Below are 115,343 nucleotides of genomic sequence, written 5' to 3' on the forward strand. Positions count from 1 at the left end.
CCAGCAGATTTTCGGATGCTTGCTCCTATTGTATTGGAACAAGTCTTAAAAAAAGCTGGAACAGAATTGTTAGAGCCATATCTTAGTTTTAAAATTTATGCGCCACAGGAATATCTTTCACGAGCATACAACGATGCTCCTAAATATTGTGCGAACATCGTAGACACTCAATTGAAAAATAATGAGGTCATTCTTAGTGGAGAAATCCCTGCTCGGTGTATTCAAGAATATCGTAGTGATTTAACTTTCTTTACAAATGGACGTAGTGTTTGTTTAACAGAGTTAAAAGGGTACCATGTTACTACCGGTGAACCTGTTTGCCAGCCCCGTCGTCCAAATAGTCGGATAGATAAAGTACGATATATGTTCAATAAAATAACTTAGTGTATTTTATGTTGTTATATAAATATGGTTTCTTGTTAAATAAGATGAAATATTTTTTAATAAAGATTTGAATTAAAGTGTAAAGGAGGAGATAGTTATTATAAACTACAAGTGGATATTGTGTCCTGTATGTGGAAATAAAACACGATTAAAGATAAGGGAAGATACTGAATTAAAAAAATTCCCCCTCTATTGTCCGAAATGCAGACAAGAAAATTTAATTGAAATAAAGCAGTTCAAAGTAACTGTGATTACAGAGCCAGACGCAAAGACGCAGAGCCGATAAAATGAGATTAATACAATCTCATTTTATCGGCTCTTTCCGTTATGTATGGATTCTTTTAATTAGTCTTCGATGTTTCTTGCTTCGTTGATACCGCTGGCTAAAGATTCCATTAAGGATAGTTCTTTGTCTGTAAAGCTATCCATGTATTTCTCTATCTGTAATCGTCGGGTGCTTTTTACCAAGTTATTAGCAGGTAAGAAAAATTCATCAACGGAAACATGAAGTAATGATACAAGGTCATAAAGAACTTGTATACTTGGGTGTTGCCCCTTATTTTCAATATTGGTTAAGTAACGTGGGTCAATTTCAATCAATGCTCCCACTTGTTCACGAGTTAAACCTTGCTTCAATCGAGCTTCTTTAATGGCTAAACCAAAGGCTCTAAAATCATATCTATCTTCCTTTTTACGCATAATAAACCACCTCTATACATTTTACTGTTCCTATCAAATTAGAAACAGGATGTCACTCCAAACATTTTGAAACATACATTCTGTACTAACTATGTAAATGAAGGAATGGATACGAAAGCATTACGGTATATTATGGGTTCACAAGTATAAACATGGCCTATCAAGGAGTACTTCTCTTTGGTAGGCTTTCTTTTTTTCTAAACCGTCAGATTCTATCACCTCCCGAGGCTACTAGGTAGAGGGCAATAAATAAATCGCCCTTTGGAAAGAGGTGATGGATATGAAACACAATCTCAAAATTAGTGTTTCTAAGAAACCACAGACAGGCGGACTTGTTGCCTACCGTAATGTGTCCGTAAGGGAACGAATTCTTCGCTTTCTTTTAGGGAGTAAACAGCGTGTAACGATTGTGATCCCTGGAGATAGCATCGAGGAACTATCTATCTGTGAAATTACGAAAGGAGGAACTGACCTTGAGCAAAATAAAGTTACTGCTTGACGTGGTCAATGATATGCGATGTCTTGCTGACAGCATACAGGCAGTTTGCGATGCGATGACAGAAGGAGATCCTGCTCCAGGTGCAAAAGCTACAACTGAACAAGAACCAGTAAAAGAGCCGGATATCCCACTGGAAAAAGTGCGTATGGTACTTGCTGAGAAGAGCCAGATTGGGTTTACTGCCGAAGTGCGAGGACTCATTCAAAAGTATGGTGCAGACAAGTTAAGTGCTGTTGATAAGACTTATTATGCTGACATCTTGAAAGATGCGGAGGGTCTTGGAAATGGGTAATCATGCAATATTATCTGCATCTTCATCCCACAGGTGGCTCAACTGCCTACCCTCTGCAAGACTTGAACAGGAGTTTGAAGACCAAAGTGGTGAGGCAGCCAAAGAAGGTACAGCGGCTCATGACCTGTGTGAACACAAACTGAAAAAGGCACTCCATATAAGGAGTAAGCGCCCTATATCAAAATATGACTCAGATGAGATGGAAGAATGCACAGATGACTATGTTGCCTTCATCATGGAGCAGGTGGAACTTGCGAGAAAGTCTTGCACAGATCCTATCGTTCTTATTGAACAACGTCTTGACTTCTCTTGTTATGTTCCAGATGGTTTTGGGACAGGAGACTGTGTAATCATTTCAGATGACAGACTTCACATCGTAGACTTTAAATATGGGCTGGGTGTGCTAGTCGATGCCGTGGACAATCCACAGATGAAACTGTATGCCATAGGAGCACTTGGAATCTATGATCACCTGTACGACATTAAAGAAGTGTCCATGACGATCTTTCAGCCTAGAAGAGAGAATGTCAGCACCTGGACAATACCGGTGGAAGAACTAAAAGGCTGGGCGGAAGAGGAACTAAAGCCTAGGGCGGTCAAGGCCTTCAACGGTGAGGGTGAATACATCCCCGGTCCATGGTGTACCTTCTGTAAAGCGGCAAACAGATGTCGGGCCAGAGCCGAAGAAAAGCTAAAACTTGCAGAGAAAGAATTCAAGATGCCACCTCTGCTGACGGATGCTGAGATAGAAGAAATCTTACTTATTCTTCCCGACCTTACCAAGTGGGCGAATGAAATAACAGCCTATGCCACTGATGCAGCAGTCAATCACGGTAAAGAGTGGAACGGTTTTAAAGTTGTGGAAGGTCGCTCGGTTCGCAAGTACAAAGATGAAGGAGCCATTGCAGAAAAAGCCGTGGCAGGTGGATATAAGGACATTTACAGAAAGAGCCTTATTCCGCTGACAGAGATGCAAAAACTGATGGGTAAATCTAAGTTTGAGGAACTCCTCGGTGACCTCATTTACAAACCACCGGGTAAGCCGACTCTTGTTCCAAACTCAGATAAAAGACCGGCAATGAACGTAGCAGATGCTAAAAACGAATTTAACGAAATTATGGAGGATTAAATATTATGGCAAATATGCAAAACAAAACAAAAGTTATCACAGGTGTAAACTCAAGATTTTCTTACTTCCACGGATGGGAGCCTGTATCTATTAATGGTGGTGCAGAAAAGTACAGCGTATCCGTCCTTATTCCAAAGGATGACAAGGAAACCATTAATGCCATCCATGCAGCAGTTGATGCTGCCATTGAGGAAGGTATCGCAAAGTTTGGTGGTAAGAAACCAAATAAGGCAGCCATTAAACTACCGCTGCGTGATGGTGATGTAGAGCGTGATGATGAGGCTTATAAAGGCCATTACTTCATCAATGCGAATAGCAAGACAGCGCCACAGATTGTAGACAAAAGTGTTAAGCCGATACTGGATCGTAGCGAGGTATACAGCGGTTGTTATGGCAGGGTTTCTCTTAACTTCTATGCTTTCAACTCAAATGGTAATAAAGGTGTAGCTTGTGGCCTTGGTAACATTCAAAAAATTAGAGACGGAGAACCTCTAGGTGGTAAGTCTTCTGCAATAGATGATTTTACGACTCTTGTCGATGATGACTTCCTTGCCTAATAGAAACAATAAACTTGACGGTGGTGGAGGTCTTCCCTCTGCCACCTTTTTTCATTTAGGAAAGGTGGTAGCTATGAAAAACTTAGAAATTGATATCGAAACCTATTCATCTACCAATCTACAAAAGAGTGGTGTTTATCGTTATGTAGAAGCAGAGGACTTTGAGGTGATGCTGTTTGGTTATGCGGTTGATGGTGGTGAAGTTAAGGTCGTTGATTTGATGGATGGAGAAAAGATTCCAAAAGAAATCCTAGATGCTTTAACCGATGAAACCATTACGAAATGGGCATTTAATGCTCAGTTTGAGCGGGTATGCCTTTCACGTTATTTGGGCTACCCCACGGGGACTTATCTAAACCCTTCCTCATGGAAATGCTCCATGGTTTGGTCTGCCTATATGGGTTTACCACTTTCTTTAGAAGGTGTAGGTGCAGTGCTGGGACTTGAAAAGCAAAAGCTGACGGAGGGCAAGGACTTGATACGATATTTTTGTCTTCCATGTGCTCCAACAAAAATAAATGGTAGTAGAACCCGTAACCTACCCACTGATGAAATCGATAAGTGGCAGAAGTTCAAAGCATATAACAAGCGTGATGTGGAGGCAGAAATACAGATACAACAAAGATTGATCAAGTTTCCAGTACCAGAGGACATCTGGGATGAGTATCATCTCGACCAAGAAATCAACGATCGAGGCATAAAGGTGGATATGGATTTTGTTAAGCAGGCCATTGCCATGGATGACATATCTCATGAAAAACTACTAACTGCCATGCAGCAGATAACAAATCTCGATAACCCAAACTCTGTACAACAGATGAAAAGCTGGCTTTGTGAAAATGGTCTAGAGATGGAGACTCTCGGTAAAAAAGCTGTCGCTGAGAAACTTAAGGAAACCGATGGTGAACTAAAAGAAGTTCTTTCGCTACGTCAGCAACTGGCAAAATCCTCGGTAAAGAAATATACAGCAATGGAAAATGCGGTCTGTAGTGATTCTCGTGCCAGAGGTATGTTTCAGTTTTATGGAGCCAACAGAACCGGACGCTTTGCCGGAAGGCTTGTGCAATTGCAAAACCTCCCTCAAAACCATATGCCAGACTTAAAAGAGGCACGAAACATTATCAGAAATGGTGATGTTGAAACACTAGAACTGCTCTATGAAGATATACCCGATACCCTTTCACAACTGATTCGTACAGCCTTTGTACCAAGAGTTGGTCATAAGTTTATTGTTGCTGACTTCTCAGCCATTGAAGCTCGTGTGCTTTCATGGCTTGCAGGCGAAACATGGCGAACAAAGGTATTTGCCAGTGGGGGTGATATCTACTGTGCATCTGCCTCCCAGATGTTTAAGGTCCCCGTTGAAAAGCATGGTGTGAACGGTCACTTGAGACAGAAGGGTAAAATCGCTGAATTGGCACTGGGTTATGGTGGTTCTGTTGGTGCGCTAAAAGCCATGGGTGCATTAGAGATGGGGCTTGAAGAGGAAGAGTTAAAACCGCTTGTGAATGCCTGGAGAATGTCTAATCCCAACATCACACAGTTCTGGTGGGATGTAGATCGGGCGGCTAAACAATGCGTGAAGGAAAACAAATCACAAGAAACCCATGGCATCGAGTTTCATTGTTTTAGTGGCATGCTTTTTATCGTTCTTCCCTCCGGCAGAAGGCTTGCCTATGTAAAACCTCGAATTGGTGAGAATCAGTTTGGTGGTGAGTCTGTGACCTATGAAGGGGTAGGTGGAACAAAGAAATGGGAGCGTCTTGAAAGTTACGGTCCTAAGTTTGTAGAGAATATTGTTCAAGCCATCTCCCGTGATATTTTGATGTATTCAATGAAGATGCTTAGTACTTATCGTATTGTGGCTCATGTCCATGATGAAGTCATTATTGAAGCGAATCCTCAAATATCTGTTACTGAAGTATGTAAACAGATGAGTCAAGTGCCACCTTGGGCAAAAGGGCTGCTTCTTGACGCCGATGGCTATGAATGTGAATTTTATCAAAAAGATTAAAGGAATCATCAGATTTCACCTCCTGCCGTGGCTACTAGGTAGGAGGTGTTTTTCTATGAACATTTATGAAGTAAAAGACGGCTGTCCTTTAAAGGGCAAGACCGAGCAGATGACAGAGGAAGAATTACAAAAGGAATATGACTTTCACATAGCCGAGAGTATTGTCGCAAACCTATATAAAGAAGGCAAAATCACAGCGGATGAATTACACAAAATATCAGCCTTGAACAGGCAGAAATTCTCTCCCCGTTTAGCCGAGATTATGTCCTAAAAAGCTTGCTATTAATAGCTTTTAGAGTGATGTATGTAATGGGCGAAAGCGAGGTGAGATGATGAAAAAGATAACAAAAATAGATGAACTGCCCCAAGGACAACTACCTAATACGAATCTTAGGGTTGCCGCCTATGCTAGAGTCTCAACCGATAGTGATGAACAACTTGAAAGCCTTAAGGCACAGCGTGAACACTATGAGCGCTATATTAAGTCTAATCCTGAATGGGAGTTTGCTGGTCTTTATTATGACGAAGGGATCTCCGGCACCAAGATGGAGAAACGGACTGAACTGCTCCGCCTGATACGAGATTGTAAGCAAGGTCGGATAGATTTTATTATCACCAAATCAATCAGCCGCTTTGCTCGTAATACAGTAGATTGCCTAGAGTTAGTAAGAAAGCTGATTGATATCGGTGTTTACATTTATTTTGAAAAAGAGAATCTAAATACGGGTGATATGGAAAGTGAGCTGATGCTTTCTATTCTTTCAGGATTTGCCGCAGAAGAGTCAGCATCTATTTCACAAAACTCAACATGGTCCATTCAAAAGAGATTTCAAAATGGCAGTTATGTTGGTACTCCACCCTACGGCTACACCAATATAGATGGTGAAATGGTAATCGTCCCAGAAGAAGCAGAAATCATCAAACGTATTTTTGCTGAGTGCCTTTCAGGAAAAGGTGGAGGTACTATAGCAAAAGGTTTGAACAAAGACAAAATCCCTGCAAGTCGAGGTAATCACTGGAGTGCAGGCACGGTGATAGACATGCTTCGAAATGAAAAATATATGGGTGATGTCCTACTACAAAAGACCTACACCGATAGCAACTACAATCGCCATCCAAATACAGGGGAAAAAGACCAGTACTATTACAAGGACAATCATGAACCTATTATAAGCAGAGAAGATTTTGCTAAGGTGCAAGATCTCATTGATGAAAGAGCCAAGATGAAGTGTAAGGGCATGAAAGAGAACATTTATCTTAATCGATATGCTTTAAGTGGCAAGATTGTCTGTGGAGAGTGTGGTCGCAATTTTAGGAGAAAGACAAACTACTCAGCTGGTAGGAGTTACATTGCTTGGAGTTGCATCGGTCATATCGAAGACAAAGAGAGCTGTTCCATGTTGTTTCTGCGAGATGGGGAAATTAAAGCCACATTTACAACCATGATGAATAAGCTTGCTTTCAGTAACAAGCTAATCCTAGAGCCACTTTTCAAATCAATTAGCCAAATCGATGAAGAAAGCGACCGTGAAAGAATGGATGCTATTGATAAGCGAATGGAGCAACTCATGGAAGAACGCAACACCCTTATTACACTGATGGCCAAAGGTTTCCTTGAGCCAGCTCTTTTTAATCAGGAACGAAATGTTTTAGATAGTGAGATGAAAAATCTTTCAACCGAAAAAACAAACCTTGTATCAAATTCCGCGAGTGGGGTTTTGCGAGCAAACGAGATAAAGGACCTCATTAATTATGTGTCAGCAGATAATTTTAATGGTGACTACACGGAAGAACTATTTGAAGAATTTGTAGTGAACATCATTGTAAATTCCAGGGATGAGCTGACATTCAATTTGAAATGCGGTCTTTCCCTGAAAGAAAAGGTGGTGAGATAAATGGCATATATTCCATATGGATACAAAATTCAAGATGGAGTGGTTACTGTCGATGAAAAGGCAGCAGGTCAAGTAAAGGTATTCTTTGAGAAATACATATCAGGACTATCCCTTACAGTGGCTGGCGAACAGGCAGGTATTGAAAAGACACATTCTGTGATGGGGCGCATTTTGAAAAACGTCAACTACCTTGGAAATGATACGTATCCAGCAATTATTGATAAAGAGATATTTGATAAAGCTGAAGAAGTTAGAGATAAACGTGCAAAGGATTTAGGACGAGTGGTAGAGCTTGCCGCTTTCACCTCTCCCCCTCCCAAAGAACGATTCAAAATGAAAAAGGCAGATAATAAGATGCCAGTTGATCCTTTTGAACGAGCAGAATACTTATATAGTCTGATAGAAAGCGAGGAATAAAGTGACAGAGAAAAATATAATGGTTATTCCTGCTCGTAAAAGAGTAGGAAGTACAGCCGCAAAAGAAAAGATAAAGAAACTTCGTGTTGCTGCCTATTGCCGTGTTTCTACAGAAACAGAAGAACAAAATTCTAGTTATGAGGTTCAGGTCGCACACTATACAGAGTTTATAAAGAAAAATAATGAATGGGAGTTTGCCGGCATCTTTGCAGATGATGGTATCTCCGGTACAAACACTAAAAAGCGTGACGAATTTAATCGTATGATTGCAGAGTGTATGGATGGTAACATCGACATGGTTATTACTAAATCCATCAGCCGATTTGCACGTAACACCCTAGACTGCCTTCAATATATTAGACAGCTCAAAGATAAGAACATATCCGTCTACTTTGAAAAAGAGAATATCAACACCATGGATGCCAAAGGTGAGGTTTTGCTGACTATTATGGCATCTTTGGCACAACAGGAAAGCCAGAGCCTTTCACAAAACGTTAAGCTTGGGCTACAGTACCGATACCAACAAGGAAAGGTGCAGGTCAACCATAAGCGGTTTATGGGCTACACGAAAGATGAAGATGGAAATTTAATTATTGTCTCCGAAGAAGCTGAGATTATCAAACGCATCTACCGAGAATACCTTGAAGGTCAGAGTCTAGTGCGCATTGGTCGAGGTCTTGAAAAGGATGGTATTTTAACAGCAGCAGGAAAACCAATATGGCGACCAGAATCCGTTAAGAAGATCCTTCAAAACGAAAAATACATCGGAGACGCCCTTCTGCAAAAGACTGTCACAGTAGATTTTCTTACCAAGAAACGAGTGAAGAACGAAGGTCATCTTCCTCAGTATTATGTTGAAAATAGCCATGAGGCTATCATTCCCAAAGAATTATTCTTACAGGTGCAGGAGGAAATTCATCGAAGAAGCAATATCTACACAGGAGCAAGCAAGAACAAACGAATTTATAGTAGCAAGTACGCTTTAAGTGCCATCACCTTCTGTGGAGATTGTGGCGATATTTATAGGAGAACCTATTGGAATATTCATGGCAGAAAAGAATTTGTCTGGCGATGTGTGACTAGAATCGAGCAGGGTCCTGGGGTCTGTAAGAACCGAACCGTAAAAGAAGATGAACTCTATGGTGCTGTAATGACCGCAATTAATAAGCTACTTGCAGGTGGCAACAACATGATAAAGACACTGGAAGAAAATATTCATGCGGTGATTGGTGAAACGACAGAATACCAAATTTCAGAGATTAACAACTTACTGGAGGAAAAGCAAAAAGAACTCATCAAGCTGGCTAATAAGGGTCAAGATTATGAACATCTAGCAGATGAGATTGATGAGCTGAGAGACAAGCGACAGCTCCTTTTAGTAGAAGATGCCTCCCTCAGTGGCGAGAACGAGAGAATCAATGAGCTGATTGAATTTATCCGCAAGAACAAATTCCGTACCTTAGAGTACGATGATAAGCTTGTAAGGAAGATAATCCAGAGCGTTACAGTCTATGAAGAACACTTCGTCATAGCCTTTAAATCTGGCATCGAAATGGAAATATGAAAAAGTTGTGATAATATGAAGATAAACTCACGATAAATTCAAGTCAAAAGTCAGAATTGATATAGAGTTGTAATCTTTAGAAAAAAACAGAAAAATCACAAAAGCAGAAAAATTATATTGGATTTTTGAAGATAATATGATATAATAAAAAGACTTGGAGGTGGAAGAATGTATAACTTTTCTTGCTAATTATATGATGCATAATAAGATATTTAAAGAAACGGATATAGAACCGTTTGTTTTGTTGTGCAAATTGCAAGAAAGTTAAGTATTCGACACTCAATAATACATTACAGTAACCTTATATATTACAAAAGGTAATAATAGTATTTGTTTTTGAGCCGTAAGAATTTACTTTCTTGCGGCTTTTAATATTTGTAAAAGAAAGGAAGATAAATGTGATAGACAATAACACTATGCCATCCATGACAAAATCCATGCAGAGTTGGATAACATTGTAGAGTAATTAATGCCGAAAACCAACTTTGCTTATAAAATTTTTATAATGTAAAGGAGGAAGAAATACATGTCTTTAATAAATGTTTCAAATCTAACTTTTTCATATGAAGGAAGTTATGACAATATTTTTGAAAATGTAAGTTTTCAGATAGATACAGATTGGAAACTCGGTTTTATTGGAAGAAACGGACGCGGAAAAACTACTTTCTTAAATTTATTGCTTGGCAAATATGCGTATTCCGGCAATATAAGTTCTACAGTTAAGTTTGAGTGTTTTCCTTACGATGTGGAAGATAAGAGTCTATATACAATTGAAGTAATGAAGAGTATTTGTACGGAATGTATGGATTGGGAGATTTTTCGTGAAATATCATTGCTTGATGTTCAAGAAGATGTTTTATATCGTCCGTTTAATACACTGTCAAATGGTGAGCAGACAAAGGTCCTTCTTGCATCTTTATTCCTTACAACGAGTTGTTTCCTGCTTATTGATGAACCTACAAACCATCTTGACCTCGATGCACGTAATGTAGTGCAAAACTATTTGAAACGCAAGAAGGGGTTTATTTTGGTATCTCATGATAGGAGTCTACTTGATCAATGTGTTGACCATATACTATCTATCAATAAAACGAATATCGAAATCCAAAAAGGAAACTTTACTTCTTGGTGGGAAAACAAAGCGTTACAAGATAATTTTGAACTGGCGGAAAACAAGAAACTCCTTAAAGAAATAGGAAGGTTGTCTTATGCAGCAAAACGTAGTTCAAATTGGTCAAATAAAGTAGAAAAAAGTAAATATGGAACAACAAATTCTGGCTCAAAACTGGATAAGGGCTATGTTGGACATAAAGCTGCAAAAGCGATGAAACGTGCCAAAAATATTGAGTCAAGACATCAGGAAGCTGTTTCACAAAAATCAGAGCTGCTCCACAACATCGAACAATATGACGACTTAAAAATTTCGCCACTTGAATTTCACAAAGAGTGCCTAATAGAAGCGAATGATTTATCATTGTCTTATGGAGATAAAGAAGTATGCAGTAATCTTAATTTCAGAATCAATATTGGTGATAGAGTTGCCATTATCGGAAAAAATGGGAGTGGTAAGTCTAGTATCCTAAAATTGATTAATGGAGATGATATTAAATTTACCGGAAATTTTATTTTAGCAAGTGGACTAAAAATTTCTTATATTTCGCAAGATACTTCATATTTAAAAGGTAATCTATCTGAGTTTGCCTATAATAATAAGATTGACGAAACTTTATTTAAAACGATTCTTCGTAAACTGGATTTTAATAGAGAACAGTTTGATAAGAACGTGGAGGATTTTAGTGCTGGTCAGAAAAAGAAAGTACTAATTGCTAAAAGCCTGTGTGAAAGTGCACATTTGTATATATGGGATGAGCCATTGAACTATATTGATATTTTTTCACGTATCCAAATTGAAAAAATGATTTTAGAATATTGTCCTACACTATTGTTTGTGGAGCATGATGATGCTTTTTGCAATAATATTTGTACGAAAAATATCAATTTATGTCTATAGAGATTTTGAGTTGCCACAATAACTAAAAGATATTTAGATGAAAGGGTGAAGAAATGTTAAAACAAAAAGAATTAATTGCAAATGTTAAGAATCTTACTGAGTCAGATGAACGAATTACAGCTTGTATGATGTATGGATCGTTTACCAAAGGAGAAGGTGACCAATACTCGGATATAGAGTTCTATATATTTTTGAAAGATAGCATAACCTCGAACTTTGATTCATCCAACTGGTTGTTTGACGTAGCTCCGTACTTGATGCTTTATAAAAATGAGTATGGAACAGAGGTAGTTATTTTTGATAATCTTATACGTGGGGAATTTCATTTCCTTTCTGAAAAAGATATGAACATAATCCCCTCGTTTAAAGATTCAGGTTATATTCCTGATATGAAGGATATGCTTATTTACGATGAAACAGGGCAATTAGAAAATTATTTATTAGAGATAAGTGGTGCAAGACCAAATAGACTTACTGAAGAAAATGCTAATTTCTTGTTGTGTGATTTCTCTAATCTATGGTTGATGGGAATCAATGTTCTAAAAAGAGGAGAATATGCTCGTTCTTTAGAACTCTTATCACAGCTTCAAAAAAATATACTACAACTTATACGTATGGTAGAAAAAAATGCGGATAATTGGCTAAATATGAGTAAGAACCTTGAAAAAGAAATTAGCCTTGAAAATTATAAAAAGTTTGCAAAGACCACTGCTCGATTAGATAAGGTAGAATTATTTGAAGCCTATAAAAATTCCTTACTGTTAGTTATAGATTTGCGAAGTCACCTTCTTGAACAATACAACTTAAAAGTTACACATGATATTTTAGAAAGATTGTTGAATTACATTAGTGAATAGAAGAGTAACGTTATTTAGAGCATTGGTTACTAAGAATTAACAGTATACCTCGGTTTTCAAAAAACAGCGAAGTCTATGGATATGTTCCCACATACGCAAGCCCTCAGTGGATATCTTCCCTCAAAGACAATAATGTTCAAGTGACTAATTTTTGACAGCTATCCCCTCATCTCAAAACATGTGGAGACGATAGTATTGATGTCAAGAAAATAGAATAAAGGCTTTAAGAAGCGTTGAAATCAGGGGCTTTTAGGATTTTTGAATGAATCCTGAAAGCCCTCTTTTGCTTTAAAAATGTTATTAGGAAACTGGCCAACTTTAAAAATTACTAGGGTGTGTAGACACTATGGATATTTAGAGGTTGAGTAGACAGGACGGATGTTTTTATTAGTTCGAATGAATTTCACTAGTATGGCTAGGATACAAACTTACCCAGAAAATCACCCGCTATCGTAAAACTTGCAAGCAAGCCTGGAAGGAATAGTAGGGATATGTGGCGGATACTTCGTTTATATTATATTAAGATATTGTAGAAGGCACTGTTCTACCTTTCATATATTCTTGTTTGTTTTTTCGCTTTTAAGAATATGAAGCCGTTGTTTTTTCTTCGAGAGGAAAAGTTTCATATGTATTGTCATTCTACGCTATAAAAGCAAAAAAGAGACGCATCCGTTGCCATTATAGACCCCATATGCTATTATTCAGTAATAAGGAGGGAGTCTATAATGACTTATGATATCGCAACAGGTTTATACGATGTAAAAAGGTTAGCAGAATTACTTGATGTCAAGCCATCTACAATACGCTCAATGAAAGCACGAGGGACCTTGCCTTCACCTACTTGTAATGATATAAATGGAGGTGCCGTTTGGCTTAAGGAAACTATTGATATTTATATTGCAGATAAAAAATACAACCTAGAATTAACAGAGCCTATCAATAAAAATTTACCTCAAGTAATAGATTTGTTTTCTGGTTGTGGTGGAATGTCTCTTGGTTTTCGAAAGGCAGGCTTTGATATTTTAGCAGGTTTTGACAATTGGGATAAAGCTTTGGAAACTTACAATGCTAACTTTGAGCATCCTGCTTATCTTCTTGATTTAGGAGATATAGAAAAAAGCATTGAAACTTTAAAACCATACTTTATGGAAAGGAATAAACCAATTATAATAGGTGGTCCACCATGCCAGGATTTCTCGTCAGCGGGGAAAAGACAGGAAGGTGCTAGAGCTGATTTAACAGAGAACTATGCGACCATAGTTTCAAAATTGCAACCATCATTTTTTGTTATGGAAAATGTAGCGAGAGCAGAAAAAGCAGCGGCGTATGGGAGAGCGTTGGAAATTTTTAAAGGAAATGGCTATTTTGTTGATCATATCGTTTTGAATGCTGCTAAAGCAGGTGTTCCTCAAAGAAGAAAAAGACTCTTTACCTTTGGTGCTAAAGATAAAGAGCTAATTTCTGAACTTATAAAAAAATTAGAAGAAAATTTATCATCTAAAGAAATGACAGTGCGAGATTGGTTTGGTGACAGATTAGATGTTGAATACTACTATAGACATCCGAGAAGCTATGCTAGAAGAGCTATTTTCTCAGTAGACGAACCATCTCCAACAATTCGCGGTGTTAATAGACCTATCCCTGAAGGATATGAAGGACACCCAGGTGATGCAGGACCTATTGAAAAAGCAAGACCTTTAACAACTCGAGAGCGGGCTAGTTTACAAACATTCCCAGATGAATTTGGATTCACAAGCTCAAAAACGAATAATGAGCAAATGATTGGGAACGCTGTTCCTGTAGAGTTAGCAAGATATGTCGCTAGTCAAATTAAAGAAACTCTCAAATCTCATCAGTTTGAATTTTAAATAGATGTTGAGTTAAAAGGGTACTATCTAATCTTCTTTCAGGCATAAGATACTCAAAAGCTGTTTCAGAAACAATATTTTCTAATTCGTTTCTAAGTATTCGCGGCTTTAAAAACTCGTCACTCAATAGGTGTTCATAAGGGGCATCTCCAGCAAAAGCACCAGCTTTATCAGTTTGTGTACCGTATGTTATTCTTGAGTGATGCTTTGAAAAATCTAAGGTATTTTGTGCAGCGTAGTCGAAAAGTGATGAAATCAACCAAATTGCTGATCTTTCTGGACGGGAAATACGTCTTTGAGAGTTAGCCGTTCGACTGCGCATTTTATTGATAAAAAGTTGTAAGAATGCCATGTCTGTCCAAACGAAAACATCAAAAGCGTTACGTTCAAGTATAGGTTTTTGACCTTCAGTTCTCCAGATTGCTGTAAGAATAAATGGAGTTTGTGATTCTATACTGCTCTTAACAATTTCATCTGCCGCTTTAACTATGTTTGGGATTTTTGTTTTCATCCAATCTTCATCATTCCAATGATAGTCCATTGGTGTTACAAGGCTGGCAGAAATTAATCTTAGGAGTTCAGAACGTCTAGATTGTCCATATGAATTAGCGATAGAAAAAGCTAATTGCTCAATTGAAGGTGGCCTGACAACCAATTCACAGGATTGCTCGTCGTGAGGTTTATTTGCCGTTTGTGAGTTCGGAACGACCATTAGTTTTACCTCCAAAGCCCTAGTATGAACTTCATTTTCGTCAGATATTACAATATCACTTTTGTTGGGTATACTATTTGTGTATGGCTTATAACCATTATAGGTTTCTTCAAACAAAAAATTAGCTGTTGTTGAGTCAGTGCCAATTATTTCATTCCACTGTAAATGTTCATGTTCAGTTATAATTTTATTATCATCATTTAAGGTGGCTTTAATCACAGGAATAGACACCTGTTTAAAATTAGATAAATATTGAGCTAATGAGATTGGAAAAGCATTAGTAAAAATATTTTTTCCTAATGATTCTGGTTGGGTAAAATCATGTGATGCATTTTCCAAACCGTATATTAAAATGTTAGAATTACTACTCAAAATATTTCCTCCTATATATTAACCTGATTATATTATGCAATAATTTAGATTTACTAGCTTCTTCATGCTTTAGATAAGTGATGAAGAAGTTTTTTATAACAAAGTGATTTCACTTCATTATCTTGGTAGTGTCTCAACAATATCTTCTAACTTAACATCAATAGCTTCGCAGATTTTTAGCAATGAGCTAGTGTTTACATTTCCACCCTTACTCAATTTATTTAAAGTGGAAGAGCTTATACCTGCTTGCTTAATCAAATCTAATTTGCTCATATTTTTATCAATTAAAATTTTCCATAGCTTGTTATAGCTTAATTGTAGTTTCAAAATTTAACCTCCTAGTCTGTCACGCCTTCAAGAAATCCATAGCGACCAAAGCTTTCGTTTTTAGTAAACTCTACTGTATGAAGGCTATATTCCTTCCAGTCCACTTTTGGTAAATTCTTATTATTATCTATCAATATGATTTGCTTGTGATTTCCTATTTCTATTAGGAATTTATAGAAAGCATATCTCATATTATAGAGGTTCGCTTCTGTAGCCTGTTTTTCTGCGATTGCCTCATCCAGACCTAATAAGGGAGTATCAACAATGAACAGTGGAATTGGATATCTGGCATTTATATCTAGATATTCTAGCATGGATAAACTTACTATCGAATTTAAATAAGCACGATAACCCTTACCTTGACTAGATTTAGGTTCACCATTGATAACAACATCAAATGTGGTTTTATCAAATCTTGCAGAGCTTAAATGAGGAAACGAACATTTTTCAAGATTTGTTTCAAGAATAGTACTCATATTACGGAAGAATTCTTTAGGCAACCTATCTAATGGTTTATATTTATTATCTTCAATTTTATCATCGTCATAATCACTAAGATCCTCATTCCACTCAGAAGCCATTTTTCTTAAAGTTGCTTTTTCCGTTTGTAAATTAAAATACGTATTGTATTCTCTTATGGTGTCTTCTAATTCTTTTATTGCGGGAGCTAGTATTTTATTAATTCGATAACTGTTTTGATTAATTGTATTATGATTAGAATTAATCTTTTTCTCTAGAGCTATGTCCTCTTCTTCAAGAAGCTCTAGAGTTGCAGTCAAATCCTTTAATTTAATTTGTATATTTTTGAGCTCGGTAGCTACACTTTCTAAGTTTACTAAATCATCTTCTTTAGTCATCTTGGCATCGCAAAAAGGGCAAGAGGTTTCTTCTTCGTGAGTATGCATCGGCTTGTGGCCTTCAACAATAAAAGATAGTCTGTTTAAATCAATCTTGTATTGAGCAATTAACTCTTTGAAGTTTCGAATACTTACGCTATTTTCTTCCCTTTCAACAAAAAGAGAAGTATTTTCTTCTGTAAGCCTTTTATTTTCCTGTGTAATTTTGGATAGTGCATCGTTATTATAGTTAACTTGATGTAAAGCATCATTTAAATGCTTCTCAGCCTCTTCTTTGCTTATATTTTTTAGGTTTTCAGATATTTTAGACTCTTCTTCAGAAATCTTTTTAAGTTTATTATTTACATATGCTCTAACTGCTTGATTTTTTAACTTTATGCTATCAGGAGATTCTTCTTTTTCTAAAGGGGCTTGATCTTCACCATTTATAAGAAATAAAAGAGAGGAACGAAAAGCGGTTAAAGAAGTATTTGTCTTTGAATCTAAAATAGAACCTTCTCGTAAAATTTCAGATTCTTTGAGAAAAAAGATGTGTAAGAAAGTTCGCCAAGTAAGATTTTGTGTTGCAAAATTTTCATTTTTAATTACTTTAATTGGAAGTTGGTCTATTCCAAGGAGAGTAAGGAATATATCGGAGAGAGTTGTTTTTGTTTTAGAAACTAGAGGATATTCTCCGCTTTCTATATCTGGAATAGAGCTTGTTAAATACACCTTATTCTTATTTTCTTCTAAATACCTTTTAATTTGAATAAAACCATTTTCACAAACAAGGTCTATAACTAAATAATCTTGATTATCTAAACCATCAACTTTACTTGCACCGAAAAGATAATCAATACATTTTAAGATTAAAGTCTTACCCGTGTTGGAAGGGCCATGGATAAGATTGAATCCATTAACAAAGTCAACTTTAGATATCTTGCCTTTCTTGCTAATGCTTTGAATTGATTTTATATAAAAATATTTAGCCATCACTTACATCCTCCTTTCACGTGAAATTCCATTAATATGATTCAAAACTTCAGTATCTGCGTACTCACTGAAGTAATCCTGTACATCAATTGCAATGTTCATATAGTTCATTGCATAGTCTAGCTTTAGTTCTCCTATAACTTCTTTCCCTATATCTGTGATTTTAAAGACAAAACCTTTACTCGTTCCTGACACTGAAGCGAAACCTTTGGATACTAATGTTTTTAGAGCCTGTCTTCCTGATTTTAAACGAGTAGCAAGTTCCCCCAATCGATAGGGGTTTTCTCCATGCAAGTCATAATCTCCAATCTTAAAAGTTTTAGAGTATAAGCTTAAATAATCTAAAGAAGAAATATAGTCTGCAGTTTTCTCTTCTCCATCAAGAACAAAAAGTTGTATAAGGATTCTAAGGGAGATCTCGTAGATAGAATTAAATAACTTACTCATCTTCCTCCTCCTCAACCCAGAATAATCGACTATCATTTACTAACATGTGGCAAAACCCACATTTTCTTTTTATGGTTACCAACTCTGGTAAGTGATATAGCTTTGAGCCATTGAGTTCAATTTTAGCTGCCTGCTCTAAAACAGATAGTAATCTATCATATCCATCAGAATATTTTTTTCTACTTGTACTTATAACACCATCATAGGTTTCATCTAGAAGTTTTTGAAATTCATCAGATTCTGAGGAAATGGTGTCTCTGGAAAAATTTTTCAAACTCTCAGCTTCATAAAAATTAACTCTTTGCTCTTGAAAGTTATCTCTATATTTCTTTTTGAAGGTAGTTCTATTTGAAATGTCAATATCAGTTTTTCCTGCATCATTGTAGGCATCAATTAAAGCACCAATATACTTTAATTTCATTTCATCTTCAGGGATGTCTTCTGAAGGTAAATCTGAAATTGGCATAGGTATTTTAGCATCTCCAAAAACTAACATTCCATTTTCTACTTTTACTTTACTTATATAGTCTTCAACATTTATAGGTTGGAGACTTTTTTTATTTCCTTTAGTAGCTATATCGGTAAGTATATTCGTAAGAAGCTCTGCTGCTTTACTACCTAAGTTAAAAAGATTAAGGCCATCAATTGAAAACTCAGACTGAAATAATTCATACATAGCTGAGCAAATTGAATCATCAGTGTCATCAATAAATTCCGCCAAGGCTTGCTCATCCTTGTATTTTAAAAGTTCTATAGCAACATCCTTTGAAATATTAGTCGATCCATAAGCATATTTCTTAATAGTAGAAGAGCTTCTCTCTACATCAGACATTCCTTCTTCGGTATAAGGCGTATAGATTTCAAATATCTTTTCCGTAAAATGTTCAATACTTTCTTTATTTTCTTTAAGTGGTCTTATACATTTTATGAATTTAGAAAAAGGTGTTGTTCCCATAATTTTCCTCCTTTCTGTGGTCCGATTAGACCATGGACTTTTCTGGACCAATTCCGACCATGTAAAAAGATCCAGTTTTGTAAAATAAATTCAGATATAAAGTTAGTTACTAATTAAATTATATCACAGCTTATTTCGTTTTACTAAAGACATTATTTAGAAAGGCGAATAAAAATAAGCTAAAAACGAAAATAATATTCTCAAGTCCGAGATGCGCATTAGGACGTAGGGGATTACAAAAATAGCTAAAGAAGTTCACTGGACTTCTCTGAGCTTTTGATCTCTACGTTTCTTTTTAATGTGCATTTTTTGTGTCTAGAAAAGTATAGGTCAATTTTGTTTCCCCTGAGAATTAGCAAATTCACGGAGGAAACGAAAAGATGAAAACAAGAAAAACAAGAAGTGACAAGAGAAGAGACTATACCTATTCATTCAGTGATGGAAGAAAAGTGGTACTTAAGGTAGGAGAAGATGGCGTAACGGAGATGGATATAAAAATGCTCCACTCGATGGATGATAGTGAAGTCTACTATAACAACAAGAATTTAAGACCCAATAGAAGCGATAAAGAAAAAGAAGAAATCCAAAAGTGGAAGAAGAAATATGTGGAAGATTTTAAAGCAAAACATGGATACGAGCCAAATCAAGTTGATGTAGATGAGATGGCAAATGAGGTCTTCCCCAGGAATTATAATCTTTCCTTAGATTATGACCAAGATGGAGAACTTGACTCAGATAAAAAAAGTATTAGTTATGAAACCAGTACCTTAGATGACTATAGTGAGATTTTTTCTCCCTGGTCAGAGAAGATGGAGTCTTTATTAAAAGGGCTCACTGATAGGCAGAGAGAAATTCTTAACTTAAGGTATGTCGAAGGATATAAGCAAGTAGAAATTGCAAGGATGCTCGGCATATCATCAGCAGGTGTTAAAAAGCACCTAGACAAGGCTGAGGCCTTCATAAAAAAGAATTATAAATAAATTTTTAGGGCGAGGTTAAAAACTCGTCCTTTTTCTTTGCCTGTGATTTGTAAGGGAGACACCCTACAAATTTCAAGAAAGGAGGACAGGTCTTGAAACACAAGGTTGTAGTAAACGTAAGCCGTCCTAACGGCAAGAAAAAGAAGGTACTAGAAGCTGCAGAAATGAGTTTGCCTAAGAAAATTATTAGGTTTTTCTTTGGAGATTTTACACAAATCTACCTTTTAAAACCAGGTGAACAAATCGAGTCAGTAGATATTAAAGAAGTAAAGGAAGGTGAATGAGATGGCAAGAATGAAAAGACTAAAAGAAATACACGAGAGCTTAGTAGAGATAACAGAGGATTTGGCAACGCTACTATATAGCGATGGCCAAGAAGTGACAGAAAAGACAGAAAAGAAAGTAAGTATTGAGATTGAAGAGGTAAGACACACTCTGGCTAATAAGTCGAGAGCTGGCTTTACAGAGGATATAAAAGCCCTGCTTAAAAAGTATGGCTCAGACAAGCTATCTCAGGTTGACCCAAAAGACTATGAGAGTCTCTTAAAAGATGTGGAGGCACTGAAATGAGCCATGCCCTATTATCCCCATCCTCATCTGAGAGATGGATTAATTCACCAGCTAGTGTCAAGTATCAAATCCTCTTTCAAGAGGAGCGTTCACCTTATGCACAGGAAGGATCGGAGGCTCACTTATATGCAGAGCACCTCCTTAAAAAGAATCTAGGAATGAAAACCAGAAATCCTAAAAACAAGCTGGAGTTTTACTCTAAGGAAATGGAAGAGTGTGCAGAAGGCTATGTGGTCTATATTAATGAAATCATGGCAAGTCTTACTAAGCCAAAAGTATATGTAGAAGAAAAGCTTAATTTGTCCATGTATATCCCAGAAGCCTATGGAACAGCCGATGCCATTATTGCAGGTGGTGAGGAACTTCACATCGTAGATTTCAAATATGGCTTAGGTATCCAAGTTGATGCTAGAAACAATAGTCAACTGATGATTTATGCCCTAGGTGCCTTATATCTCTTTGATGGGATTTACGACTTTACTAAGGTCACCATGCATATCTACCAGCCAAGACGTACCAATATCTCATCTTTTTCAATGACTCCTAAAGACTTATACAAGTGGGCTGAAGAGGTGTTAAAGCCTAAAGCTTTAGAGGCCATCAATGGTCAAGGTGAATTTAAAGATGGCCCATGGATGAGATTTTGGCCAGCAAAAAGTCGAGGAAGAAGAAGGGCTGAGTATGTACTGGAATGCTTAAAGTATGACTTTAAGAAACCAGAACTACTGATGGATTCAGAAATTGAGGACATCCTAGCTATCATTCCAAGTCTTGAGTCTTGGATAGTAGACGTTAAAGAATACGCCTTAGAAGAGGCCCAGCTAGGAAAAACATGGCAGAACTTCAAACTCGTTGAAGGCAGGTCAACACGTAAATACGGCGATGAAGAAAAGATTGTAGAAACCGTTAAGAAACTGGGCTATGACCCTTATGAGAAAAAACTTCTTGGTATTACCAAGATGACAAAACTCCTAGGCAAGGAAGAATTTGACAAACACCTATCGCCCTATATTAGTAAACCACAGGGCAAACCAATCCTTGTACCAAGGTCAGATAGTCGTCCAGAAATTGCAAATGCAAAAGATGAATTTTCAAAGATAGAAGGAGAAGAATAAAATGACAAATTTAAATCAAACAAAAGTAACAACAGGAAAAGTAAGACTTAGCTATGCCAATGTATGGGAGCCAAAATCAATTAATGGTGGCAAGGAAAAGTACTCTTGTTCCATCATCATTCCAAAAACTGATACGAGAACCATTGAAAAAATCGAGCGAGCCATTAAAGCTGCAATTGAAAGAGACTTAGGTAAATTTGGTGGGAAAATGCCAAACATGAATGCAATTAAACTGCCCCTTCGTGACGGCGATATTGAGAAAGATGACGGGGCTTACAGGGATGCCTACTTTGTTAATGCCAATTCCTTAACAGCACCTCAAATCGTGGATAGAAATGTCGAGCCAATTATCGATAGAAGTGAAGTTTACTCAGGTGTCTATGCTCGTGTGAGCTTAAACTTTTACGCCTTTAACGTCAATGGGAACAGGGGAGTTGCCTGTGGACTTGGGAACATTCAAAAGCTTTCTGATGGTGATCCACTCGGTGGACGTTTTAATGCAAGTGATGACTTTGATATTTACGGCGATGATGACGAAGAAGACTTTTTATCTTAGGAGGTAAATCATGAAAACTATTATTTCCATTCTACTTCTGATTATTTTATCTCAAATTATCTTCTTTCTAATCCAAGCAAACATCGATGCGATTACAGAAAGAAGATATAGGAGAGAGGATAGGGAAAATGAAAAACTTGATGATGGACATCGAGACCTATAGCTCAAGAGACTTAAGAAAATCAGGTGTGTATAAGTATGCCGAGAGTGAGGATTTTGAGATCCTCCTCTTTGCATACGCTATCGATGATGAAGATATACAAGTGATTGATTTAGCTAATGGTGAAGAAATCCCAGAAGAAATCTTACATGCTTTAGAAGATGACAAAGTGGAGAAGTGGGCTTTTAATGCAAACTTTGAACGAGTTTGTCTGTCTAGGTATTTAGGAAGAAGGCTAAATCCAAAGTCCTGGTATTGTTCGATGGTTTGGTCTGCTTACTTAGGTCTTCCTTTATCTCTTGAAAAGGTAGCAGAGGTATTAAGATTTGATACAAAGAAAATGTCGGAAGGAAGAAGTCTCATTCGCACCTTTTCTATTCCCGTTACTCCAACTAAGTCAAATGGTTACAAAAGCAGATTAACCAAAGCTGATGAGCCAGAAAAGTGGGAGCTTTTTAAGGAATATAACAAGAGGGATGTGGAAGTAGAAAGAGCCATCAATAAAAAATTATCAGCCTTTCCTATACCAGATTTTGAATGGGAGAACTATCATATCGACCAAGTGATTAATGACCGTGGTATCTGTGTAGATTTAGACCTTGTAAAGGGTGCTGTAGATATTGATGAAAAGCTCTATGAGAAAAATATGAAAAGAGCAATGGATTTAACAGGACTAGAAAATCCGAACTCACCTTTACAGCTACGTGAATGGTTAAAAAAAGAGGGACTAGAAATGGACTCTCTTGCTAAGAAGGAAGTGGATAAAGCCATCAAAGAGTCAACGGGTAAGGTTCGAGAGGCCCTTTTATTAAGAAGACAGCTTTCTAAGTCTTCTATTAGAAAGTTTAATGCCATAGAAAATGTAGCAACGAAGGATAAAAAGGTAAGAGGGCTCATCCAGTTTTATGGAGCAAATAGGACAGGACGCTATGCAGGAAGACTTATCCAGGTGCAAAACCTAAGAAGAAACAATCTTGATGATTTAGAGCTTGCAAGATCTATCGTAAAAGATGGTGACTACGAACTATTGAGTCTTTTATATGATTCACCTGCTGATGTCTTATCACAGCTTATTCGTACAGCTTTTGTTCCAAGTAAAGGTCGAGTTTTAGTGGTTTCAGACTTCACAGCTATCGAAGCAAGGGTGTTAGCATGGCTCTCTGGCGAGACTTGGAGGATGGATGCATTTAATAGAGGGGTCGATATTTACTGTGAGTCAGCCTCTCAGATGTTTAGTGTACCAGTAGAAAAGCATGGTATTAATGGTCATCTTAGACAAAAAGGAAAAATAGCTGAGCTTGCCTGTATTGCAGAAGGTGAACTAGTCCTAACAAATCGAGGCCTTGTTCCTATTGAAGAAGTTAAGCTATATCACAAATTATGGGATGGAAATTCATGGGTGACCCACGAAGGGGTCGTTTATAAAGGAATAAGAGAGGTGATTGAATATGAAGGACTCAGAGCAACAAAAGATCACCTCGTATGGATTGAGGGGCAACAGAGGCCGATACACTTTGGACAAGCCTCCAATAGCGGAGCACATCTCTTACAAACAGGAGATGGTAGGAGAGAGATACGGCTGGGTGAAAATTATAAGCCCAGAAAAAAGATGGTCAAAAAATTGGAACAGCTGTTACGTACTCACTCAATGTCAAGGATGTGGAAGTGTTCAATGGCAAGACAGAGGAAATCTAACATCAGGTCAGTCAATGGGGTGTCAGTCATGCTCTCAACCAAGACAAATACCAAAGTGGCTAAATCGGCGATTAACAGCAGCAAAGCAAAGATGCGAAAACAAGAAGGACCCGCAGTACAAGAATTATGGGCAAAGAGGAATAAAATTCAAATTCAAAAGCATTCTAGAAGCGGGCCTGTATTTAATAGAAAAATATGGGATACCCTCAAGAAAATTAGAAATAGACAGAATAGACAACAATGGGCACTACCAAAAGGGAAATATTCGATTTGTAGATCATTCAAAAAACAACTCAAACAAAAGGTCTACAGTACTGACGGAATTTCATCAAAAGTATTGGCCTTATGCGAGAAGTGTGGTTATAAGAAAACTATCTCAAGGCCTATCAAGAAAAGAAGTCATCCAGGATGCCAGAACTGCTGTAGAGGAAAAAAGGAAAAACTGGCGATTGATAGAGGCAAGGCTAGAGTTTATGACATACGAAATGCCGGACCACATCATCGTTTTACCGTATCAGGAAAACTAGTCCATAACTGTGGCTATCAAGGCTCTGTCGGGGCACTTAAGGCCATGGGAGGACTTGAGATGGGTCTTTCAGAAGATGAGCTTCAGTCCGTCGTAGATTCTTGGAGAGAGGCTAATCCCAATATTGTAAACCTTTGGTATGAAATCGACCGAATCGTTAAATCAGTGATTAAGTCTAGAGGAAGAGAAAGATACAAAAATCTTTTATTTTCTATGGAAAAAGGGATTCTCTTTATTACACTCCCATCGAAAAGAAGACTTGCCTATATGAGGCCAGGGATTGGTATGAATCGTTTTGGTGGCGAGTCCATCACTTATGAGTTTACTTCTACAGGAGGCAAGTGGGAAAGACAAGAATCCTATGGTGGGAAATTTGTAGAGAATATCGTTCAGGCCATAGCTAGAGATATTTTAGCAAGTAGCCTTAAGCGTTTAAATAAAAAATACGAAATTGTCATGCACGTTCATGATGAGGTGGTGATTGATGGCTACCCAAAGGATCTAGAAGACATCAATAAGATTATGTGCCAAAACCCCTCATGGGCTAAGGGACTGGTCCTTGATGCTGAGGGCTTTGTCTGTGATTTTTATAGAAAGGATTAGAATAATGAATTTAGAAATATATAAACATGAAGAATTTGAAGATATAAGAACAATGCTTATAGATAATGAGCCATGGTTTGTAGGAAAAGATATCGCTCAGAACTTGGGATATAGCAATACACGAAAAGCGATCCTTGATCACGTTGATAAAGAAGACAAAAAAGATGGGGTAACGATTCGTGACTCCATGGGAAGAAAGCAAACGCCAATATTTATCAACGAATCAGGTCTCTATAGCCTTATCTTATCCAGTAAGCTTCCCTCAGCGAAAAAGTTTAAAAGATGGGTGACTAGTGAAGTCCTACCTTCTATTCGAAAAAGAGGGCTTTATGCTACTGATGAGATACTAAATAACCCTGATTTAATGATTGCAGTCCTTGAAGAATTAAAGAAGGAAAGAGAAGAAAAGGCCATATTAAAACAACAGAACTTAGAGCTTAAACCCAAAGCCTCATATTACGATGTGGTTTTAAACTGCAAGGAGGCAGTCGCCATTTCTGTGATTGCTAAAGATTATGGTTGGTCTGCTAGAAGAATGAATAAACTTCTTCATAATTTAGGCGTTCAATACAAACAGGGAAGAATCTGGCTTTTATATCAAGACTATGCAGCAGAAGGTTATACCTGCACGAAGACTCATGCCTATCCAAAAGGAAATGGAGAGATGGGTTCTAAAGTTCATACCTATTGGACTCAAAAGGGTAGACTATTTATCTATGACCTACTTAAAAGTGAAGGCTATGTTCCTCTTATTGAAAAGAAAGAGGTAGCCTAATGCTTGTATATATCGCCAGTCCCTTTCGAGGAGATATTGAGACCAATATAAAAATAGCTAGAAAGTATTCGAGATATGCGATGGAGGAGGGTTCTGTCCCTCTTGCACCTCATCTTCTTTTCCCTCAATTTATGGATGAAGAAAGTGAAAGAGACCTGGCCCTAGCTCTTAATATTGAGGTCTTAAAAGCTTGTAAGGAAATCTGGGTCTGTGGGGCATTCACTACGGAAGGAATGGCTTTTGAAATCAAAAAAGCAAAAGAGCTAGGCATTCCAATAAGGGAGGTTATGTTATGAAACTTTTCCACTCAGATACAAGAGGTAATGAGAAAAACACACTTTACCCTCATGAGATCAAGGTGACAGATATTAGGTCTTTTGAAAAACTAGCATCTTATGACCACGTTATGGCCAAGTATAAAAACAATAAAAGATCCAATGATAATTTTTTAGAATCTGACTGTATTGCCATGGATATAGATAATTCAGGAACGGATGATACTTCAAAGTGGGTTGGTATCCGTGATATCAAGAAAGACTTTGATGGGATTAAATTTGGGATTTGTTACAGCAGAAACCATATGAAAGAAAAAGGCACGGAGTCTGCTAGGCCAAGATTTCACATCTACTTTCCTATTCCTAAGGTTTACGATTTAGAAACTTATGTCTCTTATAAGGAAAAGCTCGCCTTATTTTTCCCATACTTTGACCAGAATGCCTTAGATGGAGCTAGGTTTTTCTATGGGGTAGATGGGCCAGTCGTTGAGATTATAAGAGGTAGAAATTATGTCACAAGTCTTTTACATGATGATTTTGAAGACTTAGACAAGATAAAACAAGGCAGTAGAAATACGACCATGAGTCGATTTGCAGGTTCGATTCTTGTACGCTTAGGAGAAAGTGAAAAGGCTAAAAAACTCTTTTATGAAAAAGCTGAACAATGCGTGCCACCTTTAGATGATGACGAATTAAATCAAATTTGGAGGTCTGCATTAGGTTTTTATTCCAAGATTAAAAAATCACCTAGCTATATCCCACCAGAAGATTATGAGAAGAGTTTAAGGCCTGATCCTTTTTCTGATTTAGGACAAGCGAGTGTATTGGTAGGAGAATATGAGGATATTTTAAAATATTCAAAAGCGACCAACTTCATGGTTTATACAGGAAAACTCTGGGAGGAGTCAGACCTAAAGGCCCAGCTTTTATCTCAAGAATTAGTAAAAAAGCAGATGGAAGAGGCGCAAGCCTCTATTCAAAAGATAAAAGATAAGGTGATAAAGCTTGGTATCTATGAGAAGATGGCGGGCTTATCCAAGGCAAAGGCAATGGCCCTTTTATCCAGTGATGAAAAAAGACTTTTAAATCTTTTGGAAGAAGAAGAAAAGTATTTAGCCTATGCCATTAAAAGAGGCGATTCAAGAGCGATTAATGCCACACTTAAGGAGGCTATGCCTATGGTAGAAGTCGACCCCAGTATCTTTGATAGGGATGAATTCTTACTGAATTGTCACCATGGGGTAGTCAACTTAAAAACTGGTGAAAGCTTGGACCATGAGCCTAGTTTGTACCTAAGTAAGATGACAAACACAAAGCCCTCAAATAAAGGAAAAGACATCTGGCTTGATGCCTTGGATACTTTCTTTTTGAAGGATAAGGATTTAATTGATTATGTTCAAAAGATTGTAGGCCTTGCTGCGATTGGAAAAGTCTATCTTGAAGCCCTTATTATTGCTTACGGTGATGGGAAAAACGGCAAGTCAACCTTTTGGAATGTGATTGCTAGGGTCTTAGGTTCCTACAGTGGGACTATTTCCTCTGATATTTTGTCGGCGAATAATACGAGAAATATTAAACCAGAAATCGCTGAGACCAAGGGAAAAAGGCTTCTTATTGCAGCAGAGCTTGAAGAAGGAATGAGACTATCAACCTCAATCATCAAACAGCTCTGTTCTACTGATGAAGTAAATGCGGAGAAAAAATTCAAGGCACCCTTTAAGTTTACCCCAACCCATACCCTGGTCCTTTACACAAACCACCTACCAAAGGTTGGTGCTATTGATGATGGTACCTGGCGAAGACTGATTGTCATTCCCTTTTTAGCCAAGATTAAGGCCAAGGATGATATCAAAAATTATGGCGATTATCTATACAAGGAGTCTTCAGAATATATCTTACAGTGGATTATTGATGGGGCAAAAAAGGCCATTGCTTTAGATTTTAAATTCAAACGACCAAGAAAAGTCGAAGATGCCATCAATAAATACAAGGAAGACAATGACTGGCTAGGAAAGTTCATCGAGGATTGCTGTGAGCTAGATGAGGATTTTGTTCAAAAGTCTGGGGTCTTTTATCAAGAATATAGGGCTTATTGCATGCGTACAGGAGAGCATATCCGTAGTACGACTGACTTTTACAATGCTCTTGATATAGAAGGTTTTATTCGTAGAAAGACAAATAAGGGAAGTTTCATCCATGGTGTGAGGCTAAAAGATGATGAGTTCTCTGTGGTGTAGGTCAAGACCCTCACACTGTCACTCGACTATCACTTCTTGAAAGGAAGTAACCATAAGGGTTTAAGAGCTATATGTAAGTGGTGATAGTCTATTACTATTAATAATAAAAATAAAATAAAATAAAATAATAAATTTTATTATATATATAAAAGGTTACTAAAAGAGTGTCTTGGGCACCACTTTCCCATAAAATCAATGTTTGTAGAGGTTTTTTAGTGAAAGTTAGTGAGGGTCAATGGAGAAAAAACGGATGTTAGAGAAAGAAATTGAAGAAAAATTAGTAGAAAAGGTAAGGGGATTAGATGGTCTGTGCTTAAAATTTACCTCCCCCTCCCTGACGGGAGTACCTGATCGTATGATTCTACTTCCAAGGGGGAAGATTGGATTTGTTGAAGTAAAAAGAAAAGGACAAAGACCAAGAAAGATTCAAGAGCTTAGGATAAAACAACTTAAAGACTTAGGCTTTCTAGTCTTTGTCCTAGATGATAGAGAAAAGATTGAGGAGATACTAGATGAAATACAAGCCACATAAGTATCAGGAATATGCAAGCAAATATATCGAAGACCATGAGATAGCTGCTATTTTTTTAGACTTAGGTCTTGGAAAGACGGTCATTAGTCTAACAGCGATTAATAATCTACTCTTTGACTCTTTTGAGGTATCCAAGGTCTTAATTATTGCTCCCTTGAGAGTTGCAAGAGATACCTGGAAAGATGAGATAGAAAAATGGGATCACTTATCCTTACTTGAGTATTCTGTTGTGGTTGGCTCTCAAAAAGAAAGAGAGAAGGCTTTAGAGAAAAAAGCCGATATCTATATTATTAATCGAGAAAATGTGGTCTGGCTGATTGAAAATTATGCCTTTAACTATGACATGGTGGTCATTGATGAGCTAACTTCTTTTAAATCTCACAGGGCAAAAAGATTCAAGGCTTTGATAAAGGTAAGACCTAAAGTGAAAAGAATGGTGGGTCTAACAGGAACGCCTTCCTCAAATGGACTGATGGATTTATGGGCACAGTTTAGACTCCTTGATATGGGTGACAGGTTGGGAAAATTTATCTCCTATTACCGAGAAGTTTATTTTAAGCCAGATAAGAGAAATGGTCATATCATATACTCCTATAAACCCTTGCCAGACTCGGAGGAGAAGATTTATCAAAAGATAGCAGACATTACGGTATCCATGAAGGCAAAGGACTTTATTGAAATGCCTGAGAAAATAATAAGTGACGTCAAGGTAAAGATGAGTCCTAAGGAAAAAGAGCTTTATGATGACTTTAAAAAAGAGATGGTCTTGGAGCTTAAAAATGAAGAGATAGATGCCGTCAATGCGGCAGTTCTTTCCAACAAACTACTTCAATTAGCAAGCGGGGCAATTTATACAAAGGATAAAGACTATGTCGTCTTACATGAGAAAAAGCTCGATGCCCTGGAGGATTTAATTGAGGCAGCTAATGGAAAGCCCGTCCTTATTGTCTATAACTTTAAGCATGACCTGGAAAGAATCAAAAAGCGTTTTGATGTAAGAGAACTAAGGACTAGTGAGGCTTTTAAAAGATGGAACGAGGGAGAAATTCCTTTAGCTATGATTCATCCTCAATCAGCAGGCCATGGGCTTAATCTTCAACATGGGGGTTCAACCATCATCTGGTTTTCCTTGACTTGGTCTTTAGAATTTTACGAGCAGACCAATGCTAGGCTTTTTAGGCAAGGGCAGAAGGATACTGTAGTCATCCATCACATTTTATGCGAAGAAACCATCGATGAAGATGTGGTTATGGCTCTTAAGAACAAGAGTAAAATCCAAGAGGCCTTATTAAAGGCAGTAAAAGCAAATATGGAGGTGGGATGATGAAGGCAAAGGAATACTTACAACAGGCCTTTCATTTAGATAAAAGAATCAACTCAAAGCTAGAACAGCTGGAGTCATTAAATGCCCTAGCTACTAAAGCATCATCTACCCTATCGGATATGCCAAAGAGTCCAAATCGAGGAACATCAAGACTTGAAGATACGATTGTTAAAATTATAGACCTTCAAGAAGAGATTAATAGGGATATCGATAGGCTGGTCGATTTAAAAAGAGAGATAGTAGAAATCATAAAGCAAGTGGAAAATAAGGAACTGCAAGCCTTACTTGAAAAGAGATATCTTTGTTTTGAAACCTGGGAGGAGATAGCAGTCGATATGAACTATTCCATCCAGCATATTTTTAGGCTTCATAGTAAGGCTTTAGATGATGTTCAATTAAAGTTGAGAGTAGATGTGATAGAAAGAGAGTAGGCTATTGTAGTATTGTTAGGATAGGAAAAAAGAATAAAAGTTTTAAGCCTTGGGAGAAGTCTCAGGGCTTTTTGTATGGAGTGATAATATGCCAAGAAAACCAAAACGTCCATGTAGGTATCAAGGTTGCCCCAACCTATCAGATGATGTCTACTGCGATGAACATAAAAAGTTAATGACTAAACACTATGAGTCTTTTACTCGTGGCTACTCATCAGGGAAAAGATATGGAAGAAGCTGGCGAAAGATAAGGGAGCGCTATGTAAGGATGCATCCTCTTTGTGAGATGTGTCTAAAAGAAGGAAAATCCACCCTAGTAGAGGAAATCCACCATATCCTTCCTTTATCTGAGGGAGGAAATCACGAGGAAAATAATCTGATGAGCTTGTGTAAATCTTGCCATGAGAAAATTCACCGTGATCGAGGAGACCGTTAAAGGGCAGGGGGAGGGGAAATCTCTAAAAGCTTAGCCCCTGGACAACGGCGGCCCCTCTCACGCACAAAAAAGGGAAATCAAAGGGGGTATTAACCCCACTTCAGAAATGGGGTGATAGAAATAGCAAAAGATGGAACAAGAAGAGGTGGGAAAAGAGCGGGAGCTGGTAGAAAATCTAAACCCTTAATTGAAAAGATAAATGCAGGCCTAGATGCCAAGGTGATTGACCTACCAGAGACAGAAGATTTAAGTGGAGCCGATATGCCACTTGTAAAAGATTACATGAAAAGAAAACAAAGAGATGGAAGTGACCTTTATGCAGAAGAAATCTATACAGAAACATGGGATTGGCTTAAAAAGTTCTCTTGTGAACAGCTCGTTGGGACTCAGCTTTTAAACCAATACGCCATGAGTGTTTCAAGATGGATTCAGTGCGAGGAGGCTATTTCTGAATTTGGCTTTTTAGCAAAACATCCAACAACAGGTCAAGCCATAGCATCTCCTTATGTCAGCATGAGTCAGAATTATATGAAGCAAGTCAATCAGATTTGGTATCAGATTTATGACATTGTAAAAGAAAACTCATCCATCGACTATGAGGGCGCAACACCACAAGATGATGTGATGGAAAGATTACTAAGAACAAGAAAGAGGTAGAAAATATGATAGAAAAAGTAAACCCAATGCATCCAGATAAACTAGCCGACAGGATAGCAGGTGCAATTGTTGATTTAGCCTATAAAAAGGAGCAAGACCCTAAAATAGCTGTTGAAGTGTTAATTGGTCATGGCACTTGCCATGTCATCATAGAGACAGGCACTAGGCTAAAGTTTAGGGAAATTAAGTCCATTATTCAAAGGATTGCTGGAGATATAAAAAAAGATATTGCCATTTTCCCTCAAGATATTAGCCTCTCTCATAACCAAGAGGAAAAAATGAAGTGTGGAGACAATGGCATATTTAGGGGAGCACCTTTAAGTGAAGAAGATAAAAAGCTAAGTAAAATAGCAAGAGATATCTACTCAAAATATCCCTTTGATGGTAAATACATACTTGATAAGGATAGGCTGATTATCTGCCAATCTCATGCAGAAAAAGAAGACTTACAAGCCTTGTATCCAAAAGCAGAGATTAATCCTCTAGGCTATTGGACAGGTGGACCCAATGTTGATACTGGTGCAACCAACAGAAAACTTGGTTCAGATATGGCTGATTCTGTAACGGGTGGTGGCCTTCATGGAAAAGACCTATCTAAGGCAGATGTATCCGTGAACATCTACGCTTTTTTAAAGGCACAAGAAACGGGGAGGCCTGTAGAACTTTCCTGTGCAATTGGAGATGAAGAAGTGGACGGTAGGCCTTACAAGCAAATTGTAGAAATAGCAAGAAAGTATATCGATTCCCTTGGTGGCTTTGAGAAGTTTGCCGAGTGGGGTCTTTTTTAATGGGAGGATGTATGGATATTCAAAAGAAAAAGATAAAAGGCCTTATTCCAGCTGACTACAATCCAAGAAAAGACTTAAAGCCAGGTGATGAAGAGTATGAAAAACTTAAAAAATCGATTGAAACTTTTGGTTATGTTGAACCTGTTATATGGAATGAAAAGACGGGGCAGGTAGTTGGTGGCCATCAGAGACTAAAAGTGTTGGAAGACTTAGGCTATAAAGAAATTGACTGTGTGGTCATTTCTATGGATGAAACCCAGGAGAAGGCCTTAAATATTGCCTTAAACAAAATATCGGGTGATTGGGATAAAGAAAAATTGATGCTTTTAATCACTGATTTAGAGTCAGAAGCTTTTGATGTTTCACTAACTGGCTTTGACCTTCCTGAACTTGATGATTTGTTTAAAGATAGTCTTTCAGATGGAATTAAGGATGATGATTTCGATGTTGAAAAAGAACTAGAAAAGCCAGCTCTATCAAAGTTAGGCGACTTATGGACTTTAGGACGACATAAGCTTTTAGTAGGTGATGCAACCAAGGAAAAATCCTATCAAAAATTAATGGGAGAGGTGAAGGCCAATCTGGTAGTTACTGATCCTCCTTATAACGTCAACTATGAAGGAAAAGCTGGGAAAATAAAAAATGACCATATGGATCAGGGTTCGTTTTATGAGTTTCTACTTGCTGCCTTTAGAAATATGGAACATGTTATGGCAGATGACGCTAGTATCTATGTCTTTCATGCAGACACAGAAGGCTTAAATTTTAGAAGGGCCTTTGAAGATGCAGGCTTTTATTTGTCGGGCACATGTATTTGGAAGAAGCAGTCCCTAGTTCTAGGTAGAAGTCCTTACCAATGGCAACATGAGCCCATACTTTTTGGCTGGAAGAAAAAGGGCAAGCATAAATGGTATACAGGAAGAAAAGAATCAACCATCTGGGAGTTTGATAAACCTAAGAAGAATCAGGACCACCCAACCATGAAACCTATACCACTAGTGGCCTATCCCATTATGAACTCATCTCTTACTAATTCAGTAATATTGGATTGTTTTGGTGGTAGTGGATCAAGTCTTATTGCTTGTGAACAGACAGATAGGATCTGCTACACAATGGAGCTTGATGAAAAGTACGCTGATGTGATTGTAAAAAGATATATCGAGCAAGTGGGTAAAGTGGATGACGTTTCTGTTGAAAGGGATGGAGTCCGATTCTCCTATACTGAAGTGGTGAATTTTAATGACGAGTAATTTAACCCTAGGTTCTTTATTCGATGGGTCTGGTGGTTTTTCCTTAGCAGCTAAACTTAATGGTATTAAGCCTATATGGGCAAGTGAAATTGAACCCTTTCCCATAAGAGTAACCACTAAGAGATTACCGGAAGTAAAACATTTAGGTGATATCAGAGAAATTAAAGGCGAGAAGATAGAGCCTGTTGATATCATAAGCTTCGGTTCTCCCTGTCAAGACCTATCTATTGCAGGGAAAAGGGGTGGCTTGAAAGGAGAACAATCAAATCTTTTTTTTGAAGCCATAAGGATTATTAAGGAAATGAGGTGGAAGACTAATGAAAAATATCCAAGATACATCCTGTGGGAAAATGTCCCAGGAGCCTTCTCCTCAAACAAAGGAGAAGATTTTAGAAGAGTCCTTGATGAAATTATATCCATCAAAGGAGCGTATCCCTCAGTGCCTATGCCTAGTCAAGGCAAATGGCCCTATGCCGATCTACTTATGGGAGAAGAATTTAGCCTTGCTTGGAGGGTTCTTGATGCAAAATACTTCGGAGTGCCCCAGCGAAGGAGAAGAATCTTTCTTATCGCAGATTTTGGAGGAAGAAGTGCCGGACAAATACTATTTGACCAAGAAGGCCTGCCTTGGAATCTTAAAAAGAGCAAGGAAAAAAGGAAAAGAAATCCCTGGGCCACTAAAAACTGCACTGGAAAAGCAATCTGTTTAAATGACCAAGGTGGCCAGAGAATAGATATTAGAAATGAAGAATCAGGAACTTTAAGAGCAAAGGCAGGAAGCCCTCCCTTAGTTTTTGAAAACCACGGCCAAGACAGCCGATTTAAGGGACCTTTGGAGGAGTCACCGACCCTTTTATCTACTCTTGGAACAGGAGGAAATAACCAGCCTTTGGTGGCCTACGATATAAGACAAACATCAGAAAACACAAAAAATGAAAGACATCATATTTATAAATGTAATCTTGCAAGGACGGTTGATACGAGTGGCAATCCACCTACAAGAAACCAAGGTGGAGTAGCAGTGATTCGAGATATTTATTCACTTAGTAAGAACTCCCACTTTACAAACACACAGGTCAATGAAACATCCTCACTGGTTGCAACTGATTATAAAGATCCACCTCTTGTTTTTAATAAGTATATAAGAAGACTTACTCCTACAGAGTGTGGGAGGTTACAAGGCTTTCCTGATGATTGGTGTCAAAACTTAGAGACAGAAAATCCAACAGAAGAAGAGATGGTCTTTTGGAGAAAGGTCTTTAAAACAGACACTAAAATTAGAAGATTAAAGAAAGAGAAGACCGATAGGCAAATAAGAAAATGGCTTAAAGACCCGCATACAGATTCGGCTGAGTACAAAATGTGGGGCAACGGAATCGCCCTACCATGTGCAGTCTATATTTTTGAGAAATTAGTGAAGGTAGACTATTCCACTTAATCGATTCTTTTTGAAATATAGAGCAAAGAAACCTCCTCTAAGCGCTATTTATAGCCATTATTCTTTGAAATTGTCTTGACTTCCTTTTGGACCTACGGGAATATGTAGACACAAAAGCAAGGAGGTCAAAGATGACAAACAAAGAATTAAAAAGACAAACATTTTTAGAAGCTACAAAAAGATATAAAGAACAAAAAAGAGGACTTTATGAGAGAGAGCCAGAAAGAGAACTTTACGATAATGGGAAAATTGGCTGGAATGAATACGTAAAGCTTAGTAAAAAGAGAAAAGACCAAGAAAGAGAAAAATATCAAAGGGCAATAAAAACTATGAGCTTTATGATGACGGCCTCATTACCTATGATGAGTTTTTAGAATTAAATGGAGGAAACTAAGATGGCTTACAAGTTCACGAAAACTCAAAGAGACCTAAACGATTTAATTCAATCATCAGCTATTACCATGGTTGGCTTAGTGGAAGGAGAAGAGGGAGATTTAGCATTCCAAGAGTACTTAAAAGAATATTTAGAAGATGACACTATATACGTTACCGAAGGCAGAGTTATTAATGAATTTTATGGGACTGATTTTAAGGATGATTTAAGAATCGTTAGCCTTAAGTATAATAAGCTAGGAAGACTTCCTTTGATAAGGCTTGAAATTGGAGCCAAGTGGTTTGATGACTTTATAGACAACTTATAAAAGATAATAAAAAGACAAAAGGACTAGGCTCTTTTTGTCGTGGTAAAAGTCACAGTAATGTGGCTATTTTTTATGCCAATTTTCAAAAGAGGGAGGTGAAGATTATCAGAAAGTTAAAAAATTATAAGCCAACCAGGTTTATGAAGGAAGATTCTTTCTATGATAAAGAAAGGGCTGATTATGCAGTAACTTTTATTGAATGTTTAACACACACAAAAGGCAAATGGGCAGGCAAGCCTTTTGAACTAATGGATTGGCAAGAAAGAATTATAAGGGACTTATTTGGAGTAATAAAACCAAATGGATATAGACAATTTAATACGGCTTATATAGAAATTCCTAAAAAACAAGGCAAGTCTGAGTTAGCTGCTGCTGTAGCTCTTCTTTTAACTTGTGGAGACTTTGAAGAAAGAGCAGAGGTTTATGGCTGCGCTGCAGATAGACAGCAAGCGACCATTGTATTTGATGTTGCAGCCGACATGGTAAGAATGTGCCCTGCCTTAAACAAGAGGGTGAAGATTCTTCAATCTCAAAAACGAATTATCTATAGGCCGACTAACTCTTTCTATCAAGTTTTATCTGCAGAGGCTTATTCCAAGCACGGCTTTAACATCCACGGAGTAGTATTTGATGAACTTCACACTCAACCAAATAGAAAACTCTTTGATGTAATGACGAAAGGCTCTGGGGATGCAAGAACACAGCCTTTGTATTTTTTAATTACAACAGCAGGAACGGACACCAAGTCCATCTGTTATGAGACCCACCAAAAGGCGGTCGATATCATTGATGGAAGAAAGACCGATCCTAGCTTTTATCCAGTGATTTATGGAGCTGATATGGATGATGATTGGACAGATGAGGAGGTTTGGAAGAAGGCAAATCCATCTCTTGGAGTAACGGTTCATATTGACAAGGTAAGGCAAGCCTGTGAATCGGCTAAACAAAATCCGACAGAAGAAAATGCCTTCAGGCAATTACGACTCAATCAATGGGTTAAACAATCCATTAGGTGGATGCCAATGGATAAGTGGGATGAATGTGCTTTTAAGATTGATCCTAAAGAGCTTGAAGGTAAGGTTTGTTATGGCGGTTTAGATTTATCATCAACATCAGATATGACCTCTTTTGTCTTGGTATTTCCCCCAGAGGATGCAGATGATAAGTACCATATCCTACCTTACTTTTGGCTACCAGAAGAGACCTTATCTCTACGTGTTGCAAGAGACCATGTAAATTACGATATATGGGAAAAAGAAGGCTATTTGCAAACAACGGAAGGAAATGTGGTTCATTATGGTTTTATTGAGAAATTCATAGAAGATTTGGGAGAAAAGTATAACATTCGTGAAATTGCCTTTGATAGGTGGGGTGCTATACAAATGGTTCAAAACCTTGAAGGTATGGGCTTTACAGTGGTTCCCTTTGGTCAAGGTTTTAAGGATATGAGTCCACCAACTAAGGAGTTAATGAAGTTAACCCTAGAGAAGAAAATTGCCCATGGAGGTCATCCTGTACTTAGGTGGAATATGGATAATATCTTTATTCGAACTGACCCAGCAGGAAATATTAAACCAGATAAGGAAAAGTCTACAGAAAAAATCGATGGCGTTATAGCCACCATTATGGCACTTGATCGAGCAATACGCTATGGAAATGATAATAGTGAATCAGTATATGAAAGTAGAGGTCTTTTACTAATTTAATCTCGCCAAACATGTTTTATTAACGCCAAATAACAAATAATGGCTAAGATGATTCTCGCCAAAGTTGAATATTCATAGCCAAATAAGGTATAATGGCTAAGAAAGAGGTGGCATATGAGAGAATTCAATTACAGTAAATTACTTAATCTAAATCTCCCGGTGGATATATATAAATTGATAGCCGGAATTTATGAATGTAAAGGTAAACAAGAATTATACGTTGCAAATTATCCTGACGTATTAGAAAAAATGATAGAAGTAGCCAAGATTCAAAGTACAAAAGCTTCAAACGCAATAGAAGGTATTTCTACAAGTGATGGGCGTTTAGGTGAACTAATGAGTAAAAAATCTGAACCTAAAAACAGAAATGAGGAAGAAATTTATGGGTATAGAGTGGTTTTGGATATAATTCATGACAATTATGAAAATATCGAACTCAACAAGAATAACATCTTAACTCTGCATAGTAGACTTTATTCCTATTCTTATGAATCACATAGAGGAAAATTTAAAAGCATGGATAATGCTATTGTAGAAAGAAATGCGTTGGGAGAGGAAAAAATCATATTTAGCCCTGTATCTAGTTTTGAGACAGAAAAATATATAAATGAATGGCTAAATGCTTTCAATGAGGCACTTAAAATAGAAGTACCACCACTGCTATTAGTGCCGACATTTATTCATGATTTTTTATGCATTCACCCATTTAATGATGGAAATGGTAGAATGTCAAGACTCTTAACCTTACTTCTACTATATAGATTTGGATTTTTTGTAGGCAGATATATCAGTTTAGAAATGATAATAGAAGAAAGCAAAGATGATTACTATAGTGAACTTCAAGCATCAAGTGAAAATTGGCACGAGGGGACAAATGATGAACTACCATTCATTAGGTATATGTTATCTGTTATTCTAAAGGCATATAGGATATGTGATGAAAGGTTTTTATTAATAAGTGAACAAAGCTTAAGTTCATCAGAAAGGGTTATGCATGTTTTTAATAACTCTTTAGAACCTTTATCTAAGTCGGATTTAATGATTCTATGTCCTGATATATCTCAAAGGACAATAGAAAGGGCATTAAAAGAACTTCAAGATAATAACTTGATTCAAAAGATTGGAAAAGGACGAAGTACCAGATATATAAAAAAATAGGAACATATTAAGCATCTACATTGGTAGGTGCTTTTTTAATGCAAAAGGATGGAGGTGAAAAATGAATTTAATCGAAAGAATAAAAAAGCGATTTGAAAAATCGAAACCGAAAAATGAATACATCTCATCGAATAGGTTTTTCTTTGGACGTACCACAGCAGGAAAGGTGGTCAATGAGCAATCGGCCATGCAGATGACGGCTGTCTATGCCTGTGTGAGGATCTTATCAGAATCTGTGGCAAGCCTACCCCTTCATCTTTATAGGACAAATGGAGCTGGTAATAAGGAAAGGGCAAGAGACCATCCCTTATACTTTATCCTTCACGATGAACCAAATCCCGAGATGACTTCCTTCATTTTAAGGGAAACCTTGATGAGCCATCTTTTACTTTGGGGTAATGCCTATGCCCAGCTTATAAGAAATGGGAAGGGAGAAGTCATAGCTGTATATCCTTTAATGCCAAATAAGATGAGAGTAAAAAGAGATGATGATACAAAAGAGATAATCTATGAATACCGTCATGAAAAGGGAACAATTAACTTATCTTCATACGATGTTCTTCATATTCCAGGACTAGGTTTTGACGGGCTAATAGGCTACTCTCCCATTGCTATGGCAAAAAATGCCATTGGTATGGCCATTGCTACAGAAGAGTATGGAGCGAAGTTTTTTGCTAATGGAGCACAGCCTGGTGGAGTTTTAGAGCATCCAGGGATTATTAAAGACCCAGAAAGGATTAGACAGTCTTGGTCTCAGACCTTTGGTGGTTCTTCTAATTCAAATAAGATAGCCGTTTTGGAAGAAGGAATGAAGTACACTCCTATATCCATTTCACCTGAACAAGCTCAGTTTTTAGAAACGAGGAAGTTTCAGATTAATGAGATCGCCCGTATCTTTAGGGTGCCACCCCATATGGTGGGAGACCTAGATAAATCAAGCTTTTCTAATATTGAACAGCAATCTTTAGAGTTTGTGAAGTATACCTTAGATCCTTGGATTATCCGCTGGGAGCAGGCCCTAAACAAATCCCTTTTAAGGCCAGATGATAAGAAAGAATATTTTATTAAATTCAATGTAGATGGCTTACTTCGTGGAGATTATGAATCCAGGATGAATGGCTATGCCGTTGCAAGGCAAAATGGCTGGATGAGTGCTAATGATATTAGGACTTTAGAAAATTTAGATTTAATTCCAAAGGAAGAAGGCGGGGATATGTATCTCGTTAACGGGAATATGCTTCCTTTAGATAAGGCAGGAAGTTTTTATAATGACCAAACCCAACAAGCTGAAAGCGACTAGTAAGGAGGAGAATAGTTTGAATGAAAAATAAAAGATTTTGGTCTTGGAATAAAGATACAGGAGAGTCAGATAAAAGGACTCTCTTTTTTAATGGAACGATTGCTGAGGAATCTTGGTTCGATGACGATATCACACCCAAGATGTTTAAAGAGGAACTGGAAAAAGATAGTGGTGATATCGACATTTGGATTAATTCACCAGGTGGCGACTGTATAGCTGCTGCTCAAATCTATAACATGCTCATGGACTATCAAGGCAATATCACAGTAAAAGTGGATGGAATTGCAGCATCGGCTGCATCAGTCATAGCTATGGCAGGAGATGAAGTCTTAATGAGCCCCGTATCTATGCTTATGATTCATAACCCGATGACCATTGCCATTGGTGATGAGGAGGAAATGACCAAGGCCCATCAGATGCTTTTAAGTGTTAAGGCTTCCATCATTAATGCCTATGAAAAGAAAACAGGACTTAGTCGAGAGGAATTATCTAACTTAATGGATGCTGAGACCTGGATGGATGTGAACATGGCGAAAGAATATGGCTTTTGTGATGGTCTTCTTGAAAGAAAAGAGATGAGTCCATCAAGCAATAGGATAAGTTCAAATGCCATGATTTTTTCAAGAAGGGCTGTAACCAATTCACTACTTGAAAAGCTAAGAAAGACCGAAGGAAAACCAGTAAGTGAAGTCTTAGAAAGACTGGAAACAATAAAAAATAATTGGAGGTAAATTGTATGACTATTAAGGAACTTATCGAAAAGAGAACTCAGGCTTGGAATAAGGCCAAGACCTTTGCTGAAGAAAACAAGCAGGATAATGGAACCTTGTCTGATGAAGATTATAAGACATATGAGGGAATGGAAAAAGAAATCCATAACTATACCCGTGAAATTGAACGCTTAGAAAGAGAAAGCAAGATGGAGGATCAGTTGAATATGCCAATGAACAAACCAATTACATCAAATCCTAATAACACCGTAGGAGAAGAAAAAACAGGTAGGGCAAGCAATGAATATAAGAAGTCCATGCTACAGGCTCTTCGTACAAACTTTAGACAAGTCTCAAATATTCTACAAGAAGGGATTGATGGGCAAGGAGGCTATCTAGTACCAGAAGAATATGATGAACGACTGATTCAAGGTTTAGAAGAAGAAAATATCCTAAGAAAACTAGGAACAACGATTACAACAAGTGGAGAGCACAAGATTAATATTGCAGGTTCTAAACCAGCGGCTGCTTGGATTGAAGAAGGTGCAGCACTTAGCTTTGGTGATGCAAGCTTTGACCAGATTGTCTTAGATGCCCATAAACTTCATGTAGCAATTAAAGTAACAGAAGAGCTTTTATATGATAGTGCCTTTAATCTTGAAGAGTATATTCTATCAAGCTTTTCAAAGGCTTTAGCCAATGCGGAAGAAGACGCCTTCTTAAATGGGGATGGCCAAAATAAGCCTCTAGGAATCTTTGTAAAAACAGGAGGCGGAGAGCTAGGAGTCACCTCTGCCAATGAGAAGATTACTTCAGATGAAATCCTATCTCTTGTTTATTCATTAAAAAGACCTTACAGGAAAAATGCTGCCTTTATCTTAAATGACTCCTCTCTAGCAATCATTAGAAAGCTGAAGGACGGTAACGGGGCTTATATCTGGCAACCTTCCTACCAACAAGGAGAGCCAGACAAAATCTTAGGCTATCCCGTTTATACCTCAGCCTATGCGCCTGAGATTGCAAAAGGAAAGCCTGCGATTGCCTTTGGGGACTTCTCATATTACAACATTGGAGACAGAGGAACTCGTTCTTTCCAAGAATTAAAAGAGCTCTTTGCAGGTAATGGCATGGTCGGTTTTGTAGCTAAGGAAAGAGTCGATGGAAAACTTGTTCTTCCTGAAGCAGTTAAAATCCTTAAAGTAGGAGGAACAGCCTAAGGAGGGAGTAGATGTTAACACTAGAAGAGGCGAAGAGATATCTTAGGGTGGATGATGATTCTGAAGATTACTTAATTGAACATTTAATTGAAGTCGCTTGCGAAATTTGTCTTGATGTAGCAAGGCTGGAAGATATCAAAGCGATAGAAAAATATCCTTACCTAGATATCGCCATGCTTTATACGGTAGCCTATCTCTATGAGCATAGAGAAGAAGCGGACCATAAAGAACTTACCCTTAGTTTAAGAGCCCTTCTATTTGGAGTAAGACAGGAGGGCTTTTAAGTGAAAATAAATAAGCTAAGAGTACGGATTCAGATTCAAAAGGATAGGCCTATACAAGATGCGATGGGAGTTTACACAAGTAACTGGAGAGATTTTTATCATTGTCGTGCTAGTGTTGATTCTCGTGGACAAGCTGGTGGTGAAATGCAGGTAGCAGGAATGACGGTAGATCATAGTGATTTAATTTTTACGATTCGATATGCTCCAAGGCTTGCCAGTCTCACTACTAATGATTATCGCATCGTATTTAAAGGAGACATCTATGACATTAAAGGAATTGACTTTATGAACTATGAGAAAAAGGCTATAAAACTTTATGCAAAGAAGGTGAAAAGATGAAAAAGGTAAGCGTTGATGATATGGCAGATGAAATTGCAAAGGGTCTAGAAGAATATGCCAAACTTACGACCGATGGAATGAAAAAAGCTGTAACTGGTGCTGGTAGGACTGTGAGAAAAGAAATACAAGCAAAAGCCCCAGTAGATACAGGAGCCTATAAAAAGTCCTGGTTAGTAAAAAAAGATAAGGAGACTGCTAGCACCCTACAGCTAATTGTTCATTCTAGAAACAGATATCAACTAGCCCACCTTCTAGAGCACGGCCATGTCAAAAGAGGAGGTGGACGAGTAGCAGGTAAGGCTCACATTAAACCTGCTGAGGATATAGGTATACAGAAGCTAGAAGAAGATATTCAAAAAGCGATAAGGAGGATTTGATGAAAGACATACTAAAAGAGATAGGTCTTCCTTTTGCCTACCATCATTTTGCTGAAGGAAAATCACCTAAGCCTCCTTTTCTTATTTACTATTATCCAAGAAGTGAGAATTTCTCGGCAGATGGGCTGGCCTACTACAAAATACAAGTGATTCATTTGGAGCTATATACAGATAATAAAAATTTTATAGAAGAAGAAAGAATTGAAACCGTGCTAGATAGACACGGTATTTTTTATGACAAGCTAGAGACCTATATAGAATCAGAAAAGCTCTATGAGGTTTTATATATTTTTGAAGGGGAGGAAAATTATGGCAAATAAAATTAAATACAACTTAAAGAATGTCCATGTGGCGAAATTAACCGAAAGTAGGGGTTCTTATACCTATGAAACACCTGTAAGTATACCAGGTGCTGTGAGTATTAGCCTAGATGCTGAAGGCGAATCTACGCCTTTTTATGCAGATGGGATTGTTTATTTTAGGTCACTAGCCAATAACGGCTACAGTGGTGATTTGGAAATGGCTCTTATTCCTGAATGGTTTCGAGTCAATATCTTAAAAGAAACTCTTGATGCCAATTCAGTCTTAGTTGAGAATGCAGGCATTGCAGAGACAGAGAAGTTTGCTTTACTTTTTGAATTTGATGGGGATGTAAATGCCATTCGTCACGTGCTATATAACTGCTCTGCATCTAGACCTTCTATCGAATCAGAAACCAAGGAAGACACTATAGAGCCAGGAACAGAAACCCTAAGCTTAACAGCAGATCCAAGAGAAGACGGTCTAGTGAAATCAAGAACAGGGGACAGCACAAAGGATGAGGTTTATAAAAACTGGTATAAGAAGGTTTATATTCCTCAAGAGGCAAGCCCAGTATCTAGTTCAAGACCATAGGAGGAAAAGACATGATTGAAAAAACAGTACAAGTTGGAAGTAAAGAGGTTAGGTTTAAGGCATCAGCTAGCATACCAAGACTGTATCGAGCAAAGTTTAAAAGGGATATCTTTCAAGATTTACTGAAACTAGAAAAGTCCTTTAATAAAAAAGACGGAAACTTTGAAATTGAAGATTTAGAAATATTTGAAAATGTTGCCTATATTATGGCCTATCATGCGGACAAAACGATACCTCCAACGATTGAGGAGTGGCTGGAAGACTTTGAGATGTTTTCTATTTATGAGATTTTACCTGAGATATTAGAACTATGGGGTGTAAACATGCAGACGGAAGTAGAATCTAAAAAAAAGTTGAAAAAAGCACAAGGGAAATGACAACCCCACTCTTTCTCTTACGATGCTTAGAAATTGGTTTAAGCATAGGAGATTTAGATTTTGTAACCATTGGATTGGTTTTGGATATTTGGACAGAAAAATCAAATGATGATGTGAAGTATCAGAGGCTGGCTGGCCAAGCAGAGTTTGATAAATTTTAAGATACCTATGAGCCTATATATCATAGGCTTTTTTTATTTAGAAAGGAGGGAATTTATTGTCTAGAAGAATTAGGGGCATTACCGTTGAAATCGGTGGAGATACGACTGGTTTAGATAAGGCCTTAAAATCAGTTAACACTTCTATAAGAAATACGCAAGCAGGTCTACGTGATGTAAATAGACTTTTAAAGCTAGACCCAACCAATAGCAACTTGCTAGCACAAAAACAAAAACTACTACAAAAAGAAATTAATGAGACATCAGAAAAGCTAAAGACTTTAAAAGAAGCGGACAAACAAGCTAAGGCTCAATTAGAACGTGGCGAATTAGGTCAAGATAAATATGATGCCCTACAACGTGAAATCATAGAGACAGAAGAAAAACTAAAATCCCTCCAACTCCAATCAGAAACCACGAACTCTACCCTAGCTAAAATGGGCGAAGTGGGCTCAAAGATAGAAAGTGCTGGGGATAAAATCTCTGATGTTGGTAAAAAAGTCATGCCAGCAAGTCTTGCAGTAACAGGTCTTGGTTTTAGTGCAGTTAAAATGTCTTCTGACTTTGATACCTCCATGAGCAAGGTCTCTGCCATCTCAGGGACAACTGGTGAGGCCTTTGAAAAGCTAAGAGATAAGGCAAGAGAGATGGGAGCCAAAACCAAATTCTCTGCTACAGATGCAGCTGATGCTATGACCTATATGGCTATGGCGGGTTGGAAGACTGAGGATATGCTACATGGTATTGATGGGATTATGAACCTTGCTGCTGCAAGTGGCGAGGATTTAGCCCTAACCTCTGATATAGTAACGGATGCTTTAACAGGCTTTGGTTTAACAGCAAAAGACTCGGCTCATTTTGCAGATGTTTTAGCGGCCGCATCTTCAAATTCCAACACGAATGTAGCCTTGATGGGTGAAACCTTTAAGTATGTAGCCCCGATTGCTGGGGCCTTGGGCTTTACTGCTGAGGATACGGCAGAGGCGATCGGTCTTATGGCCAACTCTGGTATTAAAGGATCTCAAGCAGGTACATCTCTTAGAAATATCATGACCAACTTATCAAAAGACTTTGAGATAAGTGGTAAAGCTATCGGTGAGGTTACAATCCAAACAACCAATGCAGACGGTAGCATGAGATCTTTGTCTGAAATCTTAGGCGACTGCAGGGAGGCCTTTAGTAAGTTAACCGAGGCAGAAAAAGCCCATGTAGCAGAACAGCTCGTTGGAAAACAGGCAATGTCAGGCTTTTTAGCCCTTATGAATGCCGCCCCAGCAGATGTCGACAAGCTATCTCAAGCGATTAAAAATGCAGATGGGACGGCTGAGTCAATGGCAAAAACCATGCAGGATAACTTAGGTGGTCAACTGGAAGAATTATCCTCCGCTGCAGAAGAGTTAGCGATATCATTTGGGGATATGATGGTTCCTGTGATTCGAAAAGTAGTGGAGGGCATACAAGCCTTTATTGATAAGCTCAATGGGATGAGTGAGGAGCAAAAACAAGTCGTTTTAACGATAGGACTTATAGTTGCTGCCCTTGGTCCTTTTTTAGTTATTCTTGGAACAGTAATATCCAAGGTGGGTATTGCTATGCAGGCCTTTGTCAAGCTAGCAGGGGGTTTTTCAAAGTTTAAGCTTGTCTTAACAGGTAGCTCAGGCGTAGTTGGAAAACTTGCCACGGCTCTTACAGGCATCACTGCACCAATAACGGCCGTCATTGGTGTAGTAGCTGGACTAGTTGCAGCCTTTGTCACTCTTTGGAATACCAATGAAGAATTTAGAAATTCTATGATAGAGATATGGACGAGTATTCAAAACACCATATCCTCCTTTGTTCAAGGAATCAAAGAAAGACTTGAAGCATTAAATATTGATTTTACAGGCTTAGTAGAAACGTTAAAAGCTTTATGGATGGGGTTATGTGATTTACTAGCCCCTCTTTTTGAGGGGGCTTTTTTACTAATAGCAACGATTCTTGAGACGACTCTAGGGGCTTTAACAGGAATTCTTGATGTTTTTATCGGTCTATTTACAGGCAACTGGGAGCAGGCTTGGACTGGGGTAAAAGAAATCTTTTCTTCCCTTTGGGAGGGAATAAAGGGTGTATTTGAGACTGTCATTAATACGATTCAAAATTTAGCGGATACTATTTTATCCTGGTTTGGCACCTCATGGAATGAGGCCTGGACAGGTATTAGTGAATTCTTTATAGGGATTTGGACAGGAATCAGTGAGTTTTTATCAAATACCTGGGAGACCATTAAAAATGTGGTCCAAGTTGGTGTTATGGCCATTGGTGAAATCCTTAATGCTGCAATTACGATTATTACCTTGCCTTTCCAGTTTGTTTGGGAGAATTGTAAGGATATCTTGATACCAATTTGGGATTTTATGAAGACCCATATCTCAAATGCGATTAATGGCATCAAGTCTGTTATTGAGACGGTATTAAATACGATCCATACGATTTTTTCCACTATCTGGAATCAAATAAAAACAGTGGTATCTAGTGTACTGGAAGCAATAAAGTCAGTAGTATCTTCCGTTTGGTCACAAATATCATCCACTATAAAGGGTGTGATGGATGGGATTAAAAATACCTTATCTGGTATTTGGAATTCGATAAAATCAACGGTTTCCTCTACTTTAAATGGCATTAAAAGTACTGTGAGTTCTGTATTTAATAGTATTAAATCAACTGCTACCAATGTATGGAATGGTATTAAGTCAGCTATTACTGGACCAATTGATAGCGCGAAGAACTTTGTGAAAGGTGCTATTGATAAAATGAAGGGGTTCTTTAATTTCAAATGGTCACTTCCAAAGATAAAGCTACCCCACTTTTCTATTAAAGGAAAATTTTCATTGGCTCCTCCTTCTATCCCAAAGTTTTCTGTGGATTGGTATAAAAAAGCAATGAACAAGCCCATGCTTTTAAATGGTGCGACCATCTTTGGGCAAAAAGGAAATACCCTTCTAGGTGGAGGGGAAAAAGGTCCTGAAGTGATAATGGGACTATCTACATTAGAAAGTATGACTCAAAATAATAATCAAGCCTCACTTGAGTTAATGGGGCAAATTTTTAATGTCATGCTTGAGTACTTTCCACAGTTTGCAAATAACTCTATATACATTGACTCAAAAGAATTAGCCAGCAAAATGGCCAGCTCCATGGATATTGAACTAAATAAATTATCGATGAGAAAACAAAAAGGATGGTAGGAGATGAAGTATGAAGTAAAAATAGGAGAGATCCATTTATATAAAGACTTGGGGTTGGTTATTACCTCTAAGCCCATTATTAATCTTCCAAGTCCTAGATTTTCATATATTGAAATTCCAGGAGTTCAGGGTGCGATTGAGTTGGAAGATAAGGAAGAAGTCCTATACGCTACCCGAGAAGGAAGTTTAGAATTTATGATTTCTGATATTGAGAAATTTGAACCTGCCTATCAAAACTTACTAAATGAGGTTCATGGACAAAAGCGAACGCTCATGGTTGATGACAAATATTTTTATTATGGTAGGTTTCAAGTTGATGGGTTAAGTACAGACAAGAACTACAGCTTTATTAAGATTTCTTATGTTCTTGATCCTTACAAGTATTTCCAGGAAGACATCGAGAGATTAGGTGTAAGGATCATTCAAAGCGTTAAATCAAGGACTGCAGCTAGAATCCACTTGAATGAAGAAATGAATATGCTTATTAAGCCTAGTTTTACGGTGAGGGAGTCATCGAATTTGAGAGTGTTATTTAATGAGAAAGAATATAAGCTCTATGATGGAGAAAATATCATCCCTCAAATAAAAGGTAAAAATAAAGTGACTCTTTCCTTTAAAGGAAGAGGAGAGATAGAAATATCCTATAAAAGGGGTGATTTATAATGTATGAAATTAAATACGATGAGAAGACACTTTTCTATCCTAATGATGAAAGGTGTTTTTTAATTGATCCAGAACTTAAATTAGAATTAAATACAGCAGGTGTTTTGGAATTTACCATATCGAAAGACCACTTCTTATATGAAGAAATTCAAAATCGATTAGGGATTATTAGCGTTTATAAAAAAGAAAAGAAGATTTTTCATGGTGACATCAGAACCATTGAAAAGGATATGAATGGCCAGAAGAAGGTCACATGCGCTGGTGCATTAAGTTATTTAGCCGATTCCATTCAACCACAGAGGACCTATCAAAATATCTCTGTTTTTGAATTTCTAAAAAGCCTACTTAGGGAGCACAATTTTCAAGTGGAAGATAAAAAGAAGATGGAACTGGGTGTTGTAACAGTGACTGACACAAACGACTCCTTATATCGAATGACCAATTATGAAACCACCTTTGAAGCGATCAAGTCAAAGCTAATCGATAGGCTAGGTGGTTTTTTACGTCTTCGATTTGTAGAAGATAAGCTCCTTCTTGACTATATCAATATTAGCGATTACGGAAAGCTGTCAAATCAAACGATACAGTTTGGCCATAACCTTATGGACTATTCAGATAACTTATCCTCAGAGGAACTGGTCACGGCAATTTTGCCACTAGGAGCAGAAATAGAAACTGGGGAGGATGAAGCTTATAGCGTTTTAACAAAATATGTCAATGTGTCATCGGTTAATAATGGCGATTATTTTGTCAAATCAAACGATGCAATAGATCGATTTGGTTTTATTGCCAAAGTGGTCAATTGGCAAAATGTCACCCTTCCCTCTAATTTACAGCGTAAGGCAAAGGAGTATCTTTCAACAAGCCAGTTTGAACGCTTAACTTTAAATCTTACGGCACTCGATCTTTCAGAACTTGGCTATCCATATGACTCAATAGAAATCGGTGATAGGATACGATGCATTTCTAAAGATTATGGGATGGATAAAGTATTCCCACTTCTTAAGCAAACCATCCCCCTTCAAAGACCAGGAGATATGAGACTTGCTTTAGGTGAATCAAGAGAGGTTGGTTTTACACAAAGTGTAAGTTTTAACTACTCAACTATGATGAACGAAATCAATCAAAAAAGGACAGAGGATTACTCAAAAATTAAATCCATGATTGATGAATTAAATCGTCAAATGACCACATCGGCTGGGGGATATAAGCTTACAGAATATGATGAAAATGGCAGGTGGTTAAGAGATTTATACATGGATACCATGGATAAAGAAACGGCTACTAAAATTCTTCAAATTAATATGAATGGTATCGCTGGTTCTACCAATGGTTATAAAGGACCTTACACAGTGGGGATGACTCTTGATGGCATGATTAATGGAGACAGGATTGGTGCTAAATCCATTACTGCAGATAAACTAGCATCCGATGTTGGTTCAAGTTTGGATTTATCCTCCAATGTTTCCATTACTCAGACTGTAAAAAAAGATTTTGTCACAAAGGAGGACCATCAATCTTCTAAAGAGCAAAGTGAAGCTCTCCTTGCTCAAAAGGTATCCATTCCTGATTACAATGCCAACAATGAAGCGATAAACAAGCGTATTACTAGATTTGAACAGAATGAGGCAAACTTTGAGTTACTCTTTTCAAGCCTTAAGCAAAATATAGAAAACAACAGGGTCAACATCGAAGAATTATCAGCAAAGATTGTCAGTGGAATGGATGAGAGAGGAAACACCTATACTGAATGGGGCTCATCTGGGGATTTAAATAAGGTGAGGGTTGGAAGTGACGGGATATCTATCGTTTCTAATGAACAAGAAACTATGACATTTAAAGATGGAAATGTTGAAGCTACTTCTTTATATGTCACAAAAACCATCGGTTTTGGAAACCATACAGCGGATAAGTATGGCAGTGAATTTACGATATTTAGATGGACAGGAGGTGTTTTATAATGGCAAAGAGTGGCTCAATCAAATCAAATTCATGGCGTTATGATTCTTACAGTAACAGTGTCCATGTTCAACTGGACTGGAACACCGTGTCACAGGATAAGGTAAAAAAGACCAGCACCATATATTGGCAGCTAAAAGTCGGAGGAATGCCTTATAGTGCTTCTTGGTATGTGTTTTATAACTCAAAAGTAGTGATTAACGGTTCTGTCGTCCACTCAAGTTCCTATTATGGTAAGGCATATAATGGGACCGTCCTTGCAAGTGGAAATACGACGATTACTCATAATGCTGATGGGACAAAATCTGTCCCAATATCCATAGAGGCTGGTGCTTATTGGTCGGGAACTTACAATTTAAAAGGAACTGGTACAGCAGTACTCGATAAAATTCATACAACACCTCCAGTGATTTACGATGGAGGTGTTACGGTATCAGGGCAGAATCAAGCTTTACTTGGGAACTCTTTATATGGCGTGCAAAATGTTCATGCCGTTAATATATATGTCTCTGCATATGGAAGAGATGGGGCGACGATAAGAAATTTTAATGTGGCATTTCAAGGGAATACATATAATTCCCAAAGTGTCTCTGCCAAAATAACAAAATCTGGTTCACTTCCCGTCACGGTGACAGTAACTGATGATAGAGGGAATCAAACAACAAAAACGATAGCGACCGTTATATCAAGGTCTTATGCTAGTCCTAAGCTTCAAAATTTTTCTGTAAAAAGATATACCAACTCAATTGAAGATCCTATGGGACCTACTTTAAGGGCTGTAGGTTATTTAGAAATCACTGCAGTGAAAGATGCATCAGGACAAAACATTAATGCACCCCATTGGAAAATCGGCGATGACGGTAAGACAAGAAGGAGTTTATCAATAAGTTTTACTAAAGCTAGGGTCCCTATTACAAGGAGTGAAAATTGGACAATTACTTATGGGGATCAATTCTCTACCATATCTACCGTTGTATCAACACCGAAAGGAGAACCAGCCTTCGTTATTGGTAAAAAATCTGTTGGGATAGGCACCATTCCAGAATCGAATGCAGAAGGTTTATGGTTAAATCCTTCAAGGATAAATGGTTATGATTTTATAAAGTATATAAGCCTTTATACAGCTCCGGGCGAAGTTAGCTCTGGTGATTATATCGGAGTAGTGAAGAAATATTGGGATTCTAAAGTCCCAACAGGCATATCGATTGCTCACATCTATGCATCAACACAAGGTGTAGCAATCATTCACAAATATACTGGTGGAAATCATGGGTCGGTGCTCATGTTTGGTTATAACAATACACCGATGAAATCTTATCGATATAATTCTGGGTCGTGGTTGCAAACAGGTTAGGAGGGAAAATGAAAGAAATAGAAAGGGAATTGATTGAAAAAGAAAAGCAAAAGGATGAAGCCTTAGAAATGTTAGATGCTTTAAATCATGACATTTTCAAAGTGTACAAACTGTTGGATCAGTTGGATATAGAAATCAGTAATTTAAAAGAAAGAATGGCTGCCAAGTAAGGCAGCTTTTTTATTTTTAAGGAGGAGTTGAATATGAAAGAGTACTGGAAAACATTCCAAATTATATTAGCTGGAATTGGTGGGTATGTAGGTTATTTTTTAGGAGGTGTGGATGGTCTCATTCATGGCTTAATTGCCTTTGTTCTTATTGACTATATTACAGGGGTCATGTGTGCTATCACTGATAAAAGGCTATCTAGCGCTATTGGTTTCAAGGGGATCTTTAGAAAGATCCTTATTTTTTTGCTTGTAGGTATTGCCAATATTTTGGATGTGAAAGTGATAGGAAGTGGGAGCGCCCTTCGAACAGTGGTCATTGTCTTTTATCTATCCAATGAGGGAATTTCTATTTTAGAAAATGCGGCCCATTTAGGTCTACCTATTCCTGAAAAGTTAAAGGCAATTTTGAAGCAGTTACGAGACAAGGAGGATAAAGATGAGCAATAGTCCACTCGTTAATTTAGTAAATTATAGTCCTAACCACAGTGGGAAAAGGACTCATCCCATCACAAAGATTGCTATCCATCATACAGCAGGTGCTGTTAGTGCAGCAACCATTGGTCATATCTTTAAGCCAAGGGCAAGACAGGCATCTTGTAATTATGGAATTGGCAATGACAATAAGGTGATTTTAGTCGTTGATGAGAAAAATAGATCCTGGTGTACTTCAAGTGCGTGGTGTGATAATAGGGCTGTTACCATCGAAGTCGCCAACTCAAGAAACGGCGGTAATTGGCCAGTAAGTGATAGAGTTTTAGCTACTCTTATTGATTTGGTGACAGACATTTGTAGGCGTAATGGTATTAAGGATTGTAGCTATACAGGTGGTAAAGACGGAGTACTTCAAAAACACGAATGGTATTCAAACACTAATTGTCCAGGTCCTTATCTTGGAAGTCTCTTCCCATATATTTCAAGGGAAGTGAATAAGAGATTGAGGGGTAATACTCAAGCACCTAACTCTATAAAATCTAATCAGCTATATCGTGTAAGAAAGACCTGGCAGGATGCTAAGAGTCAAAAGGGGGCTTTTAGAAACTTAAATAACGCGAAGGCCTGTGTCAATAAGTATAAAGGCTATAGGGTGTTTGATGGTAGTGGAAGGCAAGTTTACCCTGTAGAAAAGACTAAGAAGTCGATTGATGCGATTGCTAGAGAAGTGATAAATGGTAAGTGGGGTAACGGGGATGAGAGAAAGAGGAGATTAAGCCAGGCTGGTTATGACTACAACACCGTTCAGGAAAAAGTGAATGAAATCATCTCTGTAGGAAAGAAATCGGTCGACATCATTGCTAGAGAAGTCATCAACGGGAAATGGGGTAATGGCGTGGAAAGAAAAAGGAGATTAACGCAGGCGGGTTATAATTACAATCAAATACAAAAAAAAGTGAATGAACTACTTTAAATATAAATTTGCCTAGTGGGGTTGTTTCCTTGCTAGGCTTTTTTTATTTGCTCAAAAACCTCCCACTCGGTCTAGAGAAATAAAAGGCAAAGAACTACAGGTTAAAAACATGGCGTTTTCTTTTGCCTGTGATACAGGAGGTATATTATGCGAGTAGAAAAGTTAAATAGTAAAAAAGAAATAAGCCCTCAGGGATATACAAGGGAGGAACTCGATTCTGAACTTGACTTTTTTCTTAGTCAAAAACTAATAGAAGAACTTTTCCTGTTAGGGGAGATTAGTTTAGAAGAATACCGAAAAATCAGGAATGAAAACATGAAGGCATTCGCTCCTTTCCTTGCTCCCTTATATCAATAGAAAACTTGATAAATAGCTATTTGTACGGGAATATAGCATCAAAAGAAAGGGGGTGGAGCGAATGAAAAAGATAACAAAGATAAAGCCAAAACGTGCAGAGAAAAAGAAATTAAAAGTGGCTGCATACGCTAGGGTATCTACTGGCAATGAAGATCAGCTAATGAGCCTTGAAGCACAAAAAGCTCATTATGAAAAGCTGATTGAAAAAGAACCAGACTGGATTTATGCTGGACTTTTTTTCGATGAAGGAATTAGTGGAACAAAAAAGAAAGGAAGAGACGGGCTATCAGCTTTATTACAAGCTTGCAAAGATAGACAGGTTGACTTTATATTGACTAAATCAATTTCAAGGCTTGCAAGAAATACAATAGACTCTCTTGAAATAGTAAGGGAGCTTATAGAACTCGATACTGGCATTTATTTTGAAAAGGAAAGAATAAACACAAAGTCAATGGAAAGTGAACTCATGCTATCGATTCTCTCCTCTTTAGCAGAAAGTGAGTCCAAGTCAATATCAGCAAATCAAAAGTGGTCGATAAAGAAAAGATTTCAGAATGGTACCTTTGTTATTGTCTATCCGCCTTATGGATATGAAAACTGTGATGGGAAAATGGTCATTCACGAAGAACAAGCAAAAATTGTAAAAGAGATTTTTGCTTCATATCTTTCAGGAAAAGGAGTACATGACATTGCTAAATTACTAAATGAAAAGCAGATTTCAAGCAAGAGAGGAGGGAAGTGGAGTGGAACTACAATACGTGACATGTTGAAAAATGAAAAGTATATAGGCGATGTACTTTTTCAAAAAACTTATACAGATGACCAATTCAAAAGGCATAGAAATAAGGGTGAAAAGGATCGGTATCTTATCAAAAATAATCACCAAGCTATTATATCTCGAGAGGACTACGAAAAAGCACAAAGATTACTAGGGCAAAAAGCAAGGGAGAAAGGCAATGGTGATAATACAAGCAAATACCAAAACCGATATGAATTTTCAGGAAAAATCAGATGTTCTGAATGTGGTGGAACTTTTAGAAGAAGACATCACTACAAGCCAAGTGGAAATTTTATAGCATGGGCTTGTAACGAGCATATAAAAGACATCAATAAGTGTTCTATGAAATACGTTAAAGATGAAGATGTTAAGTGGTGTTTTACTACGATGATAAACAAACTTATCTTTGGCCATGAGAAGATTCTGCTTCCCTTATTGCAGGCTTTAAAGAACAGCAAAACGGAAGATGCAGTAGAGAGATTAGCAAAACTAAATGAAGAGCTAGAAAAAATAAGTGAAAGAAAGCAAACGTTAGTAACCTTGATAACAAGTGGGTTATTGGAACCATCCATTTATTCAAAGGAAAAAGCAGAGATAGACCAAGAATATAAGTTGCTTGAGGAAAGAAAAGACCATCTTGAAAATTCCTTTTTAGGAAACAAAAAACATGTAGAGGAATTAGAGAAACTTATAAGCTATACGAAAAAAGCAAATATGCATCAAGATTATCCAGAGGAGATTTTTAAAGAAGTAGTTGATGAAATTCTAGTTATTGACAGGAAAAGCTTTGAATTTAAACTGAAGTGTGGTCTTTCTTTAAGAGAGGAGATGATTGAGTGATAAGAAAAATAGCCTATGGCTATGAAATTAAAGATGGAGAATATGTAGTTAAAGAAGATGAAGCTGAGCAAGTAAAAGTGCTTTTTCAAACCTACCTAGAAGGATGTAGTCAACAGGAGTCGTTGAAGAAGGCAGGAATTAAAGGAAATCATGCAAAAGCTAGAAGAATGCTGAAGAACAAAAGATATATTGGCGAACATGGCTATCCTGAAATTATCGATAAAGAGACTTTTCAACAGGCAGAACAAATGCTTGAAGAAAGAGCTAACGCTTTAGGAAAGGTAGGAGTTTTGAAGAAAGACAAAGTATCACCAATACCTACAAAGTTTAAATATGACAAAGTTGAGATCCTACCAGACTTGCCCATTGAAAGAGCGATAAAGCAATATGAACTGATTAAGATAGTAGGTGATGGATATGGACAGTAAGGTCATTGTTATTCCAGCCAAGAAGAAAATAGGGAACACGATTACTAAAGAGGAAACAAAGAAATTAAAAGTTGCTGCCTATGCAAGGGTGTCAACAGATAGCGATGAACAAGCAACAAGCTATGAGGCACAAGTCGAGCATTACACTTCTTTTATAAAGAAGAATCCCGAATGGGAGTTTGCTGGTGTTTTTGCTGATGAGGGTGTAAGTGGAACTTATACGAAGAAAAGAGAAGGCTTTAATCGAATGATTGAAGAGGCCTTAAAAGGCAACATTGACTATATAATTACTAAGTCAATTAGTCGATTTGCACGAAACACCCTAGACTGTTTAAAATACATCCGCAAACTAAAAGAACATAATATTCCTGTTTACTTTGAAAAAGAGAACATCAACACCATGGATGCTAAAGGAGAGGTTCTTATTACTATCATGGCTTCCCTTGCACAACAGGAAAGTCAATCCCTATCGCAAAACGTTAAACTAGGCTTTCAATACCGATTCCAGCAAGGACAGATAACTGTAAATCACAACAGATTTCTAGGCTACACTAAGGACGAAGATGGTAAACTGGTTATTGTTCCTGAAGAAGAAAAGATAATAAAAAGGATTTATAGGGAGTACCTGGAAGGAAGTAGCCTACGAGATATAAAAGAAGGACTAGAAAAAGATAAAATTTTAAATGGAGCAGGGAATAAAAAGTGGCACATTTCAAATTTAGACCAAATTCTAACCAATGAAAAGTATATGGGCGATGCCCTTTTACAAAAGACCTATACGGTTGATTTCTTAAACAAAAAGAGAGTAGTGAATGATGGAATCGCCCCTCAATATTATGTAGAAAACAGCCATGAAGCGATTATTCCTAAAGAAATCTTTATGAGAGTTCAGGAAGAAAAGCTAAGACGTGCAAATATGACAAGTGGCAAAGGTAAAAGAAGAGTCTATTCAAGTAAATATGCACTTTCTAGTATTGTTTATTGTTCCAATTGTGGCGATATCTACAGAAGAATAAAATGGAATAATAGGGGGAAGAAATCTACAGTTTGGCGCTGTTGTACCAGAGTTCAACAAGGACCGAAGGCCTGTAACGCTGACACAATTAAAGAAGAAGACCTCCATCAAGTAACAATTGATGCCATTAACAGACTGATTGAGGAAAAGATAGAATTAAAAGAAATAGTTAACAAGAACATCGAGAAAGTGATTTCAAAAGATCCAGAAGGGAAAATTGAGGAAATAGATAATGAAATGTTAGAGGTGCAAGAGGAACTGTTGAAGGTAGCAAATGCTAAAGAAGACTATAGTCACCTAGCAAATCGAGTGCAAGAATTAAGAGAGGAAAAAGAAAATATTCTACTAGGACTAGCTGAAGAACAGGCTACTCAAAACCGATTGCAGGAGATGAAAGTCTTCCTTAATCAGCAAAAAATGATTCTATATGAATATGATGAAAGCCTAGTAAGAAAATTGATTGAGAGAATAGAAGTCTATGAAGAGGAGTTTAAGGTAATCTTTAAATCAGGCCTAGAGGTTGAAATAGACAGATAGCAGGAGACAGCTTTGTAGGATTCAAGGCTGTCTTTTGTATTGCTTTGCTTGGTATAATAAACAATAGTCGACAAGTTACCAAGAACTAGCTTTCTTAAAAAATCAAAATATTATCCATACCGTTCACTCGAGCCATGTAGAGACTATAGCGTTGATACAAAAGATGTAAACTTAGAAATCCTGCATTTTAAGCAGTTTTATAAGCATTTTGTCTTTGATAAAGATGAAGAAGGATACGTCAAAAAGACTCAAAAAAACTACATGGATGTAAGAGTAGTTTTGAGACTAGTATGAGGAAACACAAAAAATATAATTAACTCATTTTGTACTTTCTACAAGAGTAGCTTAAAAGGCTGCTCTTTTTTATTGAAGGGAGTAAGGATTCGTTACATCCTTTTCAAAATATAAATTACTCATAGCCCAGCTTTACATATTCGCTTTTATAACATATAATAAAAGCGTAAACGAGAGGGGGCGGACTATGGATACACTTAAAGAATATATACAAGAAAATTTAGTAATAACTAACAAAGAAGCAGAAGAACTTGGATATACTAGGCATAATTTATCAGAATTAACAAAAATCGGACAATTAGAAAGATTAAGACCAGGACTATATCAATTAAAAGGAAAAGTTATAGACGATTTTGTTTTAATATCATCAAATAGTAATCGAATTATATTTTCCCATCAAACAGCCCTCTACCTTCATGACCTATCAGACAGAACTCCAAATGTATTTCATATATCTGTCCCCCAAGGTTACAATGCAAGCCATATCAAAAAAAGATATGAAGATCTACAAGTTCACTATGTAAAAAAAGATTTATACAAATTTGGAAAGACAGAAATAAAATCACCACAAGGCAACCTTATTCCGGTTTACGATATAGATCGAACAATTTGCGATATCATAATCGAAAGAGAAAAAATAGATAAGCAAATTTTTACAGAAGCCATAAAAAGATACTTTAAATCACAAAATAAAAACCTAAGACGACTCATAAAATACAGTAGATTATTTAAAATAGAAGATGAAATTAGGAAATATATGGAGGTATTATCGTGATTAATATCGAGAGTATAAAGGGCAAGATAAGAAGTCTGGCAAAAAAGAAAAATCTGAAATCCCAAGAAGTTCTGCAAATATATTTTTTCGAAAGATTTTTAGAAAGGCTATCTAAATCAAAGTACAAAAATAATTTTATAATAAAGGGAGGATTTCTTATATCTTCTTTAATCGGGATAGAAAATAGAACAACTATGGACATGGACACAACCATTAAAGGCATAGCCCTAAAAGAAGAAAAAATAAAAGAAATCGTAGAAGAAATTATAAATATCAATGTAGATGATGGAATAAAATTTGAAATAAAAGACATCAGCTATATTAGGGAAGAGGACGAGTACGAAAACTTTAGAATTTCACTAATAGCTAATGTTGGGAAGACTAAAAATCCTATGAAACTAGACCTAACAACAGGAGATGCAATAACACCAAGGGAAATAGAATATACCTATCCTTGTATCTTTAGTAAAGAAGATATAAAAATAATGGCATACCCATTAGAAACAATTTTAGCTGAAAAATACGAAACCATATTCAGAAGAAATATAACAACAACACGAATGAGAGACTTTTACGACCTATACACCCTCTACAAGTTAAAAAAAGATGATATAGATTATAAAATTTTAAAAGAAGCAATAGAAAGAACTTCCCACAAAAGAGGAAGTCAGGAGATAATGAAAGACTATAAGGAAATAATCGAGGACATAAAAGAAGATTCATACCTGAGATCCTTGTGGGTAGTATATCTCGGTGAAAATAAGTATATTGGAGATCTTACCTTTGATAAGATTCTTGGTGTAGTGATAATTATTTCAAATAGGATTAATGAGATGTAATTTAACAGACACTGTCTGGCAAATTATAGATAAGAAAATATTAAGGATTAAAGAAGTGGAATTACTCTGCTTCTTTTTTTTACTTAAAGGTTAGAGAATTTTAGAATAAATATGTTTTTGAAAATTGTTTTTTCTAGGAAATCAGATTAAAGATTTAGGGAACTTAAAACAAGGAGATTTTGTTAAAATATTTGGACAAGTAAAAACAAGCATTGATAGCAATGGAAAGGAACATAAGAATGTCCATATTTTGTCTTCTAAGCTCTTAAAAGCAAAAGAACAAGTAAAAGAGTAAAGATAAAGATAAAAAGCCTATATTATGGCAAATAAAAAGCTTTAAGGCAGATGACAAAAGTAAGTCAAATAAGAAAGACCATAACAAAGGTACAGAGAAATAAATATCGGCAGTTTTCGGACTGCCTTTATTCTTTTCTGTTCAGTTTAACGCGGTAAATCATATAATTGAAAGGAATCTGTGTTATATGCTATAATTAGGTAGTTAATCTATACATTTAGAAAGGTAAAATATAGAATTGGAGAATGATATGGGATTTTCATATAATAAATTATGGAAGTTATTAATAGATAAAAATATGAAGAAAACAGACTTACAATGTGCAATAGAAACTACACCCAAGACAATTGCAAAAATGGGAAGAGACGAAAAAGTAAGTTTGGAAACATTAGGAAAGATTTGTGAGTATTTTCAATGTGATATTGGAGATATTATTGAATACAAAAGAAAGAACGAAGAGGAAATCAAATGAGATTTATTGGTGGCAAAACGCTGATTATACCATATATAATAGAGTTAATTAAAGAAAAAACAATAGATGTGAAAAGTATATCAGATGTATTTGCTGGTTCAGGAGTAGTTTCTCGTGAATTTAAAAATTTCGGATATGATGTTATATCTAACGATTTGATGTATTTTTCTTATGTTCTATTAAGAGGAACAGTTGGGATAAATTCTAAATTAGAGTTTAAAAGTCTAGGTGTATCAGACCCAATAGCGTATTTAAATAATCTTAGTTCGGGAAATATGAACATAAACCAATCAAAATGTTTTATATACCAAAATTATAGTCCTAAGAGTGGAAGGATGTATTTCACAGAAGAAAATGCTTTAAAAATTGATTTAATTAGGGTTCAAATTGAAAATTGGTATAACGATTCTCTTATCAATGAAGACGAGTATTTTTATTTACTTACGTGTCTTATAGAAGCAGTACCTTATGTAAGTAATATAACTGGTGTATATGGAGCTTATTTAAAGCACTGGGATAAAAGAGCATTAAATAATTTAGAATTAAAAAATGTAGATTTATCAATTAATAATTCAGTAGGACAAGCATATAATGAAGATTCTAATAAATTAATTGAAAATATAAAAACAGATTTAGCCTACTTCGATCCACCATATAATCAAAGACAGTACTTGCCCAATTATCATGTATTAGAAACAATAGCTAAATATGATTCTCCTAAAATAAAAGGAGTAACTGGATTAAGAGATTATTCTGAACAAAAAAGTGACTATTGTAGAAAAGATTCGGTTTTAAATGCTTTTGACGATTTAATTAGGAAGACTAATTCAAGATATATTATTCTTAGTTATAACACAGAGGGATTATTATCCCATGATGATATTATTAGTATTTTAGAAAAATATGGAAAGAAAAGTACTATGGGCTATAAATTTATAGATTACAGAAGATATAAGAATGCCCAAACAAATAAGAATAAAAACTTGAAAGAAGTATTATATTTTGTAGAAAAGGAGCAACTATGAGTGAAAATTATATAAAATCACCATTCAATTATATTGGAAATAAACATAGATTATTAGCTCAAATATTGCCTTTGTTTCCTCAAAATATAGATACTTTCTATGATGTATTTTGTGGTGGTCTAGATGTTTCTGTTAATGTTAAAGCTGATAGAAAAATAGCTAATGATATAAACTATTTTGTAATTGAAATTTTAGAAATGTTTAAAAGGACTGATAGCAAAGAGCTGTTAAGAAATATTGATAATGTAATAAGTGAATTTAATCTATCTAAAGAAAATAAAGAATCATATTATGAATTTAGAGAATATTACAATAAAAACAAAGACCCGCTTTTGCTATATGTTTTGATGTGTTATTCCTTTAATTACCAGTTTAGGTTTAATTCAAATCATGACTATAATAACCCCGCTGGAACTAATAGGAGTAGTTTTAATGAAAATATGAAAAATAGACTTACTTCTTTTAGAGATAATCTTTTCAATATAGAATTTAGCAATAAAAACTTTAAAGAATTTGATTTCTCTAAGATTAAAGGTTCAGACTTTGTATATTGTGACCCCCCTTATAGAAGCTCTGTAGGTTCATATAATGATGGTAAAAGAGGGTTTGAAGGCTGGACTCTTGATGATGATCTAGCTTTATTTGAGATATTAGATGAATTAAATGATAGAAAAATTAAGTTTGCATTATCAAATGTATTTTTTAATAATGGATTAGCTAATAAAGAGTTACAAAAGTGGAGTGGAAAATACAAAGTTCACTTGTTAAAGATAAATTACTCAAACAGTAATTATCAACGTAATAAGCTAGGTGAAACCAAAGAAGTTTTGATTACAAATTACTAGGAGGAAATATGGCAGAAAGAACATTAGGCTGGATACAAAATCCATCAAGTTTTGAAAATTTAAAAAATGTAGTTTCTGTTTTTGATAAAAATTCTGATATATACAAGGAAATCTTAAATACTAAACTTCCTAAATTAGTAAAAGATTTAGATTTACAAAATAAACTTATTTCAGAATTGGAAAAAGATCCACTTGAAATGGACTATGTTTTATTAAAAGGTCATGGTATAAAATCAGGTCAGAAAAGAGCTGATGCAGAGTGTAGTGGTATTGTTCAAGCTGCCATTACAACACAAGGCGGTAGAGCTTATACAGATGATTGGACTGCTGATGGATTTTTAAGATGGGGAATATCCATCGGACTTTTAGATTATGATACAGAAAAAGATACAGTCTCTATAACAAAACTAGGAGAAAAGTTTGTAAAATCTAATTCTGAAGACCCAGATAAAGAAATATTAATTTCAGCTTTTTTGTCATATCCACCAGCCGTAAGAATTTTAACTTTACTGGAAAATGGAGACCATCTAACAAAATTTGAACTTGGTAAGCAATTAGGAGGACTTGGAGAAGCTGGTTTTACATCAATTCCTCAAGATTTATATATCCAAGCAATAGAATTAGCAGCTGATAAAGACAAAGCAAGTATTCGTTCAAATACAGAAGGGTCAGCAGATAAGTATGCAAGAATGATTTCAGGCTGGCTATCTAAGGTTGGGCTTGTGCAAAGAGTTACAAAAGAAGTATCAACAAAAATAGGTAATATTGAGTATAAAATTAATATAGGTCATTCATTTAGAATTACTTTACTGGGTATTAAAGAACTTAAAAGAGCAAGGGGATTATCTTCATATCCAAAGACAGATAAAATAGTATATTGGCAAATGCTAGCTACTAAGGGTAAAGATAGAGATTATATTAGAAATAGACGTGGGCACATAATTAAAGCAATTAATAACAGAGAAAGAAATTTGGAAAATATAAAATCCTATTTATTAGAAAATGATATTAAAGAGAACATCACAACTATAGAAGATGAGCTTAAAGTCATTGAAGCTATTGGTCTATCACTAAAACATAGTAGAAATGGCTATGTGATAGATGACAATATAATAAAATTAGAAATACCTAGAACAAAAATTTCTAAGACAAATGTATTAGAACTAAAGGATAAAGTAAGAAATAAATTAAAATATGTTGACCACAGATATCTAGCTCTAATTGACTTAGCTTATGACGGAACTGCAAATAGAGATTTTGAAATTCAAACAATCGATCTTTTAATAAATGAGCTTAAGTTTAAGGGTGTGCGTCTAGGAGAAAGCAGAAAGCCAGATGGAATTATATCTTATGATATAAATGGCGTAATCATTGATAACAAGTCTTACTCTACTGGATATAATTTACCTATTAATCAAGCAGATGAAATGATTAGATATATCGAAGAAAATCAAACTAGAGATGAAAAAATAAATTCAAATAAATGGTGGGAAAGCTTTGATGAGAAGGTAAAAGACTTTAATTATTTATTTGTATCATCTTTCTTTAAGGGAAACTTTAAAAACAATTTGAAGCATATAGCTAATAGAACTGGAGTAAATGGTGGAGCTATAAATGTAGAAAACTTACTTTATTTTGCAGAAGAATTAAAATCTGGGAGACTATCTTATGTTGATTCATTTACGATGTATGATAATGATGAGATATATGTAGGTAGTTTTACGGATTACAGTAATGTTAAAATTGCTGCTGAAGAAGAAAGTCATTATTCGATTTAATAAAGTTAAATATGGAAAGGAGGGTATATGAACTTAGAAGAATATTATATGGCACTTCCTAAAGATTTATCTGGAAGCATAACAAAAAATAGATTCAGGATGGAATTATTATGGGGTGTAAGTAAAATTATTGATGCCCATAAAGAAAGTGAAGATTATTCGGTAATATTTGATTTTAAATGTGATATTGAATTACACAAAGAACAAGAGATGTTTTTTTATCAAATAAAAACAAGAAAATCTGGAAGTTTTAATGAAAATAATTTGTGCAAAATAAATAATAAAGAAAATAATTCTATTTTAGGCAAGTTATATGCTCTTTACTCTCCTAATCAAAATATAAAATTGGCTATAGTGTGTAATAAACCGCTTAAAATAAGAAAAAAAGATATTGATTTTTACGAAAAACGTTTTGGAGAAATTGACAAAGATGCAATTGATGAAATAAAAAATAAGTTGCGTATAGAATTAAACATAGAATCAGTAAATATAGATAATGTATTTTATATATTTGATGAGATGGATTTTCAACACCCTGAAGATGCAATTAAAGGTAAATTAATAAGTTCTTTTGAAGAAATAAAAAATGAAGAGCCACAAAATCCGAATGCACTTTATAGATTGGTTATGGACACGGTAAAACAGAAAGCGGCATATGAGTTAGATGTAAAGGATTATGAAGAAGTAAAAAAGAAAAAGGGAATTACTCGAACTGAGTTTGATAGAATGTTAGATTCTCATAAAAAAGAATCGAAAAATGGGATTAATGAAACACAAAATTTTATCAATACATTGTCATTAAGAAGACAAAGAAAATATAATATTGCATTAAGTGATTTACTAGAAATTCAAAATACTGAGAGTTTACGTTTAATAAGGGTACAAATTTTTAATTATATTCGCGAAAATGAAGATTCATTTATTGATGAAGAAGATTATTTGAATAAAATATCTAGAGTCTTTAATAACGATTTTAATATTGAAATAACAAATGATATGAAAGACGTGCAATATTTAATAGTTTATTTTATTTATGCGACTGGAGGGGAAATATAATGAATTTAACTTTTGATCAAATATACATATTTGATATAAATAAAGAAGAAGCATATACACAAACTTTTTACAAAGGATTAAATATCATTACTTCCAGTGAAGTTGACGGAACTGACAGAGGAAAGTCCGTGTTGCTTAGAAGTTTATATCATTCTTTAGGAGCTGAAGCGAACTTTGATTCAAAATGGAATGAAAAAGATAAAGTATATATCCTTAAATTTAGTGTAGATGATAATAAGTATTCAATTTATAGATCTAAAAGATTGTTTAAAATATTTGATGATGAAAATCAATTGATCTTCAAGACAATTCACAGATCTGAATTAGCAAAATTTATGGGGGAATTATTTGGTTTTACTATTTTTTTACCAAATAAGAATACAAAACAATTAGAAGTTGCACCTCCCGTGTATAGTTTCATTTTAAATTATTTGGATCAAGATAAATACGAAGGAACTAAATTCAGTTCTTTTAATAATCTTGCTCAATATAGCAATTTTAAAATAAATGTAATATACACGCACTTAGGTATATATAATAAAGATTACTTTGAACTAATTAAGCAAAAGGAAGAAATAGAAAGTAAAATTAAAATCACTAAAGAAGAGATACAGGAATTAGATAAGTTAAAGAATAGAACTCTAGCAATGCTTAAGGGATTTTCTTGTCCAGAAACTAGTAGTGCTCTAGAAAATGAATTAAAAATAGAATCGAAAGAGTATTCACTATTAATGAATAAAATGAGTGAAATTAGAAATAAACTTGTGGAACTAAGAAATCAATTAGAGGAACAAAAAATTGCCCTGAATCAGATTGATAAATTTGCAAAAAAACAAGAAAAAGAAATTAAAAATATTTTATTAACACATATATGTCCAGAGTGCCACACTATTTTAAACGATACTATAAATATAAGGAGCAAGAGATACAACAATGTTGATAACGCGATAGATTTAAAAGATACAATTAATGTAGAAAGCATTAAAATCAAAGAAGAAATTGAAAAATATGAAAAAGATTATTCTGAGTTGGCGGCTCACTTGAAAGAACATAATGAAAAAATATCTAGTAATAGAAAGGAAATCAATAACTATATAAAATTTAAAGGACTAAATGACTTAATAGATAAAATAAATAAGGATCTATTATTTAATAATGGCATGGTCTTACAAGCACAAGATGATATTAAACCTATAAAAAAAGAAATAAAAGAAATTAGTCAAAGGATTAAATCTGTTGACGAAGATTATTATTATTTAATCGATAAATTGAAAAATAGATTTAATTTAAATGAATTAGATGATACAAGCTATCAGAATTTATCTAAAAATTTTTGTGCTAGTGGTAGTAACAAACCTTTATCAACTGTTATATGGTATCTAACACTTAATGATTTAAAACAAAAGTACAATTTTAAAGAAATTGAATTTCCAATGGTGTTTGATAGTCCAAATAATGTTGAAACCGATCAAGAGAAAAAGATAGCTTTAATTAAATTTATTTTAGAATCATCAAATAAATTCAATCAGATGATAATATCATCTATAGGGTTTTCTAAAAATGAATATGAAATAGATTCTGAAGTTCATATTAAGATTTTAGACAATGATAAATATCATCTGTTAAATGAGCCTGACTATATTCAAAACTATGAAATTTTGAAATATATGAATGATGCATAAAAATGCAGTCACCTCTCTACTTCCTTCCCATAGTAATTTTCATAGTTTTTCCTATATTGAACAAGGTCAGAAAATTGTTCTTTATTTAAAGAATACTCTTGCATAAGGGTGTTCTTTTTTTCTTGCAATTCATCGAGTTTCGTTAATATTTCTTTTGTGTTTGGTAGTTTTTTATAATTTTCTAAGATCTCTTTAGCGGCTATTTTATAGACGGAAAGTTCGCTATAATACTCATCTGCAAATTGCTTATCATTAGGATTTTTCTTGTGGTATTTATAGATTTCACGATACTTATTTATAGTATTTATATTTTCCATATTTTGGGATAAACTCTTCATTTCAGTTTCAATTTTCTTTATTTTATCTAACAGATCTTGCCTATCATCGGCAGATTTTTTGATTAGCTCATCGAGTTGAGTAATTGAATTAATTCCTTGTTCTCTTAATTTAATTATTGAATCTGCCATTGTTTTGATATTATGTTTTCTTGCCCAAACTTCATAGCCTTTAGAGGATTGAGCTTTTTTATTAGTAGATATATCAATAACATTTCCTACTCGCTTTTTAATAGGATTAGCTTTATTTTTAATTGCTAGATCTATTCGTTCTTTGATTTTTTCTTCAGTGTAATCGTCTCCGATAGTCTTCGATCTTGTAAATCTTTGCTTATCTTTATGACGAAAAGCAATGTGTTTACCAAACTTAATTTCATAATCAAGATCCTTCATATTTTCTAAAAACTCTTCCCACGGTTTAGACTTATTAATCATTCTATCTATATCAAATTGTAGTTTAGATTTCCAGGAATTTCCTTTCTTGTTTTGGTCATATTCATACCAGGATTTACCCGCAGTTTTATATTTTCTTTTGTAAGCTTCATAATATTTATCAATGACTGAAAGCTTATTTTCTTTACATAATTCGTCACTTTGATACCTGATTTTATGGTAAGTTTTTCTGTTGGATTGGTAGCATTTACCAGTCGTGTAATTAACATTATTAAGTAGGCTAAGCACCTAACGCCTTACATTATTTCTAATGTAGGTTTTTAGATACTCGCCCCCAAACCGTACGTACACCTCTCGATGTATACGGCTTTCCATTTATTCTTCATTTGAGTTATTAATTTTTCCAAAACATTCATTACAAATTACTAGAGTTTTTCTATTAATGCTTTTCATAAAAATATGCCAAGCGTATTCATCAGTTAAGTCTTTAAGCTTTTTTACTTGATACACTTTTAGATTATTAGTTTCTTTCCCGCACCATTCACACTTATTATTTTTTAATCTTAAACCTAGTGTTGGTTTCTTAAGATAGAATTTTTGCTTATGAATCATATCAGCATTATCACATTGGGGAAATTCTTTTCTAGCCAAGCTGTCTTTCCAAAGTAAACGAGTTTTGTTATTACCATTTTTATCTGTATAACTTATACCAAAATCTTTATCAGTGCGGTATCTAGTTATAATATCCGTTACCTTTGTCCTATATTTGCAAGCCAATGTTTTATACAGACTGTATTCCATAATGTATCTAAACTTATGGAGTTTTGAAGAATTATTTGCGAGTCTGTAGTAGTTACAGAATCCTCTAATTTCTCCGTTATATTGCTCTAATATGCTTAAGTCTGTTCTTGATGTTAGTTTAGTTCTTTCTTTAGGAAACCATACTTCTTTTCCATTTAGATTTTTAATTCTTAATGCTCCAAGCTCTACTAGCTTATTTTGTATTGTTGAAGTTGATAGTTCAAGTCTTACATTACCACCAAAGTTTCTTGCTTTTATACCTGCTTTTGTCCTCTTTGTATGATTACTTCTAGGAGTTATTCTGATATCAAAACCTAGGAACTTGGCTCTATCTGTTGATTTTGTTACTAGTGTTTTTTCATCAGATAGTTCGAGGTTTAATTCTGATTTGATAAATTGACCAATGTCTTGTTTTACCTTTTCAGCATCTGCCTTAGAACCGATAATGCCAATAATGAAATCATCAGCATATCTAACATACTGTATTCTCTTGAAGTTTTTATCCATAGGATTTAAGCAAGGTATATTGAAATATCTTTTGTTTATCTCTTCAATTTCTGATTTAATATCATCTATTTCAATTTTATTAGTTGTCTTGCTTAACTTATTTTCAAGTCTTTTTCTTCTATCATAAAGAGCTTTATATTCCTTATTTTGCTTTCTTTTATTACCTTTATCAAAGCTTTCCTTGTAACTTTGCATATACTTGTCAAACTTATCCAAGTAAATATTTGAAAGTATGGGACTTATTATTGACCCTTGTGGCATTCCACTGTAGGTGTTGTGATATTGGTTTTGTTCCATGTATCCAGCTTTAAGAAACTTTCTTATTAATCTTAGGAATCTTTCATCGTCAATACGCTTGGATAGAATGTCTATCATAATGTTATGGTCTATATTGTCAAAGAAACCTTTAATGTCTCCTTCAACGAACCATTTACATCTTACAAATCTATTTTGAATTTGTCTTAAAGCGGTATGACAACTTCTATTATCTCTAAAGCCATGAGATGTGTCCTCAAAGCTTTCATCATAGATGGAATTTAATAACATTCTACATACTTCCTGTACTAATTTATCATCAATACTTGGTATGCCTAATGGTCTTAATTTCCTGTTTTTCTTTGGAATATATACTCTTTTTGTTGGTGTGGGTGAGTAACTTTCATTTTTTAGTGAATCAATGATTTTGTTAATTCTTTCTAAGCTCATTGCACTTATTGTTTGATTATCTACACCTTTGGTCATATTTCCTGCGTTAGCATAAATATTTTGGTATGCTTGTAAGAACAGGTCTATGTTGTAAAGGTTACGATACAATCTTTTGTAAGTGTAGTTTTCATCTTTTGAATGTTTTCTCAAACTAATCAATACATTGTTGGGATTTCTCATAGTGCCTCTCGCACCTTCCTTTCCTCTGAATTGAATGAATAAACTGCCTTCCTTCACCATGCGAGAGTCATTATCTCTCTCGGATTACTACGAAGGCTCCGTTACCATATCAGATATTCAGGCTCTTAAAAACCATAGCATTTTATCGCTTTCTGACTTAGGTAATCTCCATTTAGTATCGAAGTAAAAAGCGGACGTTGATTGTCGGATATGCTTTTCGTCCTTTCATGCTTATGCAAGCGGATTGAGTGTAAAGTTTTGCCTATTGCATTAATCTTCGCTACATAGGTACACTCAACATAACGTATATAGATATCTTTCGTTATGACCACCACAAATGTTCCTCGGACTGGCATTCAATCAGTTTAGACTTTATCCTTATATCAACTTTAGGTCTCGCCATTCAGTCGTGGAATGATATCTATCCAACTTATGACTTTAATAACGTGCTAATGTCCTCTTTGGATTTCTCCTCTAAGTTAGTTATTGACCTTAGATATTAAAACTACTATTCTACCATTTTGCTAAAATGGATTTACTTCGTACCTTATGGACGCACAAATAATATGGTTATGGATATGCCCTCTATCTACATGAGTTGCAAGTACAAACTCATAATCTTCTTTTAAAATTTTCTTACATAATTCCATTCCAATTTCGTGAGCTTTTATAGGATCAACCTCTCCTGGTAGAAAAGATTGGATTAAATGCCTAGCTAAAACTGTACCTTTAGTATCATTGTCTTCTCGTGTTTTCATAAATTGAATATGGGCAGTAGATGAGTGACATTTGAATGAAGATACTAAGATTTTTTCATCAGTTTTTTCACTCTTGGTAATGTAATCTATTGCCAAATTTAGAGTTGACTTTATAGGATGTATTTTTGTAATTGCCATATTAGTCACCAGAACTTTCTTTTGATTTATTAAGAAGTAGGGAATGAATCTGCCATATTTCTTTTGATAATTTTTCTATCTGCTTATTCATAGACTCAATTTCATTTTTGTATATAACACCAGTTGTATTAGTAGCTTTTGCAATCTGGTTTATATTATTTGTTGCATTTGAAAGTAGCCATTGTAGGTTTCTAAATGGTTCTAAATCTACTACATAAATTTCTTTTTCTAATACGCATTTCCTCAAAAAGTGGGACATTGTTTTACAATTTGCAAGTTTCATTTTCTTTTCAAAAGTTTCTTTTTCTTCATCTGTTAAATATATTTTTAATTGATTATTTCTTTTTCTATTATCCATAGTATATCTCCTTATCATAAAATATTGGGGTCTTAGGGTTCTCCCTAACAAGGTAAAATTGATAAAAAAAGAAGCAGTCCATAAAGGTTCTGCTTCATCAATTTTTCGTGAGTGGGTACTCACTTACTGTGCTTGCTCATATACTAATAGTATAAGAACAGCTTTAAGCATAGTTCTTAAAAATGAACCTAATCATCTATGATAAAATTATAGATATTAGGGATGAAATGGGATTGTTTTATGTGCTTGCTGGGTTTCCAATTTAGGAATTACTCATTTAGTAGACTCCACCCTCATTCCATTGCCTTTCATCTTTTCGGTTGGTTAGGTTCATTTATTGATTACCTGTATAACTCGTGAGCCTGTTGTGGTTTTGGATTAACAGGGCATCCAAAATTATAGGAGGTATATTATGTCAGAAAAAATTGTTGTAGGAATTGATGTGAGTAAGGCTTTTAATGATATCTGTATTCTATCACCCAATAATGACATCATCAAAAGACTTAAAATTTCTAATGATATTAATAGTATGAAGTCGCTCATCTATGTACTTGAAAAGGTAGAAGATGAGTACGAAGACAGAGCAGTAATTATCATGGAAGCTACTGCACACTATCATCAAATTTTAGCTAATTTTTTCCGTGAGCATAATTACGAAGTCATTGTAATTAATCCGATTCAAAGTGGAGCATTGAAAAATATCAATATCCGAAAAATTAAATCAGATAAAACAGATGCATATAATATAGCGTTGCTATATCGTATTAAGAATTACAACGAAACAATTACACACTCAGATACGGTTAACAGTATCAAAAAGCTTTGCAGACAGCATAAAGAATTGACGGATGAAATTGTGGAACATATCAACCGATTAATCACTTTTTTAGATATTTCCTTTCCAGATTTCAAGAAAGTATTTACGGATTTGCAAGGGAAAACACCTTTGTCTTTGCTTGAAAAATATCCTACTATACAGGAAGTATTATCTCCTAAAAATAAGCAAGATATTATTCAACTGATAAAAGAAAATTCACATAAAAGCAGCTCCTATGCTGAAGCAAAATATGAAAAACTATTGAAAGCTGCTAATAAATCTATTGAAGTTTGTATAGTAAGCCTTAGTTCAGCAGTACTTATTCAAACAACTGTAAAGGTTATTTTCAGTTTAGAGGAAGCTTTGAAAGCAATCGATGATGAAATCAAAAGACTATCTCTTTTAGATGAAAAGTTTCATAAAGAAATAGTGCTTTTACAAAGTATTCCAGGCGTTGGAGAGTATACAGCATGTGTAGTTTTATCGGAGCTTGGAGATATATCCAATTTCTCGAAACCGAAAGAATTAGTTGCCTTCTTTGGCTTGGATCCAGGAGTATCCCAAAGTGGAACATACAATAGGAAAAACAATAAAATCTCTAAAAGAGGATCACCTCATGTTCGCTCAATTCTCCATATGCTGGCAAAATCTAATGTGTATCCAAATCGCAACCGAGAGTATTTAAATCCTGTTATGCGAGCTTATTTTGAAAAGAAAATAGCTGAAAAACCATACAAAGTTGTAATGTGTGCAATTATGCGTAAAATGGTTCAAATTATTTTTGCTGTTCTCAGAAACCAAAAATCATTTGAATTAAGAACACCCGAAGAACATCAAAAACTAATTCGAGAAAAAAGTAAGTTAGTCGCATAAATTATTAAAAGTGTTGCCTCAAAAAATGAAAGTGTATGAGGCTTGTTTGCTATGCACATTTTTAAGTTTTATGACTTGAAAATTTTTTAAAAAATTTTTAAAAATAACTATTGACTTTCTTAGTTGGTCTATTAAAATTAAAATCTTAAATACATACTGAGCTACTAATCTAAATTTTCTATTGTTATTTATAGATTTCTGTTTGTAATAAACAAATTTATATAGATGTTTATTAACTATATACCACAAATAGGTACGAGAGTTTTTAACTCTTCATTATTGATTTTAAAGCATAATACAATATTTTCCTATAAGTTTTAGTTTTCTATTTCTCTTATAATTTAGCTTGAACTATTAAGCAATTCTTAATAGTTGCATCATATTGTATAGTTATAAAAGGCTGCTTTAATAATTTAAAAATTAAAACGATGATTTTTAGGTGATCTAAAATATATTAAATAGTTTGAATAATTGCTATGTATTATTTAGTGTCTACTGGTAATTATCATAAAAAATCAAATTTAAAATATAGAAAAAGAACAAGTTTCTTTTATTTTAGAGGATTTATGCCTAATAGCATAAGTCCTCATTTTTTATGTTCAAATTAATCATTAAAACTCAAAAATACTATAAAAAAATAAAAATTCTGGTTACCAAAGAGGGCAAATTTCACTTTATAAAGTGAGGGGTATTTTGTTATCTTTCTATAAAAATCAAAATACTTTGAAGTGCGAATATTCTTGAAATTGATTATGTGAGATTAGCATATTTCAAATTTAATTCACTTATCAAGGTAAAAAAATAACTTACATAGGAGATTAAAATGCAAGCAATAAAGATTTATAGTATGAGAGTTGCTATGTTATGTAGGCTTTATGATCTTAGATTAATTAATGAGAAGGAATATACAAAAATTAAGAACAGGCTAGAAAAGGATTATAAGAAGATGGATAGAAAGTAATTGTTATTGTGATATAATAACACTGTAGAAAGATACAAAACGGGAAGGAGGTAAAATGAATACTAAAGTAAAATTAATAAAAGCTTCAAATACAGGAGCTAGAAATAGAAATGCACTACATTTAGACTTAAAACGAGTTGCAGCATATTGTCGAGTTAGCACTGATAGTAAAGACCAACTTGAATCATATAAATCGCAAGTTGATTATTACACAAATCTAATAAAAAATAATAAGAACTGGACTTTAGCTGGTATATATGCAGATGAAGCGACAACAGGAACAACTGCTACTAAAAGAGCAGATTTCATGAGACTAATAAGTGATTGCCAAAATGGAGATATAGACATGATAATTACTAAATCTATATCAAGATTTGCTAGAAATACATTAGATACCTTAAAGTATGTAAGACTATTAAAGGAAAATAATGTTGGTGTAGTATTTGAAGAAGAAAATATAGATACTTTGACAATGGATGGAGAGCTATTACTAACAATATTAAGTTCAGTAGCTCAACAAGAAGTAGAAAATACCTCAGCCCATGTGAAAAAAGGGCTGAAAATGAAAATGGAAAAAGGGGAACTTATTGGTTTTCAAGGTTGCCTTGGATACGACTATGACCCGATAACAAAAAGTATCTCTATAAATGAAGAAGAAGCCAAAATTGTCAGATACATCTTTAAAAGATATTTAGAGGGCAATGGTGGCTCAGTCATTGGTAGGGAACTAGAAGAGCAAGGATATCTCACCCCGAGAGGTAAAACAAAATGGTCTGATACTACAGTGTTAGGAATAATTAAAAATGAAAAGTATATTGGCGATATACTAATGGGAAAAACTTTTACAGTTGATCCCATAACAAAAAGAAGACTAGCAAACTTTGGTGAATCTGATAAATACCACATTGAAAATCATCACGAGCCAATTATATCAAGAGAAGATTTTGAAAAGGCACAAGAGATTAGACTTAGGAGAGCACAAAATAGAAACACCATTGCTAATAAGGATAGAAAAAGAGAGAAACTATCAAGGCAATATGCTTTTTCAAGTATGCTGGAATGTGGATTTTGTGGTGAAATACTTTCAAGAAGAACCTGGCACACCAGTTCCATTTACAAAAAAATTAACTGGCAATGTGTAAAGTCAACCAAAAAAGGTAAAAAATATTGCCCTCATTCAAAAGGAATACAAGAAGCAGCAATAGAAAAAGCATTTGTTGAAAGCTATAGGCAATTATGCCATGCAGATTCAACAGTAATAGATGACTTTTTAAAAATTGTTGAAGAAGAAATAAATGATGAGACTTTGGTCAAAGATTTGAAAAAGTTAGAAAATCAATTAAATAGAATCATTAGTCAAGAAAGAAAGTTAGTTGATCTTCATTTAGAAGATAGTATAGACGAAGAAGTTTATGCTAAAAAGTATAAAAAACTTACAAAACAAAAAGAAGAATTACTTGATGAAAAGAAAACACTAGAGCTAACTATCAAAGATGAAAACTCTATTAAAGAAAGACTAAAGCAATTTAAAAAGGTCTTAGAAAATAAAGAAATTATAGAGGAATTTAACAGAACAGTATTTGAAAGCATAGTTGATAAAGTCGTGGTAGGTAGAATTGACAAAGACGGAAAAGTTCATCCATATGACCTGACATTCTACTTCAAAACAGGAGTTAAAGATAGTCAAGATTCTAATAACTTTAAAGATAAAAGAAAAAATGCCAAAGACAATGACATTAATAAATTGTGCTCCCACAAGAATGACGAGGATAAAAATTTATGTTCCCAAGCAAAAGACAACGCATGTGGAGTGCATAGCGTTGATACAAAGAGTGAAATCGTGAAAATCCTGCATTTTAAGCAGTTTTACAAGCATTATGTCTTTAATGAAGATGGCGATGGAGGAAGAAAAAAAGTCCTAAAAAATTATATTGATGTTTATGTTTGCATTGATATGGTGTGTGGAGATACAAAGGGTGAATTGGGAAGTGAGGAATAAGAAATGATGAGATGGATAATAAAAATAATCTTATTTCCAATCAGCTTGTTGCTGAGTATCCTTACTGCCTTTCTGACATTTATACTTGGCATAGGAACAACTATTCTGTATTTCTTAATGCTTATGTGTATAGTTGCTGCAATAGGATCATTTATGCAAAAAGATATATCACTTGGCATTGAGGCATTGGTATTAGGATTTTTAGTTAGTCCATACGGCGTACCGATGATTGGAGCAACCGTTATAGCATTCTTTCAGGGAATCAATGAAGAGATAAAATCAATCTAAAAAATTTCATACAAAATGGTTACCAAAGGCGATAGAGAAAAAACTATCGTCTTTTTCTTTGTAAATTTTAAGGAAGGAGGTGAAGCGATGGACTTTGACTATTTCTATAATCGTGAAGCAGAGAGATTTAATTTTCTTAAAGTACCGGAGATATTAGTTGATGGAGAAGAATTTAAGGGGCTGTCAGCGGAAGCAATTATCCTATACTCTATGCTTCTAAAGCGTACAGGGATGTCCTTTAAAAATAAATGGATAGACAAGGAAGGCAGAGTATTTATCTATTTTACCGTTGAAGAAATTATGAGAAGAAGAAATATTTCAAAGCCGACAGCCATAAAAACATTGGATGAGTTAGACAGTAAAAAAGGAATCGGACTGATTGAAAGAGTAAGGCTTGGACTTGGTAAGCCGAACATCATTTATGTAAAAGACTTTATGAGCGTATTTCCGTTTAAAGAAAATGACTTACAGAAGTCAAAAAATTTAACTTCAGAAGTAAAAGATTTTAACCTCAGAAGTAAAGAAAATGAACTTCAGGAAGTTCAAAATGTTAACTCTAACTATATAGAGAATAATAAGAGTAAGTATAGTAAGAGAGAATATAGTTTTTGCGAAAACGGACTTGGAACATTTCAAAATGTCTTTTTAAAGGATGAAGATATAGGCGAATTACAAATTAAAATGGCAGGAGAGCTTGATAACTACATTGAGAGATTATCAACCTATCTTCAAAGTACCGGAAAGACATATAAAGACCATAAAGCGACGATCCTTTCTTGGTTTTATAAAGATCAGAGAAGTAAGAAAAAATCCAATATCCCTACATGGGAGGAATATAACAAAGGAGTACATCTATGAATAAGGAATTAGAAAAAGTGATGATAGAAGATGTGGAATATAGCTTTGATCCTGAAAAAGAATATATCAAGGACGGACACGCCTATTGCAAAGTTTGCCACGAAAGAAAAGACGGAAAAGTGATGGAGTTCTTTGATAACAAGATGATATTTAAGATTTCTTGTAAATGCGATAGAAATAGAGAAGCAAAAGAAAAGGAAAGACAAAAGCAGATGTATATAGAGCGATTAAAGAGTAGCTGCTTTAACTCTGTTATTCAGTGGTCATATACCTTTGAAAATTATCAGGGAGAAGAAAATCAAAGCCTTATTATTGCCAAGAATTTTGTAAAAGATTATGAGGAAATGAAAAAGGAAAATATAGGACTTTTGTTTTATGGTTCGGTAGGTAGTGGAAAGACATACCTTGCTTGTTCTATCGCCAATGCTCTAATTGAACAATATCAGGTAGGGGTTAAGATAAGAAATTTTGCACAGATTATCAACGAACTACAAAAAGGCGGATTTGACTTTGATAAAAACGCATATATTGAATCTCTTGTAAATACTTCCGTTCTTATCTTGGATGATTTAGGAATTGAAAGGGATACAAGTTATGCAAAAGAACAGGTATATAACATTGTTAATAACAGGTATTTAAAACAAAAACCGACTATTTTTACCACAAACCTTTCCTATGACACAATTCTAAATTGCACAGAAAGTGTGGAGTATCAGAGGATTTATTCACGAATCGTAGAGATGTGTATTCCTGTTATGGTTGTAGGAGAAGATTTTAGAAAGGTTATTCAAAAGGGTAAGCTGGCTCGTAATAAAGAGAGGCTACTGAATGGAGGTGAGAGAACTTGATCAATGAAGAGATAGCAAGAAAAACGCTGAATATGGAAGTAAGAGCTGCTAAGGTAACAGGGAAACTTCTATTGGAATTACTAAAGAAGCTGATGAAAGAGGCAGAAAAACTTGGTGGACTTGAAAAGCTGGTTAATGCTAATGGAAATGAAGTAAAACTCAAAGATATGGTTAAAAAAGGACAGCTTGAAGAAATTCCGGTAGAGGAAGCAGAGCTTAAGGAATTGAAAAAAGAGCTGAATAGATATGGTGTTAAGTTTTCTGTGATGAAAGACAAGGAAAGCGGGAAATATTCAGTATTCTTTCAAGCTAAAGATATGAAGGTTATGGACAAAGCATTTAAGCACGCTCTTTCCGAATCAGAAAAGAAAACGGAAAGAAAAGAGTCCATTCATAAGAATATTGAAAAGTTCAAGGAAATGGCAAAGAACTCTGTTCCTAAGGATAAAGTTAAGAATAAACAGAAGGAGCAGAGCCTATGATAGATAAGATATTAAAAGACATCAAAGGCTTATTTAAGGTGCAGGATAAGGTAAAGTTTCTAAAGCAGAATATTCCCTATCTTGCATTTTTCTATTTAGGAAACATCTTTTCAAATCATGTAAGAAGCTATATTGGAGGAGATGTGATAGATAAAATATTTCAAGGGATATTAGAGATTAATACGATGAGCTTTCTTCCAAGCCTTCATCCTACGGATATTATAATGGGCGTGGTAGTAGCTGTTTTAATCAAAATTATCGTATATACCAAAGGGAAAAATGCTAAAAAGTTTAGACAGGGAAAAGAGTATGGCTCAGCAAGATGGGTTGCATAATATTAACTGAACAGGAGTGATATATAGACACGAGAAAAGGAGGATATTGCATGATAGAATATCATAACAAAATCACAGCACTATACTCCCGCCTTTCAGTTGGTGATGAAGATAGAGACGGTGGCGAGAGTAATAGTATTGTCAATCAAAAAGCCTTTTTAGAAAGGTATGCAAGAGATAAAAAGCTGATAAACATTCGCCATTATATCGACGATGATGAAAGCGGTAGGTTCTTTGATCGTTCAGCCTATACACAGATGATAAGCGATGTAGAGCAAGGCAAAATCGGAATTGTCATCATGAAAGATATGACGAGATGGGGAAGAGATTATCTTCAAGTCGGTAATGCAATGGAGATATTCAGAAGAAACAATGTACGCTTTATCGCTATCAATAATGGAATAGATAGCATTGACCAAAACACATTGGAATTTGCTCCATTTATCAACATCATGTCAGAGTGGTATGCAAGAGACATCAGCAAGAAAGTAAAGACGGGAATTAAAACCAAAGGAGCAGACGGAAAGCCTGTTGCAACAGAAGCCCCATACGGCTATATAAAAGACCCTGAGAACAAAGATTATTGGATAGTCGATAAAGAAGCTGCCGAAGTTGTAAAACTCATTTTCAGGCTATTTATGGAGGGGAAAAACAGAAATCAGATAGCTGTTTACCTGAAAGAAAAAGAAATACTAACCCCAACCTTTTATATGAAACAACAAGGCAGAGGAACAGCAAAAAACAAACCACTAAATGAAGAAAACAGATATAACTGGAACAAAGCAACTCTAACACGCATACTGAAAAGACAAGAGTATTGTGGTGATGTAGTCAACTTCAAGACCGAAAAGCATTACAGAGATAAGAGAAACCATTATGTAGATAAAAGCAAATGGCAAATAACAGAAAATGTGCATGAGCCTATAATAGATAGACCTACCTTTGAAAATGTAGAGCGTATGTTAAAAAATGCACCTGTAAAAAGACCAAACGGAGACGGAGAAATTCACGCATTATCAGGACTGATGTACTGTAAAGATTGCGGAACAAAAATGCACATTCGCACCATACACAAAAACGAAAAAGTACAGCATGTAACCTATTGCAGTGAATATGCCAAAGGGAAAGCAAAGCACCCCAAATGCAACTCCCCACACCGAATTGATGTTGATGAGGTTATGGAAAATATCGCAGAAGTCTTGCGAAAGATAGCACAGTATTCTTTGGAAAACAAAGCAGAATTTGAGAAACTTGTAAAGAAAAGTCTGTATAAAGAACAGACCGAAGAAGTCAAGAAAAATCAAAAGCGTATGCCACAAATCACAGATCGAATGGAACAGATAGAAAGAGTGATGAATAAACTCTATGAAGATAATGCACTTGGAAATCTGGATACAGAACGCTATGAGCAGTTATCAAGAAAGTATGCAGAAGAATACTACACCTTAAAAGCAGAAAAAGAAGAAATCAAAGAACGCTTATCCGAATGTGAAAATGCAAACCAAAGAGCAAAGAAATTTATCAGACTTGCAGAAAGCTATTCCAACTTTGAAGAACTTACCCCTACCATTATCAATGAGTTTATCAGTAAAATCGCAGTGCATGAAAGAGATGTAAAAAGAGCAAAATATGTAGTTCAACGAATAGAGGTTTATTTTAACTATATCGGAAAATTTGAAAATGAACTTACAAAACAGATAGAGCCGACAGAACAAGAAATGATACAGATGAGGGAAGAAATAGAAGAAGCAAAGAGAGAAAAATCACGAGCTTATCATAGGGCATATTCTAAAGCATACAGAGCCAAAAATCTTGAAAAGTGCCGAGAGTATGAAAAATTAAAAGCAAGAGAATACAGAGCAAAAAAGAAACTACAAGCAACAACCTAAAACCAAATATCAATTAATCGCAAAAGAGGTTTCCTAATCACAGGAAATCTTTTTTTTGTGCAAGTCGAAAGGAGGAACTAAATGGCAGAAAATGAGAAAACAGATATTAAAGAAATACAGACAGAACAACATCAAAAGCCCGATGGCATTCTTACAAAGAAGATAAATGGAAAGACCTTTGTAACAGAGATATATTTTGATAAAAAGAGTAAAGAGACATTTCAAGATAAGCTGTTCAAAGTAATACATTCAAAGGACAAATAGTAGTGAGTAGAGAAATATGACAGTAGAAAAATATCGAAAAAAATGCTATAATATTAGTCAATATAGATAAACAAATTAGAATTTGTAGAGGTAATTAAATGTTAATAAAGATAGCAATACTTAGGGGAATTATTCCTTTAATCATAATGACAATAATATCAATAATAATGAAATATCAAGGGATAGATCCTTTCCAGGTTAGAGGGACATTCATAGTTGGTATCATTATAGCTTCGGTAGCTGCAGCTTCTGTAATATATGAAATCGAAAATTGGTCATTGTTTAAGCAATCAGTCATACACTTCTTAATTATGCTGGTAACAGTGTTGCCTTTATTATATATAAGTGGTTGGTATAAATTGAATAGTGTTTTAGACTATGTAAAAGTATTTGGAATATTTTTATTTGTAGGTATAGTTTTATGGACTATTTCATATTTTATTTTTGGGAAAACTTTAACTAAATAAATCCCAGTTTGTAGAACTAACAATTTAATAAAAATTACCACAGGAACAGTAAATCAAAAAAGGTTTACTGTTTTTCTTTGCTCAAAATTAGAAAGAGAGGAAACGAGAAAATGAAAAACATAGAAGAAAAAATCTTAATGGCAGATGAAGAAATCAGGCAGTTACAAAACAAAAGGAAAAAGCTCATCAGTCAGCAGAAACAGGAAGAACGAAAAAAGAGAGATAAAAGGATATATGAAAAAGGAGCAGTCTTTGAAAGTATCTTTACAGAAAGCAAAAATCTAACCAAAGATGAATTTTATCAGCTGATCATATCTCTAATTCGTAAAGAAGAAGCCAATCTTAAAATCTTAAAAATCATAGAAAGCAGAGAAGAAATAGAAACTCAAAACACAGAAAAAGAAGATGAGGAAACAAAGATAGAGGAATAGTCCCTTGTTTACAAGGGCGCACATATACACCTTAACAGGTGTGTGCGTTCTCCGAAGGCTCTTAGCAGAGGGCATATCAGCTAACGCTGATACAGGGGAGCTACACTCCCCTACGGAAATAAATTTCCTACCCCTTGTGTACTTCCCAAAAGAAATCGGATAAAAAGCTATCCGATTTTTTTAGGAAGTTCTATCTATCTCCACCATAACCATATCAGAAAATGGAAAGGAGGTTTTTAACTATGGCGATATATCATCTTTGCATAAAGATTATTTCAAGAGGTAAAGGCAAAAGTGCAGTAGCAGCTTCCGCCTATCGAAGTGGCGAGAAGATAAAAAACGAATATGACGGTATAGTCCATGACTTTACAAGAAAAGGTGGAATAGCCCATACAGAAATTCTTTTACCACAAAATGCACCACAGGAATTTTCAGATAGAGGGACATTATGGAATAGTGTTGAAAAAATAGAAAAGAGTAAAAACTCACAACTTGCAAGAGAAATTGAAGTAGCCTTACCCAAAGAATTAGACCGAGAGAAACAAATAAATCTTGTACGAGAATATGTAAAAGAAAATTTTGTAAAAGTAGGTATGTGTGCCGATATTGCAATACATGATAAAAATGATGGAAACCCACATTGTCATATATTACTTACCATGCGACCACTAAACGAGGATACAACATGGGGAGCAAAATCAAAAAAGGAATATATCCTTGATGAAAACGGAGAAAAAGTAAAACTCAAAAATGGAAATTACAAAACACGAAAAGTCAATACAACAGATTGGAATGAGCAAGACAAAGCAGAAGAGTGGCGAAAAGCATGGGCAGATATCACAAACAAATATCTTGAAGAAAACAGCATACAGGAGAAAGTGGATCATCGCTCTTATCTAAGGCAAGGAATAGAACAAATACCGACCATTCATTTAGGAGTATCAGCAACACAAATGGAAAAGAAAGGCATATCCACAGACAGAGGAAACATCAACAGAGAAATCATACATCAAAACAAGATATTAAAAGAAATCTCAAGAAGAATAAAAGCCTTGCTAAATTGGATAAGGGGAATTGGAAAAGAAGAAAATACAGAAAATGAAAATATAAAGTTCACCCTCCCACTCAAAGAAAATTTGCAGTCAATCTTTGAAAATCTTATCCGTAAAAATGCAGATAAGAATAATGCAGATTTAGAAAAATATATTGAGAGTTATCAGCTACTCAAAGATAAAAATATCACTTCATTATCCCAGCTAAAAGAAAGTATAGTTACCTTACGAGATAAGAATTACAAGACCACAAGAGCCTTAAAAGATACCGAAAAGAAAGTTGATGATAAAACAAAACTCATAGACCAGTCAGAAAAATATTTGAAGCATAAGGACACCTACAAAGCCTATACCAAGACAAAGAAAAGCAAACAGGGGAATTTTTATAACGAGCATACTGCAGAAATTATTTTATTTGAAAGTGCTAAGAAATATTTGAAAGACCATTTAGGAGAAAGTAAAACCTTAGCCATCAGTAAATGGAAATCAGAACTTGCCACTTTGAAGAAAGAGAAAAAGAACCTATACAGTCAAATATTGGAGATACGAGAAGAAGTTGAACAGGCAGAAAAAGTTAAAACCTGTATAGAGCAATTACAGGAACATTCAAAGGAACTAACACAGATCAAGGGTAAAGATTTTCAACTTTAGAGAAAAACGGAAAGTATACTTGACATTTCTGAAAGTAATGATTATAATAAATGTAAAGTTGGCTTGTCATTTGTGGGAGGTGGTTTAATGTGAAGAACAGACTTGAAGAAATAAGAAAAGCGAATGGAATAACACAAGAAGAGTTAGCTTCTATTCTGGAGGTATCAAGGCAGACGATTGGTTCTTTAGAGAATGGAAGATACAATCCTTCGATTATTTTAGCTTTTAAAATCGCTAAGTATTTTGGCTTAAGCATTGAAGATATTTTTATTTATGAGGAGGGAGAAGAAGATGAAAAAAAATAAGAATGTTACAAAAGATTGTTTTTTTACATTTTTAGGAATAGGGTTAGTTGCATGTGGATTTTTGATTCACAAAAATAGTGTTAGTACAGATAAAATGATAGTTACTATTCCATATATATTTATTGGCGTTGGTTGTGGAATTTTTGGTCATTTTATGGGTAATGTAATCAAATATTTCTCTACTAAAAATCATGAAGAATTAGAGAGACAAATTCAGATTGAGAAAAATGATGAAAGAAATATTTTAATTGCCGAAAAATCCAAGGCGAAAGCCTATGATTTAATGATTTACTTATTCGCTGCAATGTTGATTATTTTTTCTTTGATGGGAATTGATAAATTGGCAATCATAATGATAGTGGCGATATATCTTTCAATACAAATATATGCTTTATACTGGCGTTCTAAATTTGAAAACAAAATGTAGAAATGGAGGAAATGAAAATGAGCAAAAAAATTCTATTAGGTATAATCATTGTTATATCACTTGGATTAGGAATTTATGGTTATATGGTACTACCAGATATGGTAACTGTACAGATAGATATATCAGGAAATCCATCAAATACCTACCCTAAAATTTTAGCTGTGGTATTACCAACATTATTATCTATTGGCGGTGGTTTAGGATATTATTTTTCAAAGGAAAAAGAAAAGAAATATTTGATACTTTCAGTTATTGGCTTGTTAATATCAGTTATAACATTGATATTTAACAGATAATCACATTTTTATAAAAACAAACATAGAAACAGTAAATCAAAAAAGGTTTACTGTTTTTTCTTTGCCTAAAAGTAAAAACACCTTATAGAAAAAGCGTCCATAAATATAAAAAGGTACTTGACAAAACGCTTCTTGGGGAACTAAAAAAGATATAGAGCCATATATGGATGAAAAGTTTCAAAATAATATTTTGCTTACACAAACCGAAAGACTGATAATGAATGGCAGACCGGCAAATCCAAAGTATGCAAGAAATAAGAATGTACTTGTAATCGGTGGTTCAGGAAGTGGAAAAACCCGATTTTATGTCAAACCTAACTTAATGCAGATGCACAGTAGCTATTGTGTAACTGATCCCAAAGGATTAACCTTTTAGGGACAGAGAAAATAATAAAAACTTGGAAAGGAGGTAATTCTCATGTCAAATACAAAAAGAACAGGACAAACAGCCCTTTATGAGCGTTTAAGTCGTGATGATGAAATGCAAGGAGAAAGCAATTCCATTACCAATCAAAAGCAGCTACTTGAAAGCTATGCCAAAAGAAACGGCTTTGTAAATATTTATCACTATACAGACGATGGAGTAAGCGGAACAACCTTTGATAGAGAGGGATTTCAAAAGATGATAAAAGCAGTAGAAGAAAACAAAGTATCTACTGTGATAGTAAAAGATATGAGTAGGTTTGGCAGAGATTACCTCAAAGTAGGCTTTTACACCGAAATACTTTTCAAAGAAAAGGGAGTAAGATTTATCGCCATCAATAACGGAATAGACAGCGAAAAACAATCAGAAAGCGACTTTACCCCATTTCTAAATATTATGAACGAATGGTATGCAAGAGATACCTCAAGAAAAATACAATCCATCTTCAGAGCAAGAATGGAAGAGGGCAAAAGAGTATCACCAAGCGTTCCATATGGCTATTTTAGAAACCCTAAGAACAAACAGGAGTTACTTGTCGATAAAGAAAGTTCAAAGGTCGTAAAACGCATTTACAGGCTTGTTATAGAGGGATATGGAGTAACACAGATAGCAGATATACTAACCAAAGATAAAGTCCTTATCCCATCAGCCTATGCAGAAATACACTATCCTGAAAATAACCACAGCTCCAAGAAAAGAGGAATAGAAGACCCGTATTTTTGGACACCAACCACAGTAGGTTATATCTTAGAAAAGCAAGAATACATGGGACATACTGTACTTGGTAAAACAATATGCCTTGATTATAAGACCAAGAAACGAAGAAAGGCGAAAGAAGATGAACTCATTATATTCAAAAATACCCATGAAGCTATCATAGATGAAGAAACATGGAACAATGCTCAACGCTTAAGAAAGACAGTAAGAAGAAGTCCGAAGTACGGGACAACCTCACACCCCTTTACAGGACTTTTAATCTGTTCAGATTGTGGAGGAAAGTTAAGTTACAGAGAGCCGGCAGAACATAAAGAAAAGAAATATGATTGTGATTATTGCTTTGTATGTCAACATTACAGACACAGAAAAGGAAGTTGCAGTATGCACTACATCAAAGTAAAAACAGTGAATGAAATTCTCCTAAAATCCATCAAAGAAATAACCAATTTTGCAAAAGAAGAAAAGCAAGAATTTCTAAAAGTGATGAACAAGTTATCTGATGAAAAAAGAGAAGAAAAATATCAAGAGGATAAAGAAAAGTTAGAAAAACTGTCATCAAGAAATGAAGAACTAACAACCCTTATTACAAAGCTATATGAAGACCATGCACTTGGAAAAATTCCTGTAAAACACTTTGATAGATTATTTAACACCTATGATACAGAGCAACAAGACTTAGAAAAACAAATACAGTATTTTGAAAATGAAATAGAAAGCTATCATCAGAGAAAAGTTGATACCGATAAATTCCTGAAGATGATAGAGAAATATACCGACATTGAGGAACTGACAGTACCAATGATAAATGAGTATATAGAAAAAGTTGTAGTCCATGAAGCCACAGGGGGAAGAAAAGGCAAAGACAGAAAACAACAAGTTGATGTGTATTTTAACTTTATAGGAAACTGTCAAGTACCACAGAAAGTAGATATAGAAAAAATGGCTTAAAAATGGTATAATATATGCGAATATTGAGAGATAAATTAGAATTTGTGGAGGATATAAATAGTGGAAATTATAAAAATAATATTACCTGTGATATTAGTAAGTTTAGTTGCAATTTTCACAATCAATATTGTAAAGAAAAAATCTAATAATGATAGCGCAAAAGAGAAGGAAAAAGAAGAAAATTTCATGTCTGAAGGCATGGCTATTGGCATGTGTCTAGGAACTGCAGTAGGGATAGCATTTGACAAAGACAATTTAGCTATTGGTATGTCTATTGGTATGTTACTGGGTATGGTTGTGGGAATGAACTACAAGAAGTAGATTTAAATTTTCAATTTATAATTAGAATTTGCTAATTTGGGGGAAATAAAATGTTAAAAGGAATTGGTTATTTATTATTTGGAATAGGTTTAGGTTTTATGTCTCCTAAATTTATCAAGCAATATAAAAAAGACAAAAACATTGAAAATACACTTGAAGTTATTGGAGTTTTATTACTAGCAGCTTCAAGCATTCTTTTAGGTGTTTTGGAATTTTTGTAGAATTATAAATCCTGGTTTGTCTGACTCAAACAATTAAATAAAAGCTATAACATAGCAATCACAGAAACAGTAAATCAAAAAAGGTTTACTGTTTTTTCTTTGCTCAAATTTAGAAAGAGAGGAAATCAAAATGAAAAACATAGATGAAAAAATTTTAATGGCAGAAGAAGAAATTAAGCAGTTACAAAACAAAAGAAGAAAACTCATCAGTCAGCAGAAACAGGAAGAAAGAAAAAAGAGAGATAAAAGGATATATGAAAAAGGAGCAGTTTTTGAAAGTATCTTTAACGAGAGTAGGGATTTTACCAAAGACGAATTTTATCAGCTAATCACATTTCCGAATATAAAAGAAATAGTCAATCAAAAAATCTTAAAAATAGTAGAAGAACGAGGACAAAGCGAAAATAAAATTACAGAAACACAAGAGGAAGAAATGAACACAGAGGAATAGTCCCTTGGTTACAAGGGCGCACTTATACACCCTAAAGGGTGTGTGCGTTCTCCGAAGGCTCTTGCAGAGAGCATATCAGCTAAAGCTGATACAGGGGAGCTACACTCCCCTACGGAAATAAATTTCCTACCCCTTGTGTACTTCCCAAAAGAAATCGGATAAAAAGTTATCCGATTTTTTTAGAAAGTCTTATCTATCGCCACTATAACCATATCGAAAAATGGAAAGGAGGTTTTTGACTATGGCGATATATCATCTTTGCATAAAGATTATCTCAAGAGGCAAAGGCAAAAGTGCAGTAGCAGCTTCCGCCTATCGAAGTGGCGAAAAGATAAAAAACGAGTATGACGGCATAGTCCATGACTTTACAAGAAAAGGAGGAATAGCCCATACAGAAATCCTATTGCCACAAAATGCACCACAGGCATTTTTAGACAGGGGAACATTATGGAATAGCGTAGAGAAAATAGAAAAGAGTAAAAACTCACAGCTTGCAAGAGAAATCGAAATTGCTTTACCTAAAGAACTAAATCGAGAAAAACAGATTGAACTTGTTAGGGAGTATGTAAAAGATAATTTTGTAAATGTTGGTATGTGTGCCGACATTGCCTTACACGATAAAGATGATGGAAACCCACACGCACATATCCTACTAACAATGCGACCGTTAAATGAAGATACAACATGGGGAGCAAAATCAAAAAAGGAATATATCCTTGATGAAAACGGAGAAAAAGTAAAACTTAAAAACGGCAATTACAAAACAAGAAAAATAGATACAGTCGATTGGAACGAGCAAGACAAAGCAGAAGAGTGGCGAAAGTCGTGGGCAGATATTACAAACAAATATCTTGAAGAAAACAGTATACAGGAAAAAGTTGACCACCGCTCCTATGAAAGACAAGGCATAGAACAAATACCGACCATTCATTTAGGAGTATCGGCAAGTCAAATGGAGAAAAAAGGTATTGTTACCAACAGAGGAAATATCAACCGAGAAATCAAACATCAAAACAAGATATTAAGAGAAATTGCAAGACGAATAAAAGCCTTAATGAGATGGATAAGGAGTTTAACGAAAGATAAAAATAATGATACTTCAAAAGATAAACAGGACGATATGGCTATACAATCCACTACCCTACCAAAACAAAATGATTTAACAGATATGCTCTCTTATTTCATAAAAGAAAACTCAGATAACCACAATGCAGACTTAGAAAAATATATTGAAAGCTATCAATTCCTTAAAGAAAAAAATATTACATCAATATACGAATTGAAAGAAAGTATATCAGCATTAAGAGATAAGAATTACAAGACTACAAGAGCCATAAAAGATACTGAAAAGAAAACCAATGACAGAGTACAGCTTATCGACCAAGCAGAAAAATATTTGAAACATAAAGACATATATAAAAACTATACCAAGATAAAGAAAAGCAAGCAGGAAGATTTTTATAACGAATATACCGCAGAGATTATTTTATTTGAGAGTGCAAGAAAATATCTAAAAGAACATTTAGGAGAAAGCAAGACCTTAGCTATATCAAAATGGAAATCAGAAGTTACCACTTTGAAGAAAGAGAAAAATAGCCTATATAATCAAATATTGGAGATACGAGAGGAAGTAGGACAAGCAGAAAAAGTTAAAACCTGTATAGAGCAGTTACAGGAACAAGAAAAGCGACTAACACAGGTAAAGAGGAACGAGTTAGACCTATAAAACTTGGCTTAAATGTGGTATAATATCATGGATATAGAGTGAAACAAATTAGAATTTGTGGGGTATTTATGATAAGGGTTTTGAATGATATAAGGAATGCTGAAAATCCAATATCTAATAATAAAAAAATTATAAATACTATTGTGCTATTGTTTCTTGGAATAGCTTTGGGAACTTTTTCAAAATATTTGGATTTTAGTCAAGCTGAACTTCCGAGTGTGCTTATGGCAATAAATGGAGCATTAGATATTGGTAATTTTCTTGGACGTTTTGCAATATGGACATTGATTGCATTGTGTATCTCTATTTATAGCAATTCTGCAAAAAGAGCAAGCATCAATGTTTTTATATTCTTTGTTGGTATGGTTGGAAGTTACTATTTGTATTCAAACTATATTGCAGGATTTTTCCCAAGAAGTTATGCGATGATTTGGTTTGGATTTACAGCTATATCTCCATTGTTGGCTTTTGTTTGTTGGTATGCAAAGGGGAAAAGCAAACTGGCATTTATACTGTCGGTGCTGATTTTGGCAGTATTGTTCAATATGTGCTTTGTATATGGGTGTTGGTATTTTAGTGCATTGTCAGTGTTGGAATTGATAGTATTTATTATTGGACTTATTGTTTTGAGGAGAGATACATTGAGGAGTTTTGCATTAATGGGAACAATTAGTATCGTTCTTGCATTCCTGTTTAATATTATTATTCCATTCCCTTTTGGATAGACAACTCCCAATTTGCTTAATTGAATATAAGAATTTGAGGAACAGTAAATTGAAAAAAAGATTTACTGTTTTTTCTTTGTCTAAAAGTGGAAAGGAGGACACATGGAAGAAGAAAAAAGAGATATAAAAAAACTACAACATAAACAGCTAATAATGGATATTGGAAAGACAAAATATACTGTAAACCTACATTTTAAGCAAGGTACAGGGGAAACATACAAGGATAAAATATTAAAGCTAATAAAGAGAGAAACAGAGAAGATATAAATTTGTCAAAGAAATTTTGTTTATGTCCTTGACAAATCTTCCCAAAAGGATTAACCTTATAAGGACAGAGAAAATAATAAGAACTTGGAAAGGAGGTAATTCTCATGTCAAATACGAAAAGAATAGGACAAACAGCCCTTTATGAGCGTTTAAGTCGAGATGATGAGCTTCAAGGAGAAAGTAACTCTATCATCAATCAAAAGCAACTACTTGAAAGTTATGCAAAAAGAAACGGCTTTGTAAATATCTATCATTATACCGATGACGGAGTAAGCGGAACAACCTTTGATAGACAAGGATTTCAAAAGATGATAAAAGCAGTAGAAGAAAACAAAGTATCTACTGTGATAGTAAAAGATATGAGTAGGTTTGGCAGAGATTACCTCAAAGTAGGCTTTTACACCGAAATACTTTTCAAAGAAAAGGGAGTAAGGTTTATCGCCATCAATAACGGAATAGATAGCGAAAAACAAGCAGAAAGCGACTTTACCCCATTTCTAAACATTATGAATGGTATGCAAGAGATACCTCAAGAAAAATACAATCCATCTTTAGAGCAAGAATGGAAGAGGGTAAAAGAGTATCACCCAGCGTTCCATACGGCTATTATAGAAACCCTAAGAACAAACAGGAGCTACTTGTCGATAAAGAGAGTGCAAAGGTCGTAAAACGCATTTATAGGCTTGTAATAGAGGGATATGGGGTAACACAGATAGCAGATATATTAACCAAAGATAAAGTCCTTATCCCATCAGCCTATGCAGAAATACATTACCCCGAAAATAACCATAGCTCCAAGAAAAGAGGAATAGACGATCCATATTTTTGGACACCGACCACAGTAGGTTATATTTTAGAAAAAAGAGAATATATGGGACACACTGTACTTGGTAAAACAATATGCCTTGATTATAAGACTAAGAAGCGAAGAAAGGCAAAAGAAGATGAACTCATTATCTTCAAAAATACCCACGAAGCCATCATTGACGAAGAAACATGGAACAACGCTCAACGATTAAGAAAAACAGTAAGAAGAAGTCCAAAGTATGGTACAACCTCACACCCATTTACAGGACTTTTAATCTGTTCCGATTGTGGAGGAAAGCTAAGCTATCGAGAGCCGGCAGAACATAAAGAAAAGAAATATGATTGTGATTATTGTTTTGTATGCCAACATTACAGACACAGAAAAGGCACTTGCAGTATGCACTATATCAAAGTAAAAACAGTCAATGAGATTCTCCTAAAATCAATCAAAGAGATAACCAACTTTGCAAAAGAAGAAAAGCAAGAATTTCTAAAAGTGATGAACAAGTTATCCGATGAAAAAAGAGAAGAAAAGTATCAAGAAGATACAACGAAATTAGAAAAGTTGTCATCAAGAAACGCAGAACTAACCACTCTCATTACAAAGCTATATGAAGACCACGCACTTGGGAAAATTCCTGTAAAACACTTTGATAGATTATTTAATACCTATGATACAGAGCAACAAGACTTAGAAAAACAAATACAGTATTTTGAACAAGAAATTGAAAGCTATCATCAAAGAAAAGTTGACACCGATAAATTCCTAAAAATGATAGAAAAATATACCAATATTGAAAAACTTACAGTACCTATGATAAATGAATACATTGAAAAAGTTGTAGTCCATGAATCTACAGGAGGAAGAAAAGGCAAATATAGAAAACAACAAGTTGATGTTTACTTTAACTTTATAGGCAACTGTCAAGTACCACAGAGTGAAGAATAATGTATATAATTTTTATGGAAGTAATCATTTGAGATATGCTAATTGCAAATTGAAATGCAACAAAAATCCCTGATATAACGTAGTGTCATTCCCACCCCATGGGGTGGGAAAATTTTTAGCTAGCTAACTTTATCCCCGCTTGTTCAACCATCTCATTTGATGATTTCCCTTCAAAGAGTTTGCGAGGCGTTGAGTTTAGCCAGTCTTCCAATTTCTGAATGTCGTCAGTGCTATACTGGCTTAGATCACTACCTTTGGGGATAAAACGTCTTATTAGGCCATTTAATTGCTCATTACTGCCTCTTTGCCAGGCACTATAGGAGCGACAATAGTAGATCTGTGTTCGCGGCTCCTGGTCGTCTAAATCAATCGAACGCTCTAGAAATTGCCAATCCAGAAACTCTGAACCGTTATCGACAGTAATGCTCTTAAAGATCTCTCTAAAGGCCTCAGTGCCCATTTCTCTCTAAATCGTCTAATATAGCTTGAATATTGGCCTGAGTCATTGCAGGGATTTTAAAGAGAAGGCTATGTCTCTTTTTGCGCTCAACCATGGTTAATAGCGCGGCACGGCTTTTCTTTTTGCCAGACTCCATACAATCCATCTCCCAGTGTCCGAAAACACTTCGATCATTGGCCTCTTGTGGTCGGTCATTGATTGATTTGGCCAAAGGATCTCGGACTCGTTTTTCAACTCGGCGGTAGCTTCTTTTGCTCGATTTTCCTTTTCTTGTAAGACTTTTTATCCTTCACTTTTTCTAAGGCAGAATAGGGGGATCTTTTGTGCTCGCAAATCTCTTTTTCGAGGTCACGCTCAAGCTCGTGATTTTTTCCGATCTTTAGTGTCGGTCCCTTGGCGGTCGCTTTGCGATCATAGTCCTTTTGGGCTAAATCCGCACAATAAGCATCCATAGGAGCGAGTGTAGTATCATATTTTATGTAATGGCCTCGTTTTAATTCTCTTGAAATCGTAGACCGGTGGACACCAATGCGTTCAGCAATATCGCTTTGGTTTAGACGATCCTTTTTAGGCTTTTTGTAATTATCCATAAACAATTTTTCAATCGTTAATCGGTCATCGTAGGTTAAGTGTGTCCTTTTTTCCCGTAATCTGATAGAATATAATTGAGTTATTTCTTCCTCCTTTTGTTGGTTTAGACACATTCATCATATCAGAGGAAGAATGACTCTTACTTATTTATTTTTGTTGCACTTAATTTTACAACTCGCCTTGAATAAATAAGTAATGAGGTGTCGTTCATGATTTAAATTGAAAGGAATGAGAATAATGAAGAAGAGAATAACCAGCCTACTGCTGGCCTTTTTGCTGGCGGTAGGTATGGCATGGCCGCAAGTGTCTCGAACACCTAGCGCTCATGCGGAAGAAGATTTAACGCAGTATATTCAAATGGAAGACAGTCACTTTGACTTTGACCCCTCCAATCCCCACAAGATTGTCCGGGTCAACGAATCCGGCACACGGGTGATCAACGCCCTGATGTCTAAAAAGATTATCCTACCCGACCATGTAGAAGAAGTCGGGGACGCGGTCTTTGACGGGGCCGGGTTCTTGGGGCTGGTCGCCCGCGGGCTGAAAAAAGTCGGCACCCGCGCGTTTAACGCGAACTCTATCAGCTACCTTGAGACCAGTCATCTTGAAACGATCGGCCACTATGCCTTTGCGAATAATAAACTGACTCACTTTGAATCTGATCAAGCGACAAGTATAGGGCACTATGCTTTTTCCAGAAACCAGCTGACCAGTGTAAGTCTGCCCCGAGTGACAAGTATAGGGGCCGCGGCTTTTGAAGGAAACCAGCTGACCAGTTTAAGTCTGCCCCAGGTGACAAGTATAGGGTCCGATGCTTTTAGGAACAACCAGCTGACCAGTGTAAGTCTGCCCCGAGTGACAAATATAGGGGGCGCGGCTTTTGAAGGAAACCAGCTGACCAGTTTAAGTCTGCCCCAGGTGACAAGTATAGGGTACAATGCTTTTAGGAACAACCAGCTGACCAGTGTAAGTCTGCCCCGAGTGACAAATATAGGGACCGAGGTTTTTACCAACAACAAGATTCGCGATTTTCGACAGATCAACTCAGCTGCTAGTATATACAGCAACGCATTCGGCAATCAAACCGTTGAAGTCAAGCCGACTGCTTATCTTTTTGATGTGGAAGACAACTCGCTTTACACCTTCAGGGGTTTTCGTCAGTATATTGATGAATACTTCCCAGAATATCTGGAGAAGGTCGAGGTTAACGGGAAGGTTATGTACCGCTTTAAGAAGGTGGATTTTACCCGGCAAAGAGTCAGTAAACCTAATGGCTATGGGGATTGGAAAATTACCCTTTACCCACCGGCTCCTTCTCCTTTAGAAGTAACTGCTCTGACTGAGGGTGACTTGAAGATGGAAGTGGGGGTTCCTGACCCGGATGAGTGGGTGCGAAGAATTGAAATCACCGTCCCCGGCCTGCCGAATGCTATTGTTTTAACGACCGAAGACGGTAAAGATTATGTGTCTAATGGTCAGCCAGTTCCGGTTGTGGATGGTAAGCTTCAGATCCGGGTGGTCGGCGACACCTTGAAGGCAGGCGCCCGAGTCACCTTCAAGTCCATCAACGACAGCCAAAAAGAAACGGCCACAAGGGAAACCGTCCAAGCTCGAGTGGACAACACCCCAGTCGTTGAGCCTTTTAAGGAAGTCCGGATCTATGAGAGTGAAGTACTTAACCTGCCAGTTAAGGTCAAGACCTTTGAAGGGGCAACGGTCCAGTCCGTCAACTATGACAACCTCCCTAGTTTTTTAAGCGGAAGTGCTGACAAGATTAGCGGAACGACCACGATTTCAGACTGGCAGGCGGACGAGAAGGAGAAGGTCTTTGAGATTGATGTCAAGGCGACCGACTCCAAAGGTCGAGTCTCTAAGCCAGAGCGTTTACGACTAGTTGTCTTGCGTAAGGCCGATATTGTAGAAGACCCACCAGGCAACACCCCGCCTAATGGATATGCCCGGGTGAAATTCTTAGCCGGCAACCACGGTAAGATCGCAAGAGGGGTCAAGACCTATGATGTCTTGATTCGAACCCATAAGACTCTGGGTGACCTTACCAAGCCGACAATTGAAGCAGACTACGGTTGGGGACATACAGGTTGGGACAAGGAAGACGCTACCTTAGTTGATCAGGATATGACGGTGACGGCGACCTACAGCCAAGAAATCATCGAAAACCCAACAGGCCCAGTTCAGCCGGGTTATGTTCGTATCAACTTTACAGCGGATGCTGATCGTGGAAGCTTGAGTGGAGTTCAAGTGATGGATGTGCTTATCGCAGCCAACAAGACCTTTAAAGACCTCAAGCATCCAACTGTTCAGTCGAAAGAAAACTACGGCTTTACCCAATCTTGGTTGAAGACTGATGGCTCACGCGTGGGAGCGGATGAAGTCATGGCAGAAACGGCAACTTTTAAGGCGGAATTGGTTGAAGAGATTATCCCAAGACAGACGACCCCTTACCCAGCAGTGCCTGAAGGTTACGCTCGCGTGACTTTTGAATCAGACCGCAACGGTGAGGTCTCTGGCACTCTAGTCTATGACGTTTTCCTCGGCAACCGCGTCCGACTCGGTAAGCTGAAGAAGCCAACCGTCCAGCCGAAACAAGTGCCGGACCGGTTAGACCAGAGTTACACCTTCTTGGGTGAGTGGAGTGTGGCAGATGACCAGGTGATTGAAGGCCCATTGACAGTTCAGGCCATCAACCGACCAAACGTCATCTATAACCCATCCTATCACTCAGCGGCTGAGCGTTATGTGCGGATTCACTTTAAGCCTGGCTCATACGGCCAGTTTACCGCTGGAGATAATATTATTGCCGAAGTTCTCCTCCCCGCCCAGCTGAAACTGAAACACCTTAAAGCACCAGCCGTTACACCCGATTATGGCTATAGCTTTAAAGAGTGGGACCGCCTCCCATCCACCCCGCTGGACCGTGCTTACTATGTGAATGCCCTGTATGAAAAACAAGCGGGAACAGTGAAGTTCAAAGGGCAGCTTGTTGGCGGTCAAGAGCCAGGCGTTGATAGCGGCGGACAGCCAACCCCACACTACAACCCTGAAGGATACATGGTTTCAAGTATTGAGTTTGAAGGTGTTAAGACCATTGAATATGTTGTCACTAACGAAGAAGACCAGACCGTTGCAAGTGGAAAAAACACCAGCTTCTTCCGAATTAATGAGCTGGACTATAAAGACGGTCGCTACACCCTAACGATTACTATTAATAAAGGAACTGACCAGGAACAAACTTTCCAAGAAAACTTTGTGATGAATAAAGAACTTCGCAATGGGAAAGATGGCAAAGACGGTAAAGATGGTAAGTCAATCACCGTTCGTGAGAAGAAAGACGCACCAGGCACTTACGAAGTTGTTCAAATCGATCCAACTAAGAAGCCGGGCGAAGACGGTTATGAAAAAATTCTAGTAGAACTTAAAGACGGTAAGACGCCTACTATCAAGACTGAAAAGGTTGACGGTGGAACAAAAGTCACCGTTCAAGTAGAAGGTCAAGAAGATAAAGTCTTTACTGTCAAAGACGGAAAAGATGGAGCCAGCGTCACAAACGTTGACACTAGCGATCCTAAGAAGACTGTGATTACCATTACTAATCCAGATGGAACGACACGAGATATTGAAGTAATCAACGGTACCAATGGTAAAGACGGTGTTAGTGTGACAGGTGCGACCTATGACCCAGACAGTGGCATCTTAGTTCTAAAAACTACTGATGGTGAAGGTAAGCCTGGAAAAGACATCACTGTCGGTAAAGTCAAGGGTGAAGATGGTAAGACACCTGCAATCGAACTTGTCCCAGTTGACGGCGGCACCAAAGTCGTTGTGAAGATTGAAGGCAAGGAAGATCAAAGCTTTACCGTTAAAGACGGAAAAGATGGCAAAGACGGCGCCAGCATTGAAGTAACAACTAACGCTGATGGCAGCAGTACCATTACCATTACCGAAGAAGGTAAAGAACCGAAGGTTATCAAGGTCGAAAATGGTAAAGACGGTAAAGATGGTGCCAGCATTACCGGCGCAACCATTGATGAAAATGGTCACTTAAAAGTTACTGTCACACCAGCCGAAGGAGAACCAACAGTTGTCGACGCTGGTAAGGTGACGGGAGCCGACGGTAAGACGCCAGTGATTACAACTAACAAAGTTGACGGTGTAACCACTGTCACGGTTACTGTTGACGGCAAAGTGGTTAACACCTTTACCATAAATGATGGTGAAAAAGGTGACCCAGGCACCCCAGGTGAAAAAGGCGAGAAAGGTGAAAAAGGCGAGAAAGGTGACCCAGGCGATCCCGGAAAAGACGGAACCAGCATAACGGATGTTCGAATTAATGAGAAAGGCTACTTGATTGTGACCCTTACAGACAGCCAAGGTAATACAACTACGAAAGATTTGGGCAAAGTCACGGGCGAGGATGGCAAAACCCCAACTTTTGAATTCACAGAATTACCAGATGGTTCAGGTACCCGGGTTACGGTTAAAGTTGAAGGCCAGCAGGACCAACATTTTGACGTTAAACATGGTCAAGATGGAACAAGCATCACCCATGTTGAAGTTGATGAAAAGACAGGTCACTTAATGGTGACTTTAACTCACGCAGATGGAAGCACTGAGACTACTGATGCGGGAGAAGTTAAGGGCAAAGATGGTAAGACTCCAATCATTGAAACTCAGCCCCTTGATGACAATAAAGGTCATCGAATAATCATTAAGATTGAAGGCCAGCCTGACCAAACCTTTGATGTTTTACATGGTGAAAAAGGCGACAAGGGCGACCAAGGCCCTGAAGGTCCTCAAGGTCCACAAGGTGAAAAAGGCGACAAGGGCGACCAAGGCCCACAAGGTCCAAAAGGTGAAAAAGGCGACAAGGGCGACCAAGGTCCACAAGGTCCAAAAGGTGAAAAAGGCGACCAAGGCCCACAAGGTCCAAAAGGTGAAAAAGGCGACAAGGGCGACCAAGGTCCTGAGGGTCCACAAGGTGAAAAAGGCGACAAGGGCGATAAGGGTGACCCAGGTGCACCAGGAAAAGATGGTAAGGATGGAGCACCGGGTCGTGACGGCCAGGATGGTCGAGATGGCAAAGACGGCAAGGACGGCACACCAGCTCCAAACTACAAGCCAATCCCTAAAGAAGCTCGGTACAAAAACGGCACAGTGATTAAGCCAATGCGGTTAGAATTTGTGCCAATCAGTCCAACTGCACCTGGCGGCGATCCGAACCGTCCGGAATTGCCGGTAGCAGCCTCAAGAATGGGGACCTCCCGCCGACTAGGAAAAGGCGGACACCTGCTTGTTGTTCCTACAGGCAGAAGCAGTCGAACAGAAATTTACTCTGCACGACCTCAGGATTTTCTGAAGCAGGTGGACAGTTCTGAAGCTGTCACGCAAGAGTTGCCAAAAGACCTTTCAGCTGTGCCAACCTATGTTGTTGAAAATATTCCAGATGGGATTACTTTTGACTTTGAAACGGGTGAACTCAAAGGCGTTGCTCAAGTGACAGACTGGCAAGAAGGCGAAACAGAGCGAGTCTTTGATATTAAGGTGACAGTGACCAACCCTGATGGTAAGCAGTATGCAGCGATTCAGCGGATTATTGTTGAACGAGAGCTTGAAGAGACTCCACAGCAAGCACCAACAACGCGTCCAATGATTGCTAAAGAACAAACACCTCAGCCTGTCACTCTCCCACGAACAGGTGAAAGTTCCAATCTGTCAGTATTTGGACTTGTCCTTACACTTGCAGGCTTACCTCTCCTTTTAACCACTAAAAAGAAGGAAGAACAAGTCGCTTAATAAAGGCAATAAAGCTATAACACTTAAGTGGGGAGTCGTTCGACCTTGATGTCGAGCGGCTCTTTCCCGCTTAAAGTAAGATGATGTTTTTAGAACAAGTAGGCAATTGATGAAACACAAGAAAATCAGAATATTTAAAAATGAAAGTGAGGTGTGTGATAGGAGATGTAGACATGTTAAATAGACGAAAAAGCAAGCTGAGTTTTAAATCGCCCAAAGCAAGGACGAGGCATTCATGGTTTGATCAACTAAAGGGCTTTTCCCTCACGGTACTCATGATTTTGGTTTTTATGAGTCAAGCAGAGATAGGGGTTTATGCCGAAGAATCGTCTGCTGACTTGCCAGAAGAACAAGTCACTGTCTGGAAAGGGGAAGAGGTTGAAGAAGCTGTAGAAGATGAAACACCAAGTCCCACACCCCATCTGCGGAACGGGACAATGTCGGATAATATCGAATCAAACGGTGGCGGAGTAGATGTGACTCCCTTAAAGGCCGAGAAACTAGAAGCGGGCAAAATCAAATATTCCTTTCAAGTTTCCCTTCAAGGCATCCAATCAAGCGATCACATACAAACGGCCAACACTTTCCACTCAGCTGTTCCTCAAGTAGTTGGAAAGATTCGTTTCACTCAGATTGGCACCTATGACAAGGTCGCCTATTGGAGAGACCTTGCTGAAAATGATGAGCAATTCCTTTACGACTCTGAATTTATTAAGAAATATGCTCGAGATATTGAAATGCCTTTGGAGGTATATCGCTATCATATGGCTGAAGATGAAGAGGCCTATTACGAACTCCTTGACGAGTGGGAGGAACGCATACGCCGGACGAACGTATTATCCCCGGATTATGAAGATGCTTTACTACCGGGAAGTTTAGCCTGGTATCATGAAGGTGAAGCTTTAAAGGCAGAAGGAATAAATCATGTTCCTGGTGGTGTTTTTGAAATGCCGGATGATTATCTTGAGGAAATGGGTCTTTCAGGAGATTGGCGAGTAAGGAACTACGTCATCACTGCAAACAATAGTTTTTTCCCTTTCGATCTTCGAGTGGAATATATTGTTACAGAAGATCAGGCTAAAAAGACATCTATTCTTCCTCTGTATATGGGACTGGCTTGGCGCAGCTTTGGTGAAAATATTCCACCGGCAAGTGAAGAGGCAGGTGGGCAATCTTTATATGACTTCGGTAAAGAAGGACTTGAAAAATGTATGACCTATGTTTCTCAACCAGAAACCATTACGGAAGATCAATTAAGTGAGGACGGTCTACTCGGAAGTGGAGTCGGCCTTACCAAGCGAACAGATCATTGGGCAATCATTGGGGAAGATGTGGAAGAAGATGAGAAAAGATTTAGATATGCGGAAATCTTTAATCTAAGCGCAAATCCTTCAGTCCTTTATTATGTGAGTGCTGATGAGGATTATCGAGATATTGCAGCAGTGATGTACAAAGCTCAGGAGCCAGAGGAGACAGCGCCTACTCCTGAACCTGAAGAAAAACCAACTCCAAGCCCAGAAGAAGAACCAAAAGAGGAACCTCAAGTTGAAGATCCAACTCCTGAACCAAATGAGGAAGAAGAGGAACTTACGACCACTGAAGAAGTCGTTGAGAAAGTTAAGCCAGCTCCAAAAAAACCAGCTCTTCCCAAACAAGAGCAATTTGAAAGTAAACCAGCAGTAGTTGCTCAACAACTACCACAAGCAGGTGAGGTGACAAGTCCATGGCTGATAGCAGTGGCAATTGTTTACCTAGCAGCTGGACTCTTTATGACTCAATGTGTTTTTGAATAAAAGTTAATTTAACTTTTGAACTCCCTTCGAAAATGAAGGGAGTTTTTTATATGAAAAATCAGCTATGACATAAGGCTCAGAATTTTTTAGGTGTCGCGCAAAATCTAGGCCGCTGAAAAATGGATCTTGCGCGACTCGGCCTCATTATTTTGACCATCCGGCTAGGCCCAAATAAAATTGAGCTAAGGGACATCTGGATAAGGTATCGGTGCAGAGTTTTCTTTTTGAAATTTATATTACAGTCTCTAAGAGTAAAAGAGGCAAAAATGATTTTTTTGTAGATCGGTTATTGTTTTTTTGGTATGGTTCAGTTGGATTGAAGTAAGATAATACATTTGTGACATGAAAGATTAAAACAAAAGAGATCCTTTGATATGATAGATCTGCTAAAAAGACCATACCTCTAGAAAGGATCTCTTAGATGTCAATTATAACAGAAGGAATGAAACACCGCGAACGAATTGTTAAATACGCAATAAGAATTAATAATAACGCTGCTGCAGCGAGAAAGTATTACACGTCTAGGCAATATGTTCAGAGATGGCGAAAGAGATATGATGGGACGATTGAATCCTTGCGAAAGAAATCGACTCGTCCACACTCACATCCCAATCAACACTGCGATGAAGAAATCAAGTTAATGAAACATATGCATCGTCATCATAGGCATCGTGGTCTGGCCCATGTCTACCGCAAATGCCGAGATGAAGGCTATAGTAGAAGCTATGACTCTATGTGTCGACAGATTAGGGAAATGGGTCTAAAGGAAGCTTTAAAGCCAAAGATAAGCTATAGGAAGAAAAAATCGAAACCTCAATACACCTATCCGGGCCAACTAGTTCAAATCGATGTAAAATACGTACCTGTTAACTCCATAGGCTTTAGAAGTCACCACAGGAGGTACGACCAAATCACGGCAATCGATGCTTATTCTCGCAAAAGGGTGCTGAGTTTGCTGAATGAAAACAGTACTTATACCGGCTCAAAATTTCTTCTCAACTTAGAGGAACGCATGGGCTTTAAAATAGACAAGGTGCAGACTGATAATGGACGCGAGTTTACTAACGATCCTCAGGAAACCGATAAGAAATCAAGATTTCAGCAATTCTTAGACCTCTTGAAGATCGAGTATCAACGAACAGCTCCCTATAGTCCTTGGCAAAACGGATTGGTAGAAAGAAGTCACCGAGAAGATCAAGAAAGATTCTACTGCAGAAGGCGTTTCACCAGTGAAGAAGAACTAGAGAAGGCTTTAAGTAGGCACAATACAAGTTACAATAATACCTATCGAAAAATCTTAAACTTCAAAAGCCCTAATGAAGTCGTGTCTGAATATTTTGGAAAAGCGGCCTAGCAAGGTTCTATTTCTTCCAAGTTTTGTCAAGGCATGCTTCGCTCGAACGGCCATTGACAAAACTCTTCAGAAATATTTTTAAGAGCCAACCGCTTTTCAGCAAACTATCAATCAGGGGATTATGTCACAAATGTTTGACTTCCCTACAGATAGACAAGAGAAAAGAAGAGCTTGAAAATCTTGATGAGCTTATAGAGTCTATTTTCTATGACACCTTTGGCGACCCGGTAAAAAATGATAAGGGCTGGGAAGTTAAAAAACTTGGGGAGTTTGGAGAATTTAAAAACGGTATAAATTTCTTTAAAAATAGTAAGGGCAATGTAATAAGGTATATAGGTGTGGGAGACTTTCAAACTTTATTTAAAATCTCTGATTTTAAATTTTTAAATGAAGCTGCTTTAGAAGAACCGTTAGACGATGTATATTTTTTACAAAAGGAAGATATTTTATTCGTTAGATCAAATGGAAACAAAAATTTGGTTGGCAGAAGTATAATTGTATATCCAGGTGAAAACAAAATTATTTTTAGTGGATTTTGTATTAGGTTTAGGAAATATGAAAATAATATAAATATCATTTTTCTAAACAGTCAATTTAAATACGGTGTTATGAAAAATAGATTATCAAAAAGTGTTAGAGGTGCAAATATACAAAACTTAAATCAAAAGATTTTATCAAATCTTGAAATTATCTTGCCCCCCTACATTTACAAAATGAATTTGCAGAAAAAGTTAAAGCAATAGAAGACCAAAAAACTTTACTGGAAAAGTCCCTTATCCTTTTGAAAGAAAATTACAACTCTCTGATGGACAGGGCTTTTAAAGGAGAGCTTTAGGAGGGATTTTATGGAGTCGAATTTTTCATTTTTAAATAAAGAAAAAATGTATCATTCTTTTGCATCGGCGTGTAGCGAAGCTGAACGTCTTATGAATGTTTCTTATTCTGCAGCTGCGGCCTACACAAGACGTGCTGCGGAACTGGCGGTAAAGTGGATGTATGCTAATGATAAGGACCTTAATCTTCCATACAACGATAATTTTGCAGCACTTATCAATGATTTTGATTTTAAAGATATTGTGGGGCTCGAAATGTATCGGGCGATTGATTTTATACGAGTTCTTGGCAACAAAGCGGCGCACACTAATATGGCAGTTACAAGATCTCAGGCAGTACTTTCTCTTAGAAATCTTTTTAATTTTACTGATGCCATTGATATGTGGTATTCCAAGGAATATGAAGAAAAATCATTTAATGAATCTCTCCTTGGAGATAATGACAAACTTAGCAAAACTCAAAAAGAAAAAGAAGAGCTTCTAGAAATAATCTCTTTAAAAGACAAAAATCTTGAACAAATCATAGAAGAGAACAAAAAACTTCGAGAAGAAAACCAAGCGCACCGCATACAAAATGAACATCAGAGACCTTTTAATTTTGAAACAATTTCTGAAAAAGAGACGCGAGAACAATATATTGATCTAGATCTTGAGATGAAGGGCTGGAAATTTGAACATGACTTTTTTAAAGAGGTAAAAGTCTCTCATACGCCAAATACTTCTAAAGCTGGCTATGCAGATTATGTTCTTTATTCTGATAATGGAAAACCTCTTGCCGTTTTGGAAGCAAAAAGGACTTCAAAAAGCCCAATCATTGGCAAACATCAGGTAAGACTCTATGCAGATGCTCTGGAAAAAGAAACGGGAGTGCGCCCGGTAATGTTTTATACCAATGGAATAAAATATTACATTTGGGATGATGAATCTACTCCTGAAAGAGAAGTTTCTGGAATTTATAGCAAAGAGGACCTTGAAACGCTATTTTTCAAAAGAGAAAATAAGATTTCTATGGAAAACGCAACGGCAGATCCTAATATTGCAGGAAGATATTATCAGATAGAAGCTGTAAGAAGAGTTCTTGAAAATATTGAAAAAGGCGCAAGAAAATCACTGCTTGTAATGGCTACAGGTTCTGGAAAGACGCGAACAGCTGCTGCAATCGTTGATATTCTTACAAGACACAACTACGCTAAAAACATTTTGTTTTTAGCGGATAGAACGGCCCTTGTAAAGCAGGCCAAGGAAAGTTTTGCGTCACTTCTTCCAAATATGTCCCTTTGTAATCTTTTGGATGGAAAAGATGATGTAAATAGTAAGATGGTCTTTTCTACTTATCCAACCATCATGAATGCGATAGATGAAAAATTAAATGATGATGAGGATAGAGTTTTTACAACGGGTCATTTTGATCTTATTATTTTAGATGAAAGTCATAGATCTATCTACAAAAAATACCAAGCAATTTTTGAATATTTTGATGCATCCCTTCTAGGGCTTACTGCCACTCCAGTGAATGAAATCGACAGAAATACTTATAGAATTTTTGATATAGAAGATAGCAACCCTACTTATGCATATGAATTGGAAGAAGCCATTGATGATGGTTTTTTAGTTCCTTATGAACTTCCTACAGTTTCTGTGTCTCAATTTACGAGAAAAGGAATTGTCTATGACAAGCTTTCTGAAGAAGAAAAAGAGGAGTTTGAAGAAACGTTTGAATCATGTGAGGATATTCCTAGCACGAAAATAAATAGAAGTCTCTTTAATACTTCCACAGTCGATATGATTTTGAAGGAGCTTATGGAAAAGGGGCTCAAGGTAAGTGGTGGAGATTTTCTTGGGAAGACGATTATTTTTGCTGCAAATAGAGCGCATGCAGATTTTATTGTAGAAAGATTCAATGCTCTTTTCCCAGAATACAAGGGAGAGTTTGCAGTGGCAATATATCACAGCATAAATTATGTGGATGATCTTATAGATCGATTTAAAAATTCTAATTCCAAACTTCACATAGCAGCATCTGTAGACATGTTAGACACTGGAATAGATGTGCCAGAGATTTTAAATCTTGTATTCTTTAAAGAAGTAAAATCTAAGACAAAATTCTGGCAGATGATCGGTAGAGGCACTAGACTTTGCAAAGATATATTTGGACCAGGTCTGGATAAGACTAAATTTTATATCTTTGACTACTACCAAAATTTCAAATTTTTCCAAGCCAATAAAAAAGAAGCCTCAACACCTATAGCAAAATCACTAACAGAAAACCTCTTTGGGGTAAAACTTGACATCATAAAAGCGCTTCAACCTGTGGATTTTGAAGAAGAGGCCTATGTAAAATATAGAGAAGAGTTAATAGAAAATATCTTGCGTGAGATAAATGCTATAAGTAGAAATAGATTTGACTCAATGATGAAGATTCACCTCTTGGACAAATATGGTGATAAGCGATCATATGAATGTTTGGATGAAAAGAATTTAGACGAGCTCAAAAAAGAGATTGCACCACTTATAATCTCTACGGATAGAGATGAAATGGCGAAGAGTTTTGACTATCTGATGTATACGATAATTCTTGGAACTCTTCTTGGAAAACAAGTTACAAACCCGATAAATAAAGTGGTTACCATTGCAAATCTGCTCTTTGAAAAATTCTCAATTGATCAAGTCAAAAAGCAGAAAGAGCTCATTACAAAAGCGACGCGATCTGAATTTTGGAATGAGGGAAATATTTTTGACTTCGAAATGGTAAGAGTAGCTCTAAGAGATCTTGTAAAACTTTTAGAAAAAGAGACCAGACAACTCTACTACACCAGTTTTTCTGATAAAACGATGGGTATAGAAGAGGTAGAAGGGCACTACAAAATAAATGATCTTTCAGCTTATAAGAAAAAAGTAGAAGAGTATTTCAAAAAATACAAGGACAATCTTCCCATATACAAACTTAGAAACAACAAAAAACTCACAAAAAGCGATCTGAAATATTTTGAAAAGATTCTATTTGAAGAGCTTGGGAATAAAGAGACATTTGAGATGGCATATGGAGAAGGACCACTTATGAATCTTGTGGCAAAGATTGCAGGAATGGATAGAGAAGCTACAATCGCTGAATTTTCAAAATTTTTAAATGACAAATCGCTTAACGCTGATCAAATAAATTTTGTAAATAAAATAGTGAGCTATCTTATAGAAAATGGCTCGTTAGACAAAAAAGTGTTGGCGGATTTTCCATTTGCTAAAGCGGGCGGAATCGTTACGATTTTTGAAAACAAAGTCGATGTCGCAAAGAATATAGTTGAAACGATTGATGAGATAAATAGCAGACTTGTCATCTAAAAGAGAACAAACAATTTTACAAGTCAGAGCAAAACAGCCTGTCCTAAATTATGGGACAGGCTGTTTTTTATTTTATAATACAAAAAAGAGTGCTGAATATAAATAACCGCCTAAATTCTTAACAATCATCTAAGAATATACTATAATGAGGCAAAACAAAAGAAGATAGGCGAATGTGAGTTTTTAATTAGTAAAATCTAACAAGCAGTAAATGGGATAGTGAAACCATAAATCTTCTTGCACAAATTCATGAACATAAGGAAAAATAAAAAAAGGGCAGAAGACCTTAAAATCAAGAGGCTTGAATTTGAGGGGGAGTTCAATGGGAATTATAAGAAATAAACATTTATAGTTTGTTAAGGTATGCTAGTACTGATGTCAAGGAAATAGAATATGTGGGAGATGTCAGTTATGGCGGATGTCAATTATGGCGATTGCAAACATTAAAGTTACATTGATGTGCCCGATTGAAGAAGTATGGCATAAGGTAACCAATCTACATGATTTTTCATGGAGAAGTGATTTACAGAATATAAAGATTATAGATGAGAATAATTTTGTAGAAATCAGCAGTGATGGAATTGAGACACATTTTGAAGTTACAGAGTTTTTGAAGTATAAGTGTTGGGCATTCAAGATAGAGAATGAAAATATCGCTGGGACTTGGATAGGGAAATTTTATTCCCATGGAGATAGAACAACGCTAGATTTTACTGAAAATATCATTTCAAAAAATTTTATATTTAAACCCTTTATAGGATTTTATATTCGTAAGCAACAACGGCTTTATTTTAATGATTTAAAGAAAGAACTTAATTGTAAAGAAGCTAGTTTTACTCAAATACTGTAAGTGCAAATTTCGCTGAATCAAAATGACCTACATAATATTATAGTGATAACACCCCTCATCTTTTTGTTATTGATGAGGGGTGAATGTTGTTAAGAATATTTTTCTTAAAATAGGTGAACTAATTCAAATAATAAATTAAAGAAGTTGCAAAGACTAGACCTGCTATCAGATGGAATGCTAGAGCTACTAGTGCTTTTTTCTTATAGAGTTCGAGTTCTAGCTTTTGATTAGCGGTGAGATTTTTGACAGGGTATTTTCGGCGATTAATTAAATAGAGTAATAAGAAGGTGCTACTATTGTTGCCTGATGCATTCACTACCCCCCATAGTTTAGGATGCTTGATGCCTCTTGACATCGCATCGATTACGGTCATTTGATAAATAGTGTATAGGAGAATGACTCCCCCCACACTGGTTACTGCCCCAGAAATAACAAGTGATATTAATAAATGGTCCATTTTCAATTCCTCCTTTAAAATCGATGAATAATTTCTCGATAGATGACTGCAGTAACAATAGTTGTTAGAGTAAAGACAACGATGAGAGTCAGTTTTTCTGGGAACCATTGGGTTAAGAGTAAAGCTGCAATCATGACGATAAGAGCTCCAACGACTAAGACTGCTAACTTGGTGTTACTTTTCACAACATCTGTACTTTCGGCGAGATGTTTCATGTAATTGTCACTCCCTTTCAATAGCTTGTCTAGACTGATGTGATACAGATCACTTAAATGAATAATGCTGATAATATCAGGATAATTTTTGTCATTTTCCCAGTTAGAAATGGATTGCCGTGAGACGAATATTTTCTCTGCTACATCTTCTTGGGTCATGTTCGCATTGAGTCGAGCATTTTTGAGTTGTTGACCAATAGACATCAAATCTTCCTCCTTTCTAGCTTTAGTTTAGCTACTTATTGCTCTGGAAACTATCAAATATCTTTTGAATTGGCAGATTTATTGTGTCAAAAGTCTTTGACAACCTTTTTATTATCATAAATTCATCACTATTATATAAATATATAAGCAAAAAATGGGGAATAATGAATAGACATATATTCAAATAGCGAGCATTCATTATATCAATAAAATAAAACCATAATAAAAAAATGAGTTCAATCAAATGCTTTTAAGATTTCTTTATATCTTAAAAGCTTTTTTTATTGAAAAAGTTGCTGGGAAATGCTTGCTTGTGGAATATTTCAGGGAATGTGTGAGCTATAGCTATTGGAAATGTAATCGTTGCTTTATGTATGTTTTGTAAGGAATCATTTGATATTTTCCTTATGAAATCCTTAAATTTATTTTTTACAATCCCATTAGAAAATAAAAAGGAGGAATTATAAATGAATCGACTTATATTAGAAACAAAGAACTTAACGAAGATTTTTGGCAAACAAAAGGCTGTAAATAATGTGTCTTTAAAAATTGAAGAGAATTCTGTCTATGGATTACTTGGGCCTAATGGGGCAGGAAAGTCTACTACATTGAAGCTGATGACAGGGATGCTACATAAATCATCAGGAGAAATCATCTTTGAAGGGCATCCATGGAGTAGGGATGATTTATCAGATATTGGTGCATTAATTGATACACCCCCTCTATATGAAAATTTAAGCGCTAGAGAAAATCTTAAAGTGCGAACATTGCTTTTAGGATTACCTGAATCAAGGATTGATGAAGTTTTAGACATCGTTGATTTAAAAGATACTGGGAAAAAGAAAAGTAGTCAATTTTCTTTAGGAATGAAACAAAGATTAGGAATTGCTATTGCGCTACTGAATAATCCTAAACTTTTGATATTGGATGAGCCAACAAATGGTTTGGATCCTTTAGGTATCCAAGAATTACGCAATTTAATTAGAAGCTTTCCTGAAAAAGGAATCACAGTCATTTTATCAAGCCACATTTTGGCAGAGGTGGAACAAATTGCAGATCACATTGGCATTATTAATGATGGTGAACTAAAATACCAAAATTTAATTAACCATAGTGAGAATTTAGAAGAGCTTTTCATGAATGTAGTAAAAAATGGAAAGAGGGTATAATGCTATGAAAAATTACATTCTTGCCGAATGCATAAAATATAAACATACTTTTTTAAATAAATTGCTAATGATTGCACCATTAGTTGCGGTGGTACAGGCGCTTATATTAATGCCGTTATATTTTACTGTAAATGCATATAACTGGTGGTATGTTGTGTCATTACCTGCCATGTTTGCTTTGATCTCTGCCATGATGCATAGAAAAGAAGAAAGAAAACTCAATTATAGAGCCATTTTCTCGCTTGATGTCAATTTGAAAAAAATATGGATAGCCAAAATATTAACTGCTTTAGTCTATGTGAGCATTACATCTTTGCTGCATATGATAGGAGTATATGGGATTCAATTTTTAATTGATAAGCAGTTAATTCCTAACTATGGACTGATGACGTTACTAATGGCGAGTGCACTTTTAATCCTTTCTAATATTTGGCAGATACCTTTATGTTTATTCTTGGCCAAAAAATTAGGCTTTGTTATCAGTGTTGGAGTGAATGCTATATTAGGAACGGCACTTGGAATTTTGTTTTCTACTTCATCGCTATGGATTTTGTGCCCTTATTCTTGGGGAATACGATTGATGCTTCCTATTATGCACATCTTGCCAAATGGTTTGCCAGCGGAAGCTTCAGATCCGCTGATTTCTAATACGTCATTGCTACTTCCTTGTGCTTTGTCAATCATTCTTTTTACATTATTAACAGTCATTACAACGAATTGGTTTTCAAAACTTGAGGTGAAGTAATGGTGAAGATATTAAAGTCAGAGTTCTATAAACTGAAGCACACGTATCTACCACATATTCATATTATTTTACCTATTATATATGCTATTATTTTTTATATAATGGTTAGAATAACAGGCCTGAAAGATTATGCCTCTATTTCTATTATAGAAACATATTTGGTGCTATTAGGGGCAATATTGCCAATTGTTTGCGGTGCAATTACATTTAAAGTGATTGATATGGAAGCAAATGCTGGACATTTTCAAGTTCTTTTATCGACTACGAAGTCTAGAAGTAAGGCTTATGGTGGCAAGTTACTCCTATTATTAATAGGCGCTTTATTTTCGATAAGTTTGGCTATTTTAATGTTTAGTTTTTTATTTAGACAACAAAGTTATATTGCATGGGTAATTGAGGGATTTTTACTATTTGTTGGATGCATCGCCACATATGTGATTCATTTGTGGATATCCCTTATGATAGGAGGGAGTGCATCCATTGGCTTAGGTTTTGCAGAAACATTACTTGCATTAATTTCAATGACGGGTCTTGGTGAAAAGATATGGTATTTCTTACCTTGCACATGGCCATCAAGATTATCTGCAACTTATAGTGTGGGAAGTAGTCTGGCGGATAGCACCTATCTCCATGATACGTTAAGTATGTGGCTTTATATTGCAGTTCCAATGACAATATGTATCCTTATATGTTCTTTCATTTGGTTTAATAAATGGGACGGCAAACCCTATAGTAGTGATTAAAGGTGAACATATAAAAATGGTATAGTAATCTATCAATTATTCGCTTGGAGGTGATAATATGGCAAGAATTCTTGTCATTGATGATGAGCTCGATATGTTAATTCTTATTAAGAATATTTTGCAAAAAGAAAATTATATCGTAGAGATTTGTCAACATCCTTTAGCGTTAGATGAAAATAAGTTAAGCAAATATGACTTGATATTGCTTGATATTATGATGCCAGATATTGATGGTATGAGTTTTTGCAAAAAAAATCCGAAGTAAAGTGGACTGTCCCATCCTTTTTTTAACTGCAAAGGAAATGGAATCGGATATAGTAGAAGGATTATTGTGCGGAGGCGATGATTATATAACAAAGCCTTTTGGTGTGAAGGAATTGTTAGCACGAGTAGCTGCCCATCTAAGGAGAGAACAAAGAGAAAAACACTCTAGCTTGAGTCTTGGAAATATAAGATTCGATTTATCTTCTAATCAAGTGTTCGTGAATGAACAAGAAATAAATTTAACGAAGTCAGAGTATCAAATCTCTGAATTACTTGCAAAAAGAAAAGGGCAAGTTTTTTCGAGGGAACAGATTTATGAATTGGTGTTCGGACTTGATGGAATTGGAGATTCTTCGGCTATTTCAGAGCACATAAAAAATATCAGGGCAAAGTTTAAAAGCGTTGGAGCAACTCCAATTGCTACAGTTTGGGGGATTGGTTATAAATGGGATCAGACCGAAAGGGGAAGTCTCTTAAAATAATCTTTTTTGAATATTTGTTAGGTGTAGGAGCGGGATTAGCGCTTGCTATTTTACTGTCGATGATTATTTTAGATGGTTTTTATAGTGCGGGTGTGATAGTGCCAGCTAACTATACTGAAAATCAGATACTTAAGAATAGATCAAATATTTCGAATGCAGAAAAATTTGATGAATCTCTGATACCAGCCAATACAAACTATGTCTATTTATCAACAGATGGCGAAGTTATTCAGTCTAATATGAATGAAGAGACCCAGCAGAAAGCTGAACAATTTCATAATGGCGAAGATATTTATGTGCCATATTTATCTCTTATAGAAATTAAAAGAATGGACGGCTATGTTATCATTAGTTATCAAGTTGCACCATATTATACAAGTGCTTGGATGGAGAAACATTTTCCCAAAATTGACTTTTTATTTACTATTTTACTAATCTTCTTCTGTGCCATAAGTGTTTTTATCGTAACACTTATTTGGGTTAAACGTATAAAAAGACAATTAGCCCCAATGTTTGATGCATCAAGCAAAATTGCAAAGCAACAATTAGATTTTGAAGTTGGAAATTCTAATATAAAAGAATTCAATGATGTTTTAAATAGCCTTGAAAAGATGAAAAATGCTCTAAGCGATTCATTAAGGGAGAATTGGCTGCAGGAGGAAAATAAAAGAAAGCAAATATCGGCATTAACGCATGACCTAAAAACCCCAATATCAATAGTAAAAGGCAATGCCGAGCTTTTAAAAGATACACATCTTTCGGAAGAACAAAAAACATATGTTGATTTTATATTAAAAAGCGCTAATCGCATTTCGGACTATTCAATCACTTTAATGGATATGAATAAGCTAGATCAGATGAGTGATTTTGAACTTAAAAAAGTTCAAATAATAAAAGTTGTAGAAAAAACAAAAGAACTCGCTAAAGAAATAACATCTATCAATAATCTTATGCTACGTGAAACCATTAATTTTAAAGATGGGAATGTGATGATAGATATAAAATTATTTGAAAGAGTTATCCAAAATATATTAAGCAATGCCATTCAATATGCCCCCGAAAAATCCACTATTGAATTGAGCATCATGACGATGAATAATTATCTTAAAATCGCCATATCTGATCAAGGCCAAGGCTTTTCCAATGAAGATTTAGCTCATGGAACAGAACAATTTTATCAAGGGGATAAAAGCAGACATTCTTCTGTAAGCCATGGACTTGGTTTATATATAGCAAAAGAAATTGTTCATATGCATGATGGAAATATTCAATTAGAAAATAGAAAAGATGGAAATGGTGCAAAAGTTAGCCTGTTATTACCTATAATATAAATCATCATATAACAATTATTGCCAGTGCTAAATGATATATTCTTACAAAGATGAATATGGAGACCATCTATTTGATACCAAGGAAAAGCTGAAAAATATTGAAATTAAAAGGTGCCAATCAATTGTTCCATTTTGGAATAATTGTTGGCACCTCTTTTTTAGATTATTGGGCAATTATTTTGACTGCTAGGAGATTGAGATTATGGGAATGTTGTTAATAAAATATAAAATGGTAAGATAAAGTAATAACTGTGATAATAAAAGCAATCATTTATTATCATAATCTTAAGAAGAAGTAGCAGATATGACAATTTTAACATCATGGCACTTTTTCATGAAATATTGAAAAAGTGTGGAAGATTGTAAGTCCTGTCCAAAACTATGCTTGGAGAAATGATTTGAACAATAAAGACATCATTAATGGGCAAGAATTTATTGAGTATATGAAAGAAGGAGTTGCCACCCATTTTACAATGACTGCTATAAAAGATAGGAATTTGATATGGAAATAGATCTAAAAAGCAATGAAATGAAGCTAAGATGAAATGGGGAAATTATGATGAAAAAACTAAAAGCAACGGGTTATGCTATTTTGGTTGTATATGCAATCTGTATGTATATGATCTGGAAAATTTGTAAGTCTGGGGGAGTGCGCTATTGGCTTGATAGAATGTTCCCTTTTGCAATGCTCTTAATTATTTTATTGATGATTGGATTAGTATTAAGACATAGAGGCTATCATGCAAGCGGCTTTAAATTTCGTTTAGCTTTATTTATTTCTATTACCTTATTATTTGGGGGCATGATAGTACATACTGCAATTCCTTATAATGGGGTGCTTTCTTGGAAGATAGATGACTTATTAAATCATAAGCAAATAACTTTTGTGCAAAATAATATTTATGAAGAGGGTATTGACGGCATACTCGATGATATAAAAGCAAAAATTGCGTTGCCAGATTCGCTTTATGTGGCAGAAGATTTTTATATTGAATTTACAGAAGATGGCACAATTACAAATGTTGAGACCATGCTATATGGAGAAAATGACAAGGGACAGTTGAGAGGATTTTTAATTTCTTTTGACTATAAAAAAGGGAATAAAATCGATGTGTGGATGAATAAAGGTGAAGGTGTAAGCATTGATCCAGATAGATTATTACATCCCTTTTTTACAATTCTCCAATATTCCTCTTTTAAAGAACAGATTCAGCATGGACATTGGATGGCACATGATCAACACTATGGTTTTTTATATTCAGGAAAGGAAACTATAAATACAACAACAGAGCTTTATATAGTGGATAGCACTGGCGCGCATCATTCAGAAGCGATGATGTCTCAATTATCCGAAGGGGGAGCAATAAGTGGATATGAAGCCTCTCTTTATCTATTGAATACCAAAGATATCCCACCTATTAGATATTTAGTAAAGCCACAATTTATATCATCAGAAATACTTGAAAATAAGCATGAGCGTACAATAATTGAAGAGGCAAAGCATTCAAAAAGTTGGATCATAGATGATACGGATAGTACAGTCTATCACTTTATCTCAGATAATAAAGAGATAGGCTACCGACTTGTTGTTATTGATGCGGCTGCTGGTTCAAGATATTATGCATTAGAGAAATCAAGTGATGGCGGCAGTCATTGGGAAATGATTAACCAAAATCCTTTTATGGACGAAACAGGAGTGGCTGAGGGTATCATATTTTTTTTAAATGACTTTGGCTTTATTGGTCTTCAAGGAGCATCTGGACAATATTCTCAAATATATCTTACAAAAGATGGCGGCATGAATTTCAGACAGGTTCAATTACCAATGGATAAGGTAACAGATATACCAACACAAGGAAAAGAAATTGGCCTAACATTAGATGATTATAAATATATGTCCATGCCTCAATATAAGGAAGGTAAATTATTTATTATTGTTACAGCAGGAGTAGATGAGCCTAATGGGATTGAATTTTATTCTGAAGATTCTGGAGAAAGTTGGCATATTTCAAAAAATAGCACTTCATAAAATAATTATTGAAGAGGATAGAATAACTGGCACCTTTTTATTTATAACACTTCAAGGGAGGCTAGCACAATGAAAAAGTTAGAAAAAATGATTCCTTTTATAGCAGCTAATTTTTTTGCTTTTTATATATTACCACTGATTATTAAAGATACAGGTAGTGCGATGTTTATTTTATTGGTGGGAATTCCAATGATAAACTTTATTGCGGCTTTAATTTATGGCATGAAAAATTCATTCAGTTGGTTGTATCCTTTGCTAGTGATGTTGCTTTTTATTCCGACACTATTTATCTTTTACAATGAGAGTGCTTGGATTTATATCGTAGTATATGGCATCATTTCGTTAATAGGAAGTTACTTAGGGAATTTGCGAGAAAGTTTGGTGATTGATATGAATAAAAAATATTTGTTACTCATTTCAAGTTTTATTTACTTTTTATTGTTAATCCTAGCATTTTTTATTGAAGTCCCTAATTTTATGCTAGTTTTAGTAGGTATCGGCGTATATGTTCATATTTCGATGGAGTATATCAAATTGAAAGGCAATAATAATCAATGGGGCAAGATGGCCCTCTCTTTTATATTTAGTGCAGTCATATCTGGCGCATTATTAATCATCCTAAGTGCAATTCAAACTTATATTATAGGTTATGATATAACCAATGCATTAAATGACAAAATTTTTAAACTTTATTGTACTTTAAGCCTATTTGTTGTTAACACTTTATTAGCTAAATATCGACTATTCTAAAATTGAGAATATATTATATAATCCTCACATAAGTGGAGCAGTCGTTTTGGATGACCTAGGGGCAGAAATGGGCGCAATATAGTCCCCATATAAGTGGAGCAGTCCCTACTTGAAATCATACAAAAACTCTATCACTAATAGTCACATTTATTGGAATAGTTCCCATGTAAGTGGGGGTGATCCTGTAATCGGTGAAAAAGCTACCGTAGTTATAAATCCGGACACAGGGAAAGTTGTTACTACTTGGAAGACATCTACTCGTTTAAGAAATAAGTATAAATAAGGGAGTGATTAAGATGTATATAAAGTTAAACACAAAAGATGTTGAGATTTTAAAAAGAGGAAAAATTAATTACTTGCCCGAAAAAGATTATTCAGAAGACGAATCCGATGTATTGGTTGATTCAATTAGAGAAAAACAAATATATTATGCTCAAATAGAAGACACAGAGGCTGCAGAGGATTTTGCTGAAATTGCTGATAAAATTGAGCAATTAATGGATGAAGAATACTAATGATTAAAGAATATCGAATTTTATTTTTACAGAAAGGAGCGTTCATATGGCAAAAGATGATGATGACATGTTAGTATTTAAAATTCTCACCTATCTCTATCGGAAATTAAAAGAAGAGAAATGAGTAACTTCTCTTTCCCAAAAATGGGGGGGTACATATTAAAATATCACAACAAATAACAAATGTTAATGTTTGATTCAATATTGGCTATCTTAGTAGTCCTTATATAAAAGGGAATGATCTTAGAA

At 35.7% G+C, this 115,343-nt stretch carries 110 protein-coding genes and 8 pseudogenes; 103 read left to right on the forward strand and 15 right to left on the reverse strand.

The window, feature by feature from the left end; genetic code table 11:
- Positions 1-384, forward strand: a pseudogene (locus tag C231_RS07710) (hypothetical protein); the annotation flags it as partial.
- A gap of 118 nt (positions 385-502) precedes the next feature.
- Entirely contained in the window at positions 503-670 is a 168-nt protein-coding gene (locus C231_RS08380; protein ID WP_000336323.1) for a cysteine-rich KTR domain-containing protein, read from the forward strand.
- Positions 671-729: 59 nt separating this feature from the next.
- Here the strand turns inward: C231_RS08380 and C231_RS0103035 are convergent, their stop codons facing one another.
- The gene (locus C231_RS0103035) at positions 730-1,083 is read right to left on the reverse strand and encodes a helix-turn-helix domain-containing protein (RefSeq protein WP_018659183.1); all 354 of its coding nucleotides are present in this window, start codon (positions 1,081-1,083) and stop codon (positions 730-732) included.
- A 280-nt stretch (positions 1,084-1,363) separates the two neighbouring features.
- On the opposite strand from C231_RS0103035, the gene C231_RS0103040 reads away from it, so the two are divergent.
- From C231_RS0103040 to dcm, 12 genes are all read left to right on the forward strand, one after another.
- A complete protein-coding gene (locus C231_RS0103040) occupies positions 1,364-1,582 on the forward strand; it encodes a hypothetical protein (protein ID WP_018659184.1) in 219 nt (72 codons plus the stop codon).
- Positions 1,557-1,874 carry a hypothetical protein gene (locus C231_RS0103045; RefSeq protein ID WP_018659185.1) on the forward strand — a complete coding sequence of 106 codons (318 nt, stop codon included), beginning with the start codon at positions 1,557-1,559 and terminating at the stop codon, positions 1,872-1,874. Before C231_RS0103040 ends, C231_RS0103045 begins: the two co-directional genes overlap by 26 nt.
- The gene (locus tag C231_RS0103050; protein ID WP_018659186.1) at positions 1,867-3,003 is read left to right on the forward strand and encodes a DUF2800 domain-containing protein; all 1,137 of its coding nucleotides are present in this window, start codon (positions 1,867-1,869) and stop codon (positions 3,001-3,003) included. Before C231_RS0103045 ends, C231_RS0103050 begins: the two co-directional genes overlap by 8 nt.
- Positions 3,004-3,017: 14 nt before the next feature.
- Positions 3,018-3,560: a DUF2815 family protein gene (locus C231_RS0103055; RefSeq protein ID WP_425386746.1), complete on the forward strand. Its 543-nt coding sequence runs from the start codon at positions 3,018-3,020 to the stop codon at positions 3,558-3,560.
- Positions 3,561-3,633: 73 nt separating this feature from the next.
- The gene (locus C231_RS0103060) at positions 3,634-5,574 is read left to right on the forward strand and encodes a DNA polymerase (protein ID WP_026314325.1); all 1,941 of its coding nucleotides are present in this window, start codon (positions 3,634-3,636) and stop codon (positions 5,572-5,574) included.
- A gap of 55 nt (positions 5,575-5,629) precedes the next feature.
- Positions 5,630-5,845 carry an SHOCT domain-containing protein gene (locus tag C231_RS0103065; protein WP_003762658.1) on the forward strand — a complete coding sequence of 72 codons (216 nt, stop codon included), beginning with the start codon at positions 5,630-5,632 and terminating at the stop codon, positions 5,843-5,845.
- Between the two features lie 61 nt (positions 5,846-5,906).
- On the forward strand, positions 5,907-7,469 hold the full coding sequence (locus C231_RS0103070) for a recombinase family protein (protein ID WP_018659189.1): 1,563 nt from the start codon (positions 5,907-5,909) through the stop codon (positions 7,467-7,469).
- Positions 7,470-7,886 carry a recombinase gene (locus tag C231_RS0103075; RefSeq protein ID WP_000323438.1) on the forward strand — a complete coding sequence of 139 codons (417 nt, stop codon included), beginning with the start codon at positions 7,470-7,472 and terminating at the stop codon, positions 7,884-7,886. It abuts the gene before it with no gap.
- A gap of 1 nt (position 7,887) precedes the next feature.
- Entirely contained in the window at positions 7,888-9,450 is a 1,563-nt protein-coding gene (locus C231_RS0103080; RefSeq protein ID WP_026314326.1) for a recombinase family protein, read from the forward strand.
- Positions 9,451-9,976: 526 nt separating this feature from the next.
- Positions 9,977-11,461, forward strand: a complete 1,485-nt coding sequence (lsa(E), locus tag C231_RS0103085; RefSeq protein WP_018659191.1) for an ABC-F type ribosomal protection protein Lsa(E) — start codon at positions 9,977-9,979, stop codon at positions 11,459-11,461.
- A 53-nt stretch (positions 11,462-11,514) separates the two neighbouring features.
- On the forward strand, positions 11,515-12,318 hold the full coding sequence (gene lnu(B), locus C231_RS0103090; protein WP_018659192.1) for a lincosamide nucleotidyltransferase Lnu(B): 804 nt from the start codon (positions 11,515-11,517) through the stop codon (positions 12,316-12,318).
- A gap of 725 nt (positions 12,319-13,043) precedes the next feature.
- Positions 13,044-14,186: a DNA cytosine methyltransferase gene (dcm, locus tag C231_RS0103095; RefSeq protein WP_018659193.1), complete on the forward strand. Its 1,143-nt coding sequence runs from the start codon at positions 13,044-13,046 to the stop codon at positions 14,184-14,186.
- Here the strand turns inward: dcm and C231_RS0103100 are convergent.
- The 5 genes from C231_RS0103100 to C231_RS0103120 form a co-directional block, all read right to left on the reverse strand.
- Positions 14,161-15,270, reverse strand: coding sequence for a HindVP family restriction endonuclease (locus tag C231_RS0103100; RefSeq protein ID WP_018659194.1), 1,110 nt, complete (start codon positions 15,268-15,270; stop codon positions 14,161-14,163). The genes dcm and C231_RS0103100 overlap by 26 nt on opposite strands.
- Positions 15,271-15,387: 117 nt before the next feature.
- Positions 15,388-15,597: a helix-turn-helix domain-containing protein gene (locus C231_RS0103105; protein WP_018659195.1), complete on the reverse strand. Its 210-nt coding sequence runs from the start codon at positions 15,595-15,597 to the stop codon at positions 15,388-15,390.
- Positions 15,598-15,608: 11 nt separating this feature from the next.
- Complete coding sequence (locus C231_RS0103110; RefSeq protein WP_040408019.1) at positions 15,609-17,426, reverse strand: AAA family ATPase; 1,818 nt, start codon at positions 17,424-17,426, stop codon at positions 15,609-15,611.
- A 3-nt stretch (positions 17,427-17,429) separates the two neighbouring features.
- Positions 17,430-17,873, reverse strand: coding sequence for an ABC-three component system middle component 2 (locus C231_RS0103115; RefSeq protein ID WP_018659197.1), 444 nt, complete (start codon positions 17,871-17,873; stop codon positions 17,430-17,432).
- A complete protein-coding gene (locus tag C231_RS0103120; RefSeq protein WP_018659198.1) occupies positions 17,866-18,828 on the reverse strand; it encodes an ABC-three component system protein in 963 nt (320 codons plus the stop codon). The genes C231_RS0103115 and C231_RS0103120 overlap by 8 nt, the downstream gene beginning before the upstream one ends.
- A 380-nt stretch (positions 18,829-19,208) precedes the next feature.
- Here C231_RS0103120 and C231_RS0103125 point away from each other — a divergent pair, with 380 nt between their 5' ends.
- The 51 genes and pseudogenes from C231_RS0103125 (at position 19,209) to C231_RS0103380 (ending at position 66,188) form a co-directional block, all read left to right on the forward strand.
- A complete protein-coding gene (locus C231_RS0103125) occupies positions 19,209-19,808 on the forward strand; it encodes an RNA polymerase sigma factor (RefSeq protein WP_018659199.1) in 600 nt (199 codons plus the stop codon).
- A gap of 92 nt (positions 19,809-19,900) precedes the next feature.
- Positions 19,901-20,092 (forward strand): hypothetical protein, encoded by a 192-nt coding sequence (locus C231_RS0103130; RefSeq protein WP_018659200.1) that lies wholly within the window; start codon positions 19,901-19,903, stop codon positions 20,090-20,092.
- A 1-nt stretch (position 20,093) separates the two neighbouring features.
- The gene (locus tag C231_RS0103135; protein ID WP_018659201.1) at positions 20,094-20,378 is read left to right on the forward strand and encodes a DASH complex subunit DAM1; all 285 of its coding nucleotides are present in this window, start codon (positions 20,094-20,096) and stop codon (positions 20,376-20,378) included.
- Positions 20,375-21,493, forward strand: a complete 1,119-nt coding sequence (locus C231_RS0103140; protein ID WP_018659202.1) for a DUF2800 domain-containing protein — start codon at positions 20,375-20,377, stop codon at positions 21,491-21,493. Before C231_RS0103135 ends, C231_RS0103140 begins: the two co-directional genes overlap by 4 nt.
- A gap of 1 nt (position 21,494) precedes the next feature.
- Positions 21,495-22,049 carry a DUF2815 family protein gene (locus C231_RS0103145; RefSeq protein ID WP_018659203.1) on the forward strand — a complete coding sequence of 185 codons (555 nt, stop codon included), beginning with the start codon at positions 21,495-21,497 and terminating at the stop codon, positions 22,047-22,049.
- Positions 22,050-22,059: 10 nt separating this feature from the next.
- The gene (locus C231_RS08545) at positions 22,060-22,212 is read left to right on the forward strand and encodes a hypothetical protein (protein WP_018659204.1); all 153 of its coding nucleotides are present in this window, start codon (positions 22,060-22,062) and stop codon (positions 22,210-22,212) included.
- Complete coding sequence (locus C231_RS0103155) at positions 22,178-25,033, forward strand: DNA polymerase (RefSeq protein ID WP_018659205.1); 2,856 nt, start codon at positions 22,178-22,180, stop codon at positions 25,031-25,033. The genes C231_RS08545 and C231_RS0103155 overlap by 35 nt, the downstream gene beginning before the upstream one ends.
- A 4-nt stretch (positions 25,034-25,037) precedes the next feature.
- Positions 25,038-25,808, forward strand: coding sequence for a phage antirepressor (locus C231_RS0103160; RefSeq protein ID WP_026314328.1), 771 nt, complete (start codon positions 25,038-25,040; stop codon positions 25,806-25,808).
- Complete coding sequence (locus C231_RS0103165) at positions 25,808-26,104, forward strand: DUF7768 domain-containing protein (protein WP_018659207.1); 297 nt, start codon at positions 25,808-25,810, stop codon at positions 26,102-26,104. The genes C231_RS0103160 and C231_RS0103165 overlap by 1 nt, the downstream gene beginning before the upstream one ends.
- Positions 26,101-28,320 carry a phage/plasmid primase, P4 family gene (locus C231_RS0103170; RefSeq protein ID WP_018659208.1) on the forward strand — a complete coding sequence of 740 codons (2,220 nt, stop codon included), beginning with the start codon at positions 26,101-26,103 and terminating at the stop codon, positions 28,318-28,320. The genes C231_RS0103165 and C231_RS0103170 overlap by 4 nt, the downstream gene beginning before the upstream one ends.
- 250 nt (positions 28,321-28,570) lie before the next feature.
- Complete coding sequence (locus C231_RS0103175; RefSeq protein WP_018659209.1) at positions 28,571-28,852, forward strand: VRR-NUC domain-containing protein; 282 nt, start codon at positions 28,571-28,573, stop codon at positions 28,850-28,852.
- Positions 28,833-30,176 (forward strand): DEAD/DEAH box helicase, encoded by a 1,344-nt coding sequence (locus C231_RS0103180; RefSeq protein ID WP_018659210.1) that lies wholly within the window; start codon positions 28,833-28,835, stop codon positions 30,174-30,176. The genes C231_RS0103175 and C231_RS0103180 overlap by 20 nt, the downstream gene beginning before the upstream one ends.
- Positions 30,176-30,607: a DUF1492 domain-containing protein gene (locus C231_RS0103185; protein ID WP_018659211.1), complete on the forward strand. Its 432-nt coding sequence runs from the start codon at positions 30,176-30,178 to the stop codon at positions 30,605-30,607. The genes C231_RS0103180 and C231_RS0103185 overlap by 1 nt, the downstream gene beginning before the upstream one ends.
- 88 nt (positions 30,608-30,695) lie before the next feature.
- The gene (locus tag C231_RS08390; protein WP_018659212.1) at positions 30,696-31,043 is read left to right on the forward strand and encodes an HNH endonuclease; all 348 of its coding nucleotides are present in this window, start codon (positions 30,696-30,698) and stop codon (positions 31,041-31,043) included.
- A 120-nt stretch (positions 31,044-31,163) separates the two neighbouring features.
- Entirely contained in the window at positions 31,164-31,700 is a 537-nt protein-coding gene (locus tag C231_RS0103195; protein WP_026314329.1) for a P27 family phage terminase small subunit, read from the forward strand.
- A gap of 5 nt (positions 31,701-31,705) precedes the next feature.
- Positions 31,706-32,488 carry an S-adenosylmethionine synthetase N-terminal domain-containing protein gene (locus tag C231_RS0103200; RefSeq protein ID WP_018659214.1) on the forward strand — a complete coding sequence of 261 codons (783 nt, stop codon included), beginning with the start codon at positions 31,706-31,708 and terminating at the stop codon, positions 32,486-32,488.
- A gap of 11 nt (positions 32,489-32,499) precedes the next feature.
- Entirely contained in the window at positions 32,500-33,738 is a 1,239-nt protein-coding gene (locus C231_RS0103205; protein ID WP_018659215.1) for a site-specific DNA-methyltransferase, read from the forward strand.
- Entirely contained in the window at positions 33,728-35,176 is a 1,449-nt protein-coding gene (locus tag C231_RS0103210; RefSeq protein WP_018659216.1) for a DNA cytosine methyltransferase, read from the forward strand. Before C231_RS0103205 ends, C231_RS0103210 begins: the two co-directional genes overlap by 11 nt.
- A 131-nt stretch (positions 35,177-35,307) precedes the next feature.
- Positions 35,308-35,550: a hypothetical protein gene (locus C231_RS0103215; RefSeq protein ID WP_018659217.1), complete on the forward strand. Its 243-nt coding sequence runs from the start codon at positions 35,308-35,310 to the stop codon at positions 35,548-35,550.
- Positions 35,551-35,571: 21 nt separating this feature from the next.
- Entirely contained in the window at positions 35,572-35,877 is a 306-nt protein-coding gene (locus C231_RS0103220; protein WP_018659218.1) for a hypothetical protein, read from the forward strand.
- A 104-nt stretch (positions 35,878-35,981) separates the two neighbouring features.
- Positions 35,982-37,583: a terminase large subunit gene (locus tag C231_RS0103225; protein WP_040408020.1), complete on the forward strand. Its 1,602-nt coding sequence runs from the start codon at positions 35,982-35,984 to the stop codon at positions 37,581-37,583.
- A gap of 114 nt (positions 37,584-37,697) precedes the next feature.
- Positions 37,698-38,741, forward strand: coding sequence for a Fic family protein (locus C231_RS0103230; RefSeq protein WP_018659220.1), 1,044 nt, complete (start codon positions 37,698-37,700; stop codon positions 38,739-38,741).
- A 61-nt stretch (positions 38,742-38,802) separates the two neighbouring features.
- Positions 38,803-40,041, forward strand: coding sequence for a phage portal protein (locus C231_RS0103235; protein ID WP_018659221.1), 1,239 nt, complete (start codon positions 38,803-38,805; stop codon positions 40,039-40,041).
- A gap of 20 nt (positions 40,042-40,061) precedes the next feature.
- Positions 40,062-40,772, forward strand: a complete 711-nt coding sequence (locus tag C231_RS0103240) for a head maturation protease, ClpP-related (protein WP_018659222.1) — start codon at positions 40,062-40,064, stop codon at positions 40,770-40,772.
- 5 nt (positions 40,773-40,777) lie between these two features.
- Positions 40,778-41,968, forward strand: a complete 1,191-nt coding sequence (locus tag C231_RS0103245; protein WP_018659223.1) for a phage major capsid protein — start codon at positions 40,778-40,780, stop codon at positions 41,966-41,968.
- Positions 41,969-41,979: 11 nt separating this feature from the next.
- On the forward strand, positions 41,980-42,252 hold the full coding sequence (locus tag C231_RS0103250) for a head-tail connector protein (protein WP_018659224.1): 273 nt from the start codon (positions 41,980-41,982) through the stop codon (positions 42,250-42,252).
- Positions 42,253-42,591: a phage head closure protein gene (locus C231_RS0103255; protein ID WP_018659225.1), complete on the forward strand. Its 339-nt coding sequence runs from the start codon at positions 42,253-42,255 to the stop codon at positions 42,589-42,591.
- Entirely contained in the window at positions 42,588-42,968 is a 381-nt protein-coding gene (locus C231_RS0103260; protein ID WP_018659226.1) for an HK97 gp10 family phage protein, read from the forward strand. Before C231_RS0103255 ends, C231_RS0103260 begins: the two co-directional genes overlap by 4 nt.
- Positions 42,968-43,288 carry a hypothetical protein gene (locus C231_RS0103265; RefSeq protein WP_018659227.1) on the forward strand — a complete coding sequence of 107 codons (321 nt, stop codon included), beginning with the start codon at positions 42,968-42,970 and terminating at the stop codon, positions 43,286-43,288. Before C231_RS0103260 ends, C231_RS0103265 begins: the two co-directional genes overlap by 1 nt.
- Positions 43,278-43,862 (forward strand): major tail protein, encoded by a 585-nt coding sequence (locus C231_RS0103270; protein WP_018659228.1) that lies wholly within the window; start codon positions 43,278-43,280, stop codon positions 43,860-43,862. Before C231_RS0103265 ends, C231_RS0103270 begins: the two co-directional genes overlap by 11 nt.
- An 11-nt stretch (positions 43,863-43,873) precedes the next feature.
- Positions 43,874-44,239: a hypothetical protein gene (locus tag C231_RS0103275; protein ID WP_018659229.1), complete on the forward strand. Its 366-nt coding sequence runs from the start codon at positions 43,874-43,876 to the stop codon at positions 44,237-44,239.
- Between the two features lie 217 nt (positions 44,240-44,456).
- On the forward strand, positions 44,457-47,621 hold the full coding sequence (locus tag C231_RS0103285; RefSeq protein WP_018659231.1) for a phage tail tape measure protein: 3,165 nt from the start codon (positions 44,457-44,459) through the stop codon (positions 47,619-47,621).
- Between the two features lie 3 nt (positions 47,622-47,624).
- On the forward strand, positions 47,625-48,284 hold the full coding sequence (locus tag C231_RS0103290; protein WP_018659232.1) for a hypothetical protein: 660 nt from the start codon (positions 47,625-47,627) through the stop codon (positions 48,282-48,284).
- The gene (locus C231_RS07715) at positions 48,284-50,245 is read left to right on the forward strand and encodes a phage tail protein (protein ID WP_018659233.1); all 1,962 of its coding nucleotides are present in this window, start codon (positions 48,284-48,286) and stop codon (positions 50,243-50,245) included. The genes C231_RS0103290 and C231_RS07715 overlap by 1 nt, the downstream gene beginning before the upstream one ends.
- Positions 50,245-51,597: a hypothetical protein gene (locus C231_RS0103300; protein WP_018659234.1), complete on the forward strand. Its 1,353-nt coding sequence runs from the start codon at positions 50,245-50,247 to the stop codon at positions 51,595-51,597. The genes C231_RS07715 and C231_RS0103300 overlap by 1 nt, the downstream gene beginning before the upstream one ends.
- 8 nt (positions 51,598-51,605) lie before the next feature.
- The gene (locus tag C231_RS08550; RefSeq protein ID WP_018659235.1) at positions 51,606-51,767 is read left to right on the forward strand and encodes a hypothetical protein; all 162 of its coding nucleotides are present in this window, start codon (positions 51,606-51,608) and stop codon (positions 51,765-51,767) included.
- 33 nt (positions 51,768-51,800) lie between these two features.
- On the forward strand, positions 51,801-52,214 hold the full coding sequence (locus C231_RS0103310) for a phage holin family protein (protein ID WP_018659236.1): 414 nt from the start codon (positions 51,801-51,803) through the stop codon (positions 52,212-52,214).
- Positions 52,204-53,172, forward strand: coding sequence for an N-acetylmuramoyl-L-alanine amidase (locus C231_RS0103315; protein ID WP_018659237.1), 969 nt, complete (start codon positions 52,204-52,206; stop codon positions 53,170-53,172). The genes C231_RS0103310 and C231_RS0103315 overlap by 11 nt, the downstream gene beginning before the upstream one ends.
- 147 nt (positions 53,173-53,319) lie before the next feature.
- Positions 53,320-53,529, forward strand: coding sequence for an SHOCT domain-containing protein (locus tag C231_RS0103320; protein ID WP_018659238.1), 210 nt, complete (start codon positions 53,320-53,322; stop codon positions 53,527-53,529).
- 61 nt (positions 53,530-53,590) lie between these two features.
- Positions 53,591-55,147 (forward strand): recombinase family protein, encoded by a 1,557-nt coding sequence (locus tag C231_RS0103325; protein WP_018659239.1) that lies wholly within the window; start codon positions 53,591-53,593, stop codon positions 55,145-55,147.
- Positions 55,144-55,575, forward strand: coding sequence for a recombinase family protein (locus tag C231_RS0103330; RefSeq protein WP_018659240.1), 432 nt, complete (start codon positions 55,144-55,146; stop codon positions 55,573-55,575). The genes C231_RS0103325 and C231_RS0103330 overlap by 4 nt, the downstream gene beginning before the upstream one ends.
- Positions 55,565-57,127, forward strand: a complete 1,563-nt coding sequence (locus C231_RS0103335; RefSeq protein WP_018659241.1) for a recombinase family protein — start codon at positions 55,565-55,567, stop codon at positions 57,125-57,127. The genes C231_RS0103330 and C231_RS0103335 overlap by 11 nt, the downstream gene beginning before the upstream one ends.
- A gap of 481 nt (positions 57,128-57,608) precedes the next feature.
- Positions 57,609-58,196, forward strand: a complete 588-nt coding sequence (locus C231_RS0103340) for a type IV toxin-antitoxin system AbiEi family antitoxin domain-containing protein (protein WP_018659242.1) — start codon at positions 57,609-57,611, stop codon at positions 58,194-58,196.
- Positions 58,193-59,035, forward strand: coding sequence for a nucleotidyl transferase AbiEii/AbiGii toxin family protein (locus C231_RS0103345; RefSeq protein ID WP_018659243.1), 843 nt, complete (start codon positions 58,193-58,195; stop codon positions 59,033-59,035). The genes C231_RS0103340 and C231_RS0103345 overlap by 4 nt, the downstream gene beginning before the upstream one ends.
- Before the next feature lie 136 nt (positions 59,036-59,171).
- Positions 59,172-59,433 (forward strand): annotated as a pseudogene (locus tag C231_RS08800) (DNA-binding protein); the annotation flags it as partial.
- A gap of 147 nt (positions 59,434-59,580) precedes the next feature.
- The gene (locus C231_RS0103355) at positions 59,581-59,802 is read left to right on the forward strand and encodes a helix-turn-helix domain-containing protein (RefSeq protein ID WP_018659245.1); all 222 of its coding nucleotides are present in this window, start codon (positions 59,581-59,583) and stop codon (positions 59,800-59,802) included.
- Positions 59,799-60,827: a DNA adenine methylase gene (locus tag C231_RS0103360; protein ID WP_018659246.1), complete on the forward strand. Its 1,029-nt coding sequence runs from the start codon at positions 59,799-59,801 to the stop codon at positions 60,825-60,827. The genes C231_RS0103355 and C231_RS0103360 overlap by 4 nt, the downstream gene beginning before the upstream one ends.
- On the forward strand, positions 60,824-61,672 hold the full coding sequence (locus C231_RS0103365) for a DNA adenine methylase (RefSeq protein ID WP_018659247.1): 849 nt from the start codon (positions 60,824-60,826) through the stop codon (positions 61,670-61,672). Before C231_RS0103360 ends, C231_RS0103365 begins: the two co-directional genes overlap by 4 nt.
- 8 nt (positions 61,673-61,680) lie before the next feature.
- Positions 61,681-63,450, forward strand: a complete 1,770-nt coding sequence (locus C231_RS0103370) for a restriction endonuclease FokI recognition domain-containing protein (protein WP_018659248.1) — start codon at positions 61,681-61,683, stop codon at positions 63,448-63,450.
- Positions 63,451-63,477: 27 nt separating this feature from the next.
- Positions 63,478-64,506 (forward strand): DUF4297 domain-containing protein, encoded by a 1,029-nt coding sequence (locus C231_RS0103375; protein WP_018659249.1) that lies wholly within the window; start codon positions 63,478-63,480, stop codon positions 64,504-64,506.
- Positions 64,506-66,188, forward strand: a complete 1,683-nt coding sequence (locus tag C231_RS0103380; RefSeq protein ID WP_018659250.1) for an AAA family ATPase — start codon at positions 64,506-64,508, stop codon at positions 66,186-66,188. The genes C231_RS0103375 and C231_RS0103380 overlap by 1 nt, the downstream gene beginning before the upstream one ends.
- Positions 66,189-66,196: 8 nt before the next feature.
- On the opposite strand, the pseudogene C231_RS07725 reads toward C231_RS0103380, so the two are convergent.
- The 4 genes and pseudogenes from C231_RS07725 to C231_RS0103400 all read right to left on the reverse strand — a co-directional run.
- Positions 66,197-67,195: pseudogene (locus C231_RS07725) on the reverse strand (relaxase family protein); the annotation flags it as partial.
- Positions 67,196-67,291: 96 nt separating this feature from the next.
- Complete coding sequence (gene ltrA, locus C231_RS0103390) at positions 67,292-69,109, reverse strand: group II intron reverse transcriptase/maturase (RefSeq protein WP_026314332.1); 1,818 nt, start codon at positions 69,107-69,109, stop codon at positions 67,292-67,294.
- A 539-nt stretch (positions 69,110-69,648) separates the two neighbouring features.
- Positions 69,649-70,005, reverse strand: a pseudogene (locus C231_RS07730) (relaxase/mobilization nuclease domain-containing protein); the annotation flags it as partial.
- 1 nt (position 70,006) lies between these two features.
- Positions 70,007-70,363 carry a plasmid mobilization protein gene (locus C231_RS0103400; RefSeq protein ID WP_018659254.1) on the reverse strand — a complete coding sequence of 119 codons (357 nt, stop codon included), beginning with the start codon at positions 70,361-70,363 and terminating at the stop codon, positions 70,007-70,009.
- A gap of 412 nt (positions 70,364-70,775) precedes the next feature.
- Here C231_RS0103400 and C231_RS0103405 point away from each other — a divergent pair, with 412 nt between their 5' ends.
- From C231_RS0103405 to C231_RS07735, 24 genes and pseudogenes are all read left to right on the forward strand, one after another.
- Complete coding sequence (locus C231_RS0103405; protein WP_018659255.1) at positions 70,776-72,053, forward strand: IS110 family RNA-guided transposase; 1,278 nt, start codon at positions 70,776-70,778, stop codon at positions 72,051-72,053.
- Positions 72,054-73,069: 1,016 nt separating this feature from the next.
- Entirely contained in the window at positions 73,070-75,013 is a 1,944-nt protein-coding gene (locus C231_RS0103415) for a recombinase family protein (protein ID WP_018659257.1), read from the forward strand.
- 6 nt (positions 75,014-75,019) lie between these two features.
- Positions 75,020-75,301: a CD1845 family protein gene (locus tag C231_RS0103420; RefSeq protein ID WP_018659258.1), complete on the forward strand. Its 282-nt coding sequence runs from the start codon at positions 75,020-75,022 to the stop codon at positions 75,299-75,301.
- A gap of 87 nt (positions 75,302-75,388) precedes the next feature.
- Positions 75,389-76,159 carry a replication initiator protein A gene (locus C231_RS0103425; protein WP_026314333.1) on the forward strand — a complete coding sequence of 257 codons (771 nt, stop codon included), beginning with the start codon at positions 75,389-75,391 and terminating at the stop codon, positions 76,157-76,159.
- Complete coding sequence (locus C231_RS0103430; RefSeq protein WP_018659260.1) at positions 76,156-77,007, forward strand: ATP-binding protein; 852 nt, start codon at positions 76,156-76,158, stop codon at positions 77,005-77,007. The genes C231_RS0103425 and C231_RS0103430 overlap by 4 nt, the downstream gene beginning before the upstream one ends.
- A complete protein-coding gene (locus C231_RS0103435) occupies positions 77,004-77,489 on the forward strand; it encodes a PcfB family protein (protein ID WP_018659261.1) in 486 nt (161 codons plus the stop codon). The genes C231_RS0103430 and C231_RS0103435 overlap by 4 nt, the downstream gene beginning before the upstream one ends.
- Positions 77,486-77,815, forward strand: a pseudogene (locus C231_RS0103440) (VirD4-like conjugal transfer protein, CD1115 family); the annotation flags it as partial. The gene C231_RS0103435 and the pseudogene C231_RS0103440, both read left to right, overlap by 4 nt.
- A gap of 59 nt (positions 77,816-77,874) precedes the next feature.
- Positions 77,875-79,713, forward strand: coding sequence for a DUF4368 domain-containing protein (locus tag C231_RS0103445; RefSeq protein WP_018659263.1), 1,839 nt, complete (start codon positions 77,875-77,877; stop codon positions 79,711-79,713).
- Between the two features lie 81 nt (positions 79,714-79,794).
- Positions 79,795-79,977, forward strand: coding sequence for a transposase (locus C231_RS0103450; RefSeq protein WP_018659264.1), 183 nt, complete (start codon positions 79,795-79,797; stop codon positions 79,975-79,977).
- A 98-nt stretch (positions 79,978-80,075) separates the two neighbouring features.
- Entirely contained in the window at positions 80,076-80,444 is a 369-nt protein-coding gene (locus tag C231_RS0103455) for a DUF3021 family protein (RefSeq protein ID WP_018659265.1), read from the forward strand.
- Positions 80,445-80,554: 110 nt separating this feature from the next.
- A complete protein-coding gene (locus tag C231_RS0103460; RefSeq protein WP_018659266.1) occupies positions 80,555-80,875 on the forward strand; it encodes a DUF3847 domain-containing protein in 321 nt (106 codons plus the stop codon).
- A gap of 242 nt (positions 80,876-81,117) precedes the next feature.
- Positions 81,118-82,578, forward strand: a complete 1,461-nt coding sequence (gene mobQ, locus C231_RS0103465) for a MobQ family relaxase (protein WP_018659267.1) — start codon at positions 81,118-81,120, stop codon at positions 82,576-82,578.
- A gap of 89 nt (positions 82,579-82,667) precedes the next feature.
- Positions 82,668-82,883 carry a helix-turn-helix transcriptional regulator gene (locus C231_RS0103470; RefSeq protein ID WP_018659268.1) on the forward strand — a complete coding sequence of 72 codons (216 nt, stop codon included), beginning with the start codon at positions 82,668-82,670 and terminating at the stop codon, positions 82,881-82,883.
- Complete coding sequence (locus tag C231_RS0103475; RefSeq protein ID WP_018659269.1) at positions 82,870-83,310, forward strand: hypothetical protein; 441 nt, start codon at positions 82,870-82,872, stop codon at positions 83,308-83,310. The genes C231_RS0103470 and C231_RS0103475 overlap by 14 nt, the downstream gene beginning before the upstream one ends.
- 17 nt (positions 83,311-83,327) lie before the next feature.
- Positions 83,328-83,606 (forward strand): DUF1648 domain-containing protein, encoded by a 279-nt coding sequence (locus tag C231_RS0103480; RefSeq protein WP_018659270.1) that lies wholly within the window; start codon positions 83,328-83,330, stop codon positions 83,604-83,606.
- A gap of 124 nt (positions 83,607-83,730) precedes the next feature.
- Positions 83,731-83,970, forward strand: a pseudogene (locus tag C231_RS08395) (type IV secretory system conjugative DNA transfer family protein); the annotation flags it as partial.
- Between the two features lie 54 nt (positions 83,971-84,024).
- Positions 84,025-85,695, forward strand: a complete 1,671-nt coding sequence (locus C231_RS0103490; RefSeq protein ID WP_018659272.1) for a recombinase family protein — start codon at positions 84,025-84,027, stop codon at positions 85,693-85,695.
- Between the two features lie 60 nt (positions 85,696-85,755).
- On the forward strand, positions 85,756-86,016 hold the full coding sequence (locus C231_RS0103495) for a glycine zipper domain-containing protein (RefSeq protein ID WP_018659273.1): 261 nt from the start codon (positions 85,756-85,758) through the stop codon (positions 86,014-86,016).
- 50 nt (positions 86,017-86,066) lie between these two features.
- Positions 86,067-86,237 (forward strand): hypothetical protein, encoded by a 171-nt coding sequence (locus tag C231_RS08655; protein ID WP_018659274.1) that lies wholly within the window; start codon positions 86,067-86,069, stop codon positions 86,235-86,237.
- A 130-nt stretch (positions 86,238-86,367) separates the two neighbouring features.
- Positions 86,368-86,688: a DUF3847 domain-containing protein gene (locus tag C231_RS0103505; protein WP_018659275.1), complete on the forward strand. Its 321-nt coding sequence runs from the start codon at positions 86,368-86,370 to the stop codon at positions 86,686-86,688.
- 241 nt (positions 86,689-86,929) lie between these two features.
- Positions 86,930-88,414, forward strand: coding sequence for a MobQ family relaxase (gene mobQ / locus C231_RS0103510; RefSeq protein ID WP_018659276.1), 1,485 nt, complete (start codon positions 86,930-86,932; stop codon positions 88,412-88,414).
- A 38-nt stretch (positions 88,415-88,452) separates the two neighbouring features.
- Positions 88,453-89,139: a hypothetical protein gene (locus C231_RS0103515; protein ID WP_245533372.1), complete on the forward strand. Its 687-nt coding sequence runs from the start codon at positions 88,453-88,455 to the stop codon at positions 89,137-89,139.
- 102 nt (positions 89,140-89,241) lie between these two features.
- Positions 89,242-89,406: a transposon-encoded TnpW family protein gene (locus C231_RS0103520; protein WP_018659278.1), complete on the forward strand. Its 165-nt coding sequence runs from the start codon at positions 89,242-89,244 to the stop codon at positions 89,404-89,406.
- A 104-nt stretch (positions 89,407-89,510) separates the two neighbouring features.
- Positions 89,511-91,162, forward strand: a pseudogene (locus tag C231_RS07735) (DUF4368 domain-containing protein).
- Positions 91,163-91,277: 115 nt separating this feature from the next.
- Here C231_RS07735 and C231_RS08225 read toward each other — a convergent pair.
- From C231_RS08225 to C231_RS08230, 3 genes are all read right to left on the reverse strand, one after another.
- Complete coding sequence (locus tag C231_RS08225) at positions 91,278-91,622, reverse strand: IS30 family transposase (protein ID WP_026314334.1); 345 nt, start codon at positions 91,620-91,622, stop codon at positions 91,278-91,280.
- Complete coding sequence (locus tag C231_RS08560) at positions 91,612-91,758, reverse strand: hypothetical protein (RefSeq protein ID WP_018659279.1); 147 nt, start codon at positions 91,756-91,758, stop codon at positions 91,612-91,614. Before C231_RS08560 ends, C231_RS08225 begins: the two co-directional genes overlap by 11 nt.
- A 94-nt stretch (positions 91,759-91,852) precedes the next feature.
- Positions 91,853-92,212, reverse strand: a complete 360-nt coding sequence (locus C231_RS08230) for a helix-turn-helix domain-containing protein (protein ID WP_245533373.1) — start codon at positions 92,210-92,212, stop codon at positions 91,853-91,855.
- Positions 92,213-92,441: 229 nt separating this feature from the next.
- Here C231_RS08230 and C231_RS08770 point away from each other — a divergent pair, with 229 nt between their 5' ends.
- The 6 genes from C231_RS08770 (at position 92,442) to C231_RS0103570 (ending at position 106,190) form a co-directional block, all read left to right on the forward strand.
- On the forward strand, positions 92,442-98,024 hold the full coding sequence (locus C231_RS08770) for a leucine-rich repeat protein (RefSeq protein WP_083912505.1): 5,583 nt from the start codon (positions 92,442-92,444) through the stop codon (positions 98,022-98,024).
- Positions 98,025-98,197: 173 nt separating this feature from the next.
- On the forward strand, positions 98,198-99,817 hold the full coding sequence (locus tag C231_RS08240) for a hypothetical protein (RefSeq protein WP_018659281.1): 1,620 nt from the start codon (positions 98,198-98,200) through the stop codon (positions 99,815-99,817).
- A 421-nt stretch (positions 99,818-100,238) separates the two neighbouring features.
- Entirely contained in the window at positions 100,239-101,171 is a 933-nt protein-coding gene (locus C231_RS0103555; protein ID WP_018659282.1) for a DDE-type integrase/transposase/recombinase, read from the forward strand.
- A 134-nt stretch (positions 101,172-101,305) separates the two neighbouring features.
- A complete protein-coding gene (locus tag C231_RS0103560; protein WP_018659283.1) occupies positions 101,306-101,914 on the forward strand; it encodes a restriction endonuclease subunit S in 609 nt (202 codons plus the stop codon).
- 102 nt (positions 101,915-102,016) lie between these two features.
- Positions 102,017-105,340, forward strand: coding sequence for a DEAD/DEAH box helicase family protein (locus C231_RS0103565; protein WP_018659284.1), 3,324 nt, complete (start codon positions 102,017-102,019; stop codon positions 105,338-105,340).
- 427 nt (positions 105,341-105,767) lie between these two features.
- Positions 105,768-106,190 carry an SRPBCC family protein gene (locus C231_RS0103570; protein WP_026314335.1) on the forward strand — a complete coding sequence of 141 codons (423 nt, stop codon included), beginning with the start codon at positions 105,768-105,770 and terminating at the stop codon, positions 106,188-106,190.
- A 118-nt stretch (positions 106,191-106,308) separates the two neighbouring features.
- On the opposite strand, the gene C231_RS0103575 is transcribed toward C231_RS0103570, so the two are convergent.
- Both C231_RS0103575 and C231_RS0103580 read right to left on the reverse strand, forming a co-directional pair.
- The gene (locus C231_RS0103575; protein WP_018659286.1) at positions 106,309-106,647 is read right to left on the reverse strand and encodes a hypothetical protein; all 339 of its coding nucleotides are present in this window, start codon (positions 106,645-106,647) and stop codon (positions 106,309-106,311) included.
- A 14-nt stretch (positions 106,648-106,661) separates the two neighbouring features.
- The gene (locus C231_RS0103580; protein ID WP_018659287.1) at positions 106,662-107,066 is read right to left on the reverse strand and encodes a helix-turn-helix domain-containing protein; all 405 of its coding nucleotides are present in this window, start codon (positions 107,064-107,066) and stop codon (positions 106,662-106,664) included.
- A 467-nt stretch (positions 107,067-107,533) separates the two neighbouring features.
- Between C231_RS0103580 and C231_RS0103585 the strand changes: the two genes are divergently transcribed.
- The 8 genes and pseudogenes from C231_RS0103585 (at position 107,534) to C231_RS0103625 (ending at position 115,094) form a co-directional block, all read left to right on the forward strand.
- Complete coding sequence (locus tag C231_RS0103585; RefSeq protein WP_018659288.1) at positions 107,534-108,235, forward strand: lantibiotic protection ABC transporter ATP-binding protein; 702 nt, start codon at positions 107,534-107,536, stop codon at positions 108,233-108,235.
- 4 nt (positions 108,236-108,239) lie between these two features.
- A complete protein-coding gene (locus tag C231_RS0103590) occupies positions 108,240-108,980 on the forward strand; it encodes a lantibiotic immunity ABC transporter MutE/EpiE family permease subunit (RefSeq protein ID WP_018659289.1) in 741 nt (246 codons plus the stop codon).
- The gene (locus C231_RS0103595; RefSeq protein ID WP_018659290.1) at positions 108,980-109,723 is read left to right on the forward strand and encodes a lantibiotic immunity ABC transporter MutG family permease subunit; all 744 of its coding nucleotides are present in this window, start codon (positions 108,980-108,982) and stop codon (positions 109,721-109,723) included. The genes C231_RS0103590 and C231_RS0103595 overlap by 1 nt, the downstream gene beginning before the upstream one ends.
- Before the next feature lie 58 nt (positions 109,724-109,781).
- Positions 109,782-110,469: pseudogene (locus C231_RS07755) on the forward strand (response regulator transcription factor).
- Entirely contained in the window at positions 110,433-111,800 is a 1,368-nt protein-coding gene (locus C231_RS0103605) for a sensor histidine kinase (protein ID WP_026314336.1), read from the forward strand. The pseudogene C231_RS07755 and the gene C231_RS0103605 overlap by 37 nt, the downstream one beginning before the upstream one ends.
- 559 nt (positions 111,801-112,359) lie before the next feature.
- Positions 112,360-113,829 carry a WD40/YVTN/BNR-like repeat-containing protein gene (locus C231_RS0103615; protein ID WP_018659293.1) on the forward strand — a complete coding sequence of 490 codons (1,470 nt, stop codon included), beginning with the start codon at positions 112,360-112,362 and terminating at the stop codon, positions 113,827-113,829.
- Between the two features lie 69 nt (positions 113,830-113,898).
- The gene (locus C231_RS08680) at positions 113,899-114,579 is read left to right on the forward strand and encodes a hypothetical protein (protein ID WP_018659294.1); all 681 of its coding nucleotides are present in this window, start codon (positions 113,899-113,901) and stop codon (positions 114,577-114,579) included.
- 296 nt (positions 114,580-114,875) lie between these two features.
- Positions 114,876-115,094 carry a hypothetical protein gene (locus C231_RS0103625; protein WP_018659295.1) on the forward strand — a complete coding sequence of 73 codons (219 nt, stop codon included), beginning with the start codon at positions 114,876-114,878 and terminating at the stop codon, positions 115,092-115,094.
- The last annotated feature ends 249 nt before the right edge of the window (positions 115,095-115,343 follow it).

Origin of the sequence: Allofustis seminis DSM 15817, assembly GCF_000374325.1 — a bacterium.
Classification (GTDB): domain Bacteria; phylum Bacillota; class Bacilli; order Lactobacillales; family Carnobacteriaceae_A; genus Allofustis; species Allofustis seminis.

Coding starts and splice junctions, on each gene's coding strand:
- C231_RS0103035 (WP_018659183.1), bottom strand. CDS start 1,083: ATGCGTAAAAAGGAAGATAGATATGATTTTAGAGCCTTTGGTTTAGCC.
- C231_RS0103040 (WP_018659184.1), top strand. CDS start 1,364: ATGAAACACAATCTCAAAATTAGTGTTTCTAAGAAACCACAGACAGGC.
- C231_RS0103050 (WP_018659186.1), top strand. CDS start 1,867: ATGGGTAATCATGCAATATTATCTGCATCTTCATCCCACAGGTGGCTC.
- C231_RS0103055 (WP_425386746.1), top strand. CDS start 3,018: ATGCAAAACAAAACAAAAGTTATCACAGGTGTAAACTCAAGATTTTCT.
- C231_RS0103060 (WP_026314325.1), top strand. CDS start 3,634: ATGAAAAACTTAGAAATTGATATCGAAACCTATTCATCTACCAATCTA.
- C231_RS0103065 (WP_003762658.1), top strand. CDS start 5,630: ATGAACATTTATGAAGTAAAAGACGGCTGTCCTTTAAAGGGCAAGACC.
- C231_RS0103070 (WP_018659189.1), top strand. CDS start 5,907: ATGAAAAAGATAACAAAAATAGATGAACTGCCCCAAGGACAACTACCT.
- C231_RS0103075 (WP_000323438.1), top strand. CDS start 7,470: ATGGCATATATTCCATATGGATACAAAATTCAAGATGGAGTGGTTACT.
- dcm (WP_018659193.1), top strand. CDS start 13,044: ATGACTTATGATATCGCAACAGGTTTATACGATGTAAAAAGGTTAGCA.
- C231_RS0103110 (WP_040408019.1), bottom strand. CDS start 17,426: ATGGCTAAATATTTTTATATAAAATCAATTCAAAGCATTAGCAAGAAA.
- C231_RS0103115 (WP_018659197.1), bottom strand. CDS start 17,873: ATGAGTAAGTTATTTAATTCTATCTACGAGATCTCCCTTAGAATCCTT.
- C231_RS0103120 (WP_018659198.1), bottom strand. CDS start 18,828: ATGGGAACAACACCTTTTTCTAAATTCATAAAATGTATAAGACCACTT.
- C231_RS0103125 (WP_018659199.1), top strand. CDS start 19,209: ATGAAAACAAGAAAAACAAGAAGTGACAAGAGAAGAGACTATACCTAT.
- C231_RS0103135 (WP_018659201.1), top strand. CDS start 20,094: ATGGCAAGAATGAAAAGACTAAAAGAAATACACGAGAGCTTAGTAGAG.
- C231_RS0103140 (WP_018659202.1), top strand. CDS start 20,375: ATGAGCCATGCCCTATTATCCCCATCCTCATCTGAGAGATGGATTAAT.
- C231_RS0103145 (WP_018659203.1), top strand. CDS start 21,495: ATGACAAATTTAAATCAAACAAAAGTAACAACAGGAAAAGTAAGACTT.
- C231_RS08545 (WP_018659204.1), top strand. CDS start 22,060: ATGAAAACTATTATTTCCATTCTACTTCTGATTATTTTATCTCAAATT.
- C231_RS0103155 (WP_018659205.1), top strand. CDS start 22,178: ATGAAAAACTTGATGATGGACATCGAGACCTATAGCTCAAGAGACTTA.
- C231_RS0103160 (WP_026314328.1), top strand. CDS start 25,038: ATGAATTTAGAAATATATAAACATGAAGAATTTGAAGATATAAGAACA.
- C231_RS0103165 (WP_018659207.1), top strand. CDS start 25,808: ATGCTTGTATATATCGCCAGTCCCTTTCGAGGAGATATTGAGACCAAT.
- C231_RS0103170 (WP_018659208.1), top strand. CDS start 26,101: ATGAAACTTTTCCACTCAGATACAAGAGGTAATGAGAAAAACACACTT.
- C231_RS0103175 (WP_018659209.1), top strand. CDS start 28,571: ATGTTAGAGAAAGAAATTGAAGAAAAATTAGTAGAAAAGGTAAGGGGA.
- C231_RS0103180 (WP_018659210.1), top strand. CDS start 28,833: ATGAAATACAAGCCACATAAGTATCAGGAATATGCAAGCAAATATATC.
- C231_RS0103185 (WP_018659211.1), top strand. CDS start 30,176: ATGAAGGCAAAGGAATACTTACAACAGGCCTTTCATTTAGATAAAAGA.
- C231_RS08390 (WP_018659212.1), top strand. CDS start 30,696: ATGCCAAGAAAACCAAAACGTCCATGTAGGTATCAAGGTTGCCCCAAC.
- C231_RS0103200 (WP_018659214.1), top strand. CDS start 31,706: ATGATAGAAAAAGTAAACCCAATGCATCCAGATAAACTAGCCGACAGG.
- C231_RS0103205 (WP_018659215.1), top strand. CDS start 32,500: ATGGATATTCAAAAGAAAAAGATAAAAGGCCTTATTCCAGCTGACTAC.
- C231_RS0103210 (WP_018659216.1), top strand. CDS start 33,728: ATGACGAGTAATTTAACCCTAGGTTCTTTATTCGATGGGTCTGGTGGT.
- C231_RS0103215 (WP_018659217.1), top strand. CDS start 35,308: ATGACAAACAAAGAATTAAAAAGACAAACATTTTTAGAAGCTACAAAA.
- C231_RS0103220 (WP_018659218.1), top strand. CDS start 35,572: ATGGCTTACAAGTTCACGAAAACTCAAAGAGACCTAAACGATTTAATT.
- C231_RS0103230 (WP_018659220.1), top strand. CDS start 37,698: ATGAGAGAATTCAATTACAGTAAATTACTTAATCTAAATCTCCCGGTG.
- C231_RS0103235 (WP_018659221.1), top strand. CDS start 38,803: ATGAATTTAATCGAAAGAATAAAAAAGCGATTTGAAAAATCGAAACCG.
- C231_RS0103240 (WP_018659222.1), top strand. CDS start 40,062: ATGAAAAATAAAAGATTTTGGTCTTGGAATAAAGATACAGGAGAGTCA.
- C231_RS0103245 (WP_018659223.1), top strand. CDS start 40,778: ATGACTATTAAGGAACTTATCGAAAAGAGAACTCAGGCTTGGAATAAG.
- C231_RS0103250 (WP_018659224.1), top strand. CDS start 41,980: ATGTTAACACTAGAAGAGGCGAAGAGATATCTTAGGGTGGATGATGAT.
- C231_RS0103260 (WP_018659226.1), top strand. CDS start 42,588: ATGAAAAAGGTAAGCGTTGATGATATGGCAGATGAAATTGCAAAGGGT.
- C231_RS0103265 (WP_018659227.1), top strand. CDS start 42,968: ATGAAAGACATACTAAAAGAGATAGGTCTTCCTTTTGCCTACCATCAT.
- C231_RS0103270 (WP_018659228.1), top strand. CDS start 43,278: ATGGCAAATAAAATTAAATACAACTTAAAGAATGTCCATGTGGCGAAA.
- C231_RS0103275 (WP_018659229.1), top strand. CDS start 43,874: ATGATTGAAAAAACAGTACAAGTTGGAAGTAAAGAGGTTAGGTTTAAG.
- C231_RS0103290 (WP_018659232.1), top strand. CDS start 47,625: ATGAAGTATGAAGTAAAAATAGGAGAGATCCATTTATATAAAGACTTG.
- C231_RS07715 (WP_018659233.1), top strand. CDS start 48,284: ATGTATGAAATTAAATACGATGAGAAGACACTTTTCTATCCTAATGAT.
- C231_RS0103300 (WP_018659234.1), top strand. CDS start 50,245: ATGGCAAAGAGTGGCTCAATCAAATCAAATTCATGGCGTTATGATTCT.
- C231_RS08550 (WP_018659235.1), top strand. CDS start 51,606: ATGAAAGAAATAGAAAGGGAATTGATTGAAAAAGAAAAGCAAAAGGAT.
- C231_RS0103310 (WP_018659236.1), top strand. CDS start 51,801: ATGAAAGAGTACTGGAAAACATTCCAAATTATATTAGCTGGAATTGGT.
- C231_RS0103315 (WP_018659237.1), top strand. CDS start 52,204: ATGAGCAATAGTCCACTCGTTAATTTAGTAAATTATAGTCCTAACCAC.
- C231_RS0103320 (WP_018659238.1), top strand. CDS start 53,320: ATGCGAGTAGAAAAGTTAAATAGTAAAAAAGAAATAAGCCCTCAGGGA.
- C231_RS0103325 (WP_018659239.1), top strand. CDS start 53,591: ATGAAAAAGATAACAAAGATAAAGCCAAAACGTGCAGAGAAAAAGAAA.
- C231_RS0103335 (WP_018659241.1), top strand. CDS start 55,565: ATGGACAGTAAGGTCATTGTTATTCCAGCCAAGAAGAAAATAGGGAAC.
- C231_RS0103340 (WP_018659242.1), top strand. CDS start 57,609: ATGGATACACTTAAAGAATATATACAAGAAAATTTAGTAATAACTAAC.
- C231_RS0103355 (WP_018659245.1), top strand. CDS start 59,581: ATGGGATTTTCATATAATAAATTATGGAAGTTATTAATAGATAAAAAT.
- C231_RS0103360 (WP_018659246.1), top strand. CDS start 59,799: ATGAGATTTATTGGTGGCAAAACGCTGATTATACCATATATAATAGAG.
- C231_RS0103365 (WP_018659247.1), top strand. CDS start 60,824: ATGAGTGAAAATTATATAAAATCACCATTCAATTATATTGGAAATAAA.
- C231_RS0103370 (WP_018659248.1), top strand. CDS start 61,681: ATGGCAGAAAGAACATTAGGCTGGATACAAAATCCATCAAGTTTTGAA.
- C231_RS0103375 (WP_018659249.1), top strand. CDS start 63,478: ATGAACTTAGAAGAATATTATATGGCACTTCCTAAAGATTTATCTGGA.
- C231_RS0103380 (WP_018659250.1), top strand. CDS start 64,506: ATGAATTTAACTTTTGATCAAATATACATATTTGATATAAATAAAGAA.
- ltrA (WP_026314332.1), bottom strand. CDS start 69,109: ATGAGAAATCCCAACAATGTATTGATTAGTTTGAGAAAACATTCAAAA.
- C231_RS0103400 (WP_018659254.1), bottom strand. CDS start 70,363: ATGGATAATAGAAAAAGAAATAATCAATTAAAAATATATTTAACAGAT.
- C231_RS0103405 (WP_018659255.1), top strand. CDS start 70,776: ATGTCAGAAAAAATTGTTGTAGGAATTGATGTGAGTAAGGCTTTTAAT.
- C231_RS0103415 (WP_018659257.1), top strand. CDS start 73,070: ATGAATACTAAAGTAAAATTAATAAAAGCTTCAAATACAGGAGCTAGA.
- C231_RS0103420 (WP_018659258.1), top strand. CDS start 75,020: ATGAGATGGATAATAAAAATAATCTTATTTCCAATCAGCTTGTTGCTG.
- C231_RS0103425 (WP_026314333.1), top strand. CDS start 75,389: ATGGACTTTGACTATTTCTATAATCGTGAAGCAGAGAGATTTAATTTT.
- C231_RS0103430 (WP_018659260.1), top strand. CDS start 76,156: ATGAATAAGGAATTAGAAAAAGTGATGATAGAAGATGTGGAATATAGC.
- C231_RS0103445 (WP_018659263.1), top strand. CDS start 77,875: ATGATAGAATATCATAACAAAATCACAGCACTATACTCCCGCCTTTCA.
- C231_RS0103450 (WP_018659264.1), top strand. CDS start 79,795: ATGGCAGAAAATGAGAAAACAGATATTAAAGAAATACAGACAGAACAA.
- C231_RS0103455 (WP_018659265.1), top strand. CDS start 80,076: ATGTTAATAAAGATAGCAATACTTAGGGGAATTATTCCTTTAATCATA.
- C231_RS0103460 (WP_018659266.1), top strand. CDS start 80,555: ATGAAAAACATAGAAGAAAAAATCTTAATGGCAGATGAAGAAATCAGG.
- mobQ (WP_018659267.1), top strand. CDS start 81,118: ATGGCGATATATCATCTTTGCATAAAGATTATTTCAAGAGGTAAAGGC.
- C231_RS0103475 (WP_018659269.1), top strand. CDS start 82,870: ATGAAAAAAAATAAGAATGTTACAAAAGATTGTTTTTTTACATTTTTA.
- C231_RS0103480 (WP_018659270.1), top strand. CDS start 83,328: ATGAGCAAAAAAATTCTATTAGGTATAATCATTGTTATATCACTTGGA.
- C231_RS0103490 (WP_018659272.1), top strand. CDS start 84,025: ATGTCAAATACAAAAAGAACAGGACAAACAGCCCTTTATGAGCGTTTA.
- C231_RS08655 (WP_018659274.1), top strand. CDS start 86,067: ATGTTAAAAGGAATTGGTTATTTATTATTTGGAATAGGTTTAGGTTTT.
- C231_RS0103505 (WP_018659275.1), top strand. CDS start 86,368: ATGAAAAACATAGATGAAAAAATTTTAATGGCAGAAGAAGAAATTAAG.
- mobQ (WP_018659276.1), top strand. CDS start 86,930: ATGGCGATATATCATCTTTGCATAAAGATTATCTCAAGAGGCAAAGGC.
- C231_RS0103520 (WP_018659278.1), top strand. CDS start 89,242: ATGGAAGAAGAAAAAAGAGATATAAAAAAACTACAACATAAACAGCTA.
- C231_RS08225 (WP_026314334.1), bottom strand. CDS start 91,622: ATGGGCACTGAGGCCTTTAGAGAGATCTTTAAGAGCATTACTGTCGAT.
- C231_RS08560 (WP_018659279.1), bottom strand. CDS start 91,758: ATGGAGTCTGGCAAAAAGAAAAGCCGTGCCGCGCTATTAACCATGGTT.
- C231_RS08230 (WP_245533373.1), bottom strand. CDS start 92,212: ATGGATAATTACAAAAAGCCTAAAAAGGATCGTCTAAACCAAAGCGAT.
- C231_RS08770 (WP_083912505.1), top strand. CDS start 92,442: ATGAGAATAATGAAGAAGAGAATAACCAGCCTACTGCTGGCCTTTTTG.
- C231_RS08240 (WP_018659281.1), top strand. CDS start 98,198: ATGTTAAATAGACGAAAAAGCAAGCTGAGTTTTAAATCGCCCAAAGCA.
- C231_RS0103555 (WP_018659282.1), top strand. CDS start 100,239: ATGTCAATTATAACAGAAGGAATGAAACACCGCGAACGAATTGTTAAA.
- C231_RS0103565 (WP_018659284.1), top strand. CDS start 102,017: ATGGAGTCGAATTTTTCATTTTTAAATAAAGAAAAAATGTATCATTCT.
- C231_RS0103570 (WP_026314335.1), top strand. CDS start 105,768: ATGGCGATTGCAAACATTAAAGTTACATTGATGTGCCCGATTGAAGAA.
- C231_RS0103575 (WP_018659286.1), bottom strand. CDS start 106,647: ATGGACCATTTATTAATATCACTTGTTATTTCTGGGGCAGTAACCAGT.
- C231_RS0103580 (WP_018659287.1), bottom strand. CDS start 107,066: ATGTCTATTGGTCAACAACTCAAAAATGCTCGACTCAATGCGAACATG.
- C231_RS0103585 (WP_018659288.1), top strand. CDS start 107,534: ATGAATCGACTTATATTAGAAACAAAGAACTTAACGAAGATTTTTGGC.
- C231_RS0103590 (WP_018659289.1), top strand. CDS start 108,240: ATGAAAAATTACATTCTTGCCGAATGCATAAAATATAAACATACTTTT.
- C231_RS0103595 (WP_018659290.1), top strand. CDS start 108,980: ATGGTGAAGATATTAAAGTCAGAGTTCTATAAACTGAAGCACACGTAT.
- C231_RS0103605 (WP_026314336.1), top strand. CDS start 110,433: ATGGGATCAGACCGAAAGGGGAAGTCTCTTAAAATAATCTTTTTTGAA.
- C231_RS0103615 (WP_018659293.1), top strand. CDS start 112,360: ATGAAAAAACTAAAAGCAACGGGTTATGCTATTTTGGTTGTATATGCA.
- C231_RS08680 (WP_018659294.1), top strand. CDS start 113,899: ATGAAAAAGTTAGAAAAAATGATTCCTTTTATAGCAGCTAATTTTTTT.
- C231_RS0103625 (WP_018659295.1), top strand. CDS start 114,876: ATGTATATAAAGTTAAACACAAAAGATGTTGAGATTTTAAAAAGAGGA.